We start from the raw sequence: 113953 nt of genomic DNA, 5'->3' as shown, positions 1-113953 counted from the left end.
CTTTTCCGTTGCCGGGGCGCCCCGGATCCCGTCTCGCTTGACTTTGACATCGGTGTGAGGCTTTAGCGTCCCGGTCATCAGCCGCGAGACGAAGGACACCACCCGATGACCAGCACCTCACCCCTGGCCCGCATCGTCCGGGGCACCGGCCCCGGGCTGCTGCTCGCCCACGGCGGGACCGGCTCCATCGACGGAAACTACGGCCCGATCCTGGACGGCCTCGCCGAGCGCCACCGCGTGGTCGGCCCCGACTACCCCGGCTCCGGCCGCACCCCGCGCGCGAGCGGGCCGCTGGACCTGGACACCCTCGCCGACCAGCTGGTGGCCGCCGCCGTCGAGCAGGGCCTGGACACCTTCGCCATCGCCGGATACTCCCTCGGCGGTCCGGTCGCCCTGCGCGCCGCCACCCGCCATCCGGAGCGGGTCACCGCTCTGGTCCTCACCGCGACCTTCGCCCACCCCAGTGCCCGGATGCGGCTCCTGGTCGAGGACTGGCTGCGCCATCTGCGCTCGGACGACCAGGAGGCGGCCGCCCGCTGGGCGGCGCTCATCGGCGCGGGCGCGCCCTATCTGGACCGGATGACGCCCGAGCAGCTCGACATGGTGATCAAGGGTGCCCGCGCCTCCGTACCGCCCGGCGCGATCGACCAGGTCGAACTGGTCGGCCGGGTCGACGTCCGCGAGGACCTGGGCCGGATCCGGGTGCCCACCCTGGTGATCTCCACGACCCTGGACACGATGGCCACGCCGTACCACCACCGTCAGGTGGCGGACGCGATCCCCGGAGCGCGCTTCGCCGAGCTGGAGTCCGGCCACCTGCCGTTCGTGGAGGCGCCCGATGAGTGGCTGGGGCTGATCAGGGCGTTCCTGGACCCCAGGACGCCCAGTACGACCAGACGTAGCCCCCAGTACGACCAGACGTAGCCCCCGCTACGCCCAGGCGTAGCCCACAGGGCCCCGCTCAGGGGCGTGCAGCAGGGCCCCGCCCACCGGCTCAGGTGCGCTCGCGCCAGCGGTTGGTGATGGGCAGCCGGCGGTCCTTGCCGAAGCCCTTCGCGGAGATCTTCGTGCCCGGCGGGTACTGCCGGCGCTTGTACTCGGCGGTGTCCACGAGCCGCAGGATCCGGGTCACCAGCGGATCGTCGTACCCCGCCGCCACGATGTCCTGACGCCCCTGGTCACGGTCGACGTACAGCTCTAGGATCCGGTCGAGGATCTCGTAGTCGGGGAGCGAGTCGGTGTCGACCTGGCCGGGGCGCAGCTCGGCGCTCGGCGGCTTGGTGATCGAGTTCTCGGGGATGGGCGGGGTCTGCCCCCGCTCTTCCGCCGCGCGGTTACGCCATTTCGCCAGGCGGAAGACGGACGTCTTGTAGACGTCCTTGATCGGGCCGTACGCGCCGACCGAGTCCCCGTAGAGGGTGGAGTAGCCGCAGGCCAGCTCGGACTTGTTGCCCGGGGCGAGGACGATATGGCCCTCCTGGTTGGAGATCGCCATCAGCATCGTGCCGCGCAGCCGCGACTGCAGGTTCTCCTCGGCCAGCCCGGTGAGCTGCAGGGAGCCCATATAGGCGTCGAACATCGGGGCGATCGAGACCGTGCGGAAGTTGAGCCCGGTGCGCCGCGCCAGCTCGGTGGCGTCGGCGACGGAGTGCTCGGAGGAGTAGCGCGAGGGCATCGCGACGCCGTACACGTTCTGCGCGCCGACCGCGTCACAGGCGATGGCGGCCACCAGCGCGGAGTCGATCCCGCCGGAGAGCCCGATCAGCACACTGCGGAAGCCGTTCTTCGCCGCATAGGCCCGCAGCCCCACGACCAGCGCCGTGTAGACCTCCTCGTCGTCGCCGAGCCGCTCGGCCTCGCCGCCCGCGAGCTCCGGCTCGTATCGGGGCAGCGGGTCGGCGGAGAGGGTGACATGGTCGATGCGCAGCCCGTCGTCCACGACCCCCTCGGGCACGGAGTCCGGGTCGGCGGCGGGCAGCTCGAGGTCGAGCAGCACACAGCCCTCGGCGAACTGCGGGGCGCGCGCGATGACTTCGCCGTCCCGGTCCACGACGATCGAGTCGCCGTCGAAGACCAGCTCGTCCTGGCCGCCGATCATCGCCAGATACGCGGTGGTGCAGCCCGCCTCCTGGGCCCGCTTGCGCACCAGGTCCAGCCGGGTGTCGTCCTTCTCCCGCTCGTACGGCGAGGCGTTGATCGACAGCAACAGCCCGGCCCCCGCCGAACAGCTGGCCGGCACCCGGCCGCCGTCCTGCCACAGGTCCTCGCAGATGGCGAGCGCGACGTCGATGCCGTGGACGCGCACCATGGGCAGGGTGTCGCCGGGCACGAAATAGCGGAACTCGTCGAAGACGCCGTAGTTCGGCAGATGGTGCTTGGCGAAGGTCAGGGCGACCGTGCCGCGGTGCAGGACGGCGCCCGCGTTCTGCGGTGAGCCGGCCGGCTGGCCGTAGCGCCGGGCGCGCTCGCTGCGGTCGAGATAGCCGACGACCACCGGCAGCTCGCCCAGCCCCTCGGCGTCCAGCCGCTCGGCGAGCGCGTGCAGGGCCGCGCGCGACGCCTCGACGAAGGACGAGCGCAGCGCCAGGTCCTCGACGGGGTAGCCGGTCAGCACCATCTCGGGGAACGCCACCAGATGGGCGCCCTGCTCGGCGGAGTGCCGGGTCCAGTGGAGTATCGACTCGGTGTTGCCGTCGAGGTCTCCGACGGTCGAGTCGATCTGGTTCAGAGCGAGGCGAAGTTGAGGCACGCGCCCAGTGTAATCGTCTGTCTGACGCGATAGCCGGGGGTGTCTCCCTTCTCACGCCGGACGGCGGCGCCGGGGCGGATCCCGCCCGGCCCCTTCGCCTCCGGGGCCGGGCCTCCTCGGCCACTGCGGCTACTTCTGGTAACCGAGGATGGTCATCATCCCGGACTCCGAGTGGTAGACGTTGTGGCAGTGGACCATCCACAGCCCCGGATTGTCGGCGTCGAGATCCACGTTCACCTTGTGGTGCGGCCGCAGGATCGTGGTGTCCTTACGGGGGCCGCCGTCCGGCAGGCCGAAGGTGTGGCCGTGCAGATGCATCGGATGCCACATGTCGGTGCCGTTGATGAAGGAGATCCGCACCCGCTCACCGGCCCGCACCGGATAGCGCTGCGCGGGGTCGTACGGCCGGCCGTTGATCGCCCAGTCGTAGCGCCGCATCGAGCCGGTGAGCCGCATCCGGATGATCCGGTCGGGCTCCTTGGGCGTCAGGCGTACGTCCTCCGCCGCCTTCAGCCGGTCCGCGGTGAGCAGCTCACCGTCCAGCTCCTTGGGACGCGGGAACTTCACGGGGCTCTTGCCGCGGGTGCGCAGCACCGCCATCGCGGAGCGCCCCTTGCCCTCGGCGAGGACGGCGAGCGGGAAGACCCCGTCCTTGACGGTGACCAGCACGTCGTAGCGCTCGCCCATGCCCAGCAGCAGCGCGTCCGTCTTGGCCGGTACGACGGGATAGCCGTCGGTGTGGGTGACGGTCATCCGGTGGCCGCCGAGGGCGACGCGGAAGGCGGTGTCGCCGCCCGCGTTGATGAGGCGGATGCGGATCCGGTCGCCGCGCTTGGCGCGGAAGACCTGCGGGGACTCCGGGCTGCGCCCGTTGACCAGGTAGTACGGGTAGGTGACATCGCCCGCGTGGCCGCCCAGCAGCTCGCTCTCCATGGGCGCGGAGGGCGCGGCCTTCTTCCGCGCCGCGTGCCGGGCCGCGGCGCGCTTCGAGGCGCCCGAGGCCGTGCCTTTGGCCGCGCCCTTGGCGGCTCGTTCGCCGCCGTCCTCCATGGAGTGGCCGCCCTTGCCGCCGCCCAGCCGTTCGAGCTCCGTGTCCGGGGTGCGGCCGCCCACCCCGTCGAGCCAGTCGTCGAGGACGACGACCCACTCCTTGTCGTACTTCAGCGGCTCCTTGGGATCCTCCACGATCAGCGGTGCGTACAGCCCCCGGTCGAGCTGGACGCCCGAGTGCGGATGGACCCAGTAGGTGCCCGGGTAGAACGCGGTGAAGCGGTAGTCGAAGGCGGCGCCGGTCTTGACCGGCCGCTGGGTCACCCCCGGGACGCCGTCCATGTCGTTGCGCAGCCGGATGCCGTGCCAGTGCAGCGTGGTGGACTGCGGCAGGTTGTTGGCCAGGGTGAGCGCGATCGTGTCGCCCGCGGTCACCCGGATCTCCCGGCCCGGCACCTGGTCCTCGTACGCCCAGGACGCCACCTTGCGGGCGCCGATGTCCAGGGTGGTCGCGGTGGCGGTGAGCCGGAACGTCCGCACCGGGCCGGGGCCCCGCCGCTGCTCGGCCGCGGCGACCTCCGGGCCGTGGGGGGAGATGTACTCCGTCGGGGCGTCCTCCGCGGGCGCGCCGGCCCGGGCGGGGGCGCCCATCGCGTTGCTGTCCATTCCGTCGTGGCCCGCGGCCCGGGGGTGGGGGCCGGGGGAGCCACAGGCCGTGAGCAGACCGCTGCCCGCGGCGGCGATGCCCGTGCCGAGCACGGCACGGCGAGTTTTTTCGTGCATGAGTCAGTACCCCAATGCTGATGTGTGCCGGATGCGTGAGGGTCGGCGCGTCCGCCGCCCCGCCGGAAGGGCGGGCGGCCGACGCGCCGCTCTATGCGACGCATCAGCGGTCGGCTGTGGGGTGAGGGGCCTTGGTGCACCGCCGCCTCCATCTGACCGTTCAGATCATCATCTGACCGTTTGATCATCGTGTTCATCGGCACCCTACCCCCAAGGGGTATGGAGCTCCCGCAGGCGCCACGGTGGGCACGGAACGTCCGGGGCGGGGACCGGCCGGGTGAAAGTACGATGCACACATCGTGGTGAGGCTGAGGGGAGACCGGAGAGTCCGGAAGAAACCTCCGTGTAATCCCACCGCGTGATACTGGGCTGCGGAAGGTGCCCCGCGCCCGCGAAAAGAGCCGTTTGACCTGCAAGGATAGGGGACCATGGATAAGCAGCAGGAGTTCGTGCTCCGCACGCTCGAAGAGCGCGACATCCGGTTCGTGCGGCTCTGGTTCACCGATGTGCTCGGCTTCCTGAAGTCCGTGGCCGTCGCGCCGGCCGAACTCGAGGGCGCCTTCGACGAAGGCATCGGCTTCGACGGCTCCGCGATCGAGGGCTTCGCCCGTGTCTACGAATCCGACATGATCGCCAAGCCGGACCCCGGGACGTTCCAGATCCTGCCCTGGCGCGCCGAGGCCCCGGGGACCGCCCGGATGTTCTGCGACATCCTGATGCCGGACGGCTCACCGTCCTTCGCCGACCCCCGCTTCGTCCTCAAGCGCATCCTCGCCAAGACCTCCGACCTCGGCTTCACCTTCTACACCCACCCCGAGATCGAGTTCTTCCTGCTCAACCAGAAGCCGGTGGACGGCAGCCGCCCGGTGCCCGCCGACTCCTCCGGCTACTTCGACCACACCCCGCAGAACATCGGCATGGACTTCCGCCGCCAGGCGATCACCATGCTCGAATCGATGGGCATCTCGGTCGAGTTCTCCCACCACGAGGGCGCCCCCGGCCAGCAGGAGATCGATCTGCGCTACGCCGACGCGCTCTCCACCGCCGACAACATCATGACCTTCCGCCTGGTCATGAAGCAGGTCGCGCTGGAGCAGGGCGTACAGGCCACGTTCATGCCCAAGCCGTTCTCCGAATTCCCCGGCTCGGGCATGCACACCCACCTCTCCCTCTTCGAGGGCGACCGCAACGCCTTCTACGAGTCCGGCTCCGAGTTCCAGCTCTCCAAGGTGGGCCGCTCCTTCATCGCGGGGCTGCTCCGCCATGCCGGGGAGATCTCCGCCGTGACCAACCAGTGGGTCAACTCCTACAAGCGCATCTGGGGCGGCTCCAAGCGCACCGCCGGCGCGGGCGGCGAGGCCCCCTCCTACATCTGCTGGGGCCACAACAACCGCTCCGCCCTCGTCCGCGTCCCCCTCTACAAGCCCGGCAAGACCGGTTCCACCCGCATCGAGGTCCGCTCCCTGGACGCCGGTGCCAACCCCTACCTGGCCTACGCGGTGCTGCTCGCGGCCGGGCTCAAGGGCATCGAGGGCGGCTATGAACTCCCGGCCGGCGCCGACGACGACGTCTGGGCCCTCTCCGACGCCGAGCGCCGCTCCCTCGGCATCGAGCCGCTGCCGCAGAACCTGGGCGAGGCGATCGACCTGATGGAGCGCAGCGAACTGGTCGCGGAGACGCTCGGGGAGCATGTCTTCGACTTCTTCCTGCGCAACAAGAAGCAGGAGTGGGAGGAGTACCGCTCCGAGGTCACCCCGTTCGAACTGCGGAAGATGCTGCCGGTGCTGTAGCGGACGGGCGAGGGCGGGGCGCGGGCGCGCCCCGCTCGTCGCCGCCCGACCCCGCCCGGACCTGCCGCTTCGCCCTCGGAGTCGCTTAGGCTCGTCAGCGGCGCCTTTGATCATCGGTGTGCGCATGGTCGAGCGGCGCGGAGTCGACCAGGGACGGGAGGCGGCGGGATGTCCGTACCGCAGGGACGCAGGAGCAGCAATGTCACCCGGCTGCTGCGGCACGGTTTCACCGACGCCTCGGCCGCCCAGCGGCTGCTGGACGCGCCCGAGCTGGCCGCGGTGCGCAGCGATTCGGTGCTGTTGGAGGCGCTCGGCGCGACCGCCGACCCGGATCTGGCGCTGCTCGGGCTCGTACGGCTCGTCGAGGCGCTGCCCGGGGAGGAGGCGGCGAAGGGGAAGGGCGGCGCGGGGGAGAACGGCGGGCAGCGGGCCGGTTCGCGGCAGGCGCTGCTGGATACCCTCGTCACCGCCAAACCGCTGCGCGACCGGCTGCTCGGGGTGCTCGGCGCCTCCGAGGCGCTGGGCGACCACCTCGCCCGCCATCCGGGGGACTGGCACGCCCTGGTGACGTATGAGTCGGTCGATCTGCATCCGGCCACCCCCGAGTTCGAGCGGGCCCTGGCCGAGGGGGTCTGGGGCGCGCCCGGGGCGGGGCTGCCCCGGGCCGACGCGCTGCGCGTCGCCTACCGCCGGGCGCTGCTGGCCATCGCGGCCCGCGATGTGTGCGGCACCATCGACATCACCCAGACGGCCGCGGAGCTGGCCGACCTGGCGACCGCGACGCTGCGGGCCGCGCTGGAGATCGCGGCCGAGGAGGAGCCGCAGGACGCCGCCGCCTGCAAGCTGGCCGTGATCGGCATGGGCAAATGCGGCGGCCGCGAGCTCAATTACGTCTCCGATGTGGACGTGATCTTCGTGGCGGAGGCGGTCGAGGGGGTCCAGGAGGACGAGGCGGTGCGGGCCGCCACCCGGCTCGCCTCCCGGCTGATGCGCGTCTGCTCCGATGTCACCGTCGAGGGCACCATCTGGCCCGTGGACGCCAACCTCCGCCCCGAGGGGCGCAACGGCCCGCTGGTGCGGACCCTCTCCAGCCATCTGGCGTACTACCAGCGCTGGGCCAAGACCTGGGAGTTCCAGGCGCTGCTGAAGGCCCGTCCGGTCGCGGGCGACGCCGGGCTCGGCCAGGCGTATGTGGACGCCCTGGCGCCGATGGTCTGGCAGGCCGTCGAGCGCGAGAACTTCATCCCCGATGTGCAGCAGATGCGCCGCCGGGTGGTCGAGAACATCCCCGTCGCCGAGGTCGACCGCGAGCTCAAGCTGGGCCCCGGGGGGCTGCGCGACGTCGAGTTCGCCGTCCAGCTGCTGCAGTTGGTGCACGGGCGGTCCGATGAGTCGCTGCGCAGCGGTACGACGCTGGACGCGCTCGCGGCGCTGGCCGCGGGCGGCTACGTGGGGCGCACCGACGCCGCCGCGCTGGACGAGGCGTACCGCTTTCTGCGCACCATGGAGCACCGCCTCCAGCTCTACCGGCTGCGCCGCACCCATCTGATGCCCGAGGGCGAGGCCGATCAGCGCCGCCTCGGCCGGTCGCTGGGGTTCCGTACCGAGCCGGTGACCGAACTGGGCACCGCCTGGCGGCGGCACGCCCGCGAAGTGCGGCGGCTGCACGAGAAGCTCTTCTACCGGCCGCTGCTGGACGCCGTCGCCCAGCTCCAGCCCGGTGAGATCCGGCTCAGCCCCAAGGCGGCCGGTCAGCGCCTCACGGCCCTGGGGTACGCGGACCCGGCCGGTGCGCTCCGCCATCTGGAGGCTCTGGCGTCCGGGGTGACCCGAAAAGCGGCGATTCAGCGTACGTTGCTGCCTGTGCTGCTGGGCTGGTTCGCCGATTCCGCCGACCCGGATGCCGGGCTGCTGGGCTTCCGCAAGGTCTCGGACGCGCTCGGCAAGACGCCCTGGTATCTGCGGCTGCTGCGCGACGAGGGCGCCGCCGCCGAGAACCTGGCCCGGGTGCTCTCCGCCGGGCGGCTCGCCCCCGATCTGCTGCTGCGCGCCCCCGAGGCGGTCGCCCTGCTCGGCGACCCGGAGGGGCTGCGCCCGCGCGGCCGGGCCCATCTGGAGCAGGAGGTGCTGGCCGCCGTCGGCCGCGCCGACGGCGCCGAGCAGGCGGTCGCGGTGGCGCGCGGGGTGCGGCGGCGCGAGATGTTCCGTACGGCGGCCGCGGACGTCATCGAAAGCGCCCGGCTGGCCAACGGCGAGGTGCGCCCGACCGTGAGCTGGCCGCTGTCGGACCAGCGGACGCCGGGCCGGGCCACCGGAACCGCGGTGACGCCCGCCCCCGCGTCGGCCAAGGCCCCCGAGGTCCCCAGCGCGCTACGGGAATCCGAACCCCATATGCCGGCCCGGCCCGCCGTCTCCGCCGCCGAACCGCCCGTGGACGCCGCGGCGCTGATCGACATGGTCGGCGACGCCCTCTCCGATCTGAACGCCGCGACCCTCGCCGGCGCCCTGCGCGCCGCCGTCCGCGACACCTGGGGCGATGAGCTGCCCACCCGCTTCGCCGTCATCGGCCTCGGCCGCTTCGGCGGCCATGAGCTCAGCTACGGCTCCGACGCGGATGTGCTCTTCGTCCATGAGCCGCGCGAGGGGGCCGATGAACAGGAGGCCGCCCGCGCCGCCTTCGCCGTGGCCAACGAGATGCGACGGCTGCTCCAGCTCCCCACCGCCGACCCGCCCCTGCTCATCGACGCCGATCTGCGCCCCGAGGGCAAGTCCGGTCCCCTGGTGCGCACGCTGGGCTCGTACGCCGCCTACTACCGCCGCTGGGCGCTGGTGTGGGAGAGCCAGGCGCTGCTGCGCGCCGAGCCGGTGGCGGGCGACCCCGGGCTCGGCCGGCGGTTCATCGAGCTGATCGATCCGCTGCGGTATCCGGCCGAGGGGCTGGGCGAGGACGCGATCCGCGAGATCCGGCGGCTCAAGGCCCGGATGGAGTCCGAGCGGCTGCCGCGCGGGGCCGACCCCACCACCCACGCCAAGCTGGGCCGGGGCGGTCTCAGCGATGTCGAGTGGACCGTCCAGCTGCTCCAGATGCGCCACGGCTGGGCCGAGCCCGGGCTGCGCACCACCCGCACCCGCGAGGCCCTGGCCGCCGCCCACGCCGCCGAGCTGATCTCCACCGAGGACGCCCAGACCCTGGATGAGGCATGGGTCCTCGCCAGCCGCGTCCGCAACGCCGTCATGCTGGTCCGCGGCCGCGCAGGCGACACCTTCCCCACGGACGTCCGCGAACTGGCCGCCGTGGGCCGCTACTTGGGTTACGGCCCCGGCCACGTCGGCGAGATGCTGGACGACTACCGCCGCACCACCCGCCGGGCGCGGGCGGTGGTGGAGCGGCTCTTCTACGACTACGAGAGCTGATACGGGGGCGGGGGCGGGTCCGGGCGGACCCGCCCCCGACGCCCGGCTCACCCCTTCGCGGGCAGCGTGATGTGCAGGGGCCCGCAGCCGATGCGGTCCGCCTCCGCCGTTACGAAGCGGGGAAGGAGCGCACGGATGTCGGCGGGGCGCCGGGCGCTGTCCGCCCGGATCAGGAAGGTGACCGGGCCGGTCTGGCACTCGGCCTGGAACAGCCCCATGTCGTCGCGGACGAAGCCGTATCCGTCCTGGTCACCGGCCTTGACCGGTTCCTTGGCACCGTCCCTGGACAGTTGCGCGTAGAGCATCGCGAGCCGGGGATCCTCCACCGTCATCAGCCGCAGTTCGGGATGGTGGAAGAGCACCCGGCGGTCGCAGGTGCGCACCGGCCCCGCGCCCCGGGTCACGAGGGTGCGGCCCAGCGAATCGCGCCCGTATCCGCGGGGGAGCGGCAGCCCCTTGACGCCGCACATGGCGTCCCTCTTCTCGTCCAGGAACCGTGGCGGCTCCGGCATCCGGCCGGTCGGATCGGCGATGGTGCCCGTGCACCCCTTCTCGGTCATGTAGTGGTTGACCAACCTGACCACGGCATGCGCGAGTCGATCGCGGGCCTCCGCGCCGACCTCGTCGTCGTAGATCGTCCAGCCGGTTGCCAGGTCGATCACGGTCGGACCGCCGGTGACGTCCATATCACTCGGCCGGCCGATGCACCCGTCGGGCACCGCGAGCCAGGCCCGGGTGTCCGAGGCCATGCCCAGCAGGCCGCCGCCCAGCGGGGTGAGCCGCGCGGACAGGAACTCATCGGCCCACTGATCGCCCGAGCCGCCGAACCGGGGGTCCAACTGATGCGCCTGGACGGTGATCCGCGAGCCGTCCGAGGTCAGCAGGCATTGGCCGGACGAGCCCTCGGCGCCGGTGCGATCGCTGGTGATGGGCACCTCGGAGCTCGCTACGTCCGCTGTGCCGCCGACTTTGCCCTTGAACAGCGCCGCCGCATCGTCCCGGCTGAAGGCCCCCCAGCAGGCCCGGTCGTCCGCGAACGGACCCGCCTCGGCCTGCCAGGCCACGCCCGCGCCACCGAGCAGCGCCCCCACGACGGCCCCGGTCACGGCCATGATCACGGCCAGCCGGGGGCGGCTGCGGGCCAGGCGCTGCCAGTGCCACACGGGGCGCCGCCGCTCGTGCAGCGGCACGCGGGTGCTGCTCTCGTTCTTCTCGTTGCTCTCGTTGTTCTCGGAGTCGGTCATCGGCTCGATCCCCCAGGCGCGACGGGCGCGCAACCGACGCGTCGCGCAACGGCGTTGGCGAAGGTGGCGAAGTACGGTGTCGTCTCGTGCAGGGACGGGGCGAGCATCAGCACGGTGAGCGGGCGCCCCGCGCAGTCGGCCCGTACGACCTTGTAGTCGTCGGCGAAAACCCCCGTACCGCGCCAGCCGCGCCCCGGTGCCCTGCTGCCCGTGGCCCCGTCGAACAGCGCGGAGAGCCGCGGCTCGGCGACCATCAGGGCGTCGAAGTACCGGCCCTCACCGCGCTGCGTCCGCACCGAACAGGACTGGAGATCCCGGGTGACCGCGCCGACCTGGTACTCCAGGTCGCGGCCCTCCTCGCCGAACTCCAGGCCCCTGATCCGGCAGGCGCGGGTGAAGAAGGACTCCTCCTCCTCGGGCAGTGTGGTCATCGGTGAGGCCGCTTCGAGCGGCTTCGCCGGGGCGCAACCCGCCTTCTCCATCGCCCGGTTGGCGACCGCCACGAGCAACTGGGCCACGGACTGGGAGCCGCCGAGCCCCGCGTCGCCCGACATGGTGGAGTCGGGATAGACCGACTGTGCCGTCGAGTCGAGCGTCACCGCGGTCGGCCGCCCGTCGTGGGTGTCGCACCCCTTGGGCAGCACCAGCAGCGCATGACCGCCGTCGGTGGCGCCCGGCAGCCCGTCGGGCAGCGGCATCGCCCGGTCGCCGAGGTATCCGCCGATCCACTCCATGCGCCGCGCGGCGTCCTCGGGAGCGGGGCCGTAGGTGACCGTGACCTCGGTCTCCTCCGTGACCTTGTCGCCATCGCTGCTGTAGCGCTCGGAGTGGAGCGCCACGGTGCACCGCCCGCGCGGCTGCCGCGGTGTCGGCGCGGTCTCCTTGGACGTACGGCTCGCGTTGTCCTCGTCCAGCGCCTCGCGGCTCAGGAACTCCGGTCCGCTGTCCTCTTTCCAGGCACCCCAGCAGTAGCTGTCTTTGCCATTGAACGGCCAGGTGTCCGTGGCCCAGGTACCGACCCCGGCCGCCACCAGCACCACGACGGCGCCGCCGACCAGAGCCGCCCGGCGGCGCGCGCCGCCCAACAACTTCTTCATTTATGCCCTTCCCCCGTGTGGCCGCCGATCCTACTCAGCGGCTCCGCGCACGACGTGAAGGGGTGATGGCAATTCCGTAGGCGTCAGCGGCTGTGCGCGGCGGGCGGTTCGTCGAGCCGCACGGTGATGGTGACGCGGCCCTTCTCATCGACCCGGGCGACCCCGTGCCCGGTCCGGTCACTCCCGTCCAGATCCAGCGCTATCGGCCAGCCCTCTCCGGTGAAGTTGCGCCACCACAGCTTCCGTTCGGGCATGGCCACGGCGATCGTGACGACATCGGCGGCGCGCTGATAGGCGACCGGCGTACTGAAGCTGCGTCCCGACCGCCGCCCCGTATACGTCACCACCGTGAGCCGCCCGCTCACCCTCCGCCCCCACCGCGGAGAGGACCGCAGCCCGACCATCCAGGCGTTGAACCGGCCGGTGAGTCGCTTCGGAAGCGGACCTTTGTACCGCACACAATCCTCCAGGTGCCGAGGGACAGGGAAACGTGGCGTCACGGTAGCTCCGCGGGTGGCGCACACCCGTCCCGTTGCCCTGAAGTGAGAGAGACGAGCCCCGAGCCCTCTCGCATGGCACCCGCGCCAGGGCAACTGGACCGCTTATGAACTGACCCCGTTGACCTGGAACCACACCGCCTTCCCGGGACCCGGTCCGTGGTGGCAGACGCCCCAGTCAGTGGCGGAGCTGCCGATGATGAGCAGCCCTCGGCCGTTCTCGGCGTCGGCCGTGTCCCGGGCAAGGCTGCGCTGGGCGGGGAAGCCGGGGGCGTCGTCGCTCACGAGAACGCGCAGGGTGCCGTACGGTCCCCACTCGGCGTAGAGGGTGACGGGCGCCGAGCAGCCGCTGGTCCGGCAGGCGTTGACGGCGTTGGTGACGGCTTCGGAGGTCAGCAGCAGAGCGGTGTCCGTTAAGTCGGTGCGGTTCGCGGTGTGCAGGGCGGTGCGGACGGCTTCTCGGGCGGTAGGGACCCAGCCGGGGTCGGGCGGGAAGACGAGGGAGAAGTCGGCGCGGGGGGAACTGGGCGCTCATGGTGATGTCGCCTCCTTCGGCCAACGGCCTTTGGGCGGACGCCGGTTGGGCGCTTCGTCTTCGACGGTAGAGATTTAGGTTTCCATACTGCAACCCATGTGGCTGGATTCCCTCCAACGAGTGGCCTCGCCTCCGCCAAGCGGGCAGACTGCTCACGATCACGAGGAGGTCGTCATGGGGCTACGGGCCAACCCGACGCAGCGGCAACGGCGTCTGGGGTCGGAACTGCGAAGGCTCCGCAATGAGCGAGGCTTGTCCGCAGCGGAGGCGGGAGCCTTCGCCGGTCTCGGCTCGCCGCACCTCGGGCATATTGAGGCGGGTCGAACGGCCATTCCCGAGGCGAAGCTCCGTGCGTTGCTCGCCGCATACGGTTGCCAAGATGAACCATTTGCCAACGTGCTCGTCGCCATAAGCGAGTCCAAGGGGAAGGGCTGGTGGTCGGACTACCGCAAATCCCCGCTCGCTCAGAGCGCTCATGATCTCGCGGAGCTTGAAGCGACTTCGGTGGCACACCGCTCGTTCCAGTGGATGTACGTGCCTGGGTTGCTCCAGACCCCTGAGTACGCGCGAGCCCTCACGACCGGAGGTGAGCCGGAGGCGGATCGCGGCTTGCTGGACACGTACGTCGAGTTCCGGCTGCAGCGTCAGCAGGTCTTGGCCAGGGAGTCCCCGCCTACCTTTCACGCGGTCATCCACGAGGCGGCGTTCCATATGCAGTTCGTGGAGCACGGAGTTATGCGCCGCCAGATCGAGCACCTTGTGGAGATGGCTCGGCTGCCGCATGTCCACATCCAGCTCCTGCCGTTCAAGGCGGCCCTCTCCCCGGCGACGCCGGCGGCGGCATTCGTCCTCTTCGGGGCCGAGGTGCCCGAGCTGGACACGGTCTACGTGGAGCACCCCGTGTCCTCGGCGTTCCTCGGAGACCAGACGCATCTCGCTCAGTACGGCACCGCTTTCGAACGCCTCACGACGGCGGCACTGCCACCGATTGACCCGGCTCCCGAACGCGAGTCCTATATGCGTGGTGACTCACTTAGGCTCGTGCAGCATCTGCTGTACATGCTCTGAGGAGATCCTCATGTCCGGACTCGAATGGCGAAAGTCGAGTTTCAGCAGCGGAGTCGGAGGCCAAGACTGCGTCGAAGTCGCCATGACACTGAACGGCCTCATACACCTACGCGAGAGCGACGACCCGGCGGCCGTCATCGCCACCGACCCGACCCGGTGGGACGCGTTCGTGCGGGGGATAAAGCGGGGGGACTTCGACCAGCTACCGGAAAGCATCTGACCACCAGGGCGCCCGTTCGGTCCGGTGCGGGGGCCGGTGGCGCGGTGCGGGTCTCGTCTCGCGCCTTCGGCGCCATTGAGCATGGGCACGGGGGATGGGGGGCGAGGGCCTCGCCGCCGGCCGACGGGCCGGTGGTGGTGGGCCCGGTGGCGGCTCCTGTGGCCCTGGGCTAGGACCCGACCGGACCGACGGCCCCTCCGGGTACCCCTTCCGAAAGCGCTTGATCTGAAGCAACTAATTTGTCAAACGTTTTCCAGGGGTACCCCACCCCCGGCGGTCCGGCATCGGCACAAGCCCCTGAGCACGGGAGCCGCCACTGGTCCCGCCATCCACGGCTCGCCGCCAGGCGACGAAGGGCGCCCCCACTCCCCGGACCCATGCTCATTGGCGACGAAGGCGCGAGAGGAGACCGTCAGTCGCCCGACGGTTCCCAGACCGCGCAGTCGTGGGCGAAAAGCACACGGTGGGGGTCGAAGTCGAGGAGGCGGGTCAGCCAGGGGCGGTACGGGGGAAGGGGAGGTGCCACGCCATCGAGGGCGGCCCTGCGGGCCAGGTGGTCCGAGGTGAACTCGGAGGCGAAGTCGTGGGCCTGACCGGCGAGGATCACCGTGCCGTCGGCCCGGCGGACGACCAATGACTGATGGCCGTCGGTGTGGCCGGGGGTCGGGATGATGTGGACGCCCGGCCAGGTCTCGGCCTCACCGCTGAGTTGCTCGTAGCTGGCGCCGGGAAAGTCCACCAGCTCGTCGAACGTGTAGTCGCCCCCGCGCGCGGTGGCCAGCTCCACGTCCTGGACCAGGATCGGCGTACCGCCCAGCAGGGGGTTGCCGCCGCAGTGGTCGAAGTGGAGGTGGCAGTTCACGACGAGGGAGACGTCCGCGAGGGCTACCCCGGCCGCCGACAGCGCGTCCGGTAGAGCGCGGCGACGGGGGCGGTAGTGCGCCTCGGTCTCGGGGTCGGCGGCACCGATGCCGGTGTCGAAGAGGAGTAGCCCCCGCTCGTGCCGCACCAGATAAGCGAGCACCGGTTCGACCCGTGGCTCCGGCCCGCCCGTTTCCGAGGCGGGCCGGACGAAGTAGCCGAGGTCGAGGCGGCGCACGGAGATGTCGTTGGCCATCCCGCCATGGTGGCGCGGTGCGCGGCGTGCTCGCTCGGCGGTCTGCCGAGGGCAGACGCGACTGCTGGGCCGTCTCCGCTCGTACTCACCATCTCGCCGCGACGACGCTCGCGAAGATCGGCGAATCCGATATCTCATGGCTCGCGGCCGAGCGAGCCATGCAGGCCGCGGACGAGTCGGGCGATCCTCTTGTTCTGGTTTCGGCCGCCCGCTCGGGTACGCATGCGCTGCTGGCAAACGGCCGATACGACGACGCCATGGAACTGGGCGAGACCACGGCGGGCGGCGCCGTCCGCCGGACGGACTTCAACACCCGGCTATGGAAGCCCGCGCTCGTCGCGGCCCGGGTGGTACCCGAGCCCGAGAAGGGTGAGCGGCACGAGGCGGCCCGCGAGCACGGCATGCACGCGCTACGGCACTTCTACGCCTCGGGCCTGCTGGACGCCGGGGAGAACGTCAAGGATCTAAGCGGCTATCTCGGGCATACTGACCCCGGCTTCACTCTCCGGACGTACAAGCACCTGATGCCCAGCAGCGAGGGGCCTACCGGAAGGCCAAGGCTGTACGAGACCGCCAAATTCGCGCCGGGCTCCCCAGAGGGACACGAGTATTTTGTAACGGGTTCGAAGCACTTCGGCCCCGATCTCCCCTGGGGCTAGGAACTGGCCCAAGAGCGGGGTTCTTCCTGGCAAGGTGGATGCGCTTTGCACCACCACTTTCCGCCTGCGTTCCACCTCGTGCAGTCCACTAGCCAAGGGCTCATGAAGCTGGAGCACCGCGCGGCTCAGGGCGTCCTTCCACGGACGCACCAGAGTCCGCAGGAAACCGCCTAACGACGGTTCAGCAGGGCCGTGGCGATGGTGACCTGGGCCGGTTCCAGGGTGGTCTTGCCGTCCTCGATGTCCCAGAGGGCGTTCTGCAGGACGCGGCCGAGGGTCCAGCCGGTGGCCCGCTGCCGGTCCAGGCCGAGGACCTCGGTCAGCAGATCGAAGCGGCGGAGCACCGCGCGCGTGGGGGCGGCAGTGGCGAAGATCTCGTCCCAGCGGTTGTCCAGCGCAGGCAGGAGCTCGAAGCCGGGGTCGCCGGTGAGCGGTTCGGGGTCGATGGCAAGCCAGGGCTCGCGTTCACCGGCGAGGATGTTGTCGTAGTGGAGGTCCCAGTGCAGCAGCCGTTCGCCGGGGTCCTCGAGGAGTTCGGCCACGGCGGAGGCGCAGGTTCGGATCAGCCGCCGTTCGGCCGGGTCGTGCAGGGCTGGTACGGCGTGAGGCGTCCGGTCGAGCATGGCGGTGGCGATGTCGGACAGCCGGCGCAGACCGTCAGGGGCGGTCACCGAGGTCAGCCGGGCCAGGAGGTCGGCCAGGATGCGCGTTGCGGCGGTGTCGTCGGGCACCGAGGAGAGCGGGCGGGTCGCGTCCAACCGTTCCAGCAGCATGGTGCCGGTGTCCGGGTCGTGGTCGAGCAGGCGCACCACGCCGTTGCCGTTCCAGGTCCGCAGGCCCAGCGCGGCGCCCTCGTTCTCCTCGCTGATCCGCTGGAGCTTCAGCACCGCCGGGGTTCCGTCGGCCCTGGTCACCGGGAGGACGAGCGAGGCCATGCCATGGGCGGCGGGGCCGGACGGGCGCAGCGCCCAGCGGTCGAGGAAGTCCGCGGCCAGTCCGGGCAGCGCGGCGAGCCAGGCGTGTCCGGCGGCGCCGCTGTGCTCGCCGTACGACGCGGCGAAGGCGTGGGGGATGTCGATGCGGGGCGACGGGCACATCAAGGGGGTGCCTCCCGGGGTCAGGGTGAGCGCAGGTAGTTGTAGACCGTGGCCCGTGAGACGCCGAGCAGTTCGGTGACGACCTGGACGGAGTGCTTCACCTGGAGGAAGCCGCTGGTCTTGAGGGTGCGGACGAGTTCCTTCTTCGCGGGGGTACCCAGGCTGCGCGGGGTCTGGCCGCGGGCGGCGGCGAATTCCTCGATGACGGTGCGCAGCTCCGCGGCGGTGCGGGCGCGGAGGGTCTCGGTGAGCGGTTGTTGCTGCTCATCGGTCCGGACGAGGTTGTTGAGGCTGCGGGCGACGCTCCCGAAGAGGGAGACGTCCAAGTTGAGGCAGATGGCGGCGACGTACTGGCCGGCGCCGTTCTTGATGCCGATCGAGGTGCTCTTCGCCGGGCGGCCGTCCGGGAAGCGGTTGGCGTAGTTCTGGACGATGTCGGGGAAGCCGGGGTCCTGTATCCGGGCCAGGCCCAGCTCGGTGGTGGGCTGGCCCACCTCGCGGCCGGAGAGATTGCTCTCGATGGCGCGGATGGACTGGTCGGGGTTGCGCAGATCGTGGAGGACCACCTCGCACAGCCCCGGGAACATCCGGCCGATGGCGACCACGATCTTCTCGGTCTCGCGCAGCAGCAGCTCGTCCTCGGGTGTTCCCGTCGTCTCCTGACGCCTCTCCTCGGTCATCCGAAGAGCTCCGTCATCGTGGGCGCCGCCTTCAGGCCCGACCCGGTCAGCAGCACCACCGTGGTCTCACCGGGGCGGATCGCGCCCCGGGCCCGGAAGACCTCGATCGCCGCGGCCGCCGTCGCGCTGGTCGGCTCCGCGTACAGCCCCATCGCGGCCAGCCGGCGGACCGCCGTGGCGATCGCGTCCTCCGGGATGGCCGCCATGTCGCCGTCCGAGCGGCGGATGGCGCGCAGCACCTCGGGGAAGCGGACGGGCTCGCGGATGGCCGTGCCCTCGGCGATGGTCGGGGCGTGGTCGAACGGCACCGGGGTCTCGGAGCCCGCGCGGAACGCGGCGTGGAGCGGTGCGCAGTGGGCGGGCTGGGCCACCAGCAGCCGGGGGCGGCGGGCGATCTGGCCCGCGGCGAGCAGCTCGGAGAAGCCGAGGTCGCAGCCGAGCACGGTGCTGCCCGCGCCCGCCACGGTCACCACGGTGTCCGGTGCGGTGAAGCCCAGGTCCTCCCACAGCTCGTACGCCAGGGTCTTGGTGCCCTGGAGGAAGAAGGGGTGCCAGTTGTGGCTGGCGTAGTACGTATGGGCCGACTGGCGCAGCGCCTCCGCCGCGGTGGCGTCCCGGTCGCCGGGCACCAGCTCGACCTCGGCGCCGTACGCCCGGCTCTGGAGGATCTTCGCGGGGGAGGTGGTGGCGGGGGCGAGGATCCTGGCCCGGATGCCGGCCGCGGCGCAGTACGCCGAGACGGAGGCCCCGCCGTTGCCGGAGCTGTCCTCGATGACCTGCCGTACGCCCCGCTGGGCGAGGAGCGAGATCATCACGCTGGTGCCGCGGTCCTTGAAGCTGCCGGTGGGGCTGAACCACTCCAGCTTGAACAGAATCCGATCCTCCCCCCAGTCCTTCTCGACCAGCGGGGTGCACCCTTCACCCAGTGACACCGGGGCGTCGATGCGCACCGGGAGGGCCGCTCGGTAGCGCCAGAGTGACCGGGCCCCGGTGTCCACCTGCTCGCGGGTGATGCCGGGCAGCGCGGAGACGGTGAGGGGAGCCCCGTCGTCAGCGCACCAGCGGGGGTCGTCGATGGAGTACGTGGCGCCGGAGCGCTCGTCGACGTAGTGGGCTTCGGCTCGTGGTTCAGCTCGCACCTTGGATATTTTGTTTAGTTCTATATACCCAGTCAAGGGCGGGGCGGGCGGCTCCAGTGGCTCGCGAGTGCGGTGCGAGAGCCGCTCAAGGGTGGGCGAACAGCCGTTCAAGCACCACCGCGACCCCGTCCTCTTCATGGGACGGCGCCACCTCGTCGGCTATCGCCATCAGATCCGGATGTGCGTTGCCCATCGCGACCCCGTATCCGGCCCAGCCCAGCAGCGGAAGGTCATTGGGCATGTCGCCGAACGCGATCGTCTCCGCGGGGGCGAACCCCATGCGGTCGGCGGCCAGTTGCAGCCCCGCCGCCTTGTCCGTGCCGGCGGGGAGCACCTCGATCATGCCCTTCTCGGAGTGGGTCACCGCCACCTCGCCCGCGCCCACCCGCTCCGCGGTCTCGGCGACGAGCCCGTCCGCCACCGCCCGATGGCGCATCAGCACCTTCTCGATCGGTGCCGCCCACAGCTCCTCCCGCTCGGCCAGCCCCCACTCCGGGCGCCTCCGGTCGGTGAAGCGGGCGGTGACGACGAAGCGGTTCTCGGGCGCCGCGGTCACCACGGCGAGCTCCAGCGGCCCCGCGCCCAGCGCCTCCTCCGTGCGCTCCACCACCGACCGGGCCAGCTCCCGGTCCAGCGACGCCGAGACCAGCAGCCGGTCCGCGGAGGCGTCGTACAACTGCGCGCCCTGTCCGCACACCGCGAGCCCCCGGTAGCCGATCGCGACCAGGAACTCCCGGCAGGACGCGGCCGGGCGCCCGGTGACCACCAGATGGCGCGCCCCGGCGGCCCGGACGAGGGCGAGCGCCTCACGGGTGCGGGGCGAGACCGTCAGATCCTTGCGCAGCAGCGTGCCGTCGAGGTCGGTGGCCACCAGCGGGAAGCGCGGCCGCCCGGCGGTACGGGGCCGGGGGAGCAGTACGCCCGGAGCGGCGACGGCTCCGGTGGCGGATACGGAGGAGGCGGGTACGGACGCGGATGCAGAAGCGTCAGCGGTGTCGGCGGTGTGCACGGTGGCCGGTGGTCCCTTTCGTCACGCTCATCGTGCTCATTCCGCGTCGATCAGCGCGACACATGGAGCCCCTGAACTCATGTCGGACATGCGGAACAGAGAATGGCGGCTCCGCCGGGGACGATCAAGCCGTGCAGATCACGGCCACCTGCTTCGGCAGCCGGTAGGGCAGCGAGCCGTACCACGCGCACGACAGCACGAAACCGAAGGAGAGACAGACGACGCCGCCGACCGCGTCCATCCAGAAGTGGTTGGCGGTGGCGACGATCACCAGCAGCGTGGCCGAGGGATAGAGCAGCCCCAGCGCCTTCACCCACACCGGACGGGCCAGCGTGGCGATGGTCAGACCGCACCACAGCGACCAGCCGATGTGCATCGAGGGCATCGCCGCGTACTGGTTCGACATATCGGCGAGGTTCCCCGAGGCCATCGAGCCCCAGGTGTTGTGCGCCACCACGGTGTCGATGAAATGGCCGCCGCTCATCAGCCGGGGCGGGGCCAGCGGAAAGAAGTAGTAGCCGAGCAGGGCCACGCCGGTGGTCGCGAAGAGCGCCAGCCGGGTGGCGGCGTAACGGCCCGGATGCCAGTGGTAGAGCCACACCAGCACGCCGAGCGTCACGATGAAGTGGAGCGTCGCGTAGTAGTAGTTCATGCCCACGATCAGCCAGCTGACCGAGTCGATCGCATGGTTGACGCCCCGTTCGAAGGCCATGCCGAGCCGGTGCTCCCACTCCCAGATCCAGCCCGCGTTGCGCAGCGCCTCCGGCCGCTGCTCCGGGACGGCGTTGCGAATCAGCGAATAGGTCCAGTAACTGACGGCGATGAGGACGATCTCGAACCAGAGTCGGGGCCTTCTGGGCGTACGCAACCGGTCCATCAGGGTGTGGTGCGGCGCCCGTGCCGCATCGGTGTCCGCGAGAGGTGCCGGGGTGGCCATTCGGCCCGCCGTCGTCCTGATAGTCGCTCCACCCATAGGGCAACAGTCTGCCAGACGACGTCCACCCGCAGATCATCCGCGGCATCGGGTCTTCGTTGCTTATGTCCTGGTCCGGGGGTCCTCTATAGGGCGTATGTGCACCTACGTCCCCCGGCCGCTAGGCCGCGCCCCGGCCGCCCGGCCCCGCGCCTCCACCCCGTGGGCCGACGCCGTCGAGCCGCGCACCACCAGTTCGGGGAGGAAGACGAACTCGCTGGGCGGGGCCGGGGTGCCGCCGATCTCTTCCAGCAGCGCCCGCACCGCCGCCTGCCCCATCGACTGCACCGGCTTACGGATCGTGGTCAGTGGCGGATCGGTGAAGGCGATCAGCGGGGAGTCGTCGAAGCCGACCACCGAGATGTTCTGAGGGACCCCCAGACCCCGCTGCCGGGCCGCCCGGATGGCGCCCAGCGCCATCATGTCGCTCGCGCACACCACCGCCGTACAGCCCCGGTCGATCAGCGCGGTCGCCGCCGCCTGGCCGCCTTCCAGGGTGTACAGCGAATGCTGGATCAGCTCCTCGGACTCCTCCGGGGAGAGCCCCAGCCGGTCCCGCATCGCCTGCTGGAAGCCTTCGATCTTGCGCAGTACGGGAACGAACCGCTTCGGCCCGAGCGCGAGACCGATCCGGGTGTGCCCGAGCGAGACCAGATGGGTGACCGCCAGCCCCATCGCCGCCCGGTCGTCGGGGGAGATGAACGGCGCCCGCACCTTCGGCGAGAAGCCGTCCACCAGCACGAACGGAACACCCTGGCCGCGCAGCTGGTCATAGCGCTGCATATCGGCCGAGGTGTCCGCGTGCAGCCCCGAGACGAAGATGATCCCGGCCACGCCCCGGTCCACCAGCATCTCGGTCAGCTCGTCCTCCGTCGAGCCGCCGGGGGTCTGGGTGGCCAGCACCGGGGTGTAGCCCTGCCGGGTGAGCGCCTGCCCGATGACCTGGGCGAGCGCGGGGAAGATCGGGTTCTCCAGCTCGGGGGTGATCAGTCCCACCAGCCCGGCGCTGCGCTGCCGCAACCGCACGGGCCGCTCATAGCCGAGGACGTCCAAGGCGGCGAGGACGGACTCGCGGGTGGCCGCGGCCACCCCCGGCCTGCCGTTGAGGACGCGGCTGACGGTGGCTTCGCTGACCCCCGCCTGGGCTGCGATGTCAGCAAGCCGTGCGGTCATGGAGTGGGACTGTACCGGTCGCGTGTCAGATTGCCCACCACGCGCACGAATCAGGCGGAATGCGTACGGTTCCGGCCCCGTACGAAAGCGGCGCCGATGACAGCAGCGCACGCCCCGGGGCCGGCAGTTCGACCTCTTCCCCGAGCGTGTTGAGCGTGCACACCAGGCCCGGCCGGGACAGCGCGAGCACCCCCGCCGGGGCCTCCAGCCAGCTCATCGGCCCGTCCCCCAGGCCGGGCAGCTCACGCCGCAGCGCGAGCGCCCCGCGGTACAGCTCCAGCGTGGAGCCGGGGTCGCCGGTCTGCGCCTCGACGGACAGCCCGGACCAGGCGTCCGGCTGGGGCAGCCAGCTACCGCCGGGGCCGAAGCCGTAACTGTCGCCGGAGCGGGTCCAGGGCAGGGGCACCCGGCAGCCGTCGCGGAAGCCGTCCTGACCGTTCTGGCCGTCCTCCCCGTCGGGGGAGGTGCGGAAGAAGGCCGGGTCCTGGCGCAGCTCGTCCGGCAGGTCGGTCACCTCGGGAAGGCCCAGCTCCTCGCCCTGGTAGAGATAGGACGAGCCGGGCAGCGCGAGGGTGAGCAGGGCCGCGGCGCGGGCGCGGGCGAGCCCCCGCTCCGGACCGCCACCGGCTCCGTCGGCGTAACGGGTGGTGTGCCGGACCACGTCGTGGTTGGAGAGCACCCAGGTGGTGGGGGCGCCGACGGAGCGGGTCGCGGCCAGCGACTCGTCGATCACCTCACGCATCGCGGCCGCGTCCCACGGGCACTTGAGGAACTGGAAGTTGAACGCCTGGTGCAGCTCGTCGGGGCGTACGTAGAGGGCCAGCCGCTCGGCGGTGGGCGCCCATGCCTCGGCGACGCCGATCCGGTCACCGGGGTAGGAGTCCAGCAGCCGGCGCCAGGAGCGGTGGATCTCGTGCACCCCGTCCTGGTCGAAGAACGGCAGCACCTGGGAGCCGATCAGCTTGGCCTGTTCGGTACGGCCGATATCGGGCAGCCCGGCGGCCTTGACCATGCCGTGGGCGACATCGATCCGGAAGCCGTCCACGCCCAGGTCCAGCCAGAAGCGCAGCACCGAGTCGAATTCGGCACGCACCTCGGGGGAGTCCCAGTTGAGGTCGGGCTGCTCGGGGGCGAAGAGGTGCAGGTACCACTCGCCGGGGGTGCCGTCCGGATCGGTGGTACGGGTCCAGGCGGGGCCGCCGAAAACCGACTCCCAGTCGTTCGGCGGCAGTTCGCCGTGCGCGCCCCGGCCGCGGCGGAAGTGGTACCGGGTGCGGGCCGCGCCGCCGGGCCGGTCGGCGAGCGCCTCGCGGAACCATGGGTGCTGGTCCGAGCTGTGGTTCGGGACGACGTCCACGATCACCTTCAGCCCCAGCTCATGGGCGGTGCGCACCAGGTCGTCGGCGTCGCCGAGGGTGCCGAAGAGCGGGTCCACGGTGCGGTAGTCGGCCACGTCGTAGCCGCCGTCGGCCTGCGGGGAGGCGTAGAAGGGGGTCAGCCAGACGGCGTCCACGCCCAGCCCGGCGAGGTGCGGCAGCCGCTCCCGCACCCCGCGCAGATCGCCGATCCCGTCGCCGTCGCTGTCGGCGAAGGACCGTACGTACACCTGGTAGATGACGGCGTCGCGCCACCATCCGGGGCCCTTTGACGGTCGCACCGGCTCGGTGGGGAGGGAGGTCGTGAGCTCCTGGGTCATGGCGCGAACGTAACAGCTCTGCAATGCCTTGCGGAAGAGCTTGCAGGGCGCGCTGGCGCCCTTCAAGGGGGCTCCGGTCGTGCTGTGGGCGCATGTCAAGCGCCTGAACGGGAGCGGAGCGGCTACCGCGGGGACACGCGGACGTAACGATGCCGAGTCCCTTGCAGAAATTTGCCGCAAGCTCTTTCGGCGGCCTCGCGGCCCTGTTACGTTCCTCCGCAACCCGGGGCCGCGACGGAGCGGCCGGCTTTGGAGGAGTTCAGATGCGACGTGGCATAGCGGCCACCGCACTCGTCGCGGCCATGGCGCTCGCGGCGACGGCATGCGGCGGTGACGACGGCGGCAGCGGCGGCGACAAGAAGTCCGGCGGCAAGCTCTCCGGCACCGTGACCTACTGGGATACGTCGAACGAGGCGGAGAAGGGCACCTACAAGGAGCTCGCCCTGGGCTTCGCGAAGAAGCACCCCGACGTCAAGGTCAACTACGTCAACGTGCCCTTCGGCGAGGCCCTGGCCAAGTTCAAGAACGCCGCGGGCTCCGGCGGCTCCGGCGCGCCCGATGTGCTGCGCACCGAGGTCGCCTGGACCCAGGACCTCGCCAACATCGGCTATCTCGCCCCGCTGGACGGCACCCCCGCCCTCGCGGACCAGTCCGACTATCTGCCCAAGGCCCTGGCCGGTGCCAAGTTCAAGGGCAAGACCTACGCCGTACCGCAGGTCATCGACACCCTCGGCCTCTTCTACAACAAGAAGATGCTCAAGGACGCCGGGGTCCAGCCGCCCAAGGACTGGACCGAACTCAAGGCCGCCGCCAAGAAGATCAAGGAGAAGACCGGCAAGACCGGTCTGTATCTGCGCGGCGACGACGCCTACTGGTACCTGCCCTTCATCTACGGCGAGGGCGGCGACCTCCTCGACACCGGTGCCAAGAAGGTCACCATCGACGACGAGCCCGGCGTCAAGGCGTTCGCGGCCGCCCGGGACCTGGTCACCTCCAAGGCGGCGGAGACCGACGCCACCGACGGCTGGGACAACATGCAGAACGCCATCAAGAACGGCGACGTCGCGATGACGATCAACGGGCCGTGGGCGATCGAGGACACCCTGGCCGGCAAGGCGTTCAAGGACAAGTCCAACCTCGGAGTGGTCCCCGTCCCGGCCGGCAGCAAGGGCCAGGGCGCCCCGCAGGGCGGCCAGAACCTCACCGTCTACGCCGGGTCGAAGAACCTGGACGCCTCCTACGCCTTCGCCCAGTACATGAGCTCGGCCGAGGTCCAGGCCAAGACCACCGAGAAGCTCTCGCTGCTGCCCACCCGCACCTCCGTCTACTCCGACAAGTCGGTCGCCGCGAACGCCAATGTGAAGTTCTTCAAGGCCGCCGTCGACAAGGCCGTCGAGCGCCCCTGGATCCCCGAGGGCAACAGCCTCTTCCAGGCGATCCTGGTGCAGTTCCCGAACGTCCTCACCGGCAAGACCTCACCCGAGAAGGCCGCGAAGTCGGCCGGTGACGCGTACCGCAAGCTCCTCAAGGGCGACTGGAAGTAGGGCCGGCGACGATGGCTGTCGACACCAGCCGGCCGCTGGACCCGGCCGCGGGCGCGAAGGGCGCCCGCGGCCGGGGCGGCCGGCTTCACAAGGACGGCACTCCGCCGCGGGGCCGGATCCGCAACGCACTGGCCCGCCATTGGTACGCCTGGGCGATGGTCGCGCCCGTCGTGATCGTCATCGGGCTGATCATCGGCTATCCGCTGGGCCGCGGCCTGTATCTGTCGCTGACCGACGCCAACGAGGCCAACGTCGAGCGCACCATCGGGATCAACCACATACCCGCCACCTACAAGACGGTCGGCCTCGACAACTTCAAGGCCATCCTGGAGGACCAGGTCTTCTGGGACCGGCTCGGCTGGACCGTCACCTGGACCGTCTGCTGTGTGGCGCTCACCTTCTCGATCGGCCTGGGCCTCGCCGTACTGCTCAACCGGCGGTTCGCCGGGCGCACCCTCTACCGGTCGCTGCTGATCCTGCCCTGGGCCGTCCCCGCCTTCGTCTCCGTCTTCGCCTGGCGGCTGCTCTACAACGAGAAGAACGGCATCCTCAACAAGGTGCTGGACGGCGGCGGGATCGACGCGGTGCCCTGGCTCAACGACCCCACCATGGCCAAGGCCTCGGTGATCGCCGTGAACATCTGGCTCGGGGTGCCGTTCATGCTGGTCGCGCTGCTCGGCGGATTGCAGTCCATCCCCGGTGAGCTGTACGAGGCGGCCGAGATGGACGGGGCGAGCCCCTGGCAGCGGTTCCGCCACATCACCCTGCCCGGGCTGCGCTCGGTCAGCTCCACCGTGATCCTGCTGTCCACCATCTGGACGTTCAACATGTTCCCGGTGATCTTCCTGCTGACCCGCGGCGGACCCGGCGACGCCACCGAGATCCTGGTGACGTACGCCTACCGGCTCTCCTTCGTCAACAGCCCGCGCGACTTCGCCGGCGCCTCGGCCTGGGGTGTGCTGATCCTGCTCATCCTGATGCTCTTCGCGGTGGTCTACCGCCGTTCGCTCCGCAAGCAGGGAGAGGTGTGGTAGCCATGCGCGACCAACGACGCGGCCCGCTCGCCTCCGTCGGGCTCCACACGACGCTCGTCATCGCCTCCGCCGTCGCGGTCTTCCCGCCGCTGTGGCTGGTGGTGACCTCGTTCAAGCCCAAGAGCGAGGCGTTCAGCACCGATGTGGTGAAGAACCCGACGCTGCGGAACTATCAACACGTCCTGGGCGACACCGAGTTCCTGACCTGGTTCGGCAACTCGCTGTTCATCGTGGTCATCACCACGATCCTGGGCGTCTTCATCGCGGCCACCACCGGCTACGCCGTCAGCCGCTTCCGCTTCCCCGGGATGCGCCCGCTGATGTGGCTGCTGCTGATCACCCAGATGTTCCCGGTGGCCATCCTCATCGTGCCGCTGTACAACATCATGTCGACGCTGGGCTGGCTCAACCAGCCGATCTCGCTCATCGTCACCTACCTCACCGTGGCCGTGCCGTTCTGCGCCTGGATGATGAAGGGCTTCTTCGACACCATCCCGGTGGAGATCGACGAATCGGGCCGGGTCGACGGCCTCAATCCGTTCGGGACCTTCTGGCGGCTGGTCGTCCCGCTGGCCAAGCCGGGGCTCGCGGTGACCGCGTTCTACACCTTCATCACCGCCTGGGCCGAGGTGGCCTACGCCTCCGCCTTCATGACGGGCGAGGACAACCTCACGCTCGCCGCCGGGCTGCAGACCTTCGTCAACCAGTACACCTCCGACTGGGGCTCCATGACGGCCGCGGCCGTCATGATCGCCATCCCGGCGGCGCTGGTGTTCTCCTGGGCCCAGCGCCATCTCGTCGCCGGGCTCACGGCCGGAGCGACCAAGTCGTGACGAGCCCACCCGCGGCGGGGCCGCGGCTCGCCGATATCGCCGCACAGGCCAAGGTCAGCGAGGCCACGGTCAGCCGGGTGCTCAACGGCAAGGCGGGGGTGGCGGACACCACCCGGCAGCGGGTGCTCGCCGCCCTCGACGTCCTCGGCTACGAACGGCCGGTGCGGCTGCGGCGGCGCAGCGCCGGGCTGGTCGGCCTGGTGATCCCGGAGCTGACCAACCCGGTCTTCCCCGCCTTCGCGCAGATCATCGAGCAGGTGCTGGCCGGCCATGGCTACACCCCGATCCTGTGCACCCAGATGCCCGGCGGCGCCACCGAGGACGAGCTGGTGGAGCAGCTGGAGGAGCGCGATGTGGCGGGCATCGTCTTCATGTCCGGACTGCACGCCGACACCACGGCCGACCCTGCCCGCTACGCCCGGCTGGCCGGCCGCAAGGTGCCGTTCGTGCTGATCAACGGCTACAACGAGCACATCCAGGCCACCTTCGTCTCACCCGATGACCGGGCGGCGGCGCGGATGGCCGTCCGCCATCTGTCCGCGCTCGGCCACCACCGGATCGGCCTCGCGGTGGGGCCCGCCCGCTACGTCCCCGCGCAGCGCAAGGTCGAGGGGTTCCTCGCGGCGAGCACCGAGCTGCTCGGCCGATCGCCCGACGAAGCCGGGGAGTTGGTGCGGCATACCCTCTTCAGCGTCGAGGGCGGGCAGGTGGCGGCGGCCACCCTGCTGGACCAGGGCTGTACGGGCATCGTGTGCGGCAGCGATCTGATGGCGCTCGGGGTGATCCGGGAGGCGGCCCGGCGGGGGCTGCGGGTGCCGCACGAGGTGTCGGTGGTCGGCTTCGACGACTCTCCGCTGATCGCCTTCACCGATCCGCCGCTGACCACCGTCCGCCAGCCGGTGCAGTCGATGGCGACGGCGGCGGTGGGGGCGCTGCTGGAGGAGATGGCCGGAAACCCGGTGCAGCACACGGAGTTCGTCTTCCAGCCGGACCTGGTCGTCCGCGGATCGACGGCCCAGGCGCCGCCGGACAGGGCCTAGGCCCCGGCGCCCCGTCGCCCGCCGGGCACCTGGATGCCGTAGCGGGCCATCTTGCGGTAGATGGTGGCGCGGCCCATGCCCAGCTCGGCCGCGGCCCGTGCCACCGTCGTGCCCGGCTCGGTCAGGCAGCGCACGATCTCGTCGCGTTCGAGAAGCTGCAGCCGGGTCAGCCGGCCGCCCGAGCGGGTGAACACCTCGGCCGGGAGATGACGGGCGTCGATCACATCCGTCCTGGCCGCCGCCTCCCGCACCACCCGGCGCAGTTGATGGACGTTCCCGGGCCAGTCATAGGAGGTCAGCGCGCGGGTCGCGGCAGGCGTGAAGGTCACCGCGCGGCCGCGGTACCGATGGGCGAAGTGGCGGGCCAGGGGGAGGATGTCCTCGGGCCGCAGGCGCAGGGCGGGCACCTCGACCACCGTGTCGATCAGGGGGCTCAGCGCGTCCGGGATCGCGGCGTACCGCTGGGCCGTGACGGCGAACGGCTGCGCACGCCCCGCGCCCTCCCCGCCCGTCCGGCGCACCCGGCCGAACAACCCGGCCAGCTCGGTGGCGGCCCAGGCCGGCAGCCGGTCCACACCGGAGACGACGACGCAGGTGCTGTCCTTCTCCAGCTCGGGGGTCCACAGCCGCAGCCAGGCAGCGACCTCGCCGGGAGCGGGCGGACCAGCGCTGAGCAGGCGCTCCCGTGTCCCCATCTGCCGACGAGCGGTGGAGAGCAGCGCGGTCTTCCCCGCGCCCGGTTCACCGACCACCGCGACCACCCGCCCGCGGGCCAGGGCCGTACGTGCTGTCGCGAGGGCGTCCGTCCAGCCGGGGGAGAGCGGCCGGTGGGCGTCGTCGGGCTGCTCGTACCGGTCGGCATACACCCGGAACACCCGACCCGGCGGAGGGAGTGGCCGGCCCTTCCGTCCGGTGCCCCGGGCCAGCATCAGCGCTGTGGTGTTCCCGGCGGTGGCCTGCGCCAGGGCCAGCAACAGCCCCGATGACGAGTCGGACCAGGTGGTGAGGTTGACGCTGCCGGCGACCCCGCCAGTGACGGGGTCGAGCACCGGTGCCGCGGCACAGGTGTATCCCCGCAGACCGGCGCAGTAGTGCTCGTCCGCCCTCACCAGTGACGGAGCGCGGTCGGCCAGGGCGAGGCCGAGCCCGTTGGTGCCCACGTCCCGTTCGGCGAAGGAGAAACCGGGCGCCAGATGAACCCGGTCGAGGGACCGGCTGATCGAGGCGTCGTCGCACATTCGGCACAGCACCAGGCCGTCGCTGTCCGCGATCATCATGCTGACCGCCTCGTTGGCGAGCGTCCCGCGCAGGCCCCGCAGCGCCTCATGACCGCATTCGTAGAGCAGGGAGGCGGTGTCGACCGAACCGGTGAACACCGGCCGCATCTCCTCCGGCGACAGGCCGTAACGCTCGCTGCGCTGCCACGATGCGAGCAGGCGCGGGGCCAGGCGGCGGCTGTCCACTTCGACCTCCAGGGGACACGGCAAGCGTGGCCAAGGTACTCCCCGCCGGGCCGTCCCCCGACGGCGGGCGTCTCGAAATGAGACACCCGGCACCTCGCTGACGTGGGTAGACGCTGCCTAGCGTGGCTCTTCGGACGGGGCCGACCAGTCTCCCCGCGCGCTACCTCTTCCCGAGGAAGGAGAACGCTTCATGAAGGCAGTCCAGGTCGTGGGCTACGGCCAGCACCCGCGGCTGGCCGATGTGCCGAAACCCGAGGTCACCGGCCCGTACGACGTGATCGTCAGGATCGGCGGCGCGGGCGTGTGCCGCACCGACCTCCACATCCTCGAAGGCCAGTGGGCGGACAAGTCCGGGGTGAGCCTGCCGTACACCATCGGGCATGAGAACGCCGGCTGGGTCGACGCGGTGGGCAGCGCGGTCACCAATGTCGCCGAGGGCGACAAGGTCATCGTGCATCCCCTGATCACCTGCGGTCTGTGCCCCGCGTGCCGGACCGGCGACGACGTCCACTGCGAGGAGAGCCTCTTCCCCGGCATCGACACCGCCGGCGGCTACGCCGAGTATCTGAAGACCTCCGCCCGCAGCGTCGTGAAGATCGACGACTCCCTCGAACCCTCCGACGTCGCGGCGCTCGCCGACGCGGGGCTCACCGCCTACCACGCCGCGGCCAAGGCCGCCGGACGGCTGCGCCCCGGGACCAGGTGCGTGATCATCGGAGCGGGAGGGCTGGGACACATCGGCGTGCAGGTGCTCAAAGCCCTCACGGCCGCCGAGCTCATCGTGGTCGACCGCAACCCCGACGCGGTCGATCTGGCCGTCTCCATCGGCGCCGACCACGGGATCGTGGCGAACGGAGGCCAGGTCGAGGAGGTGCTCGAGCTGACGGGCGGACAGGGCGCCGAGACGGTCGTCGACTTCGTCGGTGAGGGCGGTGCCACCCGGGACGGCGTGCGCATGCTGCGCCGTGCGGGCGACTACCACGTGGTGGGGTACGGCGAGAACATCGATGTGCCGACGATCGACATCATCTCCGCCGAAATCAACTTCATCGGCAATCTCGTCGGCTCCTACACCGATCTGTGCGAGCTGATGGTGCTCGCCGCCCAGGATCGGGTGCGCCTGCACACCACCACCTACCCGCTGGACCGATTCCAGGACGCCCTGGACGACCTCGACGCCGGACGCATCCGCGGGCGCGCCATTCTCGTCCCCTGACCGCCGCCCCTGGAACACCGCCGCCCCTGGAACACCGCCGACCCCGCAACGCCGCCGGTCCATGCCAACGGGCCGGCTGATCCGCAACAACGTGAGGAACCCCCAAATGATCTTCATCACCGCGAAGTTCCGTGTTCTGCCCGAGCATGCGGACCGGTGGCCCGAGATCGCCGGCGATTTCACCCGGGACACCCGCGCCGAGCCGGGCTGTCTGTGGTTCGACTGGTCCCGCAGTGTCGAGGACCCGGACGAGTACGTCCTGGTCGAGGCGTTCCGCGACGAGGAGGCCGGTGCGGCCCACGTCAACTCGCCGCACTTCAAGGCAGCGCAGCGGACCCTGCCGCCGCATCTCGCCGCGACTCCGCGGATCGTCAATATGAACGTCCCGCAGGAGGACTGGTCCCTCCTCGGGGAAATGGCCGTCGAGGACCGCGACTGATCCATGGCCGTCGAACCGGTCCGGCCGGCCGGGCGCGTGGGGCCCTTGACCGGACCCCCGACCGGCCGGACCGGAGAACGGGGTTGAACTTAACACCGCCGCAATGGCTTGCGAAAGGTCTTGCAACGAGGAGAACTCGCGAGTACGGTCCGGTCACCACCCCAGGACTGACGTCTTGCAGCAAGAACCTTCAACTGGCCTTACGGGCATGGCGCGTTGCCGCATGAGGCTCAATCGTCACCCCAGCTCTTCCCCCCCCACGGAGGAACGATGGCCGGCAACCGCATTTCCCTTGCCACCGCACTCGCCCTCGCGGCGGGCTCGGTGGCCCTCTTCGCGCTGCCCCCGCAGACGGCTCAGGCGACACCGCCCGGTACCAAGGACGTCACCGCCGAACTCTTCGAGTGGCGTTACGACTCCGTCGCCAAGGAGTGCACCAGCACCCTCGGCCCCGCCGGATACGGCTATGTCGAGGTGTCGCCCGCCACCGAGCACATCCAGGGCGGCCAGTGGTGGACCTCCTACCAGCCCGTCAGCTACCAGATCGCCGGGCGGCTCGGCGACCGCACCGCCTTCAAGAACATGATCGACACCTGTCACTCGGCGGGCGTCAAGGTGGTCGCCGACGCGGTCATCAACCACATGTCCGCCGGATCCGGCACCGGCACCGGCGGCTCCTCGTACACCAAGTACACCTATCCCGGGATCTACCAGGCCCAGGACATGGACGACTGCACCTCGCAGATCAGCAACTACCAGGACCGCTGGAATGTGCAGCACTGCGAGCTGGTGGGCCTCGCCGACCTGGACACCGGTGAGAGTTACGTCCGCACCCGGATAGCGCAGTACCTGAACGACCTGCTCTCGCTCGGCGTGGACGGCTTCCGCGTCGACGGCGCCAAGCACATCCCGACCGAGGACCTGGCCGCCATCAAAAGCCAGTTGAGCGACCCCGGCGTCTACTGGAAGCAGGAGGTCATCTACGGCGAGGGCGAGGCGGTCTCCCCGACGGAGTATCTGCGCAACGGCGATGTGCAGGAGTTCCGCTACGGCCGTGACCTCAAGCGGGTGTTCCAGGGCGAGAAGCTGGCGTCTTTGAAGAACTTCGGCGAGGGCTGGGGCTATATGGCGAGCGGCCAGTCCGGTGTCTTCGTCGACAACTGGGACACCGAGCGCAACGGCTCCACCCTCACCTACAAGAACGGCGCCGACTACACCCTCGCCAACGTCTTCATGCTGGCCTGGCCCTACGGCTCCCCGGACGTCCACTCCGGCTACGAGTTCAGCGACAACGACGCGGGCCCGCCCAACGGCGGCACGGTGGGCGCCTGTTACCAGGACGGCTGGAAGTGCCAGCACAAGTGGCCCGAGATCATGAGCATGGTCGCCCTCCGCAACACGGCCCGCGGCGCATCGGTGACCAACTGGTGGGACAACGGCAACAACGCCATCGCCTTCGGACGCGGCGACAAGGCGTACGTGGCCATCAACCACGAAAGCGGCTCCCTCACCCAGAGCTTCCAGACCTCGCTCCCGGCCGGCGGCTACTGCGATGTGCAGAGCGGCAAGGCCGTCACGGTCGACTCCTCGGGGAAGTTCACCGCCACGCTGGGCGCGAATACGGCGGTGGCCCTGCACACCGGCGCCCGTAGCTGCGGGTAGGCCGCGGCCTTCACCGGCGGCCCCGGAGGCAAGGGGCTCCGCCCCTGCCCCGGGGTTCCGGCTTGGGCCCGGGATTCCGCTCCTGGCCTGGGCCCGGGGCCCGTGTCCCGGGCCCCGGGGTTCCGCCTGCCCGGCCGTCGCCCCGGGCATCAGGTACCGCACCAGGCCCCGGGCTCCGCCACTGCCCCGGGCATCGAATCGCCCCCGACGTCCGCCCCCGCTCCCCGGGCGGGGCCGGAGGCCGCCTCCGGCCCCGCCCGGGGAGCGGGGGCGCGGAGCCCGCACCCACACCACACCTCAAGGAGCCACCAGCCCCGTGAAACCCCCGAGAGCCACCCTCTTTCGCACCGCCGCCGCGCTCGCCACCCTGGCCTTGGGCGCGGCGGCCGTGCCCGCCGTATCGCAGACCGCCCGGGCCGCGGCGCCCGCCACCTCAGCGGGGCCCGCCGAGGCGCAGTGGATCGACCGCGCCACCGTCGTGTGGAAGGCCGAGCACACCGCCGAGACCGTCGAGGAGCTGAGCTACGCCGACGGCGGCACCCTGCGGCTGACCCCAGCCTCCCTGACCGACGCCCAGAAGGCTGCCTACCCCCATCTGGCCGGCCGTCCCGCCTACCGCCTCGACCCGCGCGACCGCGACAAGGCCGCCACCGCGCTGCGCGGGCCCCTCGCCGCCGTGCAGCGCGCGGCCGACGACCACGACCACGTGCTGCACCGCACCGGGGTGCAGATCCCCGGCGTCCTGGACGACCTCTACGCGGACCGGGCGCGCTCGGCCCGCCTCGGTCCGGTCTTCCACGGGGCTCGCCCCACCCTCTCGGTGTGGGCGCCGACCGCCCAAAGCGTGTCGCTCGACCTCGAAGGGCGCACCGTCGCCATGCGGCGGGACCCCGGCAGCGGGGTGTGGAGCGTGACCGGCAGCCCCGACTGGCGGGACAAGCCCTACCGCTACCGGGTCAAGGTGTGGGCGCCGAGCGTCGGCAAGACCGTCACCAACGAGGTCACCGACCCCTATTCGACCGCCCTGACCGCCGACTCCGCACGCAGCCTGGTCACCGACCTGGCCGACCCCCGGCTCGCCCCCGCCGGCTGGGCCGCGTTGCAGAAGCCCAGGGCCGTCCCGCTGCGCGACGCCCGCATCCAGGAGCTGCAGATCCGCGACTTCTCCATCGCGGACCGCACCAGCGCTCACCCCGGCCAGTACCTCGCCTTCACCGATCCCGACTCGGACGGGATGCGGCACCTCGGGCGGCTGGCCCGGTCCGGCACCTCGTACGTCCACCTGCTGCCCGCCTTCGACTTCGGCACCGTCCCGGAGCGGCGGTCCGACCAGGCCAGGCCCGGCTGCGATCTGGCCGCCCTGCCCGCCGACTCCGACCAGCAGCAGAAGTGCGTGGCCGAGACGGCGGCGAAGGACGGCTTCAACTGGGGCTACGACCCGCTGCACTACACCGTGCCGGAGGGGTCCTACGCGAGCGACCCGGACGGCCCGGCCCGCACCCGCGAGTTCCGGCAGATGGTGCAGGGCCTGGCCCACGCCGGGCTGCGCACCGTCATGGACGTGGTCTACAACCACACCGTGGCCGCCGGACAGGACGAGAAGTCGGTGCTCGACCGGATCGTGCCCGGCTACTACCAGCGGCTGCTGGACGACGGCGGCGTGGCCACCTCCACCTGCTGCCCCGGCACCGCGCCCGAACACGCGATGATGGGCAAGCTGGTGGTGGACTCGATCGTCACCTGGGCCAGGCAGTACAAGGTCGACGGCTTCCGCTTCGACCTCATGGGCCACCACCCCAAGGCCAACATCCTGGCCGTACGCAAGGCCCTCGACGCCCTGACCCCCGCCAAGGACGGGGTGGACGGCAAGTCGATCATCCTCTACGGCGAGGGCTGGAACTTCGGTGAGGTGGCCGACGACGCCCGCTTCGTCCAGGCCACCCAGCGCAATATGGCCGGCACCGGCATCGCCACCTTCAGCGACCGGGCGCGGGACGCGGTGCGCGGCGGCGGGCCGTTCGACGAGGACCCCCGCGTCCAGGGCTTCGCCTCCGGGCTCTTCACCGACCCCAACGGGTCGCCCGCCAACGGGAGCCCGGACGAGCAGCGGGTCCGGCTGCTGCACGCCCAGGACCTGATCAAGGTCGGGCTCTCCGGCAACCTCGCCGACTACGGCTTCACCGACACCGGCGGACGCCGGGTCAAGGGCTCCGAGGTCGACTACAACGGCTCCCCGGCCGGCTACGCCGCCGCCCCCGGCGACGCGCTCGCCTACGCCGACGCCCATGACAACGAGACCCTCTACGACGCGCTCGCCTACAAGCTGCCCGCCGCCACCTCGGCCGCCGACCGGGCCCGGGCACAGGTGCTGGCCCTGGCCACCGCCGCCCTCTCCCAGGGCCCGGCGCTCAGCCAGGCCGGCACCGACCTGCTGCGCTCGAAGTCGCTGGACCGCAACTCCTTCGACAGCGGGGACTGGTTCAACGCCATCCATTGGGATTGCGCGTCCGGCAACGGCTTTGGCCGGGGGCTGCCCCCGGCGGCGGACAACGAGCCCAAGTGGCCGTACGCCAAAGCCCTGTTGACCAACCCTGCGGCACGCCCCGGCTGCCCCGAGATCACGGGCGCCTCGGCGGCCTACCGGGATCTGCTGCGGATCCGCACCACCGAGAAGGCGTTCAGCCAGGCCACGGCGGAGGAGGTGCAGAAGGCGCTGTCCTTCCCGCTGTCGGGGACCGGGGAGACGCCGGGCGTCATCACCATGCGGCTCGGCCGGCTCGTCGTGGTCTTCAACGCCACCCCGTCCCGGCAGTCACAGACCGTCCCCGACCTGGCCGGAAGCCCGTACACCCTGCACCCGGTCCAGGCGCACGGCGCCGACGCCACGGTGAAGACGTCCCGGTACGAGCGCGCGAGCGGCACCTTCACGGTGCCCGGCCGTACGGTGGCCGTCTACGCGGCTGGGGGCTAGGCGGGGGCCCGGCGGACCACGCGGCAAAGCCGCATATCGATGCTTTCCCCTCCTCGCCCCTTCCCGCTACCAGGGGCCCCGCCCCTGGGCCCCGAGGTCTGGGGCGGAGCCCCCAGTTTCCGCCGGTTCCGGTTGCCGGGGCTTTGCTCCTGGGCCCCGGGGGTCTGGGGCAGAGCCTCGGTTTCTGCCGGTTCCCGTTGCCGGGGGCCTCGCCCCTGGATCCCGGGTTCTGGGGCGGGGCCCCGCCATGGGGCACAGCCGCGTATCGATGCTGTGGAAAGGGGCGGGACGGGGAGCAGCCTGCCGCCTGTGCCCATTGCCAGGGGCTTTGCCCCTGGGCGCGGGGCTGTGTCGATGTGCGGCTCCGCCGCGGGGCGAGACCGGCCAGACGGCGCCGCGGACGATCGACGGCAGCCATCGATATGCGGCCACGCCGCGTGGCAGAGTTCCGCCCCCGGACCTCGGGGTCCAGGGGCGGAGCCCCAGCCACGCTGCGGAGCGGCATATCGACGCTGCGGGATGGGGCGGGGAGGGGAGTAGCCCGCCGTAGGCGTCAGGACCCGCCGGACACCCCTAGCGCAACGGGCTCAGCCGGCCACCGTCCGCCAGCCGGGCCTTCAGGTCGGCGCGGGCACCCGCCTTCGCGGGGAGGGTCAGGCCGCGGCCGTGGGAGCGGCCCCGGACGCCGCCGGTGGCGACGATCCGGGTGACCTGACGGCTTCCGGCGGCCAGCAGATACCACTGGCCGGAGCGTGCCTTCCAGAGCACCCCCGCCAGCACCCGCGGCTCACGAGGGCCGCAGGCGGGGGAGTTGTCGGCGCTGGAGACGACCGCACCCGCCGCGCCCCGGCGGGTGCCCCACGGCTGGAACTGGGCCAGGACCTTGCTGCCCGTGTCCCGCCAGGTATCGGCGCGGGTGCACAGCCAGGCCGCGTGGCCGCCCGCCTCCGGCAGGGCCTGGGCGGCGAACCGCCAGGCGTTGACCGAGCGCACCCCCCGCCCGCGCATCATCGCCAGTCGGCACCCGGTCCTGGCCCAGCTCGCGCGGGCCGCCCGCCCCGCCACATCGCGCACACCGCCGCCGGGGGCGCCGGGGGTGCCGTAGGTGAGCCGGGCCGGGGCCAGTTCGCCCAGGTCGGCCACGAGCCGGGAGCCGAACTGCATCGCGGGCCAGCCACGGCAGGGCCGCAGCTGCGGAACGGTGCGCACCGGGTCGGTCACCCCGTGCCCGGTGCGGTGCAGCGGACGCGGCGCCCCGTTCGGGTGGAGCAGATCCCGTACCCAGGCATGGCGCACCCAAGGGGCTGTCAGATAGCGGACGTTGCCGTCCGTGCGGCTGAGTACCAGCGCGGTCGAGGTGGCCGCGTCGGCCGCGTCCAGCCGGGCGAAGTCCAGCGCGGCCGCACCGCCCTCGCCCGCCTCCGCGTACCGCGCCACCCGCAGCCCGTCGTACAGCAGCACCACCGTGGCCTGGTCCACCTCGCCCGCGAACAGCAGCTGCGGCGGCCCGGAGGGCGGCCCGGACTGCGTGCCCATGGTGGCCGACACCCGCACGGAGCGGCCCGGCCGCGCCCAGACGGCCAGCGCGCGGCGCAGCAGCGCGGTGTCCCGGACGCGGTCACCGCGCGCGGGCCAGGAGGAGAACCCGGCGCGGGACGCGGAGCGCCAGGCGTCGGGCGCGACCCGCGTCAACCGCGCCGGATTCAGGGCCCGTTCGGAGGAGGGATTACGGGCGTACGAGGGCGCGGCCGCACCGGTCGACCCCCAGCCCCGCCCCGGCACGCCCAGCAGCGTCCCGCACACCACCAGCGCCACCACGGCCACCAGCACCGCCCGCACATGCTGACGGCGGCGCATCAGATCGGTGGGCCGCGCCTGGAGCGAACACGGGTCGAACTCCGGGGACTCCAGCAGCGATCCGTCGCGGCTGCCGACCTGCTCCGGCACCGCATCCGCCTCGTCCAGCGCGGCCCGCGCGTCGGCGACCCCCGCGGCACGCAGCAGGGTGCGCGCCTCGTGCTCGCCGAGCCGCTCCAGCTCCCGCAGCACATACGCGGCGCGGCCGGGCCCGGACAGCTCGGACAGGGCTCGCTCCAGCGCGAGTTCATCGGCCCCGCCGGAGCGCGGGAACAGCCGCAGCCCGAACACCTGCGGCAGCGCCGGGGGCCGCTGCCACCAGCGCCGCGGCCGGGCGGCACGCAGCGCCAGGCGCAGCACCCGCAGCCGCACATAGGCATAGCCCGTGTCGGCCCCCGGCCCCTTCGTCCCGCGCTGCCAGGGCAGTTCGACATCGGGGTGCGGGTCCGGGCCCGTGCCGTAACCCCGGTTGCGGGGCAGTGCGCGCTGGGCGAGGGCATGCGCCGCGAGCACCCGGCGGGTGCGCCCGATGCCGGGCGGCAGGATGAGATACGCGAGCCGCACCAGCCGCGGATAGTGCTCGACGATGGCGGCCTCGGCCTGCTCGACGTCGATCAGGCCGGTGGTTTCGTCGTCGGGGGCGACTGTCGCCTGGTGCTGGTCCACGGTTCGTGAACGAGTGGCGGGCCGGGTTGGTCACCTCTACGGGGGTGTCCGCCGCGTGGCAGGGGGCTCCGCCCCTGGCCCCGGGCGTCGACGAGCCGACCGTCGCCGCCGTGAACACCGGCACCGGCGGGCTGATCGCGGTCAGCCCGCCGGCGCGGCGGATGACCGGGCGGACGCCCGCGCACATCCGGGTCGTCCGGCCGGGGTCTGGGGCGGAGCCCCACCACGCGGCGGAGCCGCATATCGATGCTGAGAGGAGGGGCGGGGAGGGCAGCAGCCCGCCGCAGGCATCATGATCCGCCGGACACCCCCTGAGCCCCGCCCCGCCACTGACGCCAACCCGCTACGGCGTACTGGTTTTCCAGCCGCTGAACTCGACCGTTCCGCGGGCCCCGGTGCCGCCGTTCGCCGCGGTCATGAAGATCCCGGCGTCCTGCACGGCCGTCGCGCCCGGTGCCGTCACGGTGGCCACCTTCCGCCAGGTCGCGCCGTCGTCGGTGGACAGCTCGCCGGTGTAGGAGGTGGCCGCGGTGCGGGTCAGCCGCAGCAGGACGGGCGCCTTGACGCCGGTGATCCGCTGGTAGGTGTCCAGCGTGCCGTCGCCGCCCGAGTCGTAGGACAGGACGACCCCGTTGGCCGGGGTGACGGAGAGGTTCACAAACCCCGGGGAGCCCGCCGTGGCGAGGTCGTTGCGGACGATGATCCCGGCCCGCGCCCAGGGCCCGGTGGCCGCCTGGGCGGTCACCTTCACGGTGATGGCCGTGCCCACCGTAAGGACGCCGTCGCGGTAGACGGAGCCGAATTCGGCGGTGCCCTTCCACAGGTCCTGGCCCGCGCCGTCGATCGCGAACCGCTCGTCGAGCTGGCCGAAGGCCGCACCGCTGTTGGTGACCGTCCGCAAGCCGTCCGCCAGCGGTCCGGCGATCCACAGCGTCCCGGTGCGCACGGCCCGCACCCGGTCCTCGCCCCGTGGCCCGTAGATGACGCCCAGCTCGTACGGCAGCGGCTTGAGCGGGTGCTCCAGCGGCTCGTCGGGCGCGGTCGCGCGCCAGCGGACCTCGCCCGTGCCGCCCGCGGGGACGCCGGGCAGCCGGGTCGGCCCGTCCGGGACCGGTTCCAGACCGGTCACGGTGAGGTCGAAGTCGACGCGGCCGGTGGGGCGCAGCCCGTTGACGTTGCGCAGGGCTGCGGTGAGGGACGCGGTGCCGCCGGGTGGCAGGGAGGCGGGCTCGGCGGTGACGGTCAGCGTGCCCTGGTACGGGGCCTTGGCCAGTGCCTCGTACACCCGCTGGGCGGTGCGGTGGGCGTCCGCCGTAGGCCGCACCGGATAGCTGGTGCGCTCCCGTGTCCACGGCTCCTCGACGGCGAACCAGTCGAAGGCGCGCGGGGGCCGGTTCTCCGACAGCGCGTCCTCCAGCTCGTCCAGATACGACTGCCACTGAGGGAGGTGGAAGTCGGCGATGAGGCCGCTCCAGTCGCGGTTGGCGTAGTTGGCCAGCCTGCCGCCGTCCGCCGTGGCGCGGTCCGCCCAGGTGGTGATGAGGGTGCGCGCGGCCCGCTCCAGCTGGGCCGACTCCTCCTCGCCCGACGCCATCCGCTTGGCGTCCTCGAGCCACGGGCCCAGCAGGAACCGCCGGTGGGCGCCGGTCATATCGTCGCTGAGCCGCATCAGCTTGAGCCACAGCCGGGCCAGCGTCCGGAAGGCCGTGCGGTCCTTACGGCCGTAGGCGTCCTGGAGCTGGGGGATCAGCTGCCAGGAGCGGTTGGCGAGCGCCTGCCGCGCGATATCGGTGAGGTCATGGCGGTAGGCGTCGCTGTCGCGCAGCCCGGCGCGTACGCCCAACAGCGCCGCGAAGGCCACGTCGAAGCCGGCCGGGTCGAAGGCGGGGGTGTGGGTCGCGTAGTTGGTGCCCGAACGGGCGGTCAGGGAAGGGCGGGCGGCGAAGACCGAGTCATGCGGGCGGCCGTCCTTGCTGCTGATCTCGTACGCGGTGTCGCGCAGCGCGGCGAACGCCTCCCGGGCCTTGGCGTCCCGCCCGCCGTAGCGCACATCGGCGTACGAGCGGAACCACTCGGCCCGGTCCACCGCCTCCTCCCGCCACGCCAACTCGCTGAACAGCTCGAACGCGGCCGGGTCCCGCTCGGCCGCCTCCGGCATATAGGCGGTGCCCACCAGTTTGCTGCCCGGCTTGTCGCGCCAGACGGTGAACCGCTGCGTCCACATATGGGTCTTGGCGCCGATCGTCGTGCGGCCGCCGAAGTTGGGGATGGTGCCGAACGCGTACGGCACCGCACCCCAGTCCTTCTCCCGGTCGGTGACGGTGTCCAGGTCCGACAGCCCGTCGACCACGAGCATCCGGTCGTGGTCGACGGCGTCCAGCAGATCGCGGCGGGGGTTCTCCTGCCAGCCGAGGATCACCCAGATGGCGTCGGGGCGGGCGGTCCGCAGCGCGGTCTCCACCGCGCGGGCGGCATCGGGCACCGGGACGTCGCCGGGATCGCCGCCCTCGTGCAGCAGATCCATCTTGAACAGCCCGGCCTCGCCGAACAGTTCGCGCTGATGGTGGTAGAAGGCCGCGGCCACCTTCCGGAACGACTCGGTGCGCGGATCGAGCCAGTCGGGCCGCCTGAGCCCGTTCCAGTCGCCCTGCGGCACCGTACGGGCTTCCGGGTTGCGGTCCGCGAAGCCGTCGGGAACGGTGCCGAAGTAGCCGGGGAACACCGGCCGCATACCCAGCTCCCGCAGCCGGTCGGCGATCCGCCGCCCCAGCTCGGTGCGCTTGGCCAGGAGCGCGGTGGACACCGGGCCGCCGTATTCGCTCATGTTCTGCAGCAGCCACCACGGCTGGTGGGAGGGGGCGGGGAGCCAGGTGCGCGCCTCGGTCTCGGTGTAGCCGAACTCCTGGAGCAGCCGGTGGTAGACGGCCTCCTGACCGGCGGTGACCAGCAGTTCGTTGCAGCCGTGCAGGGCCGCGACGTCGATCAGGTGCTCCCAGCGGTCCCAGTCGGCGAACGGCGCGGTGTAGCCGTCATGGGTGTCGTTGAACGCGAAACGGTGCGGGAGCGCGGTCGAGCGGGTGACGCGCTTGGCGGGCGCGGGCAGCTTCCCCGGCAGGTTCAGCTGATCGCCGGACCAGGTGATCTGGGCGTGGCAGGTGTACTTGAGGTACCAGTGCACCCCGGTGAGCAGCACCGCCGGGCTGGTCCCGGAGACCGTCAGCCGCCCCGGGGACCCGCCGACCTCGAACCGCTCCTCATCGCCCCGCTTCTCCAGCGCCACCAGCCGGAACTGATCGGCGTGTTCCGGCAGCAGCCGTCGCAGGGCGGCTCGCGCGGGAGCGGTGTCGAATCCGGTCACGGCGGTGTCCTGTGCGTCGTGCGGCTCATCGGCCACCGCGGGGATGCGGCTCCCCAGCGTGGCCCCGGCCCCGAGTGCTCCGGCGGTTCCGATCAGCGTGCGTCTGCTCAGGTCGCTCATGCGCCCCCCAACGGACAACGGCCAATGGGTCATATGGACAAGGCACTTAACCAGCGTTGTGGGGTGGGAGCAATGGGGCGCACGGGGAGGTGCCGGTTCCCGGGGCCGTGGACCATCAGCCTCGGTCGAGGTAGGCCAGCACCGCCAGCACCCGGCGGTTGTTGTCGTCCGACGGCGGCAGACCGAGCTTTCCGAAGATATTGGAGGTGTGCTTGGCCACCGCCCGCTCGGTGACGAAAAGCTGCGCCGCGATCGCCGTATTCGACCGCCCCTCCGCCATCAGCTCCATCACCTCGAGCTCCCGCGGCGTCAGCCGCCCCAGCGGCTTGTCCTGGGCGCGCCGGTCCAGGAGCTGCGAGATCACCTGCGGATCCATCGCCGTGCCCCCCGCGGCGACCCGCCGCACCGCGTCGATGAACTGATCGGCGTCGAAGACCCGGTCCTTGAGCAGATATCCGATGCCCCCACTGCCGTCCGCGAGCAGCTCCCGCGCGTAGAGCTGCTCCACATGCTGCGACAGCACCAGCACCGGCAGCGCCGGCCGCGCCCGCCGCGCCGCCAGCGCGCACTGCAGCCCCTCGTCGCTGAACGACGGCGGCAGCCGCACATCCACCACCGCCACATCCGGATCCAGCTCGGCCAGCGCCTTGCTCAGCTCGGGCCCGCTCTCCACCGCGGCCACGACCTCGAAGTCGTACGCCTCCAGCATCCGCACCAGCCCGTCCCGCAGGAGGAAGAGGTCTTCGGCGAGGACAACGCGCACGGCGGCTCCAAGACTTCGTCGGGCCCCTGGGGTGGGGGACGTGACCGAATCCGACGAATGTACCGCTGTGCGGTGAGCGGGAGGGGATCAGTGGCCCGGGCGGTCGAGGGCGCCGGTTTCCATGGTGCGGAGGAGTGCGCGGAGGGCGGTGGGGGTGGTGGTTATGACGGTGTGGGGGTCGTCGCTTTCCCGGAGGTGGGGGGTGCCGGTGGGGTCGGTGGCGACCTCGAGGCAGTTGACGGCTCCTCCTTCGCTGAAGCTTGACTTCCGCCATATCAGCCGAGACACCGATGCCTCTCCTGGAGCAAGGGATACAGGATGCGCTGGATCAGCCCCAGCGAGTCCTTGGCGATGCGGGTCTCTGGTGCCGCCGGGGCGTCGATGGGGGCCAGCGCCATGGCTTCCAACCTAGCGAAGTGCTCGTCGTATCTGGCGACGGAGGCCGCGTCTTCCAGGTACGGCAAGGCGGTGTGGTTCGCCCTCGCGCCGCCGAAGCCCGAGGAGCAGCACGGCTGAGCGTAAGGGGAGGGCCTCCGCGCGGGGCGGCCCTGTGGGTTGGGCGCCCCGCGCGGGGAACCGTTCTGCCGCCTTCCGCGTAATGTCCTCTTGACGTGCTGCTGGCTGGTGGCGGGCGAACGAAGGGGGAGCCGGTGCTGGGTCGGATGCGGGTGATGGTGGGCGTGGCGGTGTCGCTTTCGGTGGCGCTGGTGGCGTGCGGGCCGGAGAAGGAGAAGGAGAAGGAGTGGACGGGGGCGGAGCCTTCTAAGGGGTCCGCGGCCGAGGCCGCGCGGTTCGCGCCGTTGGTGCGGCTGGCCAAGGGGGAGTCGCTGTTGCCGATGGACGCGACGCGGTTCATCGGGCGGTCCGCGCTGCGCTTCGACCACGACGGCTTCTGCCGTGACGAGGGACCGGTGGCCGATCCGCCCGACCCGCGGCGGTTGGGGAGTAAGGACAGTCCCTACAAGCACGCGGACGTGCAGCCGGGGAAGTCCTCGTCCAAGCCGGTGTCCTGCCCCGGACACGGGGACAAGTGGCACACCTCGACCGAGGCCGACGGCGGTTTCTATCTCGACCCGCCGAAGGAGGTGCGGAAGGGCGAGGGCACTGACGCGCCGGTCTACTGGGAGTACCACAACCACAAGACCGACACGGAGCGCGCGGCGTACGTCTACTGGTTCTTCTACGCCTACAACAACCTGACTCCGGGCAACCGGCACGAGGGCGACTGGGAGCGCGTCGCGGTCCAGTTGCACGACGGCAAGCCGGAGGCGGTGACGTTCGCGAAGCACGGCAAGGATACGTGCAGCGTGAAGTGGTCGGAACTGGATCCGCAGGACGGGCATCCGACGGTGTACTCGGCGCGTGGTTCACACGGCTCCTATCCGACCGATAAGAACCAGTGGGTGAACGGCACCCTCGATCGGCCCTCGAAGGGCGGCGCCGAGTGGCGCACTTGGGAGCACGCCCGCCCTGTCAACCGCGAGCCCTGGTGGGGGTACGCCGGGTGGTGGGGGTCGCAGCAGCATGTGAGCGGATTCAACGGGCCGATGGGCCCGCGCCCGGGGCGTCTGCTGTCGGGCATCTTCACCAACGACAGTTGCGGGCCCGCCGACAAGCCGCCGACGGATCCGCCCAAGGACCAGCCCACGGACCAGCCCACGGACCAGCCCACAGAACAGCCCACAGAACAGCCCACGGACCAGGCCGCGCCCAGGACGAAGGAAGGGGCGATCCAGCGGTACGAGGAGTATCTGCACGCCGTGGGCCGGGAGGACATCAAGACGGTCTGCGAGGTGGCCGGGCCCGCGGCGAAGCAGGCGGAGGACCAGGGGTTCGGTCCGTGCACGTCCACGTTCCTCGTCACGTTCCAGATGATCTCGCCTACGCAGAAGAAGGCTCTGCAGACCGCGACGGTCGACCCGCAGAAGGTCGTCGTACGAAGCCCCGCCAAGATCGACATTCCGGCCGATGCGGTCAAGGCCTCCGTCACCTTCTCCGAAAACGAGATCGGGACCAGCACCCTGGAGTACATGAAGGACGACTGGTACATCACTGACTGAGCGCGCGCGGCGCGGTGGAGTGTCAGCGGTGGCCCAGGACGTCGTCCACCTCGACGCTGAGGTCGGGCGAGACCGGTGCGGTCTTGTCGCTCGTCATAAAGCTGACCTGGGCCGCCGGGGTGGTGGGGGAGGCGAGGGTCATGATCCAGCCGTGGTTCATGACCTCCTCGAAGCCCAGCCGGCCGTAGAAGTCCCGGTTCTGCTCCATCTCCCCGTCCTCGGAGTGGACGATCGGCATCACGCGACGGATGTTCGTCGACAGCTCCCCTCTTCTGACCGACGACTTCACGCGGTGCCGGCCGCCCGCCTCGTTTTTCGCGTAGTGGGGGAGCAGCAGGAGACCCAGCCGACGGTGGCCAGAACCGCCCAGCCGAGGGCGTCACGGCGGGACGTGCGGGCGGAGAGCAGGGCGGCGGCCGTCAGGGCGAGGGCGCAGCCAGCTCGTCAGGGCGCCGTCCCGCGCGCCGCCGCGCGGTAGTGGTCGCGTATGTCCTGGCGCAGCAGCGCGCCGAACCTCGCGTGCTCCACACGGGAGGCGAGCTGGTCGCGGCTCAGCGGCAGGAAACGGGACAGGGCGAAAGGCCCCATCGTGCGGACGCGCTGGAGGGAGTACGACTCGTCGAGCAGCCCGCCTGCCGTGGTGTGGTCGTGGAACTCCGCCCACTCCCGCTGATGCCGGGCGGCCTCCGCCCGCAGCTCGGCCAGCGAGCCCACCGCGCCGTCGCGGATCCGGGCCCGGAACTCCGGGACCGAGCCGTACAGCGCGGTGTAGTGGTGGATCAGCTCCCCGAAAAGGTCCGGGACCAGTGAGGGGTGCAGGGCGCGGTAGTCGTCGGGGTGCGGCACCACGAAGGCGGCCGTGAGGGCGTCGGCCGCGTAGACCATGACCCCGCACTGGCCGGGGCGGATCTCGAAGACCCGCAGCGCGTCGCGCAGCCCCTCCACCTCGGCCCCGAGATGCGCCTGCTCGACCCTCGGGGACAGACCCCGGCTGACCGCCCGGTGGGACCACTCCTCCCACACCACCGCGGGGCCGCCGAAGTGCAGCGCCAAACAGCCCTCCAGGGCCAGGTGGAGAGGCAGGAAGCGCACCCGGTTCTTGTCGACGCGGCGGGTCATCCGGCGGTGGAGGCGCAGCGGAACGCACGCGGGGCGCGGCCCGTCGGCGTCCTGCCGCAGCCGGGTGCCGTAGGAGGACACGGGGGTGCCGTCGTCGGTCCAGTTCGCCACGTAACCGTGCGGGATGTACGAGCAGTACGCGGTGCGCCGGTCGACCGCCACGGCCGCGAAGTCATTTCGCCGTACAGCCGGTCGTCCAGGCGCAGATCGGTGATCGGCTCCTCCCGCACCAGCGGTACAAGACGAATCGCGCCCCACACCTGGTAGGGCAGCGCGGTCAGGCCGGTGAGCGCCACGAGCGTCCTGTCCTGCTTCATCCCTCCACTTCCAGGAACCGTCGTACGCGGGCGTCCATATGAGTCCACAGCTCGGCCGCGCGGGTGCGGCCCTCCGCGAACTGGGCGAGCTCCACCAGGGCCGGAAGGTCCTCCGCGTCCCGCACCCCCACGGTCGGCACCTCCCGCGCCAGCCGCCGTACGTCGAAGTCCTCCACGTCGTACCCGGGTTGAGGCGGACCACACTGGTGCGGCCCTGGGGGTCCAGGCGGGTGTGCCATATCCGCAGCACCTCGCCGGCCAGGCCGGGCGGCGCGTCCCGCCGCCGGATTTCCCCCGGCGGCGGGTCATCTGGCGGCGCCCTGCGCCGAGAGGGCGCAGGGGATCTCCATCGTCACCATGGTGGGCCCGCCGGTCGGACTGCTGACCGCGAGGACCCCGTCGAAGGTGCCCAGGCGCCGCTCGACGCCGCTCAGCCCGCCCTCCGGGGTGATCCGGGCGCCGCCGCGGCCGTCGTCGGTCACGGTGATGCGCAGCATGCCGTCCTGGTGGTGGATGTCCAGCCACATCCGCGAGGCGCCCGCGTGCTTGGCCGCGTTGGTCAGCGCCTCGCTGACCGCGAAGTACGCCGCCGACTCGACCGGTTCGTCGGGGCGGCCGGTAAGGTCCACGTCCACCTCCACGGGCACCGCCATCCGCAGCGCCAGCGCACGCACCGCGTCCCCCAGGCCGCGCTCGGCCAGTACGGGCGGATGGATGCCGCGGACCAGGTCGCGCAGCTCGGCCAGGGCCTCGGCGGAGTTCGTACGGGCCGCGGCGAGCAACTCCTTGGCCTTGGCCGGGTCCTTCTCGATCAGGGCCTCCACGGTGCCCAGGCTCATGCCCATGGCGACGAGCCGGGCCTGGGCGCCGTCGTGCAGATCGCGCTCGATGCGGCGCAGTTCGGCGGCGGAGGTGTCCACGGCGTCGTGCCGGGTCTCGGTGAGCCGCCGCACCCGCTGCTCGAGCGCCATGTGCGGGGTCGGGTCCAGGAAGGAGCGGGCCAGCAGGAAGTGGCCGCGCAGCAGGAGGGGGGAGAGGGCCGAGCCGAGGGCCATGAAGCCGACGCCGACCGGGACGGCCAGCAGGGCGGTGCCCAGCGAGTCGATGGGCAGGAACGCGTACCAGTAGGTGCCGCCCGCGTCCACGATCGGCTCCCACACCCCGGCGGCCAGCACGAACCCCTCGAGCCCGTACGGCATGAAAGCGAAGGCCAGCAGCGCGATGGCGTACCCGGCCGTCATGTCGACCTGAAGCCACAGCAGATCGCGCCAGGTCGCCGGGTCCTTCAGCAGGAAGGTGCACAGCTCCACCTGGCCGGTGACCCCGGAGCGCCGGTCGGCCGGCAGCGGGCGGTACGGCAGCTGGATCCGCACATCGGCCCAGGCGGCGGCCAGCAGTCGGCGCCGATTGGCGTGCGCCCGCACCGCGCGGATCAGGGGAGGGGTGGTGAACACCCCGATGCCCAGCGGGATGAAGCTGATCGACACGATCGTCAGCACGGACAGGGCGATCGACACCAGCGCGAGCCAGGAGACGGCGAACCCCCGTGCACAGGCCGTCAGCGCTCCACGTGCCTTCATCCGGCTTCCCCCTCGCTGGTCGGAACGTCATGCCCGCACCGGCGGGCTTCCTCAGTGTGTCAGCGGCCCGCCGCCCGGACACGGGGGCCGGACACCGTCCCGGGGTGTACCTGGCACCACCTCCCCGCATCGCCCTATGGCTCGGCGACTGGGTGGCTGCCCGGCTGGGGCGCGGACCTGCGGCTTTCTAGCGTCGTGGCATGACCTGTTCCGTCCGTACCTCACGGGGAGAGACGCCATGAGCGCAACGAGGAAGGGCCTGGCCGTGCGGCTGGGTGGGTGGAGCACTCGCCACCGCAAGACCGCGATCACCGGATGGCTGCTGTTCGTCGTGGTCGTCGCCGTGGTCGGCGGAATGTCAGGCTCCCGGCAGATGACCAATTCCGAGAACGGTACGGGCGATTCCGCACGTGCGGAGAAGATCCTGGAGGACGCGGGCCTCCAGACCCCGGCCGGGGAGATGGTGATGCTGCGCGGCGATCGCCCGGACGGCTGGCGGGACGCGGCCCGCGACCTTACGGCGCGACTGGAGCGGACGGGTGAGGCGGTGCGCGTCCAGCCCCCGGTGCGCTCGGAGAGCGGACGGGAGGCCCTGATCAGCTTTGAGATGAAGGGCGACCCGGACACCGCCGGGAAGCGGGTGGAGCCGGTCGTCGAGGCGGTGAAGAAGACCGAGTCGGCCCATCGGGGCATCGTGGTCTACGAGTTCGGCGACGCCACCGCCCAGCACCGGCTCGACGACATGCTCACCAATGACTTCAAGAAGGCCGAGCTGACCGCCGTACCGCTGGCGCTGGGCATTCTGCTGGTGGTCTTCGGGGCGCTGGTCGCCGCGCTGCTGCCGGTGCTGCTCGCGGTGACCGCCTGCGTCGGCACCTTCGGACTGCTCGCCCTGGTCAGCCACAAGCTGCCCATGTTCGACTCCACCACCTCGGTGATGTTCCTGGTGGGCCTGGCCGTCGGCGTCGACTACTCGCTGTTCTACCTGCGACGGGAGCGCGATGAGCGGGCCGCGGGCCGGGACGCCGGGACCGCGCTGCGGATCGCCGCCGCCACCAGCGGCCGGGCGGTGCTGATCTCCGGGGTCACGGTCATGCTGGCGATGTCCGGGATGTTCCTGTCCGGGCTGCTGCTGTTCCACGGCTTCGCGGTCGCCACCATCCTGGTCGTCCTGATGGCCATGCTCGGCTCGGTGACCGTGCTGCCCGCGATGCTGTCCTGGCTGGGCGACCGGATCGACGCCGGGCGGGTGCCGCTGCTCAACCGCCGCCGGAAGAAGGGCGTGCACACCAGCGGTGGTGTCACCGTCAGGCTGATGCGGCCGGTCCTGGCCAAGCCGAAGCTGTTCGCCGTCGTATCGGGCGCGCTGCTGCTGGTGCTGTCCGCGCCCGCCCTCGGGATGAAGACCGAACAGCTCGGCATGGACAAGCAGTTCGGCTCCGACGCCCCGATCACCGTGGCGTACCAGGAGATCACCGGCTCCTTCCCCGGCGGCCCCGCCCCGGCCGAGGTGGTGCTGCGCTCCGACGAGATCGCCTCGCCCCGCTTCGAGGCGGCCGTGGCGGACTTCAAGAAGGAACTCGCCGCGTCCGGGCGGTTCGGCAGGACGGTCGACGTCGAGGCGCACCGTACGAAGGGGGTGGCCCGGATCGAGGTGCCGCTGGCCGGGAACGGTCAGGACGCCACCTCCCGGCACGCCCTGGACACCCTCCGGGACGATCTGGTGCCGAAGATCCTCGGGCCGGTATCCGATCAGGTGTATGTGAGCGGTGAGCTCGCCGGGAGCCGCGACTTCAACGACCAGCTGAAGACCGACATCGCACCGGTCTTCCTCTTCATCGCCGCCGTGACCTTCGTTCTGATGCTGCTCTGCTTCCGGTCGTTGCCGATCGCCCTCGTCTCGATCCTGCTCAACCTGCTGTCGGTGGGCGCCGCGTACGGCACGATGACCGCCGTCTTCCAGCACGGCTGGGGCGCGGAGCTGCTGGGGATGGAGCCGGCCGGGGCGATCGAGTCGTGGATGCCGCTGTTCGTCCTCGTCATCCTCTTCGGGCTGTCGATGGACTACCACGTCTTCGTGGTCTCGCGGATCCGGGAGGCACATGAACGGGGCCTCGCCACCCGGGACGCGATCCGCGAGGGCATCCGGACGACGGCGGGCTCGGTCACCGGGGCGGCCACCATCATGGTCGCCGTGTTCGCGGTCTTCGCGCTGCTGCGGATGCAGGACATGCAGCAGATGGGCGTCGGGCTCGCGGTCGCGGTGCTGGTGGACGCCACGCTGGTGCGGATGGTGCTGCTGCCCTCGGTGATGGCGCTGCTGGGGGAGCGCAACTGGTATCTGCCGCGCGCCCTGCGGTGGCTGCCGAGCCTCGACCACGGCGAGGAGCCGGTGGAGCGGCCGCGGCCGCCGCTGGTGGGGGCGGGCCGCTGAGGCGCGGGTCCAACTCAGGCCGCACGCGCACCGTGCGCTCGCGCCCGCCGTGCCGGACAGGCTCCTGGCCTGCCCGGCACGGCGGGCGTCATGGGTGCACGGATGCGGTCAGACGGTGGGCACGTACTTGTACCCCACCCGCCGCACCGTCACGATCGTCCCCCGGTGCTCGGGGCCCATCTTGCGCCGCAGCCGGGCCACATGGACATCGACGGTCCGGCCGTCGCCGACATGGCCGTACCCCCACACCGTGGTCACCAGCTGATCGCGGGAGTGCACCCGGTGCGGATGGGCGACGAGATGGCTCAGCAGCTCGAACTCGAGATAGGTCAGGTCCAGCGGCCGCCCCGCGACCTCGGCGGTCCGATGGTCGGGGTCGATCCGGATGAGCTCGTCACCCATCCCGCCCGTTTCGCCCGTCACGGCCGGTATTCCCTCCGGGGGCGGCCCCGCCGCCTCGGGCCGCTGCCGGTCGGCCGGGACCAGCACGAGATAGCCGACCATCGGCGGGTGGCCGGGGAGCATGGGCAGGGTGTGCGGGGGAGCGGGCAGCCAGGTGGCACCGGGGTGCAGCAGATCGGCGACCGGCGGCACCTCGTCCGGTGCGACGGCTCGCAGCCGCTGGCGGTTGGCCGGGACGGACGTTGCGGACGCCGCGGACGGGGCGGCGGGAGCGGAGGCGGACGACAGGCCACGGAGGTTCGTCATGAGGTCAGCTCTTTCGCGCGAGAAGGCGTCAGTGGACGTCGTGCGCGCGGGCTGGGCGGCCGGGCGGAGAGGTCAGCGGCCGAGCGAGCGGGCCCGCGCATCGGATGCGCGGCAACACTCGCGGTCGAAGTGGTGCGCCTGCCGGGACGGCCAGAACGGCTCGAGGTCGTAACGACCCGTCGCGATGTCACGGAGGCTGGCCATGGGCCTATTGAAGCAGATACCAGGGGTGGGACTGAAGCGGATACCGGGCCCGGGGCGCTCGGCCCTGGGGCGGGAGCAGATGCGACGATGCCCGCGTAAGAGGCCCCACGTGGCAGCGCCACCGGCCGCCGCGTACCCCGTGAGGAGCGCAAGCCCATGCCGCATATCGTCGTCGAATACTCCGACACCCTGACCGACGCGTTCGACCGCCCCGGCTTCGGTGCCGCCCTGCACCCGGTGGTCGCCAAGACCGTCGACACGGCGGTGGCGGGCTGCAAGACCCGTTTCCGGCGGATAGAGGAGGCCCATCTCGCGGACGGCGCCCCGGACCTCGCCATGATCCATATCGAGGTGTCCATCCTGTCCGGGCGCGACGCCGGGACGAAGCGGGAGCTGTCCGCCGCCGTGCTGGAGGTGGCTCGCGCCCATGTGTCGCCCGTGCCGGGGCTGACCGTACAGACCACCGTCGATGTCCGCGATCTCGACCGTGACTGCTACGAGAAGCACGAGGCGGTCCATCCGGCCTGACGCCCCCCTGCCTCCCGTGCGCATGTCGTACGGCGGCCGACCGCGAACTATACGTCATTTGATGCGAATCCGACATCTACCTATATACCAAGGCGAGGCGCACAATGGGGGTGCGGTGTTTTACCGCACTGCGCGGTCAGACTTGCATGGATCGAAGGAGGCGAGTCGAATGGCCGACGTCTCACGTGCAAAAGGTGATCTCACGGGCCACCCCGACGTGTCCGAGATGCGGGAGCGCTACGCGCGCATGATGGACGCTCGGGATGTTGTCTTCCTCGACGGGCCGGTACTTCTCGCCGGTTTGTACTTCGCCATCTCTCCCTGGGTAGTGCACTTCTCGGGCACCAACCCCAACCTCATGGTCAACAACCTCGTCCTCGGTATCACGATCGCCCTGCTGGGCATCGGCCTCACCACGGCGCCGAGGAGGATGTACAGCCTGTGCTGGGCCATGTCCGCGATCGGTGTATGGATGATCATCTCCCCCTGGGTCGTCGCCCGGGGTCCCGATGCCGGAGTGATCGCGAACAATGTCGTCGTGGGTGCCATCACCTGCCTGTTCGGCCTGATCGCAGCCGGCATGGTGATGCGGAAGGGCAGGGAGACCTGACCGGACGCTGAACCACTGAACCGTCTGCGCATCGGCGAAGGCCGTCTGTCGCACGCCTTACGGGGGTCGTGCGGTGGACGGCCTTCGCGCGTTGCCGGTGCCCTCTTCGCGCGTTGCCGGTGCCGGTGTGCGGGCGCCTGGTGCCGGTGTGCGGGCCGGTCTCAGCCGATCGGCTCGGGCAGCGGGACCACGTCGTAGGAGCAGTCGATGGTCCGGCCGGTGGCCGGGTCGCCCAGCTCCACCCGCCAGTGCCCGGCGAACTGGTCCACGCCCTCGGCCATCGGGATGGTGCCGGAGATCAGCACGGTGCCGGGCACCAGGTCGCCGCGTTCGCGCAGCACCTCGACCCAGTAGGAGGGCGGCAGCAGCTCGGCCAGGGTGCCGCTCTGTACCTCGGTCTCCTCACCGTCGTGAGTGACCCAGGCGCGGAGCGTCAGATCGTCCAGGCGGGACGCCACATCGGACAGCCGCCAGGCGCGGGTGGCCAGCACATCGGGGGCCGCGTTCTTGCTCCAGGCCACGCCGTGCACCTCCAGCGCCCGGTCGGTGTGGTCGCAGGCCGCCGTCAGCAGCAGCTCCCCGTCCGCGGCCACGACCAGCGCCCACTCGGCCTCGCCCGAGGTGCGGGCGTGCTGGACGCTGACCTGGCCGGTCTGCTGGGCGAGGTAGGGGGAGACGGGGTAGAGGGCGGGCGTCACGGAGGGGGCCGGCACGCCCAGCTCGGCGAGCTCGGCGACATGGGCGGCCACATCGTCCTGGCTGCGTCCCGCGTAGCCCGCGTTGAGCACCTGGACGACCTCCACGTGGTGGAGGGAGCCATCGGGCAGTTCGAAGGTGAGCGAGGACCGGGCGGGCTGTGTGGGCTGCGTCGTCATGGGCTGAGCTCTCCAAGGCACGGTGGGGCGATGTGCTGTTTCTGCGGTTGTCCGCTCGCTGCGGTGACCGCGCTTTCCGCGATTTCGAAGCGGTTAACTTCCCCCGGAGGGGTTGCGCATACGCTTGGTATACAACAAGTATGCCGGAAGGTCGACCCACGCACACCCCTCGACCATCTCATCGCACCACCGTGCAAACGCCACGTACCATCACGTAAGCCTCACGCACCACCTCGAGGACGGAACATGCAGCCCACCGCATCGAGCGCACCGCCCCGGGCCGACCGGTCCGGGGTTCGCCGCGCCTTCGTCGCCAGCCTCACCGGCACCGCCCTGGAGTGGTACGACTTCGCCGTCTACTCCGCCGCCGCGGCCCTGGTCTTCGGCGACCTCTTCTTCCCCTCCAAGGACCCCTTCACCGGCACCCTGCTGGCGTTCTCCACGTACGCCGTCGGCTATGTGTCCCGGCCGCTGGGCGGCTTCGTCTTCGGCCGGCTCGGCGATGTCATCGGGCGCAAGAAGGTGCTCATCGCGACGCTCGTGCTCATCGGCGGCGCCACGCTGCTGATCGGGCTGCTGCCCACCTACGCCACGGTCGGTGTCGCGGCCCCGGCCGCGCTGGTGCTGCTGCGCTTCGCACAGGGCGTCGGCGTCGGCGGTGAGTGGGGCGGTGCGGTACTGCTGTCCAGCGAGTTCGGCGATCCGCGGCGACGCGGCTTCTACGCCTCCGCCGCGCAGGTCGGCCCTCCGGCGGGCAATCTGCTGGCCAACGGCGTCCTGGCCGCGCTGGGAGCGGCGCTGACGGAGGATCAGTTCATCAGCTGGGGCTGGCGGGTGGCGTTCCTGCTCTCCGGCGCCCTGGTGGGATTCGGCCTGTGGGTCCGCGCCAAGCTGGAGGAAACCCCGGTCTTCAAGGCGATGGAGGCCGCGCAGGACCGCCCGGAGGCGCCGGTGCGCGAGGTGTTCACCACCCAGCCGAGGGCGCTGACCGCCGCGATCCTCTGCCGGGTCGCCCCCGATGTGCTGTACGCGATGTTCACCGTCTTCGTGCTCACCTACGCCACCGAGGAACTCGACATGTCACGCGGCTCGGCGCTCACCGCCGTGCTGATCGGCTCCTCGCTGCAGATCGTGCTCATCCCGCTGGCCGGGGCGCTCTCGGACCGCGTCAACCGGCGGTGGCTGTACGGAGGCGCCGCCGTCGCCGCCGGTGTCTGGCCGTTCCTGTTCTTCCCACTGGTCGCGGATGGCAGTTGGGCGCTGCTCACCCTCGGGGTCGTCGGCGCGCTGGTGATCCACTCGCTGATGTACGGGCCGCAGGCGGCCTTCGTCGCCGAGCAGTTCTCCCCGCGGCTGCGCTACACCGGCTCCTCGCTCGCCTACACCCTCGCCGGGATCATCGGCGGCGCGGTCGCGCCACTGCTCTTCACCACGCTGCTCGGGGTCTATCACGCCTGGGTGCCGCTGGCCATCTACATCGCGGTCACCGCCGTGGTGACGGTGGCGGGTCTCTGGCTGGGCCGGGACCCCTCCTCCGCCCAGGAGGAGGAGCCGGAGCCGCTTCCCGTCGGCCACACCACCTCCACCACCGTGTCCTGACCCGTTCCGTCCCCGTCCCGTCCCGGTCCCGCACCTGGTTCCCGGCTCCCGGCTCCGCGGAGCTGTAAAGCGAGCCGCGCCGGGGAAGGGGCGGGATGGGATCACTTACGCGGGACGGGACCGCGTACCCCGCCTACACTCCGACCTTCCCGATCAGGAAATGAGGCAGCACCCGCCATGCCCCTCCGCATCGCACTGAGCCAGCTCACCACGGGCCCGGACCCGGCCTCGAACCTCGCCCTTCTGCGCCAGGAGACACAGCGGGCGGCGGAGGCCGGGGCGCGTCTGGTCGTCTTCCCGGAGGCGGCCATGGCCTGCTTCGGCACCCGGCTCGGCCCGATCGCCGAACCGCTGGACGGGCCCTGGGCCACCGAGGTCCGGCAGATCGCGAAGGATGCCGGGCTGGTGGTCGTGGCCGGGATGTTCACCCCGGCGCCCGACGGCCGGGTGACCAACACCCTGCTGGCCACCGGCCCGGGGGTGGAGACCTCCTACGACAAGATCCATCTCTATGACGCCTTCGGCTTCGCCGAGTCCAAGACCGTGGCCCCGGGCTCCGAGGTGGTGACCTTCGACCTCGACGGCGTCCGGATCGGCCTGGCCACCTGCTACGACGTACGGTTCCCCGAGCTTTTCCGGGCCCACGCCGACGCGGGCGCGGTGCTCTCCGTGCTGCCCGCCTCCTGGGGCGCGGGGCCCGGCAAGCGCGAGCAGTGGGAGCTGCTGACCCGGGCGCGGGCGCTCGACGCCACCATTTGGCTGGCGGCCGTGGGCCAGGCCGACCCGGCGGCGTCCGGCGTGACCGCCGCGGCCTCCGCTCCGACCGGTATCGGCCACAGCGCCCTGATCGGCCCCGACGGCACCGTACGGGAGCGGCTGGACGCGGGGCCCGGACTGCTGGTGGGGGACGTGGACACCGACGAGGTCACGGCGGTGCGCCGCACGGTGTCCGTCCTGGCCAACCGCAGGCTGGGCGTCAACCCATGAGCGGCGCCCGCGAGGCCGAAGGGGCCAAACCGGAGCTCGAGTTCCATCTGCCCTCCGGTCCCTGGCAGCGGCCGCCGGGTGCGGGCGCGGGGGTGAGCGAACAGATCCTGGCCGTGGACGGGAGCGGCTCCCACAGCACCGCCCTGGTGCGCTGGGAGCCGGGGACGGACACGTCCCCGTCCGGGGTCGTCCGCCACGACGGCTGGTAGGAGGTCTATCTCCTCGAGGGCAGCATGCGCGATCTGACCCTGGGCAGGACCTTCTCGCGTGGTTTCTACGCCTGTCGGCCCCCGGGGATGCCGCATGGCCCCTGGGTCACCGAGGAGGGCGTCACCATGCTGGTGATCACCTATCCGGAGGCGGCCGCCGAGCGGTGACTTACCGGTCCGGGCGCCGGGCGGTGACTCACCCCCGTCCGGCCGCCGGGCGGTGACTCACCCCCGTCCGGCCGCCGGGCGGTGACTCACCCGGTGAGCAGCACCTTCAGCGTCGACTCCAGATGGGCGCTGATCGCCGTGCGGGCCGTCTCCCTGTCCCCGGAGGCCACCGCGTCCAGGATCGCCCGGTGCTCGCCGAGCACCTCCTCCTGGCGGCCGGTCTGGTTGTACAGGGCCACCACCCCGGCCCGGATCTGGCGGCTGCGCAGTCCGTCGTAGTGCCGGTTGAGGAGTTCATTGCCCACCGCGGCGACCATGGTCGCGTGGAAGAGGTGGTCGATGGCGATGAACTCCTTGGCCTGGTCCGGGCCCATCAGCTCGCGCTGCCGGTCCAGCAGCTCCATCAGCTTCGCCACCGGCACCGTGCCCGCCTCGATGGTGTGCTCGGCGGCGTAGCGCTCGACGATCCCGCGCAGCTCCATCAGTTCGGTGATCTCCCGGCCGGAGAGCGGGGCGATATGCGCGCCCCGCTTGGGGACCAGCTGCACCAGGTCCTCGGCCGCCAGCAGGAGCAGGGCCTCACGGATCGGGGTCCGGGAGATGCCGATCCGGTCGGCGATCTCCTGCTCGGTGAGGAACCGGCCCTGCATGTCGGGATCGGTCAGCACGGTTTCCTTGAGGAACGCGTACGCCTTTTCTCGTCCGGACTGCGCTGGCACTGGGGCCCCCATGCTGCTTCGCATACAACTCGTATACGAAAATTATCACGGACCGGTGGCCGGGTCGGGGATCCAGGAGCCGTGGATCCCCGCGGGAACGCGGTGGGGCAGCTCCACGGTGGCGACCGGGGCGGCCGTGATGTCCCGGGCGTCCAGGACGATCAGCTCGGAGGCGTCCCGGCGGAGGTCGCTGACGAGGGTCAGAAGATAGCCGTCGTCCTCGCTCCCTCCGCCGCCCCCGCCCGCGGGCACGAACACCGCCTCCCCGGGCATCCGGCCCGGTCCGGCCGGCGCTATCTGCCGGGCCCCGGTGGCCGCGTCGTACTTGACCAGTGCGTACTCCTCCAGCCCGCTGCCGGGGAAGGCGACGGCGTAGCCATAGCGGCTTGGCCGACCCAGCACACCGTCGTTGATCGTGGGGAACTCGGTGACAAGGTCGTCCAGCGGCTCCTCCCGTGCCGTGCCCGAGCAGGGGTCGAGGATCCAGCGGTGGTGCAGGGAGCCGACCAGCGGGACGGTGGCGTGGCCCGGGGCGCCGGTCCACCACTTCCAGGAGGTCTGCCAGGCGGCCCGGTCATAGCGCGGTCCCTCGACGACGATGCGGCCCGCCGGATCCTCGTAGGCGTTGGCGATATGCAGCAGGGCGCCGGGCTCCACCTCGCACCAGGTGACATGGGGCGGCCCGGTGCGTGGCATGAGGCCGATGCGCGGCCGGTAGCCATCGGACCAGCGGTAGGGGATCCCGGAGCGCTCGGCGGGGTCGAAGACGACCGGCAGGTCCAGCCACACCACATAGCGCTCGGTCAGCCCGAAGTCGTGCATCAGCGAGGGCCCCGCGCCCTCAATGGTCTCCTCGCGGACGATATGGCCGTCGCGGGACGCGACGTAATAGACGAGATGGGGCGGTAACGGGGAGTACGAGAAGAAGTGCAGCTCCCCGCTGACGGGATCCTCCTTGGGGTGCGCCGTCATGGCCCGGGTCAGCCTTCCCCCGAAGTCGTAGGCGCCGACGGTGGCCAGCTCGGCGGTCAACTCATAGGGGAGGTTGGCCTCCTGGAGGGCCAGGACCCGGCCCGCGTGCTCGATCACATGGGTGCCGGCGACGCTGGCGATGAGATCGGCCGCACCGCCCGCCCCTTCGCCGCCCGGGTCCACTCCCTCGCCGCCCGGGGCCGCCCCTGAGTCGCCCGCGGTCGTCTCCATGGCGCTGTGGAGGGCCGGTGTCCGCACCCAGCGGTTGCGGTACCACTCCGCTCTTCCGTCGCGCAGCCGCAGCCCATGGACCATCCCGCTGCCCTTGAACCAGTGTGACGGCACCACCCCGGGCGGGGGGTTGTGGCCGTTGCGCAGATAGCGGCCGGTCAGCTCGGGAGGGAGGGAGCCGCGCACGGTCAGGCCCCAGATAGTTGACTCCACCGCCATCGGGGCGTAGTGGCCGCTGACATAGGGCTTGCCGGGCTTGCCGTGCTCATCAGGCTTGCCGGGCTCGCCGAAGGGCTTGCCGCTCATCGCGCGCCCTCCTCGCCATCCAGGCGGGCGCTCTGGTCCGCGACCAGGACCACCTTTCCGGTGACGGTGCCGGACTCGGCCAGCCGCATCGCCTTCGCGGCATCGGAGAGCGGAATCCGCGCCGCCACCACTGCGGTGAACTCGCCGCTCGCCAGCAGCGCCAGCACCCGCCCCAGATCGGCGCGGATCCGCGCCTGGTAGGCGGCCAGCCGCCGCCGTCCGGCCCAGAGGTTGTAGAAGTGCGCCCCCCGTCCGTTGGGCAGCAGATTCCACAGGGTGAGGCGGGCGAGCAGCTTGAGCACCGGGGCCCGGGACGATCCGGGGATGTCCCGGGTGGCGGCCGTGCCGTAGGAGACCAGCGAGCCGCCGCGGGCGAGCAGCCGGTAGGAGTCGGCGATGCCCTCGCCGCCGATGTGGTCGAAGACCGCGTCGACCCCGCCGGGCGCCAGCGCGCGCACCCGGCCGGGCAGATCCGGATCGCGGTAGTCGAGGGGGGTGGCCCCGAGGGCGCGCACCGCGTCGTGGTGGCGGGGCGAGGCGGTGCCGATGACCTTGACGCCCGCATGGCGGGCGAGCTGGACCAGTGTGGTGCCCACTCCGCCGTTGGCCCCGTGCACCAGCACGGTCGTCCCGGGGCGCACCTTGGCCACGCGGTGGAGCATCTGCCAGGCCGTGATCCCGTTGACCACCACCGTCTCGGCCTCCGCCGCGTCCACTCCCTCGGGGACCTCCACCAGATCGCCCGCGTCGACGAGGGTGTGGCTGGCCCAGCCGCCGATCTTCGTGAGCGCCGCGAACCGGCGGCCCCGCAGGGCCGGATCAACCCCGGGGCCGGTCGAGACCACCGTGCCGACCAGGTCGTAGCCGGGGACGAAGGGAAACGGCGGCTGGTCGTAGTACTTCCCGCGGCGCATCTGCTGCTCGGCGAAGGAGACCCCCGACGCCTCGATGGTCACCAGCGCCTGCCCGGGACCGGGCTCGGGCAGCGGGCGGGTGCGGAGCTGGAGCCCCTCCGGCTCCACCTGGCCCGGTAGGACGACTTCGGTGATCATGGCGGATCTCGCTCTCATGTGAGGGCTTCTCGTTGTTGTGAGAAGTTCTAACCAAACAATGAACCTGTTACTCTCGAGGTGTCAAGTCCGGAATCGACGACCCGTACGAGAGGCCCGTCCATGGCGACAGCACGGCGAGAGCGCTACCGCAAACAGACCCGGGAGGAGGCCAAGGCCGTCGCCCTGGCCCAGCTCTCCGAGTCGGGCACGGCCGGCATCTCGGTGAACGCGATCGCGAAGGCGATGGGCATGACCGGCCCCGCGCTCTACCGCTATTTCGCGAGCCGGGACGAGCTGCTGACCGAGCTGATCACCGACACCTACCGCGATCTGGCCGAAGCCCTCGCCCGGGCCGTCGCCGACGCCACCCCCGCCGATCGCTTCCGCGCCCTGGCCCTCGCCCTGCGCGACTGGGCGAAGCGGCAGCCCGACCGCTATCTGCTCATCTACGGCACCCCGGTGCCCGGTTACCACGCGCCGCCGGAGACCACCGAGATCGCGGCCGGGATGATGCGGACCATCGTCGACGCCTGCGCCACCGTCGGCGGCGGGAGCGGTGGCGCCGAGGGGAGTGGCGCCGCCATGAGCGGCGGGCAGCCCCTCACCGAGCTCGAGGCCGCGTTGGCGCGCCATTTGGAGGGCGCGGGCCCCTGGGCGACCGGGGAGGAGCCCGGTGGCGAGCTGAAGGGCCGTGCGCTGCGCACCTGGACCCGGCTCCACGGCGTGATCAGCCTTGATGTGCAAGGCCAGTTCACGGGCATGGGCTTCGACCCCTCGGTCCTCTTCGAGGCCGAGATCGACGCCCTCGTGCGAGGCGGCTGAGGTGTCCAGGTCCGAGCTGCCCGCCCTGCGGGCCGGGCGCACACTGGAAGGACAGCGGAGCGCACGGGTGACCGGAGGCCGCGATGGAGCACGGTGAGTTCGATGTGGTCGTGGAGATCCCGGAGGGGTCCCGCAACAAGTACGAGATGGACCATGACACCGGCCGGATCCGGCTGGACCGGATGCTCTTCACCTCGACGAAGTACCCGGCCGACTACGGCTTCGTCGACCTCACCCTCGGCCGGGACGGTGATCCGCTGGACGCCCTCGTCACCGTCGCCGAGCCGACCTTCCCCGGCTGTGTCATCCTCTGCCGGGCCATCGGCATGTACTGCATGCGCGACGAGCAGGGCCCGGACGAGAAGATCCTCTGCGTCCCGGCCCATGACCCGCGCTATGTCGGCGTCCAGGACATCGAGGACGTCCCCGAATTCGACCGGCGGGAGATCACCCACTTCTTCGAGGTCTACAAGGACCTCGAGCCCGGCAAGTCCGTCGAGGGCTCCCACTGGGAGGGCCGTGACCGGGCCTACGCCGAAATAGCCGCCTCCCGCGCCCGTGCCGCCGAAGCCACCGGCTGGTTCCCGAGCCCCTGAGCAGGACCGACGCTCAGCCAGCCAGCCAGCCAGCCAGCCAGCCGCCCGCGCGGCGCCAGCGCTCAGGGCTCTCCTCGTGCGGCGCCGGTGCTCAGGGCGTCTCCCCGCGTGGCGCCGGCACCCCGCGGTCGTTCTGCAGCTCCCACAACTCCCGGAACAGCCCGCGGGACCCCGTCAGCTCCGCGAACGTGCCCTGCTGGATCACCCGCCCCCGCTCCAGCACGACGATCCGGTCCGCCACGGCGACGTTCGCCAGCCGGTGCGTGACCAGGACGACGGCGCGGTCCTGCGCCATCCGCCGCAGCCCCGCGAAGATCCGGTGCTCGGCACGGGCGTCCAGCGCGCTGGTGGGCTCGTCCATCACCAGCAGCCCGGCGGGCCGGTGGAACGCGCGGGCCAGCGCGATGCGCTGCCACTGCCCGCCGGACAGCTCCACCCCGCCCCACCACTGCCGGGCGAGCAGGGTGTCCAGCCCGCTGCGCAGCCCGTCCACCACCTCATGCGCCCCGGAGTGGACCGCCGCCTTCCGGACCGCCTCGTCCCCGCCGTGCGGCTGGCCCAGGGTGATGTTGTCCCGGGCGGACAGCGGCCAGTGCGCGTAGTCCTGCGGCACGACCGCCGTATGCCGCCACATCGCCTGCGGATCCAGCCCCGCCACATCCGCGCCGTCCCAGGTCACCGCGCCCTTGGTGGGTAGATAGAGCCCGGTCAGCAGCTTGCTCAGAGTGGTCTTGCCCGAGCCGTTCTCCCCGACCAGCGCGAGCACCTCGCCCCGCCGCACCTCGAGCGTGACATCGTCCAGGGCCGGGGCGTCGCACTCCGGATAGGCGTACGTCAGCCCCTCGGCCCTGATCACCCGCGGCGCCGCCGGGACCCGGGTGCCGCGCCGCATCCGGTGCCCGCCCGCCTCCTCGATGAACTCCGCCCAGTCGTCCAGATACAGCCCCGTACGGAACAGCCGCGTCCCGTAACCGACCATCCCCTGCAGCGAGGCGCCCACCGTCCGCAGCGCGAACACCGCCGTACCCGCCGACGCCACCGACATCTGCCCCGCGCCCAGCAGCAGCGCCAGCGACACCCAGACCAGCCCGGACGCCAGCCCTCCCGCCACCGCCCCCAGCACCGCGTACCGCGCGCCCCGGTGGACCGCCGTGTCGGTGGCCGCGTCCACCCGCGCCCCGATGGCCCGGTACCGCTTCAGCAGAAACTCCGCCATGGTGCCGGAACGGAGCTGATCGGCGATGTCCTTGTCCACCATGTACCAGCGCAGCAGCCCGAGCGTGCGCCGGTCGGCGCTCATCGCACGACTGGTCTCGTAGTGCACCCGGGCCGCCTTCATCCCCGCGATCCCCTGCGGCAACGCGGTCAGCAGCAACAGCGGCAGCAGCGCCGGGTGCAGCACGGTGACCACACCCGCCGCCGCGATCAGCGACGAGAGACACGCCATGAGCTGCTGCGACTCGGTGATCAGATCCTGCGCCACCTCGGCGCCCCGGTCCGCCGCGTCCCACTTGTCGTTGAACCCGGGGTTGTCGTACGCCGCCAGCTCGGCGTTGATCGCCGCGTCCAGCATCTGCGTCTCGGCCTCCCGGGAGATCCGCGGAGACAGCCGGCTGGAGATGTTGCTGACCGCGATCCCCAGCAGCGCCCGTAGCCCGGCCGCCCCCGCCAGCACCGCGATCGAGGGCAGCGCGTCCCGGAGCCGGTCGGTGATGTGGCCGGAGGAGATGAGCGCCGTGATCGTGCCCGTGGTGGCCAGCAGCCCGAACGCCTCGAAGAAGCCCGACAGCGCCTGGCACACCAGCAGCGCCACCACCGCCGTCCGGTCCACCTTCCAGGCCAACGCCATGGAGCGGCGGACGAGTTGGGGCAGTCTGCGGGCCATGGCCCGGGTGGTGACGGGGTTCTTCTCCAAGGCCGTCATCGCGGGCGGCCGGAACCGTAACTCCTCGCTGGGCCGCTCGGGCGGTTGTTCCGACGATTGCTCCGGCGGTTGCTTCGATGGCTGTTCCGGTGGTTCCGCCTGCTCCGTGGTTCGGGACGGCACAAATCCCCCCTGAGGGCGTGTTTTCCGTTCGGTATGCCTCAGATTGCCGCAGACCGAGACTCGGGCGCCCGTGGTTTACGGCGAGGTCCACCGATCGTGGAGCGGCCGCATCGCACCAGGCGGCCCCCTCGCTTCAGCGGATCTCAGACGGACTCAGCCGAGGTCACGCGGCCTCGACCGACCTCAGCCGACCGGGAAAACGACTGGAGCCGCGCCCCGTTCGCGTGCTTCGATGCGCCCCATGGTGTCCATCGACCGGCTGCTCGCCTTCGCGGCCATGTCCCTTCTGCTGATCGTGATCCCCGGCCCCAGCGTGCTCTTCGTGGTCGGCCGGGCACTGTCCCAGGGCCGCCGCGCGGCGCTGACCACGGTCATCGGCAATACGCTCGGGGCGTATGCGCTGGTCGTGGCCGTGGCGCTGGGTGTCGGATCCGTGGTGGAGCGCTCTGCCGTCGTCTTCACCACGCTGAAGCTGGTGGGCGCCGCGTATCTCGTCCATCTGGGCGTCAAGGCGGTACGGCAGCGCCGCTCGCTGCACGCCGCCTTCACCGGCGACGGCCCCGCCCATGGGGGCCTGCGCACGCTATGGGAGGGGTTCGCGGTCGGTGTGGCCAACCCCAAGACGATGGTGTTCTTCGCCGCCGTACTGCCCCAGTTCGTCGACCGCGACCAGGGGCATGTCACGCTGCAGATGCTGCTGCTCGGCCTGATCTTCAACGCCATCGCGGTGGTCTCCGACAGCGTCTGGGGCCTGGCCGCGGCCACTGCCCGCACCTGGTTCGCCCGCTCCCCACGACGCCTCGCCCTGGTCGGCGGCGTCGGCGGACTCTCCATGATCGGCCTCGGCGTCACCGTCGCCGTGACCGGCCGCACGGACTAGCCACGCCCTCTGACGTCGCGGCGCCCTCCGCGCGCCACGCGTGCGCGGGGAGTTGGGGAGGGGCGGCGCGCGCCGTGTGAGGGGTGGGTGGTGCGCTGGGAGAGCGAGTGGGCGCTGGGCTATATGGGGTAATTCGGGGTGTATCTCTGGCGTTGGGGGTGTGTCGCGCGCCTACTGGTGCTACAGACCGGTGGGTTCCCCATCTGCAGGGGGACGGCGGTGCGGGGATGGATGTCCCCGTGTGGATCGCCGTAAGTGCGCACCCCCTGGCCTCCGCTGAGCCGCCACGTGCGCTCGCGGTCGCGTGTGGCGAGCAACGGCCCACCATTCCACTCCTTTTGGAGGGCCCGTCATGGCTTCACCCACGGTCACCCTGGTCACGGCGTCACCCAACCCCGCGGTCTCCGGGCAGTCGGTCACGCTCACCGCCACCGTCATACCGCTCGGCGCCGGAACCCCCACGGGCACCGTCACCTTCGTGGTCAGCGGTGGCCCCACCCTGAACGGGACGCTGTCGGGCGGGACGGCCTCGGTCACCGCGAGCGGTCTGAGCGGCGGCACCCACATCGTCACCGCCACCTACAACGGCGATGCCAACTTCACCTCGTCCACCGGCACCACGGCCGTCCTGGTGATCCCGGCGTCGACGACGACCACGGTGACCTCGGCGCCCGATCCCTCGACGCTGGGGCAGCCGGTGACGTTCGCCGCCACGGTCGCCCCGGTCGCGCCCGGCACGGGCGTGCCGGGCGGCACGGTCACCTTCGTCATCGGCGGCAGCGGGGGCGGCACGTTCACCCAGCCGCTGTCCGGCGGCACGGCGACACTCACCCTCAGCACCCTCGGTGCCGGCACCCACGCCGTGGTGGTCATCTACAGCGGCAGCACGGACTTCCTGCCGTCCACCGGCACCGACACCCACACCGTGAACCCCGGCCCCGCGGCGACGACCACGACCCTGACGTCCTCCGCGAATCCGTCCGCGTTCGGGCAGCCGGTCACGTTCACCGCCACGGTCACGCCGAACCCGCCCGCGACCGGCACCCCGACCGGATCGGTCACCTTCGTGGTCTCCGGCACGGGCGGGGGCACGTTCACGCAGCCGCTGTCGGGTGGCACGGCGACGTTCATCACCAGCGGCCTGGGCGCGGGGTCGCACACCGTGACGGCCACCTACAGCGGTGACACCAACTTCGCCACGTCGGCGTCGGCGCCGCTCACGCAGGTGGTGAACCCGGCGGACTCCAGGACCACGATCAGCTCCAACCCCAACCCGGCCGAGGCGGGCACGCCCATCGACTTCGTCGCCTTCGTGGAGGCCATCCCGCCCGGCGACGGCACCCCGACGGGCACGGTCACCTTCACCCTCACCAACGGTGTGGACGCCATCATCACCAGCCCGCCCGTGGACGCCAATGGATTCGCCTTCTTCGAGGTGACGCTGCCGGCAGGCAACTGGGACGTCGACGCCTTCTACTCGGGGGACGCCAATTTCGGCGCCTCCGGCGTCTCCGAGTTCACCCAGGTCGTCACCGAGCCGGAGAGCGGCACGGCGCCCGCCACGAGCTGATCCCACAGCACTGGGCCCCGCCACCGCCGGGAGGGGCAGTGGCGGGGCCCAGCCACGCACGTCGGACACCGGCCCGTGCCGAAAGCCGGATCCACGCATAGATGAGCCTTATACGGGTAATTGCGAGGTGTGTCCGTCAAGACGCCGCGATGGGGCACGCTGCTGCTGGCCGTCCTCGTCGCTCTGACGGCGGTGCTGCTCACCGCCGGAGGTGCGCGTGCCGAAACGGATGTGAACAAGATCGGCAAGGCGCTGCGGAACAGCCCCGTATACGTCGATCCCGGCGCCTCCGACGCACTGAGCGCCGGACAGGCGCGCCGCCTGGTGGCACATATCCGCGACGCGGGCGTGCCCATCTATGTGGCCGTCCTGCCGGACAATCCCGCGTACGGAGGCGAGCGCGTCTTCGGGCGGCTGCGGGCCGCCGTCGATCGTCCGGGTATTTACGCGGTGGCGCTCGGCTCCTCCTTCGGCGCGGCCTCCGACACCTCGGTGCTGCCGGGACGCACCTCGCAGGCGCTGGCGGAGCAGAACCTGCGGCAGCACCCGCGCGACCTCGCGGCGGTCCTGGACGGCTTCGTGACCGACGCGGCCAAGGCGACCCACGACCGGGGCGGCCAGGGGACCGGCGGCGACCAGGGCGCGCGGGACTCCACCGGTCTCTCGGTGGGGGACACGGTGGTGGTGCTGATCATTCTGGCCGCCGTCGGCGGAAGCGGTCTCTACATGCTGCGGCGCACCCGCAAGAAGCGCCGCGAGCGTGAGCGGGCGGAGCTGGAGCAGGTGCGCGGCGCGGTCGAGGAGGACATCACCGCGTACGGGGAGAAGCTCAGCCGGACCGGCTTCGACCCGGCCGACCCGGCGTCCACCCCCGAGATGGCGGACGACTACGGCCGCGCCCTGGACGCCTACGAGGAGGCGAAGGCCAAGTCGGCCGCCGCCCGGCGCCCCGCGGACGTACGGCCGGTGACCGAGGCGCTGGAGGAGGGCCGCTTCGCGCTGGCGGTGCTCGATGCCCGTCGCGAGGGCGGGCCGCTGCCCGAGCGCCGCCCTCCGTGCTTCTTCGACCCGCGCCACGGCCCCTCGGTCCGGGACGTCCCGTGGGCGCCCTCGGGCGGCACTCAGCGCTCCGTCCCCGCCTGCGCCGCGGACGCCACCCGCATCGACGACGGCCTCGATCCGGACTCCCGCACCGTCCCGGTCGGCGGCGACCGGCGACGCCCGTACTGGGAGGCCGGTCCGGCCTACGGGCCCTGGGCGAACGGGTACTTCGGCGGATACGGCTCGATGCTGCTGCCCGGGCTGCTGATCGGCACGCTGCTGGGCGGGTCCCTCGGCCCCGGCTACGACACCGGCGACTTCGGTGGCGGCTTCGGCGACGGCGGGGGCGGCGGTGACGCCGGGGGAGGCGACTTCGGCGGTGGTTTCGGCGACGGCGGCGGCTTCGGCGGTGGCTTCGGGGGAGGCTTCGGCGACAGCGGCTGACCCCGGCCCGACGCGCCCGCGGTAGCCCCACAGCACCCGCATGCGCGCGGTGCGTACGCGGTGCCCCGACCGTGCGGGACGCGCGCCGCACGAGGCGGGTGGTGTGCGCGGGGAAGGCCGTCGAGCGCTGCGCTATCCGGGGTAATGAGGCGGCAACTCTATGGCGGTGGCGGCGAGTCGCGCGCCTACTGGTGCTACAGACCGGTGGGTTCCCCATCTGCCGGGGGACGGCGACGCGGGGATCTCCCCGCATGGATCGCCGTAAGTGCGCACCCCCTAGCCTCCGATGCACCGCCGCGCCGTGTTCCCGTATGCGTGGCGAGCAACGGCCCACCACCCCACACCACTTGGAGGGCCACCATGGCTACGCCCACGATCACCCTGGTCACGGTCTCACCCCAACCCGCCTCGTCCGGACAGTCGGTCACCCTCACCGCCACCGTCATCCCGCTCGGCGTCGGGACTCCCACCGGCGACGTCACCTTCGTCGTCACCGGTGGCCCCACCGTGACCGGGACGCTGTCGGGCGGGACCACCTCGGTCACCGTCCCGAGCCTGAGCGTCGGCGCCCACGCCGTCCTCGCCAACTACAACGGTGACACCAACTTCTCCCCCTCCACCGGCACCAACGTCATCCTCGTCGTCCAGTCGGCGACCACCACCTCGGTGTCCTCGGCGCCGGATCCGTCGACGCAGGGGGACTCGGTGACGTTCACCGCCACCGTCACCCCGGTCGGGCCCGGCACCGGCGTCCCGACCGGGACGGTCACCTTCATCATCGGCGCCCCCGGCGGAGGGGCGTTCGTCCAGCCGCTGTCGGGGGGCACCGCGACGCTGTCCCTCAACACCCTCGGCGTCGGCACCTACCCCGTGGTCGCCCTCTACAACGGCGACACCGGCTTCCTGCCGTCCGCCGGCACCGACACCCAGACGGTCAACGCCGCGGCGTGACCCCTCAGCACAAACACCGGGCCCCCGCCCCCGCCCATCGGGGCGGCGGCGGGGGCCCGGCCGGAGCCGGTACGGATCACACGTCGAAGTAGAGCTCGAACTCGTGCGGGTGCGGACGCAGCTGCAGCGGGGCGATCTCGTTGGTGCGCTTGTAGTCGATCCAGGTCTCGATCAGGTCGGAGGTGAAGACCCCGCCCTGGAGGAGGAACTCGTGGTCGGCCTCGAGGGAGTCGAGGACGGCCGGGAGGGAGGTCGGGACCTGCGGGACGCCCGCGTGCTCCTCGGGGGCGAGCTCGTAGAGGTCCTTGTCGATCGGCTCGGCAGGCTCGATCTTGTTCTTGATGCCGTCCAGACCCGCGAGGAGCAGGGCGGAGAAGGCCAGGTACGGGTTGCCGGAGGAGTCCGGGGCGCGGAACTCGACGCGCTTGGCCTTCGGGTTGGAGCCGGTGATCGGGATACGCATCGCGGCGGAGCGGTTACGCTGCGAGTACACCAGGTTGACCGGCGCCTCGAAGCCCGGGACCAGGCGGTGGTAGGAGTTCACCGTCGGGTTGGTGAAGGCCAGCAGCGACGGGGCGTGCCGGAGGATGCCGCCGATGTAGTAGCGGGCGGTGTCCGACAGGCCCGCGTAGCCCTGCTCGTCGTAGAAGAGCGGGGAGCCGCCCTGCCACAGCGACTGGTGGACGTGCATGCCCGAGCCGTTGTCACCGAAGATCGGCTTCGGCATGAAGGTCGCGGTCTTGCCGTTCTTCCACGCCACGTTCTTGACGATGTACTTGAACAGCATCAGGTCGTCGGCCGCGGCCAGCAGCGTGTTGAACTTGTAGTTGATCTCGGCCTGACCGGCGGTGCCCACCTCGTGGTGCTGGCGCTCGACCTGGAGCCCGGCCTTGTCCAGCTCGAGGCTGATCTCGGCGCGCAGGTCGGCGAAGTGGTCGACCGGCGGAGTCGGGAAGTAGCCGCCCTTGTAGCGGACCTTGTAGCCACGGTTGTCCTGAAGCGCGCCGGTGTTCCAGGCGCCCGCCTCGGAGTCGATGTGGTAGAAGGACTCGTTCGCCTTGGTCTCGAAGCGCACGCTGTCGAAGACGTAGAACTCCGCCTCCGGGCCGAAGTACGCGGTGTCCGCGATACCGGTGGACGCGAGGTACGCCTCGGCCTTCTTGGCGATGTTCCGCGGGTCACGGCTGTACTGCTCACCCGTGATCGGGTCGTGGATGAAGAAGTTGATGTTGAGGGTCTTGTCCCGGCGGAACGGGTCGACACGCGCCGTGGAGAGGTCCGCGCGCAGGGCCATGTCCGACTCGTGGATGGCCTGGAAGCCGCGGATCGACGAGCCGTCGAAGGCCAGCTCCTCGTTCGGGTCGAACGCCTCCGCCGGTACGGTGAAGTGCTGCATGACGCCGGGAAGGTCGCAGAAGCGGACGTCGACGAACTTGACGTCCTCGTCCGAGATGTACTTCCGAGCGTCGTCGGCGTTCTGGAACATCCAACTCCTCCTAGCCCGGCCGCGGTGGGACGGGGATTTGTCCGGTCGCGCGGTCCATGTGCGGTGGCGCGCTGTCGCCGACCATAGGCAGACGGGATTTCCCGGGCATGACCCATTTGTTTCACCCAGGTTAACCGGCCCGAGGGGGGTTACGGGGACCTCGTGGCCTCGGAAAAGGCACCGAATGGCCTGCCCGGGACCAGCGGGCGGGGGCCAGGCCCGGGGAACGTATGCGGTCGCAGTAACGTAGACGGGTGGACAAGAGGCAAGCAATCGGATCGTGGCTTTCCGGGCCCCGCGCGGCCGCCGAGGACATGGGCGTCGATTTCGGCTACCGGGGCCAGGGGCTCGGGCTCCCCGAGAGCGGACCGGGCGCCATAGCACCGCTGGGACGCCGTTTCGGGGCGCTCTTCATCGACTGGGCCCTGTGTCTGCTCGTCTCCTACGCCCTGCTGTCCGGCCGCGACGCCCAGGCCGCCGGAAACTGGGCGCTGCTGGTCTTCCTGGTGCTGAGCCTGGTCACCGTGGGCACCGTCGGCGCCACCCCCGGCAAGCTGCTGCTGAAGCTGCGGGTCATCGGCGAGGGCGGAGTGCGGCTGAGCCTGCCGAAGGCCGTGCTGCGCAGTGTGCTGGTGGTGCTGGTCATCCCGGCGGTGGTCTGGGACCGCGACACCCGCGGGCTGCACGACCGGCTCTCCCGCGCCGTGCAGATCAGGGTCTGACGCGCCGTGCAGATCAGGGTCTGAGCCCCGGGATCCCACCCGTACGGATTGCGTACAACGGCGTAACACACGAGACGGCGGCCCGGACTCCCTGTCCGGGCCGCCGTCTCGTATCCGTTTCGGTGCGGGGAGCGCTCAGCGCCCCTTCGGCATCCGCATCCCCTTGGGCATCGGCCCCTTCGGGATCGGCATGTTGCTCATCAGGTCGCCCAGTGCGCGCAGGCGGTCGTTGACCACCGTGACCTGTGCGCCCGGCAGCACCCGCGGAAGCTTCAGCAGCGTGGTGCGGAGCTTCTTGATCTCGACCTGGCCCTCGCCGGAGCCCACGATCACATCGTGGACCGGAACCTCCGCGACGATGCGCGCCATCTTCTTCTTCTCGGCGGCCAGCATGCCCTTGAGCCGGTTCGGGTTGCCCTCGGCGACCAGTACGACGCCCGCCTTGCCCACCGCGCGGTGGATGACGTCCTGGTTGCGGTTCATCGCCACCGCGGGGGTCACCGACCAGCCGCGGCCCACGTTCTCCAGCACCGCGGCGGCCGCGCCCGGCTGGCCCTCCATCTGTCCGAAGGCGGCCCGCTCGGCACGGCGGCCGAAAATGATCGCCATCGCGAGGAACGCCAGGACGAAGCCCAGGATGCCAGCGAAGATCGGGTGGCCGATCAGGAAGCCGATCGCGAGAAGGACACCGAAGGTGACAATCCCCACGCCGGCGACGACAAGAGTGACCTTCGGGTCGACCCGCTTGGTCATCTTGTAGGTCAGGGCGATCTGCTTCAGCCGCCCGGGGTTCTCGGATGTTTCCTTCCTCGCCATACAGCGAAGTTTACGTGGCCTGGGAGGCGCTGGTGGACACGGCCTCCAGCACGTGTTCGGCCTCGTCCCGGTCCTTGGCCCGACGGCGGTCCTCGAGCACGGCCGTCCAGGCGTTGCGGCGGGCGGTGCGCTGCCCGCCCCGCAGCAGCAGACCCTCCAGGACGAGGAGCGCGTCGGTGACGGACGGGCGTACGGGCGCAGCCGGCATGGATACCCCTCGGAAGCGGCGGATGATCGCTACGCACAACGTATAAGCAGTGCGTGGCTCAATCGTTACCCAATGGTGTTACCAGTGCGTGACTGGCCGGTCAAACACCGATGAAGCCCTGCTGCGACCCGTATTCCGCCCTTGACCTGCGGCGTTCTCAAAGGCTTCGGATACGTGTGTGCTCGCAATCACACAGCGTGTTGCTCACACGGCCGATCGGAGCACGGTACGTGACAGAGGGTGACTCAGACCGCCGGGGAGGCAGCGGCGACATTGCGCCGCTCGATGGCCTGCTGGTACAGACGACCGGCCCGGTACGAGGAGCGGACCAGCGGGCCGGACATGACGCCCGCGTAGCCGATCTCCTCGGCCTCCTCCTTGAGCTCCACGAACTCCTGGGGCTTGACCCAGCGCTCCACCGGATGGTGCCGGGCGGACGGCCGCAGGTACTGGGTGATGGTGATCAGCTCACAGCCCGCGTCATGGAGGTCCTGCAGCGCCTGGCTGATCTCCTCGCGCTCCTCGCCCATGCCCAGGATCAGGTTGGACTTGGTGACCAGACCTGCCTCGCGCGCCTTGGTGATCACCTCGAGCGAGCGCTCGTAGCGGAAGCCGGGGCGGATGCGCTTGAAGATCCGCGGCACCGTCTCGACGTTGTGCGCGAGCACCTCGGGACGGGACGAGAAGACCTCGGCGAGCTGCTCGGGGACCGCGTTGAAGTCCGGGATCAGCAGCTCCACACCGGTGTCCGGCATCAGGGAGTGGATCTGGCGGACGGTCTCCGCGTAGAGCCACGCGCCGCCGTCCTCCAGATCGTCACGGGCCACACCGGTGATGGTCGCGTACTTCAGCTCCATCGTGCGTACGGATTCGGCCACCCGGCGCGGCTCGTCGCGGTCCAGCTCCTGCGGCTTGCCGGTGTCGATCTGGCAGAAGTCGCAGCGCCGGGTGCACTGGTCGCCGCCGATGAGGAACGTCGCCTCGCGGTCCTCCCAGCACTCATAGATGTTCGGACAGCCCGCCTCCTGGCACACGGTGTGCAGGCCCTCGCGCTTCACCAGGCCGTGCAGTTCGGTGTACTCGGGGCCCATTTTCGCCCGGGTCTTGATCCACTCGGGCTTGCGCTCGATGGGGGTCTGGCTGTTCCGGACCTCCAGGCGCAGCATCTTGCGTCCGTCGGGTGCGACTGCGGACACGTCCGGCACTCCTCTTTGCTTGGCTCTGCTTGGCGGCTCGGCGTGGCGAGTTTGCCGGCGGGCTTTCGAATCGTCGGCGGTCACCAGAGTACGCCCGTGGTTCGTACGCATTTACGTCCAGGGCAACCGATAGGGGCGAGGACGCATTCCCGGACGGGCCGGACCCGGAAGGGCCGCAATGCCGGAGCGCCGGACCCGGAAGGGCCCGGCCGGTGGGCCCCGGCGGGTGGGGCCCGGCCCGGGAGGGTCAGACCGCCCGCGGCAGCGGGACGGAGGACTCCAGGACGTCCCGCAGATGCCGCTCGACGACCGGCAGCACCTCGGAGATCGGCACATCCCGGCCCAGCTCCTCCGAGAGCGAGGTCACACCCGCGTCCCGGATACCGCACGGCACGATCCGGTCGAACCAGGTGTTGTCCGGATTGCAGTTGAGCGAGAAGCCGTGCATCGTCACGCCCTTGGCGATCCGCACCCCGATGGCGGCCAGCTTGCGGTCCTCACGGCGCTGTCCGGCGTTGGACGGGGCGTACTCCGGGCCGTTCAGCCGTGCGTCGAACTCCTCGTCCTCCAGCCGCGGGTCGAAGTCCAGCTTCAGTCCGCCGAGCGCGGGGCGCTGGTCCACCGGGTCGCCCAGCACCCACACCCCGCTGCGGCCCTCCACCCGGGTCGTCTCCACGCCGAACTCCGCGCAGGTGCGCAGCAGCGCCTCCTCCAGGCGGCGGACATGCGCGATGACGTCCACCGGGCGCGGCAGCTTGAGGATCGGATAGCCGACCAGCTGACCCGGGCCATGCCAGGTGATCTTGCCGCCGCGGTCCACGTCCACCACCGGGGTGCCGTCCAGGGGGCGCTCGCTGTCGGCCGTGCGCCGGCCCGCCGTGTAGACCGGGGGGTGCTCCAGCAGCAGGCAGGTGTCGGGGATCTCGTCCGCGAAGCGGGCGGCGTGCACCCGGCGCTGCTCCTGCCACGCCTCCTCGTAGTCCACGGCGTCCGCGCCGAAGCCCAGGTGGACGTAGCGCAGCGCCGGTGAACCGGGGACCGACCCCGGCGAAGCAGTGGTCACGGCGGTCACGGCAAGCTCCTTCTCGGCCCACGTGCGATTGGGGGCGGAGCCTCGCGGCGGCGCCCCCGCCACTGTACGACCGTGTCCCCTTACGTCCTCACCCGGCCCGTTCTCACACGATCGGATGAATGCCGCCCGACGGCCGCGATCAGCCCTCGAGCGACGGTTACATTCGCGCCGTTCCACAGAGCGATCAGGGAGACCGGCAAGCTGATGACGGAACGACCCCCGCAGCGCATTCCCAATCGTCAGCTCGCCGCGCTCATCGCCGAGGCTGGCTTCTCCAACGCTGGGCTCGCCCGGCGGGTGGACCAGCTAGGGCTGGAGCACGGTCTGGACTTGCGGTACGACAAGACATCGGTGACGCGGTGGCTGCGCGGACAGCAGCCACGCGGCACCACCCCGGCGCTGATCGCCGAGGTGTTCACCCGGCGGTTAGGGCGTCGGCTGACCGCCCAGGACCTGGGCCTGGACGCCTGTGCGCCCGTCTACGCGGGGCTGGAGTTCGCCGCCACCCCGCAGGAGGCGGTGGACATCGTCAGCGGGCTGTGGCGGAAGGACTCCGGAAGCCATGCGGAGTTGCGGAAGATCGCCTTCACCCCGGCGGGGCTGGTCGTCCCCAGCCGCGACTGGCTGATCGGGCGGCCCGACGACAGGGTGGCGCGCGGTGAGCCACCGACGGGCGGCGTCCCGGCGGGGGCGGCCGTGGGAGCCGGGACGGGGCCCGGGGCCGGTACCGGGGCGGGGGCCGCGGCCGCGCGGCTGCCCGCGCAGGGCGGCCGGGCGGGTGGCCCGGCCGGGGCGGCCGGGGTGGCACCGGGGCGTGCGGCCATCCAGGGCGCGCACAGTGCCCATGGCGCCCATGGCGCCCATGGCGCCCACGGCGCTCACGGCGCTCACGGCGCTCACGGCGCCCATGGTGCTCACGGCGCCCAAGGTCGGGCGCCGCTGCCCCGCCAGCGTCGGCACGACCGCGACCGGCGCGCACCGGGCTACCGGGTGACCTCCGGCGACATCGCGGCCCTGCGCTCGGTCGGCGAGCTGTTCGCGGCGCTGGACCAGACGTACGGCGGCGGCCACGCCCGCCAGGCCCTGGTGCGCTATCTCGAGCACGAGGGCGAGCCGATGCTGCGCGGCTCGTACAACGAGGCGACCGGGCGGCGGCTGTTCGGCGCGGTCGCCGATCTGACCCGGCTGGCCGGATGGACCTCGTTCGACATCGCCGCCCACGGTCTGGCGCAGCGCTACTTCGTCCAGGCGCTACGGCTGGCACAGGCGGCCGGGGACCGCACCTACGGCAGCTATGTGCTGGTGACGATGAGCCGCCAGGCCGTCTATCTCGGCCATGGGCGGGAGGCCGTGCAGCTGGCCCGGGTGGCCCAGCAGGGGGTCGGCGGCGGCGCCCCGCCGGTGCTGCAGTCGCTGCTGCACGCGATCGAGGCGCGCGGCCACGGCGTCCTGGGCGAGGTGCGTGCGTGCACCGCCTCGCTCGCCCGCGCCGAGCGGGCGCTGGAGACGGCCCGGCCGGGGGACGAAGTGCCGTACTGGGCGAGGCTCTTCGACGAGGCGCAGCTGGCCGACGAGTTCGGCCACTGCCACCGCGATCTGCAGCAGTACCGGGCCGCCGCCCAGCACGCGGAACGCTCCCTGCAACTGCACGGCGCCGGGTTCGCGCGCAGTCGGTTGTTCTGCCGGGTGGTGCTGGCGAGCGCGCGGCTGGGCCTCGGCGAGCTGGAACAGGCGTGCCAGCTGGCGGCGGAGGCGGCGCAGCAGGCTTCGGAGATGCGGTCGGTGCGGGCGGTGGAGTACGTACGGGACTTCGAGCGCCGCCTGGAGCCCTACCGGGACGCGGCCCCGGCCCGGGGCTACCGGGAGCGGGTGGCGGCGCTGGGGTAGCGGCGGGGGTGCGCGGGGTGTGGGGCGCGGGGGCGGGACGGTGACTGATCAGGCGGCGGGGGCGCGGGGCGCAGGGCGGGAGGGTGGCTGATCAGGCGCGGGCGCGGGGCGGGGTGGTCGCTGATCAGGCGGCGGGGCGCGCGTACGGTGCCCCGGGGCGGGTGTGGTCAGGTGTCCAGGAGGGGTGCCTGGGGCGGACGGGGCAGGCGTCCAGGACGGTGCCCGGGCCGGACGGGGCCAGACGCCCAGGACCGGTGCCCGGGGCGGACGCGGTTACGTCCACGACGGGTGTGCCCAGGGCCGGGCGCGGTCAGGACTGGATGTGGTCGTGGTCAGGGCACCGGGTGGGGTGGGTCAGGCGTCCACGACGACGCCGAAGGTGCGCTCCAGGCCGGTGCGGCCCGCGTCGGTCGGGTGGATCACGCGGCGGCGGCTGCCACGGCGGATCCAGTCCAGCGCGAACAGCCGGTCCGTCAGAGCGGCCCCCAGCGCCCCGGCCAGATGGTGGCGCTGCTCGGTCCAGTCCACGCAGTAGCGAATCAGCGGGCGGCGCGTGGGAAGCCCGTCCGCGTCCACGCCGAACGCCGCCAGCTCCGCGCGCCCCGGGTCCGTCAGCCGGTACGTGGCGTCGTTGCCGGGGGCGGAGAGCCGGTCGCTCTCCGTCGCCTCGGGGTGGAAGCGTCCGTCGCCGCCCTCCAGGACCCCGCGGTCCAGCAGTGCCGCCATCAGAGCCACTCCGAGGGCGCCCGCGACATGGTCGTAGCAGGTACGCGCCCGGCGCAGGGCGTGTGCGTGGGTGCTCTGGCGCAGCGAGGTGACCGGCAGCGGCGGGGCGATCCGGGCCAGCGCCTCGAGGGCCTCGCCGACGGCGGGGCCGGTCAGCCGGTAGTAGCGGTGCCGCCCGTGCGGCTCGACCCGCACCACCCCGGCCTCCAGCAACTTGGCCAGATGCCCGCTCACCGTGGAGGCGCTGACCCCGGCCTCGGTGGCCAGCACGCTCGCGGGCAGGGCGCGACCCTCCAACAGCGCCTGCAGAACGCGGGCGCGAGACGGATCGGCGATCGCGGCGGCCGCGCGGGCGATGTCGGCGTCACGGGCATCCGTGGTGGTGGCCATGCGTCCAGCGTACGTCGGGGTCGCTTCGGCAGCGGACGAAGTGTGCGCGGGCGCCCGTGCCAACCTTCGGCGGTACGGCCCGCAGCGCGTGCCTTGCGGTGTGTCCCGCGGGCGGGGCTGGGGGCCGGGGGCCGGGGCCGCGCGATGTGGCCCCCGCTTCGCCCGTCCTGGGCGTGCCGCGCCTCAGCCTGCGTGCGTTGGCCTGTGCGCCTTGCCGCCGCGCGCTTGGGCTGGATGCCTGGCCCTGTGAATCTGCGCCTGCGGCCGTGCTCTGGCGTGCCGGTGTTTCGGGCTCGGCAGGCCGGGGCGCGGGGCCAGAGGCCGGGGGCCGCGCGATGTGGGTCCGTGCCCTCCGCCCGCGCCCGGCGTGCTGCGCCCCGTTCCCTGTGCGCCCTACGCGCGCCGCGCCTCGGCCCGGCTGCCTTGCAGTGCGTGCTTGGGGCGGGATGCTCCGCCATATGAGGCTCCGGCCGCAGGCCATGTGCTCCGGTGGTGCAGGAGCTTCGGGTCGGGGCTGGGTCCGTGCGATGTGGTCTGTGGCCCCGATTCCCTGCGCGCGTCACGCCTCGGCCCGGGCGCGCCTTGCGCCGCGTGCTTCGGGCCGGGGGCGTCCGATGCGGTTCGCTTCGGGCCGGGGGCGTCCGCTGCGGTTCGTGGCCCCCGTTCCGCGCGCTCCTGGGCGCGCCATGCTTCGGTCTGTGCCGAAGGGATCAGGGGCGAGGGTGGAGGCATGAGGACGTACCGCTCCACGCATCGGACCTCGGAAACCTCGGCTCCGCCCGTGGCGGCCGCCGTGCGGCGGGTGCCGTTGCTGGCCATCTGCCTCGGGTACTTCCTGGTCATCCTCGACGTCACCGTCGTCAATGTGGCCGTGCCCCGCATCGGCTCCGGGCTGGCGGCCGGGCAGGGGACGCTGCAGTGGATCGTGGACGGGTACACGCTGGTCTTCGCCGGGTTGCTGCTGTTCTGTGGCGGGCTGGGGGACCGGCTGGGCCACCGGCGGGTGTTCCTCGCCGGGCTCGGGCTGTTCACGGTGGCCTCCGCCGGGTGCGCGCTCGCGCCGACCGCCGCCGTTCTGGTCGGCGCGCGGCTGGCGCAGGGGGCCGGGGCGGCGACCATGGTGCCCGCCTCGCTCGCGCTGCTCGGGGCGCTGCACCCCGAACCGGCCGCGCGCGCCAGGGCGTTCGGGGTGTGGGGCGGCATCGCGGGGGTCGCCGCCGCGGCCGGTCCGGTGCTCGGCGGGGTGCTGGTGTGGGGCGTGGGCTGGCGGACCGTGTTCCTCGTCAACGTCCCCCTGGGCGTGCTCGCCGTCTGGCTCACCATCCGTCATGTGCCCGCCACGCGTCCGCGCGGGGAGCGTCCGCCGCTGGATCTCGCCGCCCAGCTCACCGGCGTCGTCGCGGTGGCCGCCCTCACGGCCGGGCTGAACGAGGCGGGAGGGCGCGGCTGGACCGATCCGCTGGTGCTCGGCGCCCTGGCGGCCGCGCCGCTCGCGGGGGCGCTGTTCCTGTGGCTGGAGCGGCGCGCGGCGGCGCCCGCGCTGCCGCCGCGGCTGCTGACCGGTTTCCGCTTCCCGGCCGCCCTGGCCGTGGGGGTACTGCTCAACCTCGGCTTCTACGGGCTGCTCTACCTCACCACCCTCTACTTCCAGCGCCACCGGGGCTGGGACCCGCTCTCCACCGGTCTGGCGCTGCTGCCGATGGGCGCGCTGGTAGCGGTCGCCTCACCGCTGTCCGGGCGGGTCGCGGCGCGCGTCGGGACCCATGTCCCGGCCGTATCGGGGCTGTTGACCGGGGCGGTGGGGCTGCTCGGCTGGGCGGCGGTGGGGCCGCATACGCCGTATGCGCTGATGGTCGTGCCGCTGTTGCTGGTCGGGTTCGGTACCTCGTTCACCATGCCGTCGGCGACGATCGCGGCGATGGAGGCCGCGCCGCACGAGGTGCGCGGCGCGGCGTCGGGTGCGTTCAACGCGGCGCGGCAGCTGGGCAGCGCCATCGGCGTGGCGCTGTTCGGGACGCTCGCCGCGGCGTCCGCGAGCTCCGCCTTCTACGCCGGGATGCGGCTGTCCGCCGTGATCGCGGCCGGATGCTTCCTGGGAGGCGCGCTGCTGGCGGCGGTCTCGGGGCCCGCCGCCCGCGCGGCGCCCAACCCCTCTGCCACCGAGGCCACTTGACGCGTACGTCATGGGCGCGGTCGTCGAGGCGCGGGCCGTCGAGCGGCACGCGCTCGTCAGCGCCGCGCCGTGGGAGAGACGGACCCGGCCCCAGGTCGTGCGGTAGCCGCGGTGGTGGGTGCCGGTTGTCCCGGGCCGCCATCCGTACGGGGTCCGAGCCCCGGCGAGCACCACAGGATGTCCTGGGTCAGGTCGTCGTGGCGGCTGGTGCCCGTTGCCGCGGGCCGCGAGTCGGGTGACCGGACCTGAGCCTCAGCCGCCCTGCCCCGACGCGCATGCCGCCGCTCAGGCCGCCGCCGCGGGGAAGGGTCCGGTGCCCGTGTTGCCGGCGTTCGCGTCGGATCCGGCGTCCGGTGGGGCGCCGAAGTCGCTGAGGACCGCTCGGGCGGCCCGGCGGCCGGAGGCCAGGGCGCCCTGGACCGTGCTGGAGTCCCGGTGGTCGCCGCAGACGTACAGGCCCGACAACAGCCGCACCGGGCGGCGTGGGTCGTGCGGGGCGGGCATGGCCGGGACCGCGTACGGGTCGTGGTGTGCGGCCAGCAGTTCCCAGCCCGCGGTCGACGTGCCGTACACCGCCGCCAGTTGGGCCCTGACGGTCCGGTCGAGCTCGTTGGCCGGCAGCGCGGCGGAGACGCCCAGCACCGTGGAGGTGATCAGCACCCGGCCGGGCGGGGTGCGGGAGGGGTCGACCTCACTGGCCACCATGGTGTGGGCGACCGGGCCCCGGCCGCCCGCGGCGAGTATCAGCGCGGGCTCGCGCAGCGGCGGCCGGTCGGCGGTGTGGTGCATCACGGTCACCGGATGGAACGCCGGTACCCGCAGCCCGGGCAGGAGTTCGGCCGCGTCATGCGCACCGGTGGCCACCAGCACCGCACGGCAGCCGATCTCGCCGTGTTCGGCGGTGGCGACGGCGGTGGTGGAGGCCGATACGGCCCGGACGCCCGTACGGACCGTCCCCGGCGGCAGCGCGGCCGCGAGCAGCTCGGGGACGGTGGACGCGCCGCCCGCCGGAAGGCAGAGGCGGCCGCGTGCGTAGCCGCGCAGCGCGAGGTCGGCGCAGCGGCTGGAGGTGGTGAGGTCCGGGTCGCTCAGCAGCGAGACGAGCAGCGGACGCAGCACCCCCTCGACCGTACGAGCAGGTAGGCCCCGCCCCCCCAGGGTCTCGGAGACCGGCCGGTCGGGGCGGGCGAGCAGGTGGTCCGCGGGCAGGGCGGCGAGCCTGCCGAGCGCGGCACCGAGTCGGGCCTGGTCGAGCCCGCTGCCGAGCGGCGCGCGGGCGGCGTTGGCGAGGGCGCGTGCCGTGGTGAATGCGCCCCTCATGCTCCGGGGGGTGTCCACCCGGTGCGTACGCCCCTCGTTGTGGACCAGCACTCCCTGGGCGAAGGGGCGCAGGGCGAGGGCGCCGAGCCCCGGAGTGCGCCGCAACTCCGGGAAGGAGGTGTTCATCAAGTGACCGGTACGGTCCAGCCGGAAGCCGTCGACGGTGTCGGTCGTCATCCGTCCGCCCACGTGGGGCGCGGCCTCGAGCACCGTGACCGCCACTCCCGCGTCGGTCAGCCGATGAGCCGCGGCCAGCCCCGCGAGCCCGGCGCCGACGATGACGACGTCCGTGCGGTGCGCGCGCTTGAGCACGTGTCCTCCCCGAGGTCGGTGCGTCCGTCACGGGGGCTGCTGCCCCGGCCGGCGGCCCGGATACGTGGGTCCCGCGTGACGGCTCGCGAGACGGTCTTGACAGTACGGACAAAAACGGCCGATGCCAGACGCGCATCGACCGGGCACGGGCGCACACCGGTCGCACACGTCATCGAGTGATGCGCGACCGGGGGAGTGCGAGGGGCGCCAAGGGGGCGCCACCCCTCCTACGGCAGCGCCGCCTTGATGGCCTCGTCCACATGCGGGTGGGTGAAGGTGAAGCCGGAGTCCAGGAGGCGGCGGGGGATGGCCCGGACGCTGCCGAGGACGTCGCCGGACATCTCGCCCAGGGCGATCCGCAGCGCGGGTGCGGGGACCGTGAAGAGCGTGGGGCGGTGCAGCACGCGGCCCATCGCCGCCGTGATCTCGCGGTTGGTGACCGGCGTCGGCGCGGTGAGGTTGACCGGGCCGGTGAGCTCGGGCGTGTCGAGGATGTGGCGCAGCGCGGCGATATGGTCCCGCAGCGAGATAAAGCTCCAGTACTGTCGGCCGCTGCCCATCCGCCCGCCGAGGCCCAGCTTGAACAACGGGAAGAGCCGCCCCCACGCCCCGCCCTCGGAGGAGATCACCAGCCCGGTCCGGGCGAAGACCGTACGGACGCCCGCCTCTTGCGCCGCGGCCGCCGCCTCCTCCCAGTCCTGGCAGAGATCCGGAAGAAAACCGTGGCCGGGGGGCGCACTCTCATCGACCGCGCGCTCCCCGGTGTCACCGTAGAACCCGACCGCGCTTCCGCTCACCAGTACCCGCGGCGGGGTGTCCATCGAGGCGATCGCCTCGGCGAGAGCGGCGGTGCCCAGCACCCGGCTGTCCCGGATCTCCTTCTTGTACGCGTCGGTCCAGCGCCGGTCGCCGACGCCGGCGCCCGCGAGATGGACCACGGCCTCACAGCCCATCAGCCCCTTTGTGTCCACCCGCTCCCGCCGCGGGTCCCACTCCACCTCGTCCTGCGCACGCGGCGGACGCCGCACCAGGCGCACCACCTGGTGGCCGTCCTCGTGCAACGAGCGGACGAGTGCCGTGCCGATGAGCCCTGAGGAGCCGGTGACCGCGATACGCATGGCCCCCATCCTGCCCTCGATCACGGGAGGGATGTCGGACCACAGGCGGGCGTGGCACAGTGACTCGCATGTCCCAGCCTTCCGGCCCGCCCCAGCCCTCCGGCTTGTCCCAGCCTTCGGGCCCGCCCCAGCCCTCCGGCTTGCCCCAGCCTTCGGGCCCGCCTCAGCCTTCCGGCTTGCCTCAGGCGTCCGGCCGACCTCAGGCGTCCCGGCAGCCCGAGCTGATCACCCGCCCCGCCGTGATCGACGACGAGACGGCGCTGGCCGAGCTGGACCGCCGCACCTGGTCGGTGCTGCATTCCGTACAGCCGGAGCCGCAGCCGCCGTACGACCCCTTCTTCACCCAGCACAACCGCGTCGAGCACATCCTCGTGGCCGAACTCGGCGGACGCCCCGTCGGCTACATACGGCTCGTGCCGTCGACCCCGCTGGCCTGCAACGCGCATGTCCGCCAGATCCAGGGGCTCGCGGTGGACGAGCAGACGCGGGGCAAGGGCGTGGCGCGGGCGCTGCTCGGCGCCGCGTACGAGGAGGCACGGCGGCAGGGCGCGACCCGCATCACGCTGCGGGTACTGGGCCACAACACCCCGGCACGGCGGCTGTACGCGTCGGAGGGGTTCGCGGTGGAAGGCGTGCTGCCGGGGGAGTTCCTGCTGGCTGGGGAGTACGTGGACGATGTGCTGATGGGGCGCTCGCTGGACCGCTGAGACGTTGCTCAAGTGATGCCGGGGGCGCTGCTGGGGCGCCGCGGAGCGTCGGCGTCAGCCCTTGAAGCGCTCCCACAGCCGGGGATACCGCTCCGCCAGCACCGCCTCGCTCTCGAAGTCGAGGGGCTCCCCGATCGGTTCCCGGGGCGCGGGGGAGAGCCCCAGCTCGGGCAGGGGCGCCCCGGTCAGCCGCTCGTACGCCTCGTCCGCCGCGTACCCCAGGTCCTCGCAGTCGCCGTCCACCTCCTCATCGAAGTCCTCGAGCAGCTCGGCGAGCGCGTCCGGATCGTGCAGCGCGCCCTCGAAGATCTCCCGGCCCTGGCCGATCAGCCAGAAGCGGAACGCCTCGAAGGCGTCGTCGCTGACCCCGCCGAGCAGCACCCAGGCGGCGCCCCACACGTCCCAGCGGTACGCCCGGTTGGAGCGGGCCTCGAAGTGCCGGGCGAAGTCCAGCACCGCGTCGGGGTCGAGTTGTGACAGCTGGTCGACGAGCAGGTCGGACTGGTCCTCGGGGTCGCCGTCCGCGGCCTCCCGAGCGCTGTCGACCAGCCTCCAGAACTCCGTTTCGTCCATCATCACGGGACCTCGTCCATCATCACGGGACCAGGATCGGCCCTCCCACGCACCCCCGCACGCGGAACACGCCGGATGCGGCCGCCTCGGCATACCCGACAGCAGGTGTCGGATTTCCCTGCGAAGGTCGCCCTGGGTCGACCGGATCAACCCGGGTTGAACGAGGTCACCCACACGGCATCCCCACCGAGAGGACATATGGACGTGAACACACAGGGCGCACTGGCGGGCAGGGTCGCGCTCGTCGCGGGGGCGACGCGCGGCGCGGGCCGGGCGATGGCCGTCGAGCTGGGGGCGGCCGGGGCCACCGTCTACGCGACGGGGCGCACCACACGGGAGAGCATCAGCGAGGTGGGGCGGGCCACGGAGACCATCGAGGAGACGGCGGAGCTGATCACGGCCGCGGGCGGCACCGGCATCGCGGTGCCGACCGACCATCTGGAGCCCGAGCAGGTCCGGGCGCTGGTGGAGCGGATCGACCGGGAGCAGGGCCGGCTGGACGTCCTGGTCAACGACGTATGGGGCGGTGAGGCGCTGATCGAGTTCGGCAAGAAGAGCTGGGAGACGAATCTCGCGGGCGGGCTGAGGATGCTCCGGCTCGGCGTCGAGACCCACCTCATCACCAGCTACTACGCGCTGCCGCTGCTGATCCGGCACCCGGGCGGGCTGGTGGTCGAGGTGACCGACGGCAACGAGGAGTTCAACAAGACCTACCGCGAGAACCTCTTCTACGACCTCGCCAAGAACGCCCCGATCCGCACGGCCTTCGGGCTCGCGGAGGAGCTGAAGGAGTTCGACGGCACGGCGGTGAGCATCTCGCCGGGCTTTCTGCGCTCCGAGCAGATGCTGGACCACTTCGGGGTGACGGAGGAGAACTGGCGCGACGCGGTGGAGAAGGAACCGCACTTCGCCATCGCCGAGTCGCCGTACTTCGTCGGGCGGGCGGTCGCCGCGCTCGCCGCCGACCCGGACCGGGCGCGGTGGAACGGGAAGTCCGTCTTCAGCGGGGAGCTGGCCAAGGTCTACGGCTTCACCGATCGGGACGGCTCCCGGCCGGATGCCCTCGGCTACTTCCGGGACGTCGTCTTCGGCGGCAAGGCGGGCAGGGCCGCCGACTACCGGTAGAGCGCGGAGCCTTGCCGGGGCCGGGCCCGGCGCTCACCGGTACAACTCCGCCGTGCGGCGCGCCGCCTCGGCGAAGAGCGCCCGCAGCTCCGGCGGCCCCAGCACCTCCGCCTCCGGGCCGAGCCCGAGCAACTGGGAGAGGGCGACCTCGTACGACTCGACGGGCAGGGTGACGGTGACCCGCCCCTGCCCGTCGGGCTCCCCGGCCTCGCGTACGGCCTCCTCGGCCGCCGTCCGGTCCGTGACATGCGGCAGCCCCCGGGCACCGGCCGGGGTCAGCCGTACGACGGCCTTCTCCCGCAGGATCGAGCGGGCGAACTGATCGGCCCGCTCTCCCCAGAAGCCGGGCAGGTCGAAGTCCTCGTCCCGGGTGAAGTGGGTGCCGTCCGGTTCGACGGCCGTGAAGCGGTCCACCCGGTACACCCGGAAGCCGCCCTCCGCGCGGGCCGCGAGATACCAGACGCCCGCCTTGAGCACGAGCCCGTACGGTTCGAGCTCCCGCCGGACCTCCGCGTCCCGGCGCCGGTAGCCGACGGTGATCCGCAGATCGTCCCAGACCGCGTCGGCGATCCTCGGCAGCAGCTCCGGCGCCTCCGGCTCCCGCCACCAGCCCGGGGCGTCGAGATGGAACCGCTGGGCCACCGTGTGCGAGGCGTCCCGCAGCTCCGGGAGCAGCGCGGCGGACACCTTCAGCCGGGCCGCGGAGGCGGCGTCCGCGAGCCCCATCTCGCGCAGCGCGGAGGGGACGCCGGACAGGAACAGCGCCTCGGCCTCGGTCCGCCCGAGGCCGGTCAGCCGGGTGCGGTAGCCGCCGATGAGCCGGTAGCCCCCGGCCCGGCCCCGGTCCGCGTAGACCGGGATCCCCGCCTCGGAGAGCGCGGCGGCGTCCCGGGTCACGGTGCGCTCGGAGACCTCCAGCTCCCGCGCCAGCTCGGCCCCCGTGATCGAGGGCCGAGCCTGGAGCAGAAGCACCATCTTGATGAGCCGGGCAGCACGCACGTCCTCATGATGCCGTGTCCTTTGGGCGGGCGGCGGATCATGCCGGGCTCGCGGCCGAAGCGCGCCCGGCCGCTCCGGGGGCGGGGCTCGGGTCTTGCGCGCGGCCCGTCGGCCGGATGCCGCCCGGCAGCGGCGGCTCGGAGGCGGGGCGTCGCGCCCCCGGGCCCCGGCGGGGCTCCGCCGCTGGACCCCGCTCCGCAAACGCCGGAGGGGCCGGCTGGTGTTTACCAGGGGCTCCGCCCCTGGACCCCGGGGGCGACGAGCCGACCGTCGCCGCCGTGAACGCCCGCACCGGCGGACTGATCGCGGTCGGCACGCCGGCGCGGCTGACCGGGCGGGCGTCCGCGCACTTCCGGGTTGTCCGGCTGGGGTCTGGGGTGGAGCCCCACCATGCGGCGGAGCCGCATATCGATGCTGAGGGAAGGGGCGGGGAGGAGAGCGGGCCCGCCGCAGGCGTCACCATCCGTCGGACACTCCTGGCGCGCCGGCGCGTAAGAGCAACGGCCGGGCGCGCGCCGGGGGGCCGGGGCCGCGGCCCCGGCCCCCCGGCGGTGTGCCTCAGATGCCGTACCGCTCCGCGGCCTCCTTGGGCGCGGTGGTCCGTACTACGCCCTGCCGGGCCAGCCGGGAGAGCGCGGCCACCACGATGGCCGGGGCGTCCACGCCGAAGTGGCGGCGGGCGGCCTCGCGGGTGTCGGAGAGGCCGAAGCCGTCCGTGCCCAGCGAGTACCAGTCCTGCTCGACCCACTGGCTGATCTGGTCGGGGACCGCGCGCATCCAGTCGCTGACGGCGAGGACCGGGCCCGGTGCGCCTGCCAGGGCACGGGTGACGTACGGGACCCGGTCTTCGCCACTGAGCTGCGCCGCGTCACAGGACAGGGCGTCACGGCGCAGCTCGCTCCAGGAGGTGGCGGACCACACGTCGGCGGCCACGCCCCAGTCGTCGGCGAGGAGTTTCTGGGCCTCCAACGCCCAGTGGATGGCGGTGCCGGAGGCGAGGAGCTGGATACGGGGGGAGTCCTCGGCCGGGGCCGTGGCCTCCTGGTAGCGGTACAGGCCCTTGAGGATGCCCTCCTCGACGCCTTCGCCCTTAGGCATCGGCGGCTGGACCTTGGTCTCGTTGTAGACGGTCAGGTAGTAGAAGACGTCCTCAGCCTCGGGGCCGTACATCCGCCGCAGACCCTCCCGCACGATCACGCCGATCTCGTACGCGAACGCCGGGTCGTAGGCGAGCGCCGCCGGGTTGGTGGAGGCGATCAGCGGGGAGTGGCCGTCGGCGTGCTGCAGGCCCTCGCCGGTCATCGTCGTACGGCCGGCGGTGGCGCCGATGAGGAAGCCGCGGCCGAGCTGGTCGGCGAGCGCCCACATCTGGTCGGCGGTGCGCTGCCAGCCGAACATCGAGTAGAAGATGTAGAAGGGGATCATCGGCTCGCCGTGGGTCGCGTACGACGTCGCGGCGGCGGTGAAGTCGGCCATCGAACCGGCCTCGGTGATCCCCTCGTTGAGGATCTGACCGTTCTGCGCTTCCTTGTAGTACAGGAGCTGATCGCGGTCGACCGGGTCGTAGGTCTGGCCGAGCGGGGAGTAGATCCCGGCGGTGGGGAAGAGCGACTCCATGCCGAAGGTCCGCGCCTCGTCCGGCACGATCGGCACCCAGCGCCGCCCGGTCTCCTTGTCCCGCATCAGGTCCTTGACCAGCCGGACGAAGGCCATGGTGGTGGCGATCTCCTGGCTGCCGGAGCCCTTGGCGAGCGCCTCGAACGGCTTCGCGGACGGCTCGGGCAGGGCCACCGCGTGGACCTTGCGGGCCGGGGCGGGGCCGCCGAGGGCCGCGCGGCGCTCCTGGAGGTAGCGGACCTCGGGGGAGTCGGGGCCGGGGTGGACGTAGGGGACGAGGCCGTCGTCCAGCTTGCTGTCCGGGATGGGAAGTTCGAGGAGGTCCCGCATGGCGCGGAACTCCTTGCCGGTCAGCTTCTTCATCTGGTGGTTGGCGTTGCGCGACTCGAAGCCGGGGCCCAGCGTCCAGCCCTTGACGGTCTGGGCGAGCACCACGGTCGGGGCGCCCTTGTGCTCCACCGCCGCGCGGTAGGCCGCGTACACCTTGCGCGGCTCATGGCCCGCGCGCGAGGTGTGGAAACACTCGGTGAGCTTGGCATCCGTGAGCCCCTGGGCCAGCCGGGCCAGCTCCGGCTCGGCGCCGAAGAAGTGCTCGCGGATGTAGGCCGCGTCGCGGGTCGCGTACGTCTGGAACTGACCGTCCGGGACCTCGCGCAGCCGGCGGACCAGCGCACCCGAGGTGTCCAGCGCGAACAGCTCGTCCCAGGCGGAGCCCCACAGCGACTTGACGACGTTCCAGCCCGCCGCGCGGAACTGGGCCTCCAGCTCCTGCACGATCTTGAAGTTGGCGCGCACCGGGCCGTCGAGCCGCTGCAGATTGCAGTTGATGACGAAGGTGAGGTTGTCCAGGCCCTCGCGCCCGGCCAGCGCCAGCGCGGCCGTCGACTCCGGCTCGTCCATCTCGCCGTCGCCGAGGAAGGCCCAGACGTGGGAGTTCGCGGTGTCCTTGATGCCGCGCGCCGCCAGATAGCGGTTGAAGCGGGCCTGGTAGATCGCGGAGATCGGGCCGATCCCCATCGAGACGGTGGGGAACTCCCACAGCGACGGCATCCGCCGCGGATGCGGATAGGACGGCAGACCCTCACCACCCGCCTCGCGGCGGAAGTGGTCCAGGTGGCGCTCGGTCAGCCGCCCGTCGAGGAAGGCGCGGGCGTAGATGCCGGGGGAGGCGTGGCCCTGGATGTAGAGCTGGTCGCCGGAGCCGTCCGCCTCCTTGCCGCGGAAGAAGTGCTGGAAGCCCGTCTCGTAGAGCCAGGCGGCGGAGGCGAAGGTGGCGATGTGACCGCCGAGGCCGTCACGGCTGCCGCGGGTGACCATCGCCGCCGCGTTCCACCGGTTCCAGGCGGTGATGCGGCTCTCCATGGCCTCGTCACCCGGGAACGCGGGCTCGGCGGCGGTCGGGATGGTGTTGACGTAGTCCGACTCCAGCAGGGGCGGCAGGGCGAGCCCGGTGCTCTCGGCGCGCTCCAGGGTGCGGCGCATGAGATACGAGGCGCGGTGTGACCCGGCCGCCTGCGCGACGGCGTCCAGGGAGGCGCCCCATTCGGCGGTCTCCTCGGGGTCACGGTCGGGAAGCTGGTCGAGCGCACTCGGCCGCGTGCGTGCGAGATCGGTCATGAAACCGACTGTAAGTCTGATCGATGATCGATCAAAGGTCTGCCAAGGAAAAAGTGCTCCACAAGCCGAAATTGGCATTCCGTGCCGCGAAACTAGGCACGCGGTGCACAGCCGAGGACATGTTCCTTGACCAGTTCGCCGACCCTCGGGTCCTGCCGCTTGAAGGCGTCCACCACCGCCTGGTGCTCCTCGGCGTACGACTCCTGGACGGTGCCGAGCCAGCGGATCGACAGCGTCGTCCAGATCTCGATGCCCAGCGACTCCCAGGTGTGCAGCAGCACGCTGTTGCCCGACGCCCGCACCAGCTCCCGGTGGAACGCCACGGTGTGCCGGACCTGCGCCTCGGCGTCGGCCTTACGGTCCGCCTCGTACAGCCCCCGCACCTCGGGCTCCAGGGCGGAGGTGTCCTCGGCCAGCACGGGCGCGGCCAGCTCCGCCGCGATCTGCTCCAGCCCGGCCCGTACCGGATAGATCTCCTCCAGGTCGGAGGCGGTCAGATTCCGCACCCGGACGCCCTTGTTGGGAACCGACTCGATCAGCCGCAGCGACTCCAGCTCCCGCAGCGCCTCCCGTACGGGTGTCTGGCTGACCTCCAGCTCCGTGGCGATCCTGCGCTCCACGATCCGCTCGCCCGGCTTCCAGCGGCCGCTGACGATGCCCTCCACGATGTGCTCGCGGATCTGCTCGCGCAGCGAGTGGACGACGGGCGCGGCCATGGGGAGCTCCTTAGAACCAGCGGTGAACAGTAGCCATTATCCCGGTACTGCGGTAACGAAAACCGCGCCCCGCACGGAAACCCGTGCGGGGCGCGGCACTGCCTCAGAGGGATCCTCGGAGGGCTCAGAGACCGAGGTCCACCTCGAACTCACCGGTCTCCAGGATCTCCTTGACGGCCGTCAGGTAGCGGGCCGCGTCGGCACCGTCCACCAGGCGGTGGTCGTAGGAGAGCGCCACGTACGTCATGTTGCGCACCGCGATGGTCTCGCCCAGCTCCGGGTGGTCGATGACCACCGGGCGCTTGACGGTCGCGCCGATGCCCAGGATGGCGACCTGGTTCGGGGGCACGATGATCGTGTCGAACAGCGCGCCGCGCGAGCCGGTGTTGCTGATCGTGAAGGTGGCGCCGGACACCTCGTCCGGGGTGATCTTGTTGGAGCGGACCTTGCCCGCCAGCTCCGCCGTCTTCTTGGCGATACCGGCGATGTTGAGGTCGCCCGCGTTCTTGATGACCGGGGTCATCAGGCCCTTCTCGGCGTCCACCGCGATACCGACGTTCTCCACGTCGAAGTACGTGATGGTGCCGTCGTCGTTGATCCGGGCGTTGACGGCCGGGTGGGCCTTCAGCGCCTGGACGGCGGCCTTCACGAAGAACGGCATCGGCGAGAGCTTGACGCCCTCGCGCTGCGCGAACGCGTCCTTGGCCTGCGCGCGCAGCCGCATGACCTTGGTGACATCCACCTCGACCACGCTGGTCAGCTGCGCCTGCTCGTGCAGGGCCTTCATCATGTTGTCGCCGATGACCTTGCGCATCCGCGGCATCTTGATGGTCTGGCCACGCAGCGGGGACGCCGCCTGCGGGGCGGCCTTCGGCGCGGCGGCGGCCGGGGCGGCCTGAGCCTGGGCGGCGGCCTTGGCGGCCTCGGCGGCGGCGATGACGTCCTGCTTGCGGATGCGGCCGCCGACGCCGGTGCCCTTGACGGTGGACAGGTCCACGTTGTTCTCGGCGGCCAGCTTGCGCACCAGCGGGGTGACGTACGCGCCCTCGGCCTCGGGGGCCGCGGGAGCGGGGATCGACGGGGCTGCCGCGGCCGGGGCCGGGGCGGGCGCCGGAGCGGCCGGGGCCGGCTCGGGGGCGACCGGCTCCGGGGTGACGGCCTGCGGCGCGGGGGCGCTCGGGGCCTGCGGGGCCGGGGCGGGCGCCGGGGCCTCCTGGACCGGCTCGGGGGCCGGGGCGGCCGGGGCGGGGGCGGCGGCCGGAGCGGCGGCCCCCTGACTGGCCGTACCGATCACGGCCAGCTTGGCGCCGACCTCGGCGGTCTCGTCCTCGCCGACCAGGATCTCCAGCAGGGTGCCCGCGACCGGGGCCGGGATCTCGGTGTCGACCTTGTCGGTGGAGACCTCGAGCAGCGGCTCATCGGCCTCGACGGACTCGCCGACCTCCTTGAGCCAGCGGGTCACGGTGCCCTCGGTCACCGACTCGCCCAGCGCGGGCAGGACCACATCGGTGCCCTCGGCGCCACCGGCCGGAGCGGCGGCGGCAGGGGCGGGGGCAGGTGCCTCGGCGGCGGGCGCCGGGGCGGGCTCGGGCTGAGCCGCCGGAGCGGGCTCGGCCGCGGGGGCGGGGGCCTCGGCCGGGGCCGCGCCGCCGTCGTCGATAACGGCCAGCTCGGCGCCGACCTCGACCGTCTCGTCCTCGGCCACCTTGATGGACGTCAGCACACCGGCCGAAGGGGCCGGGATCTCGGTGTCGACCTTGTCGGTCGACACCTCGAGCAGGGGCTCGTCGGCCTCGACGCGCTCACCTTCGGCCTTGAGCCAGCGGGTGACGGTGCCCTCGGTCACGCTCTCGCCGAGCGCCGGCAGGGTTACGGAAACCGCCATGGTGTTCGGTTGCTCCTTAACGATCTTTGCGGATGGTTCGCGCTCGGGATGATCAGTCGTGGGAGTGCAGCGGCTTGCCGGCCAGGGCCAGGTGGGCCTCGCCGAGCGCCTCGTTCTGAGTGGGGTGGGCGTGGACGAGCTGCGCGACCTCGGCGGGCAGCGCCTCCCAGTTGTAGATCAGCTGAGCCTCGCCGACCTGCTCGCCCATCCGGTCACCGACCATGTGGACGCCGACGACGGCACCGTCCCGTACCTGCACGAGCTTGATCTCGCCCGCGGTCTTGAGGATCTTGCTCTTGCCGTTGCCCGCGAGGTTGTACTTCAGGGCGACGACCTTGTCCGCACCGTACAGCTCCTTGGCCTTGGCCTCGGTGATGCCGACGGAGGCGACCTCGGGGTGGCAGTAGGTCACCCGCGGCACGCCGTCGTAGTCGATCGGAACGGGGTTCTGGCCCGCCAGCCGCTCGGCCACCAGCATGCCCTCGGCGAAGCCGACGTGGGCCAGCTGGAGGGTGGGGACCAGGTCGCCGACGGCGGAGATGGTCGGCACGTTGGTCCGCATGTACTCGTCGACGAGGACATAGCCGCGGTCCATGGCGACCCCGGCCTCCTCGTAGCCCAGGCCCTGCGAGACCGGGCCACGGCCGACGGCCACCAGCAGCAGCTCGGCCTCGAAGGTCTTGCCGTTCTCCAGCGAGACCTTGACGCCGTCGGCGGTGTACTCGACGCCGGAGAAGCGGGAGCCGAGGGAGAAGTTGATGCCGCGCTTGCGGAAGGCGCGCTCCAGCAGCTTGGAGCTGCTCTCGTCCTCGACCGGGACGAGGTGGGGAAGCGCCTCGACGATGGTGATGTCGGCCCCGAAGGACTTCCACGCGGAGGCGAACTCGACGCCGATGACGCCGCCGCCCAGCACGACCGCGGACTTCGGCACGCGGTCCAGCACCAGCGCGTGATCGGAGGAGATGACCCGGTTGCCGTCGATCTCCAGGCCGGGGAGGGACTTGGGCACCGAACCGGTGGCCAGCAGGATGTGGCGGCCGGTGTAACGCTCACCGTTCACATCGACAGAGGTCGGGGAGGACAGCCGGCCCTCACCCGTCACATAGGTGACCTTGCGGGAGGCGATCAGGCCCTGCAGACCCTTGTACAGGCCCGAGACCACGCCGTCCTTGTACTTGTGCACACCCTCGATGTCGATGCCCTCGAAGGTGGTCTTCACGCCGAATTCCGAGCCCTCACGGGCCTGGTCGGCGAGCTCACCGGCGTGCAGCAGCGCCTTGGTGGGGATGCAGCCACGGTGCAGACAGGTGCCGCCCAGCTTGTCCTTCTCGATCAGGGCGACGTCCAGACCCAGCTGCGCCGCGCGCAGGGCAGCGGCGTAACCGCCGCTACCGCCTCCGAGGATCACTAGGTCGAAAACGGTGCTGGCGTCGTTCGCCACGTCACGTCCTCCATGCATGGTGCGCCGGGGCCGGCCTTGGTCGGCCGGGCGGCGGCGTGTGTTCGGCCGCTTCTTACGTCGGCCCTGGTGTCGGGGGCCCTGTCCTGCCGGGACAACATCTTCGCACTTGTTGGAAGGAGACGGGACGCGGGGCCGCTGTGTGAGAAATCTCCAGACCCCAGTTCAGGGGTTACTCCTGCGTATCCGGAACGCGGTGCCCCGTCGATTTCGTTGAGGGCGAAATCGACGGGACTTTCGGCCTATGGCCCGGCGGTCGCGATGCGTTGTCGCGGGGCGCCGCTGCGTTGCGCTCGGCTCAGCCGAGATCGCCGTCGGCGGCGCGCTCGGCCAGCCGCACCAGGGTGCGGACCGCGGCGCCCGTGCCGCCCTTGGGGGTGTAGCCGAACGGACCGGACTCGTTGAAGGCCGGACCCGCGATGTCCAGGTGGCCCCAGGTGATCCCGTCCGCCACGAACTCCTTCAGGAAGATGCCGGCCACCAGACCGCCACCCATGCGCTCACCCATGTTCGCCAGATCGGCGACCGGGGAGTCGATGCCCTTGCGCAGGTGCGTGGGCAGCGGCATCGGCCAGGACTGCTCACCGGCCTCCTCCGCGATCTCGTGCAGCGAGGTGCGGAACGCCTCGTCGTTCGTCATGATCCCGAACGTGCGGTTGCCCAGCGCGAGAACCATCGCACCGGTCAGCGTCGCCACGTCCACGATCGCGTCCGGCTTCTCCTCACCGGCGCGGGTGATCGCGTCGGCGAGCACCAGCCGGCCCTCGGCGTCGGTGTTCAGCACCTCGACGGTCTTGCCGCCGTACATCGACAGCACATCGCCGGGGCGGGTGGCCGAACCCGACGGCATGTTCTCGGCCAGCGCCAGCCAGCCCGTGAGGTTGACCCGCAGGCCCAGCCTGGCGGCGGCGACGACGGTGGCGAACACGGCGGCGGCACCGCTCATGTCGCACTTCATCGTCTCGTTGTGACCGGCCGGCTTGAGGGAGATACCGCCCGAGTCGTAGGTGATGCCCTTGCCGACCAGGGCGAGCGTCTTCTCCGCCTTGGGGTGGGTGTACGCGATCCGCACCAGCCGCGGCGGGGCCTCCGAGCCCTGGCCCACGCCGAGGATGCCGCCGTACCCGCCCTTCTTGAGCGCCTTCTCGTCCAGCACCTCGGTCTTGAGGCCGTGCTCCTTCGCGGCCGCGACCGCCTCGGCCGCGAAGTCGGCCGGGTTGAGGAGGTTGGACGGGGTGTTGATCAGGTCGCGGGCGCGGTTGATCTCCTCGACCAGGGCGGTGGCGCGCTCGGCGGCCGCCTTGTACGCCTTGTCACGCGGCTTGCCGCCGACGAGGGCGACCTCGGCGAGCGGGCCGTTGTTCTTCTTGTCGGTGTCCTTGGCGTTCTTGGCGTTCTTGGCGCTGCCGCCGTTGCCGTTGCCCTTGTCGTACGTGTACGCCCCGAGCAGCGCGCCCTCGGCCACGGCGCCGGCGCCCGCCACGTCCTCGATCGGCAGCGCGAACGCGCCCTTCTTCGAACCGGACAGCGCGCGGGCGGCCGCCCCCGCGGCCCGGCGCAGCGTCTCGGCGTCATAGCCGTCGCCCTTGGCCGGGATGTCGCCCAGCCCGACCGCCAGCACGACTGGGGCCTTGAGGCCGGACGCGGCGGGCAGCTTGGTCACCTCGCCCTCGGCGCCGGTCGCGCCGAGCGTCTCCAGAACGGCGGCCAGCTTTCCGCCGAACGCCTTGTCCACGGCCTCGGCGCCGGCGGCGACGACGGGGCCCTTGGCCCCCTTCGCCACGCCGACGACGACGGCGTCCGCGCGCAGTGCCGCGGCGGACGAGGTGCTGAGAGTCAGAGCAGTCACAGTGGTCGGGTCCCTCTTCCGATAGTTCGTCGGCCGATATGGGTTGTAGGCCGCGCCCCTCCGCATCGTATGCCTAGGCCCTATTTAGGGCTCGGTTCTCCCCCAGCTACCGCTGGGAGGTGCCCCCGCGGGAAGACCCAACGGCCCGAATGCGCCACGACACCCTGCGGCTTGGCCCAACAGGGGTGTGCCCTCGGGCTTACCGGATGGGGGTGGCCGGGATAGCCTTCCGCGCGATGGACACCACGCCGGAGCCGCCGCAGCCGCAGTCGCAGCCGTCCGCACACTCGCCGGAAGCCGGGGCCGAGCCCCAGAACGCGGAAAACTCCGAGCCCTCCGAGGAGTCGGAGCACCCTGACCGGCCGGAGCATCCGCCGCGGCCCGCCTACGATCCGCCGCCCGCGCACGCTCCGCGTGCCCCCTGGGCCGACGGGATCCGCTTCGCCTTCGGCACGCTTACGGTGCTGCCCGTACGGGGCACACGGTGGGGCCGGGAGGCCGCGCACACGGGGATGCTGTGCGCTCCGTTGGCCGGGCTGACCGTGGGGCTGTGCGCGGCCGCGGTGGGTGGGGTGTTGCTGTTCCTGGGCGGTGGGGCGCTGTTGGCAGCCGTCGCCACCGCCGCGATACCCGCCGTACTGACCCGCGGCCTCCATCTCGACGGGCTCGCCGACACCGCGGACGGGCTCGGCAGCGGCAAACCCGCCGAGGACGCGCTGCGCATCATGAAGCGGTCGGACATCGGGCCGTTCGGCGTGATCACGCTGCTGTTCGTCCTGCTCGGCCAAGTGGCGGCCCTGGCCCAGCTCTACGGGCAGAGCTGGGCGCACGGCGCGGTCGGGGCGGCCGTGGCCGGTGTCGCCGCGCGCTGCGCCCTGACGCTCGCGGCCCGCGTGGGCGTTCCGGCGGCGCGGCCGGAAGGGCTGGGCGCGGCGGTCGCGGGCACGGTGGCGTGGCGTTCCGCAGGTGTGGTGGCGGCGGTGGTGGTGGTCGGCTGTGCGGTGGTGGCCATCCCCTTCGGCCCGTACGCGGTCGTCCGGCACGCCTTCGCCGCCCTGGCCGCACTGGCGGCCGCCGAACTCCTCCTGCACCACTGCCGCCGCCGGCTCGACGGGGTGACCGGCGATGTCTTCGGCGCGCTCGCGGAGACGGCCGCCACGATGGCGCTGGTGGTCCTGACCTTCGGGTAGGGCCCTGCGCGTAGGGGATGCCCGACGGTTCGTGACGCCTGCGGCGGGCTGTTCCCCTCCCCTCCCCGCCCCTTCCCGTAACCGGGGCTCTGCCCCAGACCCCGGTTCCGGGGGCGAGCCTCTGGCAACGGGCGCGGACGGGCTGGCTGCTCGCCTCCCCGCGCCTTCTCGCGGCAGCGGTATGCGGCTCCGTCGCGTGGTGGGGCTTTGCCCCCGGACCCCGGGCTCCGGGGGCAAAGCCACTGGTAACGGGCCGAGCGGGCTGGCTGCTCGCCTCCCCGCGCCTTCTCGCGGCCGCGATGTGCGGTCCGCCGCGTGGCAGGCCGGGGGTCCAGGGGCGGAGCCCCTGGTATCGGGAAGGGGCGGGGTGGGGAAAGACCCGCCGGACTCCCCTAGCCGTTGTCCTCCGAGGCCTCGGAGCCCGCCGAGCTCTCAGAGCCCGCCGAGCTCTCCGGAAGTTCCGCGTGCAGCGCCGCCGCCGCCTGCACCAGCGGCAGGGCGAGCAATGCCCCCGTGCCCTCGCCGACCGTGACGCCATGGTCGAGCAGCGGCGTGAGGGCGATGCGGTCGAGCGCCTTCTCCTGGCCGGGTTCGCCGCTGGCCTGACCGGCCAGCCACCAGTCGGGGGCGCGGAACGCCACCCGCTGGGCGACCAGCGCGCAGGCCGCCGAGACGACGCCGTCGAGGATCACGGGGGTGCGGCGTACGGCGCTCTGCAGCAGGAAGCCGGTGATCGCGGCGAGGTCGGCACCGCCGACCGTGGCCAGCAGTTGGAGCTGATCGCCGAGCACCGGGCGGGCCCGGCGCAGCCCGTCGCGGATCGCGGCGCATTTGCGCATCCAGGCGAGGTCGTCGATGGCGGCCCCGCCGCGGCCGGTGACCACGGACGCGTCCGTACCGCACAGCGCGGCGATCAGCGTGGCCGCCGCGGTGGTGCCGCCGACGCTGAGGTCGCCGAGGACGAGGAGGTCGGTGCCGGAGTCCGCTTCCTCGTCGGCGATGGCCATCCCGGTGCGGAAGGCCCGTTCGGCCTCGTCCAGGGTGAGCGCGTCCTCGACGTCGAGTCGGCCGGAGCCGCGGCGTACGCGGTGGCGGGTGACCTCCTCCGGGAGGTCCTCGGGGTCGCAGTCCAGCGCCATGTCGATGACACGGACGGACGCGCCGAGGCGGGCGGCGAGGATGGCGGCCGGGCTCTCGCCGTCGAGCACGGCGCGGACCAGACGGTGGGCGCTCCCGGCGGGGCGGGCGGAGACGCCGAGGTCGGAGATGCCGTGGTCGCCCGCGAAGAGGATGACGCGGGGTTGCTCGACGGGCTTGACCGGCACCCGCTGCTGCGCGGCGGCGAGCCATTCGCCCAGTTCGTCCAGGCGCCCGAGCGCGCCCGGCGGCACCGAGAGCCGCTCGCGGCGCTCCTCGGCGTCACGCCGGATGCCCCCGTCGGGGCGCTCGATCAGGTCGACGAAGTCATCGAGATTGAGAGCACTCACCTGCCGAACCCTACCGGGCGGGGCGGGAAGCGGTACGAGGCCCGGCGGTTGAGGTACGGGGCCGTCCGGCCAGGCCCGGCCCGGCCCCGCCCCGACCCCGCCCGGCTTGGGCCGCCCGGGCCTCGTCTCGGGGCATCCGGGATCCGGCCCGGCCCCTACTTTGGGGCATCCGGGATCCGACCCGGCCCGGGGCATCCGGGATCCGGCCCGGAACTCAACTCGGGTCGCCCGGGGCCCGGCCCGGGGCAGCCGGGACCCGGCCACGGCACGGCTCAGCCGCGCAGCGTCAGCGCCTGCCCGGCCACCACCAGCAGCACCTGCTCGCACTCCTCGGCGAACGTCGCGTTCAACCGGCCCAGTTCATCGCGGAAGCGGCGGCCGGAGGCGGTCGCGGGGACGACGCCGGAGCCGACCTCGTTGCTCACCGCGACCACCGTACGGTTGGTGGCGCGGACCCCGGCGACGAGGGCGGACACCCGCTCGCGGAGGGTGCGTTCGCCGCCGTTCGCCCACTTCTCGTCGTCCCAGGCGTTCACGGAGTCCATCGCGTCGGTGAGCCACAGCGCCAGGCAGTCGATGAGCAGCGGTGGGCCGTCCTCGGCGAGCAGGGGTGTCAGATCGCAGGTCTCGGTGGTGCGCCAGGAGCCGGGGCGGCGCTCGCGGTGGGCGGCGACGCGGGCGGCCCACTCGGGGTCGCCTTCGCGGGTGCCGCCCGTGGCGACGTACAGGACGTCGGGGAAGGCGGCCAGCCGCCGTTCCGCCTCCAGGGACTTGCCGGACCGGGCGCCGCCCAGCACCAGCGTGCGGCGCGGCAGATCCGGTACCGCGGAGTACTCGCCGACGATCAGCGTCCGCCCGTCGGGCACCGCCCGCGCGCCCGCCGTGGCCAGACGGCGGTGCAGCTCCCGGCCGGGCGGGGTGGTGTGGTCGATATGGACGGCCAGGACGTCGGTGGTGGCGCCCACGGCCCCCGAGGCGCGCAGGGCGGCCAGGGCGTCGGGGCGGCCCAGCACATCGAGCAGCACCATGTCGTACGGCTCGGCCGGGTCGGCGAGGCCCGCGGCGGCGGCGCCCGGCGGCAGATACAGCAGCCGGGTGCTGCCGGGGCCGGTGACCTCGTAGCCGGTACCGGGGGAGTCCAGCGCGACCGCCCGCACCCGGTGACCGCTGATCAGGGGCAGCGTGCGGCCGTCCGGCACCCGCCCCGGCGCCGGCAGTCCGGCCGGGAACTCGACGGCCGGACCCGCGTGCGGATGGGAGAGCAGCACCTGCCGGACGCCGACCAGCGAGTGGCCGGCCCGCGCGGCGGCGAAGGCGGCCCCCGGGGTGAGGTCGATCAGCAGCGCGCCGTCGATCAGCAGCGAGGTGGCGGCCCGCGCCTCCTCGCCGACGGCGGCGGCACAGGAGGCGCAGGGACAGCCGTGGCGCGGCAGCCCGTCGGGGGCTCCGGTGCCCAGAAGAGTGAGTTCCACGCCCCGATCGTCTCGCGTCCGATCCCACGGGTCGCGCGGGGCCACCCCGTACGGAGTGATCAGTCACCTAGGCTGCGGGCAGACATCACCTGTGGACCGGCGGGTATCACCTGTGGGCCGGCGGGATGGAGGAGGCTGGAATGGCTTGGACATGGCGGTTCGAGAAGTCCGACGGGGCGGAGACGAAGCCCGCGGTGCAGCCGGAGGAGTTCCCGACCCAGGGGGACGCGGAGTCGTGGATCGGTGAGGAGTGGCGGGCGCTCCTCGAAGGAGGCGCGGAGCAGGTGACGCTCTTCGAGGACGGTACGAAGATCTACGGCCCGATGAGCCTGCGCGGCGAGTAGACAAAGCGCCTGAGGGACAAACGCGCCGGATAGGCAAACGAGCCGGATAGGCAAACGCGCAGAGTAGCCCAACGCACCGAGTAGGGCAGGCGCGCCGAGGCGCAGGCGGGCGCGCCCGACATCACCCGCGCGGGGTGGCGGTGGACACCGCCACCCCGTCGCCGGATCAGCCGCGTACCCCGCACAGATGCAGCAGCGCCGCCACCGCGCGGTACGGATCGGTGCGGCCGGCCCGCTCCTCGGCCGCCAGCAGCCGCTCCCACTCCGGGGAGCCGGGCGGCTCGGCGTCGTCCGGGGCGAGGTCGGTGAAGACCCGCACGCCGTACCAGGCGCGCAGCGGCGCGCCGATCGCGGTCAGGGTCTCGGTCAGCTCCTCGCGCCGGTCGGCGCGCACCGGCAGCCCGATCCGGTTGGTGTACGAGGGGGAGTCGAAGGCGGTCAGCGCCGTGTCCCAGTCCCCGGCCAGCCCCGGCCGCATCGCCAGCGCGTCACCGTTGCGCACCAGCAGGGAGAGCAGACCGCCGGGGGCCAGCACCCGGGCCAGCCCGGCGAGCAGCGGATCCGGTTCGGGCAGGTACATCAGCACCCCGTGGCACAGCACCACGTCGAAGGCGCCCGGCAAGAAGTGTGCTCCGGTCTCCCGGCCGTCGCCCTCCAGGAGCCGTACGCGTCGTCGGATGCCCTCGGGCTCGTCGGCGAGCGCGGTGCGGGCCGTCTCCAGCATGGTGGGGTCGGACTCCAGCCCGGTGACCTCATGGCCCGCGCGGGCCAGCCGCAGGGCCTGGGTGCCCTGGCCGACGCCCACGTCGAGCACCCGCAGCCGCTGTCCCACCGGGAAGCGGGCGGTGATCTGCTCATCGAGCTGGCGGGCGACCAGCGCCTGCCGGACGGTGTTCCGCAGGCCCCCGAGGTGGCTCAGCCAGCCGGGCGCCCCGCCGGTGAAGCCGGAGGGTCTGCCGCTCAGGGCCGCTCCCCGCGCTTGACCTGCGGCTTGGGCAGCCGCAGTCGGCGCATCTGGAGGGTGCGCATCAGGGCGTACGCCACCGCACCGCGCAGATTCTCGTCGGGGAAGCGCCGACGCAGCTGCCGCTTGAGCTGGAAGCCGAAGAAGATGGAGTTGATCACGATCAGGACGATGACCACCATCCACAGCAGCAGCACATAGCTCTGCATGGCACCGGCCTGGATCATGCTCAGGATCAGGATGACCACCGCGAGCGGCAAGAAGTACTCGGCGACGGAGAACCGCGAGTCCACGAAGTCGCGGGCGAAGCGCCGCACCGGACCCTTGTCGCGGGCCGGCAGATACCGCTCGTCGCCCCCGGCCAGCGCCTCGCGCTGCTTGGCCAGATCGGCGCGGCGGGCCTCGCGGGCACGCTTGGAGGCGTCCTTACGGTTGGCCGGCGTCTTCGCCAGGCTGCGGCGCTGCGTCTGGGCCTCGCTCCGCTTGGGAGTGGGGCGGCCCTTGGGCGCCTGCGGGTCACGGGTCTGCTGCGGCTGGTCCGCGGTCACCTTGGTGGTAGCGGCCTGCTCATCCTTGGAACGGCTTCGGAACACAGGGCCAAGGGTACGGGTTGCGGAGTGTGCGCCCCAGCCTCAGGGGGAACGATCGGGCAACGGAGTCCCGCCGTATCGGGACACTATCGGGACACAGGGGACACACTCCTCCTTGCGCCGGAGGCCGCCGCGCTCTGATCGTCCTGCAGGAGGAGCGCGAGCGGGCTCGAACAGTGCGGTAATGGAAGCAGGCCCCGTAGGCTGGGTCTGTTGGAGTGCCGGAGTCACACGTCCGTCAGAAGGGGGCGCGCGAGGCCCATGAGCGGTGTCATGAAGCGTATGGGGATGATCTTCCGCGCGAAGGCCAACAAGGCCCTGGACCGGGCCGAGGACCCGCGCGAGACCCTCGACTACTCGTACCAGAAACAGCTTGAGCTGCTCCAGAAGGTGCGGCGTGGCGTTGCCGACGTGGCGACCTCGCGCAAGCGCCTGGAGCTGCAGCTCAACCAGTTGCAGGGCCAGTCCACCAAGCTGGAGGAGCAGGGGCGCAAGGCGCTCGCGCTCGGCCGAGAGGACCTGGCCCGCGAGGCGCTCTCCCGCCGCGCCGCGCTGCAGCAGCAGGTCACCGACCTGGAGACCCAGCACCAGACGCTGCAGGGCGAGGAGGAGAAGCTGACCCTGGCCGCCCAGCGGCTGCAGGCCAAGGTCGACGCCTTCCGCACGCGCAAGGAGACCATCAAGGCCACCTACACCGCGGCCCAGGCACAGACCCGTATCGGCGAGGCGTTCTCCGGCATCTCCGAGGAGATGGGCGACGTCGGCATGGCGATCCAGCGTGCCGAGGACAAGACGGCGCAGCTGCAGGCCCGCGCGGGCGCCATCGACGAGCTGCTGGCCTCCGGCGCCCTGGACGACCAGTCCGGCATGGCCAAGGACGACATCGCGGCCGAGCTCGACCGGATCTCCGGCGGTACGGACGTGGAGCTGGAGCTGCAGCGGATGAAGGCCGAGCTGGCCGGCGGCAGTCCGCAGCAGGCGATCGAGGGCGGTAAGACGGACGAGGCCCAGCAGTCCCAGACCCCGCACAAGTTCGACAAGCAGTAACCCGCGCCCCGCCTGGGCGAGGTCTCCAAGGAGGTCGTCATGATCGTACGGATCATGGGGGAGGGCCAGGTGCGGGTGGCCGAAAGCCATCTGCCCGGACTGAACAGGCTGGACGACGAGCTGCTCGCCGAGATCGAGGGCGGCGATCACGAAGGCTTCCGGAAGACCCTGGGCGCGCTGCTGGACGCGGTGCGCTCGGCCGGTGAGCCCCTGCCCGACGACGCGCTCCAGCCGTCCGAGCTGATCCTCCCCGCGGCGGAGGCGACCCTCGAGGAAGTCAAGGCGATACTCAAGGACGACGGCCTCATTCCGGGCTAGTGCGGCGCACCCCCGGACCACACTCCAGCACAGGTCGTGCCTCCCCTCACCGGCCGGGTACGGGCCCGCCCATGAAGCCGGGCGGCCCGCGGCGGCCCTTACCGTTGGATTCCGTGACTCCCCTCGCCGTCGGGCCGGGTCTGGCCCGTCCGCACCGCTGGCTGTGTGCCCACCCCCGCGCCCTGGACACCCTGATGGCGATCGGGGTCCTCGCGCTGATCCTGATCGGAGCGGTGGCCGGTCCGCGCATGCGCGACCAGCCGCTGGGCCCCCTCTTCGTGGTGCTGGCCGTGCTCGTCGCCGCCTCGCTGGTGTTCCGCCGCGATCTGCCCCGCGGGGTGCTCGCCTTCACCGTCGCCCTCACCCTCGTCGAGATCGTCACCAATGACGAAGGTCCGCCGCGCACCTCGATCGTGTTCGGGGTGGTGGTGGCGCTCTACACCGCCGCGACCCGCACCGACCGCCCCACCACCTGGCGGCTCGGCGCCGCCACGGCCGTCCTGCTCACCGGGGCCGGGATGCTCTTCGCGCTCAACCCCTGGTACTCGCAGGAGAACTGGGGCCTGTTCGCCTGGGCCGGACTGGCCGCGGCCACCGGCGACGCGGTGCGCAGCCGGCGCGCGTACATCGCCGCCATCGAGGAGCGGGCGGTCCGCGCCGAGCGCACCCGTGAGGAGGAGGCGCGCCGCCGGGTCGCCGAGGAGCGGCTGCGGATCGCCCGTGAGCTGCACGATGTCGTGGCCCATCACATCGCGCTGGTCAACGTCCAGGCCGGGGTCGCCTCCCATGTCATGGACAACCGCCCGGACCAGGCCAAGGAGGCGCTCGCCCACGTACGGCAGGCGAGCCGCTCGGCGCTGGACGAGCTGCGCGCCACGGTCGGCCTGCTGCGGCAGTACGGCGACCCCGCCGCCCCCACCGAACCGGCCCCCGGCCTCGGCGTCCTGGACCAGCTCGTGGACGGCTTCGTACGGGCCGGGATGCGGGTCCGGGTCCGGGCGGAGCCGCCGGAGGCGCTGGGCCCGCTGCCGGGCTCGGTGGACCTCACGGCTTACCGGGTCGTCCAGGAGGCGCTGACCAATGTGCACAAGCACGCCGGGCCCGGGGCCACGGCCGAGGTCCGTATCGCCCGTGTCGGGGGCGCTCCCGGGAGCGCCCTGGAGATCACGGTCGAGGACGACGGAGCGGGGACGCGGCCCGAGGGGCCGGAGGGGGAGCCCCCTGCGCCCGGGGAGGAGACCGGCGGCGGCGGACACGGCCTGCTGGGCATGCGCGAGCGGGTGGCCGCGCTGCGCGGCAGCTGCGAGGCGGCACCCCTGCCCGAGGGCGGTTTCCGGGTGCGGGTGAGACTTCCTCTGCAGCCGCGTAGGGGAGGGGACTGATGACGATCAAGGTACTGCTCGCGGACGATCAAGCGCTGCTGCGCAGCGCGTTCCGCGTCCTGGTGGACTCCGAGGCGGACATGGAGGTGGTGGGGGAGGCGTCCGACGGCGCGCAGGCGGTGGAGATCGCCCGTACCCGGGGGGCCGATGTCGTCCTGATGGACATCCGGATGCCCGGTACGGACGGGCTGGCCGCGACCCGCATGATCACCGAGGATCCGCGGCTGGCGGACGTCCGGGTGGTCATGCTGACCACCTTCGAGGTCGACGAGTACGTGGTGGACTCACTGCGGGCGGGAGCCAGCGGCTTCCTCGGCAAGGGCGCCGAACCCGATGAGCTGCTCGCGGCGATCCGCATCGCGGCGGCCGGCGAGGCGCTGCTGTCCCCGGCCGCGACCAAGGGGCTGATCGCCCGCTTCCTGGCCCAGGGCGACGGGAGCGGCGACGAGGGCGCCTACGACGCCGCACGGCTGGACGCCCTCACCGTCCGCGAGCGCGAGGTCCTGGTCCAGGTCGGGGGCGGGCTGTCCAACGACGAGATCGCCGCCCGGCTGGAGGTCAGCCCGCTTACGGTCAAGACGCATGTCAACCGCGCGATGGCCAAGCTGGGCGCCCGCGATCGCGCCCAGCTTGTGGTGATCGCCTACGAGACGGGGCTGGTCCGCGCGGGCGCGTAGGGCTGTCCGGCAGGCGTTGTTCCCCTCCCCGCCCCTTCCCGATCCAGGGGCTCCGCCCCTGAACCCCTCCTGGCCGGGGCCGGGAGTCCGGCGGCGGCCGCGCCCGGCGGGAGGTAGAACAGCCGGGTGCAGTCGGGCCGGTGCCGGGGGAGTCCGGCGCGACCGCCCGCCCCCGCGTGCCGCTGATCTGGGAGAGCGTGCGGCCGTCCGCCACCCGCCCCCGCCCCTTCCCGCGGCATCGATATGAGGCTCCGCGCGTGGCAGGGGCTGCTTCGCCCCCGGACCCCAGCGGGGGCTGGGGCGAAGCCCCAGTTGTGGGAAGGGGCGGGGAGGGGGAAGCAGCCCGCCGCGGGTGCCACGATCGTGCGCCCCGCCCCCACCGCCGAACTACGCTGCCTACGGCAGCGCCAGCATCCGCTCCAGGGCCAGCTTGGCGAAGTGCTCCGTCTCCTGGTCGACCTGGATGCGGTTGACCACCTTGCCGGCCGCCAGCGACTCCAGCGCCCAGACCAGATGCGGCAGATCGATCCGGTTCATGGTCGAGCAGAAGCAGACCGTCTTGTCGAGGAAGACGACCTCCTTGCCCTGGTCGGCGAAACGATTGGCCAGGCGCCGTACGAGGTTCAGTTCCGTGCCGATCGCCCACTTCGAACCGGCGGGGGCGGCCTCCAGGGCCTTGATGATGTACTCGGTCGAGCCCACGTAGTCGGCCGCCGCCACGACCTCGTGCTTGCACTCGGGGTGCACCAGCACGTTCACACCCGGTATCCGCTCGCGCACATCGTTGACCGAGTCCAGCGAGAAGCGGCCGTGTACCGAGCAGTGGCCGCGCCACAGGATCATCGTCGCGGCGCGCAGCTGCTCGGGGGTGAGCCCGCCGTTCGGCTTGTGCGGGTTGTAGACGACGCAGTCCTCCAGCGACATGCCCATGTCGCGGACCGCCGTATTGCGCCCGAGATGCTGATCGGGCAGGAACAGCACCTTCTGGCCCTGCTGGAACGCCCACTCCAGCGCCCGCTTGGCATTGGAGGAGGTGCAGATCGTGCCGCCGTGCTTGCCGGTGAACGCCTTGATGTCGGCCGAGGAGTTCATGTACGAGACGGGCACCGTCGCCTCCGCGACGCCCGCCTCGGTCAGCACCTCCCAGCACTCGGCGACCTGCTCGGCCGTGGCCATGTCGGCCATCGAGCAGCCGGCCGCCAGATCGGGGAGGACGACCTGCTGGGCCTCGGTGGTGAGGATGTCGGCGGACTCGGCCATGAAGTGCACACCGCAGAAGACGATGTACTCGGCGTCCGGTCGCGCGGCGGCGTCCCGGGCGAGCTTGAAGGAGTCACCGGTGACATCGGCGAACTCGATGACCTCGTCGCGCTGGTAGTGGTGACCGAGGACGAAGACCTTGTCCCCGAGCTTCTCCTTGGCCGCGCGGGCGCGTGCCACCAGATCCGGGTCGGAGGGCGCCGGAAGGTCTCCCGGGCACTCCACGCCGCGCTCGCTGCGGGGGTCGGCCTCCCGGCCGAGAAGCAGCAGAGCGAGCGGGGTCGGCTGCACGTCGAGGGGCTGGGCGGTGGTCACGTCACGCACCCTTCTTTCTTCGCTGGAAACCCTAATCGTCAGAATGACGCTATCTATCATAGCCGCTTCACGTCACTTTGACGAGAGACATTGTGTCGATGTGACGCATTCCGGTGCGTCCACCCGTATGCGAGCATGAAGGGCAACAGGAGATAAGCGCTGGGCCCGGAATGAATCCGGGACGCCGTTGGTTGGTTCCATCGGCAAGTAGTCCGTACGACCCGGGAGAGAAGCAGATGACCGTTCAGGACGAGACCACCGCGAGCGAGGGCATCATCCTGTCCGACGCCGCCGCGTCGAAGGTCAAGAGCCTGCTGGAGCAGGAGGGCCGCGACGACCTCGCGCTGCGCGTCGCCGTCCAGCCCGGCGGCTGCTCCGGCCTGCGCTACCAGCTCTTCTTCGACGAGCGCTCGCTCGACGGCGACGTCGTCAAGGACTTCGGCGGCGTCAAGGTCGTGACCGACCGCATGAGCGCCCCGTACCTGGGCGGTGCCTCGATCGACTTCGTCGACACCATCGAGAAGCAGGGCTTCACCATCGACAACCCGAACGCCACGGGTTCCTGCGCCTGCGGCGACTCCTTCAGCTGAGCCCCGGCGCGGCGGAAAACAGCGAAACGGAAGGGGGCGGGCCCACCGGGCCCGCCCCCTTCCGCGTGTCCTGCCGCAGCTCTCGCGGTCCGCTCACTTCCGCAGCGGCACCGTCTCACCGGTGGACCCGTCCACGACCTTCCGGCCGTCCAGCGGCTCCTTCAGCGTCACCTTCCGGTCCAGCTGCTTGGCGATGAGGATGCAGGCCCGCCCCGGATGGGTCGGCTTGCTCTTGAGCTCCAGCGTCACCTGCTTCGAGGTCTCCTTCGCGGAGACCGAGTAGGTGTTGCAGACACCGCCCCAGAACCGCAGCGTCAGGGTCTTGCCGTCCACGCTGTACGAGGTGATGTCATCCGGCTTGGAGGTCCGGTTCCCCTTGCCCGGCCGGGTCGACGGGGAGTGGCCCGGCTTCTCGGCCTTCTTGATGAACTCCGGCTTCACCGCGGGGTAGGGGAGGGTGACCGCCACCCGGTTGGTCCCGGTCGGCTTGGTCTCGAAGATCCACGACGGCACCAGCGCCCGCCGGCCGTCCACCATGTGCGAGGCGAGGCCGAACGTCACCTTGCGTACGTCCACCTTGCCCGACGGGCCATCGCCCTTGGCCGACGTCGAGTTGAGCCGCTCCAGCGCCTGTTCCGCGCTGAGCAGCGGATAGGCGTCGTCCTCCTTGGGCTTCGCCAGCGTGCCGCTGCCGCCGACCAGCTGGCCGTCGGCGCCGACCTGCAGATTGGTCCCCCAGCCGTAGGTGGGCAGATCGCCCACCTTCGGATCGGCGTTCACCATCCGCACGGCGCCGTAGAGGCCACTCGCGTCCAGCTTCGCGTCCGACAGCCCGAGCGCCTTGAGCACCGGCTCGGCGGCGCGCTCGGCCGTCTCCTCGGACACGGCCTTGTCGCGGCCCTCGGCGGCGCCGTTGTCGCCGCGCTTGTCGCCGTCGCGGTAGGACGGGCAGCTCTTGTCGGGCTTGTCCGCCCCATCGCCCTTGTCGGTCCGGGCGGCCTTCTTCGCGTCCGGCTTCTCGTCCGGATGGACGCAGGACGTACCGCCCGGCGACCCATAGCGCGAGTACGACCAGCTGCCCGGGCCGTTCTGGCTCACCCGCAGCGTGGGGCCGCTCGCGTCCGGGGCGCCGCCGACCTTCCAGTACCCGTGGTCGGCGCGGGGGCTGCCGGAGACGTCCAGCGCCTTCGCCAGCCGCGCCACATCGGCCTTGGTGACCTTCGGGTCGGTCAGGTAGACCGGGGCCTCCTTCGGCCCGTCCGGCAGCTTGCCCGTGACGACGTAGCGGCCGCCCTGTGGATCGGGCTCACCGGGCGCGATGCCCTCGTTCCCTCCTCGCTCGCCGCCCGGAGAGGCGTAGGCGTCCAGTGCGAGGGGCTTGGGCGCTCCGTCCTCGCCCGCCGCACCCGGACCCCGGGTGCTGCCGTCCGCCGCTGTGGAGGCCCAGTAGGCGCCGCCACCTCCGGCGACCAGCACCGCGGCCGCCACCGATACGACGGCCAGCGGCGAGCGCCGGCGCGGTCGGGGAGTGTCGTCGGGGGTCTGCGGGGTGTCGGTGTCCTCGGTGCTCACCGTTTCGCTCCTTTGGCTCCGCTCACGTTCTACGGTCCCATCCCTCGCGAGGAGATGCCGATGAGACGGAGCCGAGGCGCGCCCGGTTCCTTCAGTCGCCGTAGTCCGACATGCCGGCCAGCAGATCGGCCGATGCCGCGGGCACGCTGATCCCCCGGATGCGGGAGGGGGCGACCGGTGAAACATGCCTGGCGGGAGGCGATACGGTGGCCGCCCAGTGCGGCGCCATCCGGGCACCGTCGCCGCGCAGCTCCTCCAGATACTCGGGCTCGATGGCTCCGGTGGCGGGAAGGGCCGGGCTGAGGTGCTGGGGCATGGTGCCTCCTGGTCCATGGGGGTCGCCGACGCGTACCCCCGTCCACGCACCGTATTCAGCGGGTGCCGGTGAAGAAAGCCCTACTATTGGGTAGTTTCTTCCGTTCGTATGGACAGGGCTGAGCAGATAGCGTGAAGCGTCCGATCTCTCCGCCCCGCAGGAGCGACTCCGTGCGTATTGCCGTAACCGGCTCCATCGCCACCGACCATCTGATGTCCTTCCCCGGCCGCTTCGCCGATCAGCTGGTCGCCGATCAGCTGCATACGGTCTCCCTCTCCTTCCTGGTGGACACGCTCGATGTCCGCCGTGGAGGGGTCGGCCCCAACATCTGTTTTGGCATGGGCGTGCTCGGCCTGAGCCCGATCCTGGTCGGCGCGGCAGGTGAGGACTTCGCCGACTACCGCGCCTGGCTGGACCGGCACGGTGTGGACACCGCGTCCGTCCGGATCTCCGAGGTCAAGCACACCGCGCGCTTCGTCTGCACCACCGACGCCGATCACAACCAGATCGCGTCCTTCTACACCGGCGCCATGAGCGAGGCCCGCCAGATCGAGCTGCAGCCGGTCGCGGAGCGCGCCGGCGGCCTCGACCTCGTGCTGATCAGCGCGGACGACCCGGAGGCCATGGTCCGCCACACCGAGGAGTGCCGCTCGCGCGGCATCCCCTTCGCCGCCGACCCCTCCCAGCAGCTCGCCCGCATGGACGGGGAGGACATCCGGCTGCTGATCGGCGGCGCGGAGTACCTGTTCACCAATGAGTACGAGGCCGCGCTGATCGAGACCAAGACCGGCTGGACCGCGGAGCAGATCCTCTCCAAGGTCGGCACCCGGGTCACCACGCTGGGCGCGCAGGGCGTGCGCATCGACCGCGAGGGCGAAGAGCCCGTCGTCGTCGGCTGCCCGGAGGAGGACCAGAAGGCCGACCCGACCGGCGTCGGCGACGCCTTCCGCGCGGGCTTCCTCTCCGGTCTGTCCTGGAACCTCTCGCTCGAGCGCGCCGCCCAGGTGGGCTGCATGCTGGCGACGCTGGTCATCGAGACGGTCGGCACCCAGGAATACGAGCTGCGCCGGGGCCACTTCATGGAGCGCTTCGCCAAGGCGTACGGCCATGAGGCGGCGGGCGAGATCGCGCCCCACCTCCCCTGAACCCCGCTGGGCGCCCAGGGGGCTGTCGTTCCCTGGGCCCTGCCGTGGCTCCGCCCGTGGCCTCGTGGGCCCGCCGGCGCCCCATGGGTCCCGCCGGGGTCTAGGCCCTGTCCGGCGGATCTTCGCGGGCCCGCGACGCCTGGCACGGCGCCCCCAGCTACCGCTGGGAGGTACCCCCTGCACCAGACGCCGCGGGCCCCGCGGCGGCAGCCGCTGATGTCACAGGCGCGAAGATCCCCCGGACAGGGCCTAGGCGCGGCGGCGCACCCGGTAGGCCACGCCCCGGTCGGCCGCCCGCTCGCCCTCGTAGGTCTGGCCCCGCATCTGGCACCAGGCCGGGATGTCCAGCCGGGCCGCCTCGTCGTCGGACAGCACCACCACCACACCGCCCACCGGCACCTCGTCGATCACCTTGGCCAGTTCGATCACCGGGATCGGGCACCGCTTGCCGAGTGAGTCGACCACCAGCGCGACCTCGGGCTCGGGCTCGGCGTCCGGGGTGACGGCGGCCTGGGCGGACTTCGGCGCACCCAGGCGCTCCCGCACCTGTGTCACCACCCCCGGAAGCACCTCCAGGAACCGCTCCACCTCCGCCTCGGCCGTACCGAGCGGAAGCGAGACCCGGACATTGCCCTCGGACAGCACCCCCATGGCCCGCAGCACATGGCTCGGGGTCAGGGTGGACGAAGTGCAGGAGGAGCCGGACGAGACCGAGAACTCCGCGCGGTCCAGCTCATGGAGAAGCGCCTCTCCGTCGACATAGAGACAGGAGAAGGTCACCAGATGCGGCAGCCGCCGCTCCGGATCGCCGACCACCTCGACCTCCGGCACCAGCTCCGGCACTCGCGCCCGGATCCGGTCCACCAGCCCCCGCAGCCGCTCCGCCTCCGCGGCGGCCTCCGCCCGGACAGCCCGCAGCGAGGCGGCCGCGGCGACGATGGCGGGGAGGTTCTCGAACCCGGGGGAGCGGCCCGACTCCCGCTCGTCGGTGGGCGGGACCGTACGGAAGCGCACGCCTTTGCGCACCGCGAGCAGCCCCACTCCCGCAGGGCCGCCCCATTTGTGTGCACTTGCCGTCAGAAGCGACCAATTGCCCTCCGTGGGGCCCCAGCCGAGCGACTGCGCCGCGTCCACCAGCAGCGGTACGCCCGCGGCCGCGCACTCCTCGGCCGCCTCGGCCACCGGCTGCAGGGTGCCGACCTCATGGTTGGCGGACTGCAGACAGGCCAGGGCCACCCCGTCCGGGGCCTCCCGCAGGGCCGCCGCGTACCCACCCGGCGCGACCCGTCCCGTACGGTCCACCGGGACCTCGGCGACCGTGCCGCCGTCCGCCTCGTGCGCGGCCGCCGTGTGCAGCACCGAGGAGTGCTCCACGGCGGAGACGACCAGATGGCGGCCGGCGCGTCGGCGGCCCGCGAGCGCCCCCGCGATGCCGTCGTACACCGCGCGTGTCCCCGAAGGAGTGAAGACGAGCTCGTCCGGGCGGCACCCGACGGCCTCGGCCGCCGCCTCCCGCGCGGCGTCCAGCAGCAGCCGGGCCCGCCGCCCCTCCCGGTAGAGGCGTGAGGGGTCGGCCCACCCCTCGTCGAGTGCGGCGAGGAGCGCCTGCCGGGCGACGGGGTGCAAGGGAGCGGACGAGGCCGTGTCGAAGTAGGGCACATACGGAACGCTAGTCGCCGGGACTGGCAAACGGACGGGTGCGGCCCGCGCGGGGCACCTCCGGTGCCGAAGCCGGGGACGTGCAGGGACCGGAGCCAGGTCCGCACCGCGACCGGAGCGGGGGTCGGAGCGGGGCCGCACCGGCGCCGAAGCCGGGGACGCACCCGGTCGAAGCCGGGGTCGCACCGGGACCGGAACAGGGGGCACACCCGGCCGTGGCCGGGCCCGCACCCCGGCCGCAACCAGGACCGGAGTTCGCGGTGGGAGCGGGCCGGAAAAGGCGGCCGGAGCCCGCGATTCCACCCCTTCGTGGAGCGCCCCGGCGCGTTGGGCACCCTCCCCGCGCGACCCCAAATGGCGTCCAGTAGGGTTTGGTCCGCATAAACATCCAAACCCCTGCCCGCACTGGGCCGGCGACCGACCAGAAGACGGCCGCGGCCGACCGCGCGGGCGAGACTCTCGGGAAGGCGCTACGTGAGTCCCAACGGCTCCGACCGCTCGTCGCGGCGCCCGGTGCGGCGGAAGCTGCTGCAGGCGCTGGCCGCGGGCTTGGTCCTGGCGACCGCCACCGGTTGCACATCAAAGGACTTCCCCCGCCTCGGAATGCCTACCCCCGTCACGGAGGAGGCGCCGCGGATCCTCTCCCTGTGGCAGGGCTCGTGGGCGGCAGCGCTCGCCACGGGCGTCCTGGTCTGGGGCCTGATCATCTGGGCGGTCATCTTCCACCGTCGCAGCAGGACCAAGATCGAGGTTCCCGCGCAGACCCGGTACAACATGCCGATCGAGGCGCTGTACACCGTGGTCCCGATCATCATCGTCTCGGTGTTGTTCTACTTCACCGCACGCGATGAGAACGCGCTCCTCAAGACCTCCGAGAAGCCCGACCACGTGGTCAACGTGGTGGGCTATCAGTGGAGCTGGGGCTTCAACTACATGGAGAACGTGGACGGGAGCACCGCCAGTCCGAAGCAGGAAGCCAAGGAGATCTCCTCGATCCCCCAGCGCATGCTCAACGCCGTCCCCAAGGGCGCCGAGGGCGTCTACGAGGCCGGCACCCCCGGTGAGCGGAACCCGCAGACCGGCAACCCGGGCCCGACCCTGTGGCTGCCCAAGGGCGAGTCGGTCCAGTTCATCCTGACGTCCCGCGATGTCATCCACTCGTTCTGGGTGGTCCCCTTCCTGATGAAGATGGACGTCATCCCGGGTCACACCAACCGTTTCGAGGTCACCCCGAACCGCGAGGGCACCTTCATGGGCAAGTGCGCCGAGCTGTGCGGCGTCGACCACTCCCGGATGCTCTTCAACGTCAAGGTCGTGTCGCCGGAGCGCTACCAGCAGCACCTCAAGGACCTGGCGAAGAAGGGCCAGACCGGCTACATCCCGGCGGGCATTGAGCAGACGGACGCCGCCAAGAACGCGGAGACCAAGATCCAGTGAGCATCCTCAACGAACCCCAGGGTGCCGGTACGACCGCCTCGCAAGAGCGGGAGATTCCGGTGCGTCGGAAGCAGCCGGGCAATGTCGTCGTCAAGTGGCTGACCACCACGGACCACAAGACGATCGGCACGCTCTACCTCGTGACGTCGTTCGCGTTCTTCTGCATCGGCGGCCTGATGGCGCTCTTCATGCGCGCCGAGCTGGCCCGTCCGGGCACGCAGATCATGTCGAACGAGCAGTTCAACCAGGCGTTCACCATGCATGGCACGATCATGCTGCTGATGTTCGCCACCCCGCTGTTCGCGGGCTTCACGAACTGGATCATGCCGCTGCAGATCGGTGCGCCCGATGTGGCGTTCCCGCGGCTGAACATGTTCGCGTACTGGCTGTATCTCTTCGGCTCGCTGATCGCGGTGGGCGGGTTCCTGACCCCGCAGGGCGCCGCCGACTTCGGCTGGTTCGCCTACTCCCCGCTGTCGGACGCGGTCCGTTCGCCGGGTGTGGGCGCGGACATGTGGATCATGGGTCTGGCCCTCTCCGGCTTCGGCACGATCCTCGGTGCGGTCAACTTCATCACCACGATCATCTGCATGCGCGCTCCGGGCATGACGATGTTCCGCATGCCGATCTTCACCTGGAACGTGCTGCTGACCGCGGTGCTGGTGCTGCTCGCCTTCCCGGTGCTGGCCGCCGCGCTGTTCGCCCTGGAGGCGGACCGAAAATTCGGGGCACATGTCTTCGACGCGGCCAATGGCGGCGCGTTGCTCTGGCAACATCTCTTCTGGTTCTTCGGCCATCCAGAGGTGTACATCATCGCGTTGCCGTTCTTCGGCATCATTTCCGAGGTCATTCCGGTCTTCTCCCGGAAGCCGATGTTCGGTTACATCTCCCTGATCGCCGCGACGATTTCGATCGCCGGTCTCTCGGTGACGGTGTGGGCCCACCACATGTATGTCACCGGCGGAGTGTTGTTGCCGTTCTTCTCGTTCATGACGTTCCTCATCGCGGTGCCGACCGGTATCAAGTTCTTCAACTGGATCGGCACGATGTGGAAGGGGTCGCTGAGCTTCGAGACCCCGATGCTCTGGGCGATCGGCTTCCTGATCACCTTCACCTTCGGTGGTCTGACCGGTGTGATCCTGGCGTCGCCGCCGATGGACTTCCACGTCTCCGACTCGTACTTCGTGGTGGCCCACTTCCACTACGTGGTCTTCGGCACCGTGGTCTTCGCGATGTTCGCCGGATTCCACTTCTGGTGGCCCAAGTTCACCGGCAAGATGCTGGACGAGCGGCTCGGCAAGATCACCTTCTGGACGCTGTTCGTGGGCTTCCACGGCACGTTCCTGGTGCAGCACTGGCTGGGCGCCGAGGGCATGCCCCGTCGGTACGCCGACTACCTGGCGGCCGACGGCATCACCACGCTGAACACCATCTCGACCATCAGCTCCTTCCTGCTGGGCCTGTCGATCCTGCCGTTCCTCTACAACGTCTGGAAGACCGCCAAGTACGGCAAGAAGGTCGAGGTCGACGACCCCTGGGGTTACGGACGTTCGCTGGAGTGGGCGACCTCCTGCCCGCCCCCGCGGCACAACTTCCTCACCCTGCCGCGGATCCGCTCCGAATCCCCGGCGTTCGACCTGCACCACCCGGAGATCGCGGCGCTCGACCAGCTCCAGAACCACGGTGCGCCCGACGAGGACAAGGCCCTCGCGGGTGGTAAGGAGGCCGGCAAGTGAAGGTCCAAGGCCGGATGTTCATCTGGCTGGCCGTCTTCATCCTCGTCATGGCGATCGTCTATGGCGTGTGGTCGAAGGAGCCGGCCGGTACCACCGCGCTCTTCCTGGCCTTCGGGCTGAGCATCATGATCGGCTACTACCTGGCCTTCACGGCGCGCCGGGTGGACGTCGGAGCGCAGGACAACAAGGACGCGGATGTCGCGGACGACGCCGGCGAGCTGGGATTCTTCTCCCCGCACAGCTGGCAGCCGCTCTCCCTGGCCGTCGGTGGCGCCCTGGCCTTCCTGGGCGTGGTCTTCGGCTGGTGGCTGCTCTTCTTCTCAGCCCCGATCATCATGATCGGTCTCTTCGGCTGGGTCTTCGAGTACTACCGCGGCGAGAACGCCAACCAGTAACCGGCCAGTGGGCCGACGCGGCCGGTGAGACGAGCGGGGGGCCGCCCCCCCCCCCCGGGGGGGGGGCCCCCCCGGGGGCCCCCCCCGGGCCCCCGCCCCCCCCCCCCGGGGGCCCCCCGGGCCCCCCCCGGCCCCCCACCCCCCGCCCCCCCCCCCCCG

At 71.8% G+C, this 113953-nt stretch carries 94 protein-coding genes and 6 pseudogenes; 45 read left to right on the top strand and 55 right to left on the bottom strand.

The features are described 5' to 3' along the window. Nucleotides 1-105 precede the first annotated feature (105 nt). Entirely contained in the window at nt 106-924 is an 819-nt protein-coding gene (locus ACFYOY_RS11575) for an alpha/beta fold hydrolase (RefSeq protein ID WP_351899073.1), read from the top strand. Nucleotides 925-994: 70 nt separating this feature from the next. Here the strand turns inward: ACFYOY_RS11575 and ACFYOY_RS11570 are convergent, their stop codons facing one another. Continuing rightward, on the bottom strand, nt 995-2749 hold the full coding sequence (locus tag ACFYOY_RS11570) for an NAD+ synthase (RefSeq protein WP_351899079.1): 1755 nt from the start codon (nt 2747-2749) through the stop codon (nt 995-997). 129 nt (nt 2750-2878) lie between these two features. Further along, a complete protein-coding gene (locus tag ACFYOY_RS11565; protein ID WP_388586220.1) occupies nt 2879-4522 on the bottom strand; it encodes a multicopper oxidase family protein in 1644 nt (547 codons plus the stop codon). A gap of 428 nt (nt 4523-4950) precedes the next feature. Here ACFYOY_RS11565 and glnA (ACFYOY_RS11560) point away from each other — a divergent pair, with 428 nt between their 5' ends. Beyond that, nucleotides 4951-6312 (top strand): type I glutamate--ammonia ligase, encoded by a 1362-nt coding sequence (glnA, locus tag ACFYOY_RS11560; RefSeq protein ID WP_208521167.1) that lies wholly within the window; start codon nt 4951-4953, stop codon nt 6310-6312. A 168-nt stretch (nt 6313-6480) separates the two neighbouring features. Beyond that, a complete protein-coding gene (locus ACFYOY_RS11555) occupies nt 6481-9726 on the top strand; it encodes a bifunctional [glutamine synthetase] adenylyltransferase/[glutamine synthetase]-adenylyl-L-tyrosine phosphorylase (protein ID WP_351899094.1) in 3246 nt (1081 codons plus the stop codon). Nucleotides 9727-9773: 47 nt separating this feature from the next. On the opposite strand, the gene ACFYOY_RS11550 is transcribed toward ACFYOY_RS11555, so the two are convergent. From ACFYOY_RS11550 to ACFYOY_RS11535, 4 genes are all read right to left on the bottom strand, one after another. Next, entirely contained in the window at nt 9774-10970 is a 1197-nt protein-coding gene (locus ACFYOY_RS11550; RefSeq protein ID WP_388586216.1) for a hypothetical protein, read from the bottom strand. After that, nucleotides 10967-12067 (bottom strand): hypothetical protein, encoded by a 1101-nt coding sequence (locus ACFYOY_RS11545; RefSeq protein WP_351899106.1) that lies wholly within the window; start codon nt 12065-12067, stop codon nt 10967-10969. Before ACFYOY_RS11545 ends, ACFYOY_RS11550 begins: the two co-directional genes overlap by 4 nt. Before the next feature lie 83 nt (nt 12068-12150). Next, a complete protein-coding gene (locus ACFYOY_RS11540; RefSeq protein ID WP_351899110.1) occupies nt 12151-12525 on the bottom strand; it encodes a hypothetical protein in 375 nt (124 codons plus the stop codon). Nucleotides 12526-12669: 144 nt separating this feature from the next. Further along, nucleotides 12670-13005: an ATP-binding protein gene (locus tag ACFYOY_RS11535; protein ID WP_351899406.1), complete on the bottom strand. Its 336-nt coding sequence runs from the start codon at nt 13003-13005 to the stop codon at nt 12670-12672. A 346-nt stretch (nt 13006-13351) separates the two neighbouring features. Here ACFYOY_RS11535 and ACFYOY_RS11530 point away from each other — a divergent pair, with 346 nt between their 5' ends. Together ACFYOY_RS11530 and ACFYOY_RS11525 are read left to right on the top strand one after the other, a co-directional pair. Further along, a complete protein-coding gene (locus tag ACFYOY_RS11530) occupies nt 13352-14167 on the top strand; it encodes a DUF5753 domain-containing protein (RefSeq protein WP_388586212.1) in 816 nt (271 codons plus the stop codon). A gap of 10 nt (nt 14168-14177) precedes the next feature. After that, nucleotides 14178-14387, top strand: a complete 210-nt coding sequence (locus ACFYOY_RS11525; protein WP_208521175.1) for a DUF397 domain-containing protein — start codon at nt 14178-14180, stop codon at nt 14385-14387. A gap of 412 nt (nt 14388-14799) precedes the next feature. Here the strand turns inward: ACFYOY_RS11525 and ACFYOY_RS11520 are convergent, their stop codons facing one another. After that, nucleotides 14800-15504, bottom strand: coding sequence for an N-acyl homoserine lactonase family protein (locus ACFYOY_RS11520; protein WP_388586209.1), 705 nt, complete (start codon nt 15502-15504; stop codon nt 14800-14802). Between the two features lie 53 nt (nt 15505-15557). Here ACFYOY_RS11520 and ACFYOY_RS11515 point away from each other — a divergent pair. Next, nucleotides 15558-16163 (top strand): annotated as a pseudogene (locus ACFYOY_RS11515) (hypothetical protein); the annotation flags it as partial. Nucleotides 16164-16333: 170 nt separating this feature from the next. On the opposite strand, the gene ACFYOY_RS11510 reads toward ACFYOY_RS11515, so the two are convergent. From ACFYOY_RS11510 to ACFYOY_RS11480, 7 genes are all read right to left on the bottom strand, one after another. Beyond that, a complete protein-coding gene (locus ACFYOY_RS11510) occupies nt 16334-17260 on the bottom strand; it encodes an aminoglycoside phosphotransferase family protein (RefSeq protein ID WP_351899133.1) in 927 nt (308 codons plus the stop codon). A gap of 20 nt (nt 17261-17280) precedes the next feature. After that, nucleotides 17281-17940, bottom strand: coding sequence for a PAS domain-containing protein (locus tag ACFYOY_RS11505; protein ID WP_351899138.1), 660 nt, complete (start codon nt 17938-17940; stop codon nt 17281-17283). After that, nucleotides 17937-19217 carry a threonine synthase gene (locus ACFYOY_RS11500; RefSeq protein WP_351899141.1) on the bottom strand — a complete coding sequence of 427 codons (1281 nt, stop codon included), beginning with the start codon at nt 19215-19217 and terminating at the stop codon, nt 17937-17939. The genes ACFYOY_RS11505 and ACFYOY_RS11500 overlap by 4 nt, the downstream gene beginning before the upstream one ends. Next, nucleotides 19165-20088, bottom strand: coding sequence for an HAD family hydrolase (locus tag ACFYOY_RS11495; RefSeq protein WP_388586205.1), 924 nt, complete (start codon nt 20086-20088; stop codon nt 19165-19167). Before ACFYOY_RS11495 ends, ACFYOY_RS11500 begins: the two co-directional genes overlap by 53 nt. 124 nt (nt 20089-20212) lie before the next feature. Further along, a complete protein-coding gene (locus ACFYOY_RS11490) occupies nt 20213-21025 on the bottom strand; it encodes a phosphatase PAP2 family protein (RefSeq protein ID WP_388586202.1) in 813 nt (270 codons plus the stop codon). Nucleotides 21026-21166: 141 nt separating this feature from the next. Continuing rightward, nucleotides 21167-22234, bottom strand: coding sequence for a LacI family DNA-binding transcriptional regulator (locus tag ACFYOY_RS11485; RefSeq protein WP_351899158.1), 1068 nt, complete (start codon nt 22232-22234; stop codon nt 21167-21169). Nucleotides 22235-22259: 25 nt separating this feature from the next. Beyond that, complete coding sequence (locus ACFYOY_RS11480) at nt 22260-23930, bottom strand: glycoside hydrolase family 13 protein (protein ID WP_351899164.1); 1671 nt, start codon at nt 23928-23930, stop codon at nt 22260-22262. 263 nt (nt 23931-24193) lie between these two features. Between ACFYOY_RS11480 and ACFYOY_RS11475 the strand changes: the two genes are divergently transcribed. The 4 genes from ACFYOY_RS11475 to ACFYOY_RS11460 are packed head-to-tail and all read left to right on the top strand — an operon-like array spanning nt 24194 to nt 28381. Next, nucleotides 24194-25474: an extracellular solute-binding protein gene (locus tag ACFYOY_RS11475; protein ID WP_351899169.1), complete on the top strand. Its 1281-nt coding sequence runs from the start codon at nt 24194-24196 to the stop codon at nt 25472-25474. An 11-nt stretch (nt 25475-25485) separates the two neighbouring features. After that, nucleotides 25486-26508, top strand: a complete 1023-nt coding sequence (locus ACFYOY_RS11470) for a sugar ABC transporter permease (protein WP_351899174.1) — start codon at nt 25486-25488, stop codon at nt 26506-26508. A gap of 2 nt (nt 26509-26510) precedes the next feature. Next, nucleotides 26511-27341, top strand: coding sequence for a sugar ABC transporter permease (locus ACFYOY_RS11465; RefSeq protein WP_014060142.1), 831 nt, complete (start codon nt 26511-26513; stop codon nt 27339-27341). Beyond that, nucleotides 27338-28381, top strand: coding sequence for a LacI family DNA-binding transcriptional regulator (locus ACFYOY_RS11460; protein WP_351899183.1), 1044 nt, complete (start codon nt 27338-27340; stop codon nt 28379-28381). Before ACFYOY_RS11465 ends, ACFYOY_RS11460 begins: the two co-directional genes overlap by 4 nt. Here the strand turns inward: ACFYOY_RS11460 and ACFYOY_RS11455 are convergent. After that, complete coding sequence (locus ACFYOY_RS11455) at nt 28378-29844, bottom strand: helix-turn-helix domain-containing protein (RefSeq protein ID WP_388586195.1); 1467 nt, start codon at nt 29842-29844, stop codon at nt 28378-28380. The genes ACFYOY_RS11460 and ACFYOY_RS11455 overlap by 4 nt on opposite strands. A 190-nt stretch (nt 29845-30034) precedes the next feature. Between ACFYOY_RS11455 and ACFYOY_RS11450 the strand changes: the two genes are divergently transcribed. From ACFYOY_RS11450 to pulA, 4 genes and pseudogenes are all read left to right on the top strand, one after another. Further along, nucleotides 30035-31060 carry an NAD(P)-dependent alcohol dehydrogenase gene (locus tag ACFYOY_RS11450; RefSeq protein WP_388586192.1) on the top strand — a complete coding sequence of 342 codons (1026 nt, stop codon included), beginning with the start codon at nt 30035-30037 and terminating at the stop codon, nt 31058-31060. A gap of 106 nt (nt 31061-31166) precedes the next feature. Then, nucleotides 31167-31499: a putative quinol monooxygenase gene (locus ACFYOY_RS11445; protein WP_078641034.1), complete on the top strand. Its 333-nt coding sequence runs from the start codon at nt 31167-31169 to the stop codon at nt 31497-31499. Nucleotides 31500-31769: 270 nt separating this feature from the next. Then, nucleotides 31770-33158: pseudogene (locus ACFYOY_RS11440) on the top strand (alpha-amylase family protein); the annotation flags it as partial. 319 nt (nt 33159-33477) lie between these two features. After that, nucleotides 33478-36132, top strand: coding sequence for a pullulanase-type alpha-1,6-glucosidase (gene pulA / locus ACFYOY_RS11435; RefSeq protein WP_351899204.1), 2655 nt, complete (start codon nt 33478-33480; stop codon nt 36130-36132). A 573-nt stretch (nt 36133-36705) separates the two neighbouring features. On the opposite strand, the gene ACFYOY_RS11430 is transcribed toward pulA, so the two are convergent. Further along, nucleotides 36706-38655 carry a hypothetical protein gene (locus tag ACFYOY_RS11430; RefSeq protein WP_388586188.1) on the bottom strand — a complete coding sequence of 650 codons (1950 nt, stop codon included), beginning with the start codon at nt 38653-38655 and terminating at the stop codon, nt 36706-36708. 86 nt (nt 38656-38741) lie between these two features. Between ACFYOY_RS11430 and ACFYOY_RS11425 the strand changes: the two are divergent. Continuing rightward, nucleotides 38742-38867: pseudogene (locus ACFYOY_RS11425) on the top strand (rod shape-determining protein); the annotation flags it as partial. 131 nt (nt 38868-38998) lie between these two features. On the opposite strand, the gene ACFYOY_RS11420 reads toward ACFYOY_RS11425, so the two are convergent. From ACFYOY_RS11420 to ACFYOY_RS11405, 4 genes are all read right to left on the bottom strand, one after another. Continuing rightward, a complete protein-coding gene (locus ACFYOY_RS11420; protein ID WP_388586185.1) occupies nt 38999-42133 on the bottom strand; it encodes an alpha-N-acetylglucosaminidase TIM-barrel domain-containing protein in 3135 nt (1044 codons plus the stop codon). Between the two features lie 115 nt (nt 42134-42248). Then, entirely contained in the window at nt 42249-42896 is a 648-nt protein-coding gene (locus tag ACFYOY_RS11415) for a response regulator transcription factor (protein ID WP_351899220.1), read from the bottom strand. 87 nt (nt 42897-42983) lie between these two features. Beyond that, on the bottom strand, nt 42984-43184 hold the full coding sequence (locus tag ACFYOY_RS11410; RefSeq protein ID WP_351899225.1) for a DUF397 domain-containing protein: 201 nt from the start codon (nt 43182-43184) through the stop codon (nt 42984-42986). Next, nucleotides 43172-43294 (bottom strand): hypothetical protein, encoded by a 123-nt coding sequence (locus ACFYOY_RS11405; protein WP_351899231.1) that lies wholly within the window; start codon nt 43292-43294, stop codon nt 43172-43174. Before ACFYOY_RS11405 ends, ACFYOY_RS11410 begins: the two co-directional genes overlap by 13 nt. 252 nt (nt 43295-43546) lie before the next feature. Here ACFYOY_RS11405 and ACFYOY_RS11400 point away from each other — a divergent pair, with 252 nt between their 5' ends. Next, nucleotides 43547-44956 carry a hypothetical protein gene (locus tag ACFYOY_RS11400; protein ID WP_388586182.1) on the top strand — a complete coding sequence of 470 codons (1410 nt, stop codon included), beginning with the start codon at nt 43547-43549 and terminating at the stop codon, nt 44954-44956. Between the two features lie 37 nt (nt 44957-44993). Here the strand turns inward: ACFYOY_RS11400 and ACFYOY_RS11395 are convergent. The 5 genes and pseudogenes from ACFYOY_RS11395 to ACFYOY_RS11375 form a co-directional block, all read right to left on the bottom strand. Next, nucleotides 44994-45194 (bottom strand): annotated as a pseudogene (locus ACFYOY_RS11395) (glyoxalase); the annotation flags it as partial. A 206-nt stretch (nt 45195-45400) separates the two neighbouring features. Beyond that, complete coding sequence (locus ACFYOY_RS11390; RefSeq protein WP_388586180.1) at nt 45401-46237, bottom strand: hypothetical protein; 837 nt, start codon at nt 46235-46237, stop codon at nt 45401-45403. Nucleotides 46238-46311: 74 nt separating this feature from the next. Continuing rightward, nucleotides 46312-46392 (bottom strand): annotated as a pseudogene (locus ACFYOY_RS11385) (hypothetical protein); the annotation flags it as partial. Continuing rightward, nucleotides 46389-46669, bottom strand: a pseudogene (locus ACFYOY_RS11380) (hypothetical protein); the annotation flags it as partial. The pseudogenes ACFYOY_RS11380 and ACFYOY_RS11385, both read right to left, overlap by 4 nt. 28 nt (nt 46670-46697) lie before the next feature. Next, complete coding sequence (locus tag ACFYOY_RS11375; RefSeq protein ID WP_388586177.1) at nt 46698-47972, bottom strand: sensor histidine kinase; 1275 nt, start codon at nt 47970-47972, stop codon at nt 46698-46700. 238 nt (nt 47973-48210) lie between these two features. Between ACFYOY_RS11375 and ACFYOY_RS11370 the strand changes: the two genes are divergently transcribed. Beyond that, the gene (locus ACFYOY_RS11370; protein ID WP_351899255.1) at nt 48211-50406 is read left to right on the top strand and encodes an MMPL family transporter; all 2196 of its coding nucleotides are present in this window, start codon (nt 48211-48213) and stop codon (nt 50404-50406) included. A gap of 108 nt (nt 50407-50514) precedes the next feature. Here the strand turns inward: ACFYOY_RS11370 and ACFYOY_RS11365 are convergent, their stop codons facing one another. Together ACFYOY_RS11365 and ACFYOY_RS11360 are read right to left on the bottom strand one after the other, a co-directional pair. Then, nucleotides 50515-51114, bottom strand: a complete 600-nt coding sequence (locus ACFYOY_RS11365) for a winged helix-turn-helix domain-containing protein (protein ID WP_351899261.1) — start codon at nt 51112-51114, stop codon at nt 50515-50517. Between the two features lie 72 nt (nt 51115-51186). Further along, nucleotides 51187-51318, bottom strand: a complete 132-nt coding sequence (locus ACFYOY_RS11360; RefSeq protein ID WP_269146383.1) for a hypothetical protein — start codon at nt 51316-51318, stop codon at nt 51187-51189. Nucleotides 51319-51474: 156 nt separating this feature from the next. On the opposite strand from ACFYOY_RS11360, the gene ACFYOY_RS11355 reads away from it, so the two are divergent. Then, nucleotides 51475-51846: a 5-carboxymethyl-2-hydroxymuconate Delta-isomerase gene (locus ACFYOY_RS11355; RefSeq protein WP_351899270.1), complete on the top strand. Its 372-nt coding sequence runs from the start codon at nt 51475-51477 to the stop codon at nt 51844-51846. Between the two features lie 169 nt (nt 51847-52015). After that, nucleotides 52016-52456, top strand: coding sequence for an SPW repeat protein (locus tag ACFYOY_RS11350; RefSeq protein ID WP_351899275.1), 441 nt, complete (start codon nt 52016-52018; stop codon nt 52454-52456). Between the two features lie 161 nt (nt 52457-52617). Here ACFYOY_RS11350 and ACFYOY_RS11345 read toward each other — a convergent pair whose 3' ends face one another. Then, nucleotides 52618-53331: a DUF2848 domain-containing protein gene (locus ACFYOY_RS11345; protein ID WP_351899278.1), complete on the bottom strand. Its 714-nt coding sequence runs from the start codon at nt 53329-53331 to the stop codon at nt 52618-52620. Nucleotides 53332-53577: 246 nt separating this feature from the next. On the opposite strand from ACFYOY_RS11345, the gene ACFYOY_RS11340 reads away from it, so the two are divergent. The 4 genes from ACFYOY_RS11340 to ACFYOY_RS11325 all read left to right on the top strand — a co-directional run bounded on the left by ACFYOY_RS11340 (nt 53578) and on the right by ACFYOY_RS11325 (nt 56294). Further along, nucleotides 53578-54930 (top strand): MFS transporter, encoded by a 1353-nt coding sequence (locus ACFYOY_RS11340; RefSeq protein ID WP_351899281.1) that lies wholly within the window; start codon nt 53578-53580, stop codon nt 54928-54930. A gap of 177 nt (nt 54931-55107) precedes the next feature. After that, on the top strand, nt 55108-55917 hold the full coding sequence (locus ACFYOY_RS11335; RefSeq protein WP_351899284.1) for a carbon-nitrogen hydrolase family protein: 810 nt from the start codon (nt 55108-55110) through the stop codon (nt 55915-55917). Further along, nucleotides 55914-56126, top strand: a complete 213-nt coding sequence (locus tag ACFYOY_RS11330; protein WP_388586170.1) for a hypothetical protein — start codon at nt 55914-55916, stop codon at nt 56124-56126. The genes ACFYOY_RS11335 and ACFYOY_RS11330 overlap by 4 nt, the downstream gene beginning before the upstream one ends. A 24-nt stretch (nt 56127-56150) precedes the next feature. After that, nucleotides 56151-56294, top strand: a complete 144-nt coding sequence (locus ACFYOY_RS11325; protein WP_388586168.1) for a hypothetical protein — start codon at nt 56151-56153, stop codon at nt 56292-56294. Between the two features lie 86 nt (nt 56295-56380). On the opposite strand, the gene ACFYOY_RS11320 is transcribed toward ACFYOY_RS11325, so the two are convergent. From ACFYOY_RS11320 to ACFYOY_RS11310, 3 genes are read right to left on the bottom strand one after another with little or no spacing between them, the layout of a single operon-like run. Further along, nucleotides 56381-57025: a GntR family transcriptional regulator gene (locus ACFYOY_RS11320; RefSeq protein WP_388586165.1), complete on the bottom strand. Its 645-nt coding sequence runs from the start codon at nt 57023-57025 to the stop codon at nt 56381-56383. A gap of 33 nt (nt 57026-57058) precedes the next feature. Then, nucleotides 57059-58522, bottom strand: a complete 1464-nt coding sequence (locus ACFYOY_RS11315) for a carotenoid oxygenase family protein (RefSeq protein WP_388586162.1) — start codon at nt 58520-58522, stop codon at nt 57059-57061. Further along, nucleotides 58519-59592 (bottom strand): medium chain dehydrogenase/reductase family protein, encoded by a 1074-nt coding sequence (locus tag ACFYOY_RS11310; RefSeq protein ID WP_388586159.1) that lies wholly within the window; start codon nt 59590-59592, stop codon nt 58519-58521. Before ACFYOY_RS11310 ends, ACFYOY_RS11315 begins: the two co-directional genes overlap by 4 nt. A 102-nt stretch (nt 59593-59694) precedes the next feature. Here ACFYOY_RS11310 and ACFYOY_RS11305 point away from each other — a divergent pair, with 102 nt between their 5' ends. Both ACFYOY_RS11305 and ACFYOY_RS11300 read left to right on the top strand, forming a co-directional pair. Next, the gene (locus ACFYOY_RS11305) at nt 59695-60396 is read left to right on the top strand and encodes a TetR/AcrR family transcriptional regulator (RefSeq protein ID WP_351899299.1); all 702 of its coding nucleotides are present in this window, start codon (nt 59695-59697) and stop codon (nt 60394-60396) included. 83 nt (nt 60397-60479) lie between these two features. Continuing rightward, nucleotides 60480-60992: an inorganic diphosphatase gene (locus ACFYOY_RS11300; protein WP_351899302.1), complete on the top strand. Its 513-nt coding sequence runs from the start codon at nt 60480-60482 to the stop codon at nt 60990-60992. A 91-nt stretch (nt 60993-61083) separates the two neighbouring features. Here the strand turns inward: ACFYOY_RS11300 and ACFYOY_RS11295 are convergent, their stop codons facing one another. After that, entirely contained in the window at nt 61084-62916 is a 1833-nt protein-coding gene (locus tag ACFYOY_RS11295) for an ABC transporter ATP-binding protein (protein ID WP_351899305.1), read from the bottom strand. 364 nt (nt 62917-63280) lie between these two features. On the opposite strand from ACFYOY_RS11295, the gene ACFYOY_RS11290 reads away from it, so the two are divergent. From ACFYOY_RS11290 to ACFYOY_RS11275, 4 genes are all read left to right on the top strand, one after another. Beyond that, nucleotides 63281-63919: a LysE family translocator gene (locus tag ACFYOY_RS11290; RefSeq protein WP_388586156.1), complete on the top strand. Its 639-nt coding sequence runs from the start codon at nt 63281-63283 to the stop codon at nt 63917-63919. A gap of 352 nt (nt 63920-64271) precedes the next feature. Next, a complete protein-coding gene (locus ACFYOY_RS11285) occupies nt 64272-65489 on the top strand; it encodes an Ig-like domain-containing protein (protein WP_351899310.1) in 1218 nt (405 codons plus the stop codon). A 129-nt stretch (nt 65490-65618) separates the two neighbouring features. Continuing rightward, complete coding sequence (locus ACFYOY_RS11280) at nt 65619-66974, top strand: hypothetical protein (protein WP_351899315.1); 1356 nt, start codon at nt 65619-65621, stop codon at nt 66972-66974. A 360-nt stretch (nt 66975-67334) separates the two neighbouring features. Continuing rightward, complete coding sequence (locus ACFYOY_RS11275) at nt 67335-67925, top strand: Ig-like domain-containing protein (RefSeq protein WP_351899320.1); 591 nt, start codon at nt 67335-67337, stop codon at nt 67923-67925. 76 nt (nt 67926-68001) lie between these two features. Here the strand turns inward: ACFYOY_RS11275 and glnA (ACFYOY_RS11270) are convergent, their stop codons facing one another. Next, nucleotides 68002-69411 (bottom strand): type I glutamate--ammonia ligase, encoded by a 1410-nt coding sequence (gene glnA, locus ACFYOY_RS11270; protein WP_351899325.1) that lies wholly within the window; start codon nt 69409-69411, stop codon nt 68002-68004. Nucleotides 69412-69665: 254 nt separating this feature from the next. Here glnA (ACFYOY_RS11270) and ACFYOY_RS11265 point away from each other — a divergent pair, with 254 nt between their 5' ends. After that, nucleotides 69666-70133 carry an RDD family protein gene (locus tag ACFYOY_RS11265; protein ID WP_078641008.1) on the top strand — a complete coding sequence of 156 codons (468 nt, stop codon included), beginning with the start codon at nt 69666-69668 and terminating at the stop codon, nt 70131-70133. Nucleotides 70134-70268: 135 nt separating this feature from the next. On the opposite strand, the gene ACFYOY_RS11260 is transcribed toward ACFYOY_RS11265, so the two are convergent. The 4 genes from ACFYOY_RS11260 to lipB form a co-directional block, all read right to left on the bottom strand. Continuing rightward, nucleotides 70269-70949 (bottom strand): DUF4191 domain-containing protein, encoded by a 681-nt coding sequence (locus ACFYOY_RS11260; RefSeq protein WP_078641007.1) that lies wholly within the window; start codon nt 70947-70949, stop codon nt 70269-70271. A gap of 10 nt (nt 70950-70959) precedes the next feature. Next, complete coding sequence (locus ACFYOY_RS11255) at nt 70960-71157, bottom strand: hypothetical protein (RefSeq protein WP_216343983.1); 198 nt, start codon at nt 71155-71157, stop codon at nt 70960-70962. A 245-nt stretch (nt 71158-71402) separates the two neighbouring features. Next, nucleotides 71403-72353, bottom strand: coding sequence for a lipoyl synthase (gene lipA, locus ACFYOY_RS11250; RefSeq protein ID WP_161561581.1), 951 nt, complete (start codon nt 72351-72353; stop codon nt 71403-71405). A 247-nt stretch (nt 72354-72600) separates the two neighbouring features. After that, nucleotides 72601-73425: a lipoyl(octanoyl) transferase LipB gene (gene lipB, locus ACFYOY_RS11245; RefSeq protein ID WP_351899347.1), complete on the bottom strand. Its 825-nt coding sequence runs from the start codon at nt 73423-73425 to the stop codon at nt 72601-72603. A gap of 204 nt (nt 73426-73629) precedes the next feature. On the opposite strand from lipB, the gene ACFYOY_RS11240 reads away from it, so the two are divergent. Further along, nucleotides 73630-75312 (top strand): regulator, encoded by a 1683-nt coding sequence (locus ACFYOY_RS11240; RefSeq protein ID WP_388586149.1) that lies wholly within the window; start codon nt 73630-73632, stop codon nt 75310-75312. A 354-nt stretch (nt 75313-75666) separates the two neighbouring features. On the opposite strand, the gene ACFYOY_RS11235 is transcribed toward ACFYOY_RS11240, so the two are convergent. Continuing rightward, complete coding sequence (locus ACFYOY_RS11235) at nt 75667-76428, bottom strand: helix-turn-helix domain-containing protein (RefSeq protein WP_351899359.1); 762 nt, start codon at nt 76426-76428, stop codon at nt 75667-75669. A gap of 730 nt (nt 76429-77158) precedes the next feature. On the opposite strand from ACFYOY_RS11235, the gene ACFYOY_RS11230 reads away from it, so the two are divergent. Beyond that, complete coding sequence (locus ACFYOY_RS11230; protein ID WP_351899362.1) at nt 77159-78601, top strand: MFS transporter; 1443 nt, start codon at nt 77159-77161, stop codon at nt 78599-78601. Between the two features lie 285 nt (nt 78602-78886). Here the strand turns inward: ACFYOY_RS11230 and ACFYOY_RS11225 are convergent, their stop codons facing one another. Then, nucleotides 78887-80233 (bottom strand): NAD(P)/FAD-dependent oxidoreductase, encoded by a 1347-nt coding sequence (locus ACFYOY_RS11225; protein ID WP_351899367.1) that lies wholly within the window; start codon nt 80231-80233, stop codon nt 78887-78889. Between the two features lie 227 nt (nt 80234-80460). Next, entirely contained in the window at nt 80461-81360 is a 900-nt protein-coding gene (locus tag ACFYOY_RS11220; protein WP_351899373.1) for a TIGR01777 family oxidoreductase, read from the bottom strand. 167 nt (nt 81361-81527) lie between these two features. Here ACFYOY_RS11220 and ACFYOY_RS11215 point away from each other — a divergent pair, with 167 nt between their 5' ends. Continuing rightward, complete coding sequence (locus ACFYOY_RS11215) at nt 81528-82058, top strand: GNAT family N-acetyltransferase (protein WP_388586145.1); 531 nt, start codon at nt 81528-81530, stop codon at nt 82056-82058. Nucleotides 82059-82112: 54 nt separating this feature from the next. Here the strand turns inward: ACFYOY_RS11215 and ACFYOY_RS11210 are convergent, their stop codons facing one another. Further along, a complete protein-coding gene (locus ACFYOY_RS11210; RefSeq protein WP_351899384.1) occupies nt 82113-82634 on the bottom strand; it encodes a DUF4240 domain-containing protein in 522 nt (173 codons plus the stop codon). A 195-nt stretch (nt 82635-82829) separates the two neighbouring features. On the opposite strand from ACFYOY_RS11210, the gene ACFYOY_RS11205 reads away from it, so the two are divergent. Beyond that, the gene (locus tag ACFYOY_RS11205; protein ID WP_388586142.1) at nt 82830-83756 is read left to right on the top strand and encodes an SDR family oxidoreductase; all 927 of its coding nucleotides are present in this window, start codon (nt 82830-82832) and stop codon (nt 83754-83756) included. A gap of 33 nt (nt 83757-83789) precedes the next feature. Here ACFYOY_RS11205 and ACFYOY_RS11200 read toward each other — a convergent pair whose 3' ends face one another. The 6 genes from ACFYOY_RS11200 to ACFYOY_RS11175 all read right to left on the bottom strand — a co-directional run bounded on the left by ACFYOY_RS11200 (nt 83790) and on the right by ACFYOY_RS11175 (nt 93898). Beyond that, nucleotides 83790-84755 carry a YafY family protein gene (locus ACFYOY_RS11200; RefSeq protein ID WP_351899395.1) on the bottom strand — a complete coding sequence of 322 codons (966 nt, stop codon included), beginning with the start codon at nt 84753-84755 and terminating at the stop codon, nt 83790-83792. Nucleotides 84756-85313: 558 nt separating this feature from the next. Beyond that, entirely contained in the window at nt 85314-87989 is a 2676-nt protein-coding gene (aceE, locus tag ACFYOY_RS11195) for a pyruvate dehydrogenase (acetyl-transferring), homodimeric type (protein ID WP_351905243.1), read from the bottom strand. A 92-nt stretch (nt 87990-88081) separates the two neighbouring features. Next, on the bottom strand, nt 88082-88705 hold the full coding sequence (locus ACFYOY_RS11190; protein WP_351905246.1) for a GntR family transcriptional regulator: 624 nt from the start codon (nt 88703-88705) through the stop codon (nt 88082-88084). Nucleotides 88706-88829: 124 nt separating this feature from the next. Further along, the gene (sucB, locus tag ACFYOY_RS11185; RefSeq protein WP_351905249.1) at nt 88830-90590 is read right to left on the bottom strand and encodes a 2-oxoglutarate dehydrogenase, E2 component, dihydrolipoamide succinyltransferase; all 1761 of its coding nucleotides are present in this window, start codon (nt 90588-90590) and stop codon (nt 88830-88832) included. 52 nt (nt 90591-90642) lie between these two features. Then, the gene (lpdA, locus tag ACFYOY_RS11180) at nt 90643-92031 is read right to left on the bottom strand and encodes a dihydrolipoyl dehydrogenase (protein WP_014060097.1); all 1389 of its coding nucleotides are present in this window, start codon (nt 92029-92031) and stop codon (nt 90643-90645) included. Nucleotides 92032-92347: 316 nt separating this feature from the next. After that, complete coding sequence (locus tag ACFYOY_RS11175) at nt 92348-93898, bottom strand: leucyl aminopeptidase (RefSeq protein WP_351905253.1); 1551 nt, start codon at nt 93896-93898, stop codon at nt 92348-92350. A 236-nt stretch (nt 93899-94134) separates the two neighbouring features. Between ACFYOY_RS11175 and ACFYOY_RS11170 the strand changes: the two genes are divergently transcribed. Then, nucleotides 94135-95088 (top strand): adenosylcobinamide-GDP ribazoletransferase, encoded by a 954-nt coding sequence (locus ACFYOY_RS11170; protein WP_388586135.1) that lies wholly within the window; start codon nt 94135-94137, stop codon nt 95086-95088. A 392-nt stretch (nt 95089-95480) separates the two neighbouring features. Here ACFYOY_RS11170 and cobT read toward each other — a convergent pair whose 3' ends face one another. Together cobT and ACFYOY_RS11160 are read right to left on the bottom strand one after the other, a co-directional pair. Continuing rightward, nucleotides 95481-96575, bottom strand: a complete 1095-nt coding sequence (gene cobT / locus ACFYOY_RS11165) for a nicotinate-nucleotide--dimethylbenzimidazole phosphoribosyltransferase (protein WP_388586132.1) — start codon at nt 96573-96575, stop codon at nt 95481-95483. A 272-nt stretch (nt 96576-96847) separates the two neighbouring features. Next, complete coding sequence (locus ACFYOY_RS11160) at nt 96848-98047, bottom strand: bifunctional adenosylcobinamide kinase/adenosylcobinamide-phosphate guanylyltransferase (protein WP_388586129.1); 1200 nt, start codon at nt 98045-98047, stop codon at nt 96848-96850. 140 nt (nt 98048-98187) lie between these two features. On the opposite strand from ACFYOY_RS11160, the gene ACFYOY_RS11155 reads away from it, so the two are divergent. Continuing rightward, the gene (locus ACFYOY_RS11155; RefSeq protein ID WP_059143388.1) at nt 98188-98391 is read left to right on the top strand and encodes a hypothetical protein; all 204 of its coding nucleotides are present in this window, start codon (nt 98188-98190) and stop codon (nt 98389-98391) included. Nucleotides 98392-98557: 166 nt separating this feature from the next. Here the strand turns inward: ACFYOY_RS11155 and ACFYOY_RS11150 are convergent, their stop codons facing one another. Next, complete coding sequence (locus tag ACFYOY_RS11150) at nt 98558-99310, bottom strand: bifunctional 2-polyprenyl-6-hydroxyphenol methylase/3-demethylubiquinol 3-O-methyltransferase UbiG (protein ID WP_208521239.1); 753 nt, start codon at nt 99308-99310, stop codon at nt 98558-98560. A 41-nt stretch (nt 99311-99351) separates the two neighbouring features. Further along, nucleotides 99352-99948 (bottom strand): DUF3043 domain-containing protein, encoded by a 597-nt coding sequence (locus tag ACFYOY_RS11145; RefSeq protein ID WP_137965427.1) that lies wholly within the window; start codon nt 99946-99948, stop codon nt 99352-99354. Between the two features lie 270 nt (nt 99949-100218). On the opposite strand from ACFYOY_RS11145, the gene ACFYOY_RS11140 reads away from it, so the two are divergent. The 4 genes from ACFYOY_RS11140 (at nt 100219) to ACFYOY_RS11125 (ending at nt 103369) form a co-directional block, all read left to right on the top strand. Next, nucleotides 100219-100992, top strand: a complete 774-nt coding sequence (locus ACFYOY_RS11140; protein WP_351905264.1) for a PspA/IM30 family protein — start codon at nt 100219-100221, stop codon at nt 100990-100992. A gap of 39 nt (nt 100993-101031) precedes the next feature. Further along, nucleotides 101032-101310 carry a hypothetical protein gene (locus tag ACFYOY_RS11135; RefSeq protein ID WP_351905267.1) on the top strand — a complete coding sequence of 93 codons (279 nt, stop codon included), beginning with the start codon at nt 101032-101034 and terminating at the stop codon, nt 101308-101310. Between the two features lie 104 nt (nt 101311-101414). Next, the gene (locus ACFYOY_RS11130; protein ID WP_388586124.1) at nt 101415-102692 is read left to right on the top strand and encodes a sensor histidine kinase; all 1278 of its coding nucleotides are present in this window, start codon (nt 101415-101417) and stop codon (nt 102690-102692) included. Beyond that, the gene (locus tag ACFYOY_RS11125) at nt 102692-103369 is read left to right on the top strand and encodes a response regulator transcription factor (RefSeq protein ID WP_351905273.1); all 678 of its coding nucleotides are present in this window, start codon (nt 102692-102694) and stop codon (nt 103367-103369) included. Before ACFYOY_RS11130 ends, ACFYOY_RS11125 begins: the two co-directional genes overlap by 1 nt. Before the next feature lie 396 nt (nt 103370-103765). Here ACFYOY_RS11125 and nadA read toward each other — a convergent pair whose 3' ends face one another. Further along, a complete protein-coding gene (nadA, locus tag ACFYOY_RS11120; RefSeq protein WP_351905276.1) occupies nt 103766-104953 on the bottom strand; it encodes a quinolinate synthase NadA in 1188 nt (395 codons plus the stop codon). Nucleotides 104954-105180: 227 nt separating this feature from the next. Between nadA and ACFYOY_RS11115 the strand changes: the two genes are divergently transcribed. Next, nucleotides 105181-105534 carry an iron-sulfur cluster assembly accessory protein gene (locus ACFYOY_RS11115; protein WP_020871998.1) on the top strand — a complete coding sequence of 118 codons (354 nt, stop codon included), beginning with the start codon at nt 105181-105183 and terminating at the stop codon, nt 105532-105534. A gap of 93 nt (nt 105535-105627) precedes the next feature. Here the strand turns inward: ACFYOY_RS11115 and ACFYOY_RS11110 are convergent, their stop codons facing one another. Beyond that, nucleotides 105628-107106: a hypothetical protein gene (locus ACFYOY_RS11110; RefSeq protein ID WP_351905280.1), complete on the bottom strand. Its 1479-nt coding sequence runs from the start codon at nt 107104-107106 to the stop codon at nt 105628-105630. Between the two features lie 91 nt (nt 107107-107197). Continuing rightward, a complete protein-coding gene (locus ACFYOY_RS11105) occupies nt 107198-107422 on the bottom strand; it encodes a hypothetical protein (RefSeq protein WP_351905283.1) in 225 nt (74 codons plus the stop codon). A gap of 170 nt (nt 107423-107592) precedes the next feature. Here ACFYOY_RS11105 and ACFYOY_RS11100 point away from each other — a divergent pair, with 170 nt between their 5' ends. Next, the gene (locus ACFYOY_RS11100; RefSeq protein WP_351905285.1) at nt 107593-108567 is read left to right on the top strand and encodes a carbohydrate kinase family protein; all 975 of its coding nucleotides are present in this window, start codon (nt 107593-107595) and stop codon (nt 108565-108567) included. A 249-nt stretch (nt 108568-108816) separates the two neighbouring features. Here the strand turns inward: ACFYOY_RS11100 and ACFYOY_RS11095 are convergent, their stop codons facing one another. Further along, entirely contained in the window at nt 108817-110226 is a 1410-nt protein-coding gene (locus tag ACFYOY_RS11095; RefSeq protein WP_388586119.1) for a cysteine desulfurase/sulfurtransferase TusA family protein, read from the bottom strand. A 474-nt stretch (nt 110227-110700) separates the two neighbouring features. Here ACFYOY_RS11095 and coxB point away from each other — a divergent pair, with 474 nt between their 5' ends. From coxB to ACFYOY_RS11080, 3 genes are read left to right on the top strand one after another with little or no spacing between them, the layout of a single operon-like run. Then, on the top strand, nt 110701-111663 hold the full coding sequence (coxB, locus tag ACFYOY_RS11090; RefSeq protein WP_351905290.1) for a cytochrome c oxidase subunit II: 963 nt from the start codon (nt 110701-110703) through the stop codon (nt 111661-111663). Further along, nucleotides 111660-113399 (top strand): cytochrome c oxidase subunit I, encoded by a 1740-nt coding sequence (gene ctaD, locus ACFYOY_RS11085; protein WP_093461176.1) that lies wholly within the window; start codon nt 111660-111662, stop codon nt 113397-113399. Before coxB ends, ctaD begins: the two co-directional genes overlap by 4 nt. Then, nucleotides 113396-113794 carry a cytochrome c oxidase subunit 4 gene (locus ACFYOY_RS11080; protein ID WP_351905293.1) on the top strand — a complete coding sequence of 133 codons (399 nt, stop codon included), beginning with the start codon at nt 113396-113398 and terminating at the stop codon, nt 113792-113794. The genes ctaD and ACFYOY_RS11080 overlap by 4 nt, the downstream gene beginning before the upstream one ends. Nucleotides 113795-113953: the final 159 nt, after the last annotated feature.

Source organism: Streptomyces sp. NPDC007875 (assembly GCF_042868035.1).
GTDB classification, from domain to species: Bacteria; Actinomycetota; Actinomycetes; order Streptomycetales; family Streptomycetaceae; genus Streptomyces; species Streptomyces antimycoticus.
The sequence above is the reverse complement of the archived record's forward strand: the minus strand, read 5'-3'. Positions and strand labels throughout refer to the sequence as shown.

What these genes read in the sequence shown, in the direction of transcription:
- ACFYOY_RS11505 (WP_351899138.1), bottom strand. Translation starts at nt 17,940, where the DNA reads ATGACCGAGGAGAGGCGTCAGGAGACGACGGGAACACCCGAGGACGAG.
- ACFYOY_RS11360 (WP_269146383.1), bottom strand. Translation starts at nt 51,318, where the DNA reads ATGGCCAGCCTCCGTGACATCGCGACGGGTCGTTACGACCTCGAGCCG.
- ACFYOY_RS11260 (WP_078641007.1), bottom strand. Translation starts at nt 70,949, where the DNA reads ATGGCGAGGAAGGAAACATCCGAGAACCCCGGGCGGCTGAAGCAGATC.
- ACFYOY_RS11235 (WP_351899359.1), bottom strand. Translation starts at nt 76,428, where the DNA reads ATGGCCACCACCACGGATGCCCGTGACGCCGACATCGCCCGCGCGGCC.
- ACFYOY_RS11550 (WP_388586216.1), bottom strand. Translation starts at nt 10,970, where the DNA reads ATGACCGACTCCGAGAACAACGAGAGCAACGAGAAGAACGAGAGCAGC.
- ACFYOY_RS11500 (WP_351899141.1), bottom strand. Translation starts at nt 19,217, where the DNA reads ATGAAGAGGACGGGGTCGCGGTGGTGCTTGAACGGCTGTTCGCCCACC.
- ACFYOY_RS11115 (WP_020871998.1), top strand. Translation starts at nt 105,181, where the DNA reads ATGACCGTTCAGGACGAGACCACCGCGAGCGAGGGCATCATCCTGTCC.
- ACFYOY_RS11310 (WP_388586159.1), bottom strand. Translation starts at nt 59,592, where the DNA reads ATGAGAGCGAGATCCGCCATGATCACCGAAGTCGTCCTACCGGGCCAG.
- ACFYOY_RS11305 (WP_351899299.1), top strand. Translation starts at nt 59,695, where the DNA reads ATGGCGACAGCACGGCGAGAGCGCTACCGCAAACAGACCCGGGAGGAG.
- ACFYOY_RS11475 (WP_351899169.1), top strand. Translation starts at nt 24,194, where the DNA reads ATGCGACGTGGCATAGCGGCCACCGCACTCGTCGCGGCCATGGCGCTC.
- ACFYOY_RS11355 (WP_351899270.1), top strand. Translation starts at nt 51,475, where the DNA reads ATGCCGCATATCGTCGTCGAATACTCCGACACCCTGACCGACGCGTTC.
- ACFYOY_RS11575 (WP_351899073.1), top strand. Translation starts at nt 106, where the DNA reads ATGACCAGCACCTCACCCCTGGCCCGCATCGTCCGGGGCACCGGCCCC.
- ACFYOY_RS11345 (WP_351899278.1), bottom strand. Translation starts at nt 53,331, where the DNA reads ATGACGACGCAGCCCACACAGCCCGCCCGGTCCTCGCTCACCTTCGAA.
- ACFYOY_RS11295 (WP_351899305.1), bottom strand. Translation starts at nt 62,916, where the DNA reads ATGACGGCCTTGGAGAAGAACCCCGTCACCACCCGGGCCATGGCCCGC.
- ACFYOY_RS11275 (WP_351899320.1), top strand. Translation starts at nt 67,335, where the DNA reads ATGGCTACGCCCACGATCACCCTGGTCACGGTCTCACCCCAACCCGCC.
- ACFYOY_RS11155 (WP_059143388.1), top strand. Translation starts at nt 98,188, where the DNA reads ATGGCTTGGACATGGCGGTTCGAGAAGTCCGACGGGGCGGAGACGAAG.
- ACFYOY_RS11320 (WP_388586165.1), bottom strand. Translation starts at nt 57,025, where the DNA reads ATGGGGGCCCCAGTGCCAGCGCAGTCCGGACGAGAAAAGGCGTACGCG.
- ACFYOY_RS11565 (WP_388586220.1), bottom strand. Translation starts at nt 4,522, where the DNA reads ATGCACGAAAAAACTCGCCGTGCCGTGCTCGGCACGGGCATCGCCGCC.
- ACFYOY_RS11510 (WP_351899133.1), bottom strand. Translation starts at nt 17,260, where the DNA reads ATGTGCCCGTCGCCCCGCATCGACATCCCCCACGCCTTCGCCGCGTCG.
- ACFYOY_RS11230 (WP_351899362.1), top strand. Translation starts at nt 77,159, where the DNA reads ATGAGGACGTACCGCTCCACGCATCGGACCTCGGAAACCTCGGCTCCG.
- ACFYOY_RS11465 (WP_014060142.1), top strand. Translation starts at nt 26,511, where the DNA reads ATGCGCGACCAACGACGCGGCCCGCTCGCCTCCGTCGGGCTCCACACG.
- ACFYOY_RS11490 (WP_388586202.1), bottom strand. Translation starts at nt 21,025, where the DNA reads ATGGCCACCCCGGCACCTCTCGCGGACACCGATGCGGCACGGGCGCCG.
- ACFYOY_RS11300 (WP_351899302.1), top strand. Translation starts at nt 60,480, where the DNA reads ATGGAGCACGGTGAGTTCGATGTGGTCGTGGAGATCCCGGAGGGGTCC.
- ACFYOY_RS11375 (WP_388586177.1), bottom strand. Translation starts at nt 47,972, where the DNA reads ATGAAGGCACGTGGAGCGCTGACGGCCTGTGCACGGGGGTTCGCCGTC.
- ACFYOY_RS11285 (WP_351899310.1), top strand. Translation starts at nt 64,272, where the DNA reads ATGGCTTCACCCACGGTCACCCTGGTCACGGCGTCACCCAACCCCGCG.
- ACFYOY_RS11485 (WP_351899158.1), bottom strand. Translation starts at nt 22,234, where the DNA reads ATGACCGCACGGCTTGCTGACATCGCAGCCCAGGCGGGGGTCAGCGAA.
- ACFYOY_RS11255 (WP_216343983.1), bottom strand. Translation starts at nt 71,157, where the DNA reads ATGCCGGCTGCGCCCGTACGCCCGTCCGTCACCGACGCGCTCCTCGTC.
- glnA (WP_208521167.1), top strand. Translation starts at nt 4,951, where the DNA reads ATGGATAAGCAGCAGGAGTTCGTGCTCCGCACGCTCGAAGAGCGCGAC.
- sucB (WP_351905249.1), bottom strand. Translation starts at nt 90,590, where the DNA reads ATGGCGGTTTCCGTAACCCTGCCGGCGCTCGGCGAGAGCGTGACCGAG.
- ACFYOY_RS11210 (WP_351899384.1), bottom strand. Translation starts at nt 82,634, where the DNA reads ATGATGGACGAAACGGAGTTCTGGAGGCTGGTCGACAGCGCTCGGGAG.
- ACFYOY_RS11325 (WP_388586168.1), top strand. Translation starts at nt 56,151, where the DNA reads ATGCGCGATCTGACCCTGGGCAGGACCTTCTCGCGTGGTTTCTACGCC.
- ACFYOY_RS11470 (WP_351899174.1), top strand. Translation starts at nt 25,486, where the DNA reads ATGGCTGTCGACACCAGCCGGCCGCTGGACCCGGCCGCGGGCGCGAAG.
- glnA (WP_351899325.1), bottom strand. Translation starts at nt 69,411, where the DNA reads ATGTTCCAGAACGCCGACGACGCTCGGAAGTACATCTCGGACGAGGAC.
- aceE (WP_351905243.1), bottom strand. Translation starts at nt 87,989, where the DNA reads ATGACCGATCTCGCACGCACGCGGCCGAGTGCGCTCGACCAGCTTCCC.
- ACFYOY_RS11290 (WP_388586156.1), top strand. Translation starts at nt 63,281, where the DNA reads ATGGTGTCCATCGACCGGCTGCTCGCCTTCGCGGCCATGTCCCTTCTG.
- ACFYOY_RS11420 (WP_388586185.1), bottom strand. Translation starts at nt 42,133, where the DNA reads ATGAGCGACCTGAGCAGACGCACGCTGATCGGAACCGCCGGAGCACTC.
- ACFYOY_RS11405 (WP_351899231.1), bottom strand. Translation starts at nt 43,294, where the DNA reads ATGGCGCTGGCCCCCATCGACGCCCCGGCGGCACCAGAGACCCGCATC.
- ACFYOY_RS11555 (WP_351899094.1), top strand. Translation starts at nt 6,481, where the DNA reads ATGTCCGTACCGCAGGGACGCAGGAGCAGCAATGTCACCCGGCTGCTG.
- ACFYOY_RS11190 (WP_351905246.1), bottom strand. Translation starts at nt 88,705, where the DNA reads ATGGCCGCGCCCGTCGTCCACTCGCTGCGCGAGCAGATCCGCGAGCAC.
- ACFYOY_RS11240 (WP_388586149.1), top strand. Translation starts at nt 73,630, where the DNA reads ATGACGGAACGACCCCCGCAGCGCATTCCCAATCGTCAGCTCGCCGCG.
- ACFYOY_RS11315 (WP_388586162.1), bottom strand. Translation starts at nt 58,522, where the DNA reads ATGAGCGGCAAGCCCTTCGGCGAGCCCGGCAAGCCTGATGAGCACGGC.
- ACFYOY_RS11105 (WP_351905283.1), bottom strand. Translation starts at nt 107,422, where the DNA reads ATGCCCCAGCACCTCAGCCCGGCCCTTCCCGCCACCGGAGCCATCGAG.
- ACFYOY_RS11545 (WP_351899106.1), bottom strand. Translation starts at nt 12,067, where the DNA reads ATGAAGAAGTTGTTGGGCGGCGCGCGCCGCCGGGCGGCTCTGGTCGGC.
- ACFYOY_RS11350 (WP_351899275.1), top strand. Translation starts at nt 52,016, where the DNA reads ATGGCCGACGTCTCACGTGCAAAAGGTGATCTCACGGGCCACCCCGAC.
- ACFYOY_RS11365 (WP_351899261.1), bottom strand. Translation starts at nt 51,114, where the DNA reads ATGACGAACCTCCGTGGCCTGTCGTCCGCCTCCGCTCCCGCCGCCCCG.
- ACFYOY_RS11370 (WP_351899255.1), top strand. Translation starts at nt 48,211, where the DNA reads ATGAGCGCAACGAGGAAGGGCCTGGCCGTGCGGCTGGGTGGGTGGAGC.
- ACFYOY_RS11135 (WP_351905267.1), top strand. Translation starts at nt 101,032, where the DNA reads ATGATCGTACGGATCATGGGGGAGGGCCAGGTGCGGGTGGCCGAAAGC.
- ACFYOY_RS11205 (WP_388586142.1), top strand. Translation starts at nt 82,830, where the DNA reads ATGGACGTGAACACACAGGGCGCACTGGCGGGCAGGGTCGCGCTCGTC.
- ACFYOY_RS11330 (WP_388586170.1), top strand. Translation starts at nt 55,914, where the DNA reads ATGAGCGGCGCCCGCGAGGCCGAAGGGGCCAAACCGGAGCTCGAGTTC.
- ACFYOY_RS11525 (WP_208521175.1), top strand. Translation starts at nt 14,178, where the DNA reads ATGTCCGGACTCGAATGGCGAAAGTCGAGTTTCAGCAGCGGAGTCGGA.
- ACFYOY_RS11140 (WP_351905264.1), top strand. Translation starts at nt 100,219, where the DNA reads ATGAAGCGTATGGGGATGATCTTCCGCGCGAAGGCCAACAAGGCCCTG.
- ACFYOY_RS11340 (WP_351899281.1), top strand. Translation starts at nt 53,578, where the DNA reads ATGCAGCCCACCGCATCGAGCGCACCGCCCCGGGCCGACCGGTCCGGG.
- ACFYOY_RS11335 (WP_351899284.1), top strand. Translation starts at nt 55,108, where the DNA reads ATGCCCCTCCGCATCGCACTGAGCCAGCTCACCACGGGCCCGGACCCG.
- ACFYOY_RS11450 (WP_388586192.1), top strand. Translation starts at nt 30,035, where the DNA reads ATGAAGGCAGTCCAGGTCGTGGGCTACGGCCAGCACCCGCGGCTGGCC.
- ACFYOY_RS11170 (WP_388586135.1), top strand. Translation starts at nt 94,135, where the DNA reads ATGGACACCACGCCGGAGCCGCCGCAGCCGCAGTCGCAGCCGTCCGCA.
- ACFYOY_RS11220 (WP_351899373.1), bottom strand. Translation starts at nt 81,360, where the DNA reads ATGGGGGCCATGCGTATCGCGGTCACCGGCTCCTCAGGGCTCATCGGC.
- ACFYOY_RS11445 (WP_078641034.1), top strand. Translation starts at nt 31,167, where the DNA reads ATGATCTTCATCACCGCGAAGTTCCGTGTTCTGCCCGAGCATGCGGAC.
- ACFYOY_RS11520 (WP_388586209.1), bottom strand. Translation starts at nt 15,504, where the DNA reads ATGGCCAACGACATCTCCGTGCGCCGCCTCGACCTCGGCTACTTCGTC.
- ACFYOY_RS11480 (WP_351899164.1), bottom strand. Translation starts at nt 23,930, where the DNA reads ATGACCCAGGAGCTCACGACCTCCCTCCCCACCGAGCCGGTGCGACCG.
- ACFYOY_RS11125 (WP_351905273.1), top strand. Translation starts at nt 102,692, where the DNA reads ATGACGATCAAGGTACTGCTCGCGGACGATCAAGCGCTGCTGCGCAGC.